The following is a 112,134-nucleotide window of genomic DNA, read 5'->3' on the forward strand; positions in this document are numbered from 1 at the left end:
ACGTCTGTATTCTTCGTCATGGCGTGATCTCCTTGGCGGTGTCAGCCGCCGGTTGGGTGGGTTTCGTTCACCCGGAGATTACGCCACCTTCAAATTTCCACCACCTTCGCGACACGACCAGTTGGTGGGTAGCCGGCGGCGAGCGCACCGGCCATGCAGGCGAGGATCAGCACGGGGCGCACGAGATAGGTGGGCGACAGAGCCGAAAAGGCCCACGCATGGGCCCGGGATATCCCCTGCAGGAGATCCGACAGCGCGATCATCGGCAGGCAGATGATCCCGAGATAGAAGGGCACGACGTAGTAGCTCTCCACCGCATCCTCGAACAACCACAATCCGGCGAAGCCGATGCAGGCAATGAGCGTGGAGGATGCGATCGCGAACAGGCGGCTCGTCAGGAGGAGGCCGCGGAGTTCCTCCGTCCGGCCATTCTCACGGTATTCCGAAACGAAACGGATGACAGAGGTGTGGAAGCCGAGGCAGGACAGGTTCCCGGCAATGACCATGGTCACCCAGACGAGAACGAAGATGCCGTACTCGAATGGACCCATCCAGCGGGCGAGCAGAACCTGGCTGACGAAGGCGATGACGGCGTTTACGATGCGGATGGCGAAGGCGATCAGCGAGACGCGGCCTGCTTCGCCCGCTTCGTCGCGACCGCCCAACAGCGCGTCGGCGCGTCTCAGCAGCGGGCGTGCCGCCGCTGCGAGACGCTCCGGTAGCAGCCTGTCCGCAGTCGTGGCGGCTGAAAAACGCACTGTACCCATACCTCGAAAGCGTCATTGCGACGCTCCGAGCCATATCATGCACAGCTTAAGAAACGGTTCGGCGGGACATGCCGGACAGACCGCGATGGCGGCTCGCCACCGCGTCCGGGCCAGCGTCCGGCCCTGGGGTCGTCCGTGCGCCGGTCAGACGAACGCGCCGTGGCAGTGCTTGTACTTCTTGCCCGACCCGCAGGGACAGGCTTCGTTGCGCCCGACCTTGCCCCAGGTCGACGGATCTTCGGGATTGCGCTCCTCAGGCGGAACAATGGTGGCCTCGTAGGTTGCAACCATGACCTCGTCGTCGGCGAACTCGTCCTCTCCCGTCGTGGCATCGACATGGTGGCCGACCGCGCGCGGTGCGGCGGGCGGCGGCGCCTCGGCGGCTTCCCGCACGAGTTCGACGCGCATCAGTTGTGATGTGACCGCCTGGCGGAGGTTGCCCAGCATCGCCTGGAAGAGTTCGAATGCCTCGGACTTGTACTCGTTGAGCGGATCGCGCTGCGCATAGCCACGGAAGCCGACGACGGAACGCAGATGGTCGAGGTTGACCAGATGTTCGCGCCAGAGGTGGTCTAGCGTCTGCAGGAGGATGGACTTCTCCACATATGTCATGATGTCGGGACCGAAACGCTCTGCGCGGTCCTTCGCCATCGCATCCGCCGCCTGCGTCAGACGCTCGGTGATCTGCTCCTCGTCGATGCCTTCCTCACGGGCCCACGCCTCGATCGGCAGGTCGAGGTTGAGGTACGAGCGGACGCCTTCCTGAAGGCCTTTGATGTCCCATTGTTCGGCATAGGCGTTCTCGGGGATGTGCTTGGAAACGAGCTCCTCGATCACGTCCTGGCGCATCTCGGCGACCGTCTCGGACAGGTTCTCACCGTCCATCAGTTCCTTGCGCTGCTCGAAGACGACCTTGCGCTGGTCGTTCATCACGTCGTCATACTTGAGCAGGTTCTTGCGAATATCGAAGTTGCGGGCCTCGACCTTCTTCTGCGCCTTCTCGAGCGCCTTGTTGATCCAGGGATGGATGATGGCCTCGTCTTCCTTGAGGCCGAGCTTCTGCAGCATGCCGTCCATGCGCTCCGATCCGAAGATGCGCATCAGGTCGTCCTGCAGCGACAGGAAGAACTTTGAACGGCCGGGGTCGCCCTGGCGGCCCGAGCGGCCGCGCAGCTGGTTGTCGATGCGGCGCGACTCATGTCGCTCGGTGGCCAGCACGTAGAGGCCTCCGGCGGCGAGCGCCTCGTCCTTCAGGCGCTGCACATCCTCGCGAATGGCCTTCTCCCGCGCGTCCCGTTCCGGTCCCTCCGGCACGCCTTCCAGTTCCTGCGCGATGCGCATGTCGGCATTGCCGCCGAGCTGGATGTCGGTGCCGCGGCCGGCCATGTTGGTGGCGATGGTGATCGCCCCCGGCTTTCCTGCCTGCGCAACGATCTGTGCCTCGCGCTCGTGGTGGCGGGCATTCAGGATCTCAAAGGTCGTGATGCCGTCCTTGCGCAGGCGTTCGGCCAGGAATTCCGACTTCTCGATCGAGGTCGTGCCGACCAGGATCGGCTGGCGCTTGGCGCTCGCCTCCTTGATTTCGCGGACGATCGCTTTGAACTTCTCCTCGACCGTCCGATAGACTTCGTCGTCCTCGTCGAGGCGCGACACGGGCAGATTGGTCGGAATTTCCGAGACGCCGAGGCCGTAGATGTTGCCGAACTCCTCGGCCTCGGTCGACGCGGTGCCGGTCATGCCGGCGAGCTTGCCGTACATGCGGAAGTAGTTCTGGAAGGTGATCGACGCGAGCGTCTGGTTTTCTGGCTGGACCTTGACGTGCTCCTTGGCCTCGAGTGCCTGGTGCAGGCCTTCCGAATAGCGGCGGCCGGGCATCATGCGTCCGGTGAATTCGTCGATGATGACGATCTCATCGTCGCGGACGATGTAGTCCTTGTCGCGCTGGAAGAGCCGGTGCGCCTTCAGCGCGTTGTTGACATGATGGACGATCGAGACGTTCTCGACGTCGTACAGCGATGCGCCCTTGAGCAGGCCCGCCTGGCGCAGCAGGTTCTCCAACTTCTCGGTGCCTTCCTCGGTGAACGTGGCCGTTCGCTGCTTCTCGTCGATGTCGAAATCGGAGTCATCGAGCTGGGGAATGAAGGTGTCGATCTGGTTGTAGAGCTCGGAACGATCGTCTAGCGGCCCCGAGATGATCAGCGGTGTGCGCGCTTCGTCAATCAGGATCGAATCCACCTCGTCGACGATGGCGTAGTTGTGGCCGCGCTGCACCATCTGCGACCGCTCGTACTTCATGTTGTCGCGCAGGTAGTCGAAGCCGAGTTCGTTGTTGGTTCCGTATGTCACGTCGCAGGCGTAGGCCGCCTTGCGCTGCTCGTCGCTGATGCCGTGTACGATCACGCCCGTGGTCAGGCCCAGGAAGCCGTAGACGCGGCCCATCCATTCGGAGTCGCGCTTGGCGAGGTAGTCGTTCACCGTGACGACATGGACGCCCTTGCCGCTGAGCGCGTTGAGATAGACAGGAAGCGTCGCGACCAGCGTCTTGCCCTCGCCAGTCCGCATCTCGGCGATGCCGCCATCATGAAGCACCATGCCGCCGATGAGCTGCACGTCGAAGGGCCGCAGGCCGATGGCGCGGCGCGCGGCCTCGCGGGCCACGGCAAAGGCGGGGACGAGGAGATCGTCGAGTTCGCGCCCGTTGGCGATCTCGGTACGGAACTCATCGGTCTTGCCGCGAAGCGCCTCGTCGGAGAGCGCCTTCATTTCGGCTTCAAGCGCATTGATCGCGGCGACCCTCGGTCGCAACGATTTGATGCGTCTGTCATTGGCCGAACCGAAGATCTTGCGGGCGAGGCCACCGAGACTGACCATACAATGGTCCTTTCAAAAGAAACCGCTCCGGCACAGGCCGGCGGGATCGCGCCTTTGCGGGGTTTTTCGGCGCGGTCCTCAATCAAAAAAGCGTCCGGAAAACGGTTCTGGACGCCAAGACGAAGGACAGATAAGAGGGGGCGCTGGCGATGTCAACGTTCGCTGCCGGAGCCTCCGATCGCCAAATTTCGCCTCATTCCGGCGCGAAAGGCTGCGCCCCACGCTTCCGTCTGGAGATATCCGATGCGTCCTACCGTCCCCCTCCGCTCGCTTGCCGCATGCGGCCTGGTTTTCGGGCTCGTGTTCTCGGCACCCGTCGCGGCATTCGCCCAGGATGCGGCTCCGGACAAGACGGTAGTCGCCACCGTGAACGGCTCTCCGATCACCGAGCACGATCTGGAGATGGCTCAGAGCGACCTCGGCCCGCAGTTCGCCCAGCTTCCCGAAGAGCAGAAGCGCGCCGCCGCGCTGAGCGCTGCGATCGAGATCCGTCTGCTCGCGACAAAGGCCGACGAAGAGGGGCTCGACGATACCGAGGCCTTCCAGGACCGGATGGAGTTCCTTCGCCAGCGCGCGCTTCACAGCGCCTTCGTGGAGAGCAAGGTCGCGGCGGAGGTGACCGAGGAAGCCGTTCGCGCCCGCTACGACAAGGAAGTTGCGGCAACGCCGCCGGTCAACGAGATCCGCGCGCGTCACATCCTCGTGGCGACGAAGGAAGAGGCCGACGCGATCGTCGCCCAACTCGAGGCAGGCGGTGATTTCGAGGCCATTGCCAAGGAGAAGTCCACCGATGGCGCCGCCGCGCAGGGCGGAGATCTCGGCTATTTCGGCCCCGGCCAGATGGTGCCGCCTTTCGAGGAAGCGGCCTTCGCTCTCGAGGTCGGTCAATATTCGAAGGAGCCGGTGCAGACGCAGTTCGGCTTCCACGTGATCAAGGTCGAGGACAAGCGGACCCAGCAGCCTCCGGCTTTTGACCAGGTCAAGGAACAGGTCCGTACCCTGCTTTTCCGGGAAACCTACTTCGCCGCAGTCCAGGCGCTGCGCGAGGCGGCGACGGTCGAGGTACAGGATCCGGCGCTGAAGGCGGCGCTCGGCGAGGAAGAAGCAGCGCAGTAAGCTCGAACGCCACGCGGTCCCTTCGCCATGTCCAGCACCATCTCTCCGCTCGCCCCGCGCAAGCATCCCGTTCTGCCCCCGATCGAGGGCGTGCGTATCGCGACCGCTGAGGCGGGCATCAAGTACAAGGGCCGCACCGATCTCCTGATGATGAGTTTCGATGACGGAACCACCGTGGCTGGCGTCCTGACTCGTTCGAAGTGCCCGTCGGCGCCGGTCGACTTCTGCCGGCAGAACCTGCCGGCAGGCAAGGCGCGCGTGCTGGTGGTCAACTCCGGCAACGCCAACGCCTTCACCGGGAAGAAGGGCAGGCAGACAACCGCCATGACGGCCAAAGCCGCGGCTGCGGCGGCGGGATGCGGCGAGGACGAGGTCTATCTCGCCTCCACCGGTGTCATCGGCGAACCGCTTGACGCTGCCCGTTTCTCGCACCTGCTCGCCGGGCTCGCCTTGGACGGCTCCGCCGATCGCTGGGCCGACGCCGGCAGGGCGATCATGACCACCGACACCTACCCGAAATACGCCACGGCCACGGTGAAGCTGGGAGGAGTCGACGTCACGATCAACGGCATCGCCAAGGGCGCCGGCATGATCGCTCCGGACATGGCGACGATGCTGTCCTTCGTGGCCACCGACGCGCCGATAGAGGCGCCCGTGCTGCAAAAGCTTCTGAAGCGGGGCGCCGATTCGACCTTCAACGCCGTCACCGTCGACAGCGATACGTCGACCAGCGATACGCTGCTCCTCTTCGCCACGGGCAAGGCGGCCGGTCGCGGCGCGCCGCGCATTTCCTCTGACGCCGATCCGCAGCTTGCACAGTTCAAGAGGGCCCTGAACCGCCTGCTCAAGAACCTTGCACTGCAGGTCGTGCGGGATGGAGAAGGCGCCCGCAAGGAGATCGAGATCGCGGTCTCCGGCGCCCGCTCGGCCCGCTCGGCCAAGCGCATTGCGCTGTCGATTGCCAACTCTCCGCTCGTCAAGACGGCGGTCGCGGGTGAAGATGCAAATTGGGGTCGCGTCGTCATGGCTGTCGGCAAGGCCGGCGAACCGGCCGACCGCGACAGCCTGGCGATCTGGTTCGGCGACATCCGCGTCGCTCATGAAGGCGAGCGAGACCCCGCTTATTCGGAAGCCGCGGTGTCAGGCTACATGAAGAACGATCGCATACGCATCGGCGTCGACATCGGCCTTGGGCGCGGCAAGGCCACGGTCTGGACGTGCGATCTCACCAAGGAATACGTCGCCATCAATGGGGACTACCGCAGCTAGAGCGGGGTTTGAGTGCGGACGGGACTGGGCAATATGCCGGAACTGGCGATGGTGAGGCGCTACGAGGCCGCTGGATTCCGTGCGTGGCCTGCGTCCTTCGTACAATATGATGGAACCTGGGTGATCCGGTTGACGGCCGGCCTGCCGGCAAAGCGGCTCAACTCGATCAACCCACTGGATCCGGGCGACCATTCCAACATTCCCGATCGTATCGCCAGGGCGGCGCGCCGCTTCGACGCCTATGGCCGGCCGCTGACCTTCCGCATTTCGCCACTTGCCGGCCGTGCGCTTGCAAACCTTTTCGACCGGGAGGACTGGCTGCGCTTTTCGGAATCCATTGTCATGCGCGTCGACCTCGACGGAGCGCGCCTTGACGGCGTCATGGACCAGATCCCGCTCAAGGATATCGGGCGCTTCGTCGGTGCGGCACTGCGGGTGCATGGCATGGAACAAGCCATGCGTCCGGGCCTGTCTGAGGTGATCGGGTCCATCGAGCCAGAGGCCGGCCTGTTCGTTGCCGAGGAGGCGGACGAGCCTGTCGCAACCGCGATCTGCGTCCAGGATCGTGATCTGGCCGGCCTTTTCGAAGTGGCGACCCTGTCGGGCAGGCGCGGCAATGGCTACGGTCGGCAGGTGGTGATGTCGGCGCTCAAATGGGCGCGGCATCGCGGCGCCCGCGAGGCATGGCTGCAGGTCGAGGCAGACAACGACCCTGCACTCGCGCTCTACCGTTCGCTCGGATTTGCGGAAGTATACCGCTACCACTACCGCCGTCCGCCAGGCACCTGACAATGACCGGAACCCAACGGCGCATTCTCCTCGTCGCAGCCTGCGCGCTCGTCGATGCCGACGGCCGCGTGCTGCTCGCCGAGCGCCCGCATGGCAAGGCCATGGCCGGGCTCTGGGAGTTTCCGGGCGGGAAGGTCGAACCCGGTGAAACGCCGGAGGAGACGCTGATCCGCGAACTGCGCGAGGAAATCGGCATCGAGACCAGGGTGGCGTGTCTCGCGCCTCTCACCTTCGCCAGCCACACATACGACGGCTTCCACCTGCTGATGCCGCTCTATGTTTGCCGCCGGTACGAAGGGGTGGCACGTGGACTGGAGGGCCAGAGGCTGAAATGGGTCCGCCCGCGCGACATGCGCGAGTACCCGATGCCGCCCGCCGACGAGCCGCTGATTCCCTTTCTCATCGATCTTCTCTGACGGTCAAGGCGATTGCCGCTCCGCTAAAAGCGGCCGCCAACAGCGTTAATGGATCGTTCAGGCCGTCATGCGAAGCTTGTTCCAGGACGAGCCAAGGCGTTTGTGCGCGGCATGGCGACGATGGGGATCGGCGATGCGGATGGATGACGACTGGAACGGCCCACAGCCCAGCTTCATACCGGGCAGCGCAATCCGCCTCGCGCTGATCTTCGGCTCTGTAGCAGTGGCCCTCGGACTCGTCATCGCGCCGCTCGCAGAGGAACGGCTGACGCGCAGAGCGGACGCCGACGGCCTCGACTTCATGTCGACGGGCTCCGTCGGTTCGGATCGCAGCTACACGATCCGCCGCAGCGTTCTGCAGGCTTCGCCGGAGTCGGTCTGCATTATCCGCTCGGACGGCGCCCAGACCGGCGACTGCCGGTGAATGCGTCGCGCGGCAGCACAAGAAGCCGCGTTAGCGGCAATTAACCGTGCCGGTTAAGGGAATCTTCCAATCCTGATGGTTAGAGTTCCACCTGGTAGAGGAAGAGTGCGCCCACCTATGCTCGCGAAATTCTGGATCGATGAAAGTGGTGCGACGGTCGTGGAGTACGGCCTGATCGCCACCGTTCTGTCTCTCGCGATCGTCGGAGGCATCGGCAAGGTCTACAGCGCGATCGAGTATCTGTTCGGCGAACCGACCTCCGCCTTGAACGGCTCCCTGAACTGAGGGGGTCTACGAGCCCTCTCGCGACTTCAGCGCCTCGGCCAGCGAAATCGTCCCCGAGCCGGGCTTCAGCGGCTTCTGCTGCGATTCATGTGGCGCCCAACCGGACATCCAGACCAGGTTGAACGTCGCCCTTACCCTCCCGTCCGCATCCGAGAAACGCTCGGCATAGATTTCGGCCGCTCGTAAGAAGACGGCGCGTCGCGTCGGGTGCTTCAGCCGGCCGCGGAGCGGGTTGGTCGCGCCCATGGACCTCAGGTCCCGCATCAGGCCGAACATGTCGCCGTACCGGACGCCAACCGTCTCGACATCCGCCACAGGCAGCGCGAAGCCGGCGCGCTGCAGCAGGCCTCCGATGTCGCGCACGTCGGCGAAAGGGATGATGCGCGGGCTGGCGCCGCCCATGATGTCCGTCTCGGCGGCAAGCAGGCAATCGCGCAGTTCCGCCAGTGTTCCCGCGCCCGCAAGGCAGGCCATGAAGAGCCCGTCCGGCCGGAGGGCACGGCGTATCTGGATCAACTGCCCCGGCATGTCGTCCGCCTCCTGGAGGTTGAGCAGCGACACGACGAGATCGAGGCTTCCGGGCTCGAACGGCAGCCGGTCTCCGTCGGCGACGAGACCCTCATCTTCGTCGAGGAAGGACGGGTCGGCCTCGATCCGCAGCACGTCGCCGACCTTTCCCGATGCGGCGAGGGCCTCGGCCACCAGCGGCGTCCAACCTTTCACGACGGCGGCCTTGGCAAAGCGCCTCTCCACGGTCGAAAGGCGGTCGACCAGATCCTCTGCGACGCGTCGCAGGAGGAAATCGGCGCCATCCGCCGCCTGTGCCCGCGCCCGCTTCCGGCGCTGGACCACGAGGCCGGTTTCGAACAACACTTCCATGATGGATCCCTTTCCTCGATTCCGTCGGGGACCGATGGGCCGACCCCGCACAGTCTGATAGGATCGGCCCATTGGAGAGCGTGGTGGCCGATCTGTCTCCCGATATCAAGCGCCGAGTGACCGCGTTGGCGGCCGGTGCCGCGCGCATCCTGTTTCCGCCCCTGTGCGGCGGCTGCCGTACGATCGTCAGCATCCCGGGCTCGCTCTGCGGCGCGTGCTGGACAGAGTTGAGGCTTATCGAGCCTCCCTGGTGCGAAATCCTCGGCACGCCGTTCCAGTTCGATATGGGCGACGGTGCAGTGTCTCCCGCCGCGATCGCAGATCCCCCGGCCTTCGACCGCGCGCGTTCGGCGGTTTCCTACACAGGCGTTGCGCGGCGCATGGCTCAGGCGCTCAAGTTCAACGACCGAACCGATCTCGCGCCCTGGATGGCGGTCTGGATGCTGCGGGCGGGCCGCGAACTGCTCGCCGAGGCCGACATCGTGGTGCCCGTGCCGCTGCACCGCCGACGCTTTCTGTGGCGTCGCTTCAACCAGTCGGCCGAACTCGGTCGAGCGGTCGCCGCTGCGGCTCGCCTTCGCTTCGAGCCAGAACTCGTCATGCGCCGTCGCAATACCCGGCAGCAGGTCGGCCTCGGCAGAACGGAACGAGATGAGAATGTGCGCGGCGCCTTCGTCGTTCGGAAGGTCGCGAGCGACGCCGTGCGCGACCGGCGGATACTGGTGATAGACGACGTCTTCACGACCGGAGCAACGGTATCCGCTGTCGCGCGTTCGCTCAAGCGAGCGGGGGCCCGTGGCGTGGATGTGCTGACCTTCGCCCGCGTTCTGCCGGAGGACTTCCTCGATGCCGAAAGTGACCCTATATAGAAAAGCCATCCGGAACCATGCCATGCCCGACGTGACCATCTACACCCGCATGATGTGCGGCTATTGCAGCGCTGCAAAGCGGCTTCTCGACAAGAAGGGCGTGTCCTACACGGAGCACGATGCGAGTTTTTCCCCGGAACTGCGCAAGCAGATGACCGAGCGTTCCGGGCGCAGCACGTTCCCGCAGATTTTCGTCGGTGACGTCCATGTCGGCGGCTGCGACGACCTGCATGATGCGGAAGAGAGCGGTCGGCTCGACAAGCTGTTGTCCGGCAACGCCTGAAGGAATGGACCATGAGCGTGTTCAAGGTGGCGGCACTGCAGATGCGATCCGGCATGGATCCCGCCGCCAACGCGCAGACCTTCGAAACGATGGTGCGTGAAGCGGCGGCCCTTGGAGCCCGCTACGTCCAGTCGCCAGAAATGACGGGCGGCCTCGTTCGCAACCGGGAGGCGCTCCGTGCGATCCTGAAGTCCGAGGCCGAAGACATCATCGCGGGGACGGCCTCCAGGCTCGCTGCCGAGCTGGAAATCACGATCCATGTCGGCTCCACTGCCATCGCGCTCGCCGACGGCAAGGTCGCCAACCGGAGCTTCCTGTTCGCCCCCGATGGCGCACTGATTACCACCTACGACAAGATCCACATGTTCGACGTGGATCTCGATAATGGCGAAAGCTGGCGTGAGTCCGCCACTTACCAGCCCGGCGGTCGTGCCGTGGTTGCTGCGGTCGAGGAGGTTCGTCTCGGCCTCGCGGTCTGCTACGATCTGCGCTTTCCGCAACTCTTCCGCACCCAGGCGCTGGCCGGGGCCGAGATTCTTACGGTGCCTGCAGCTTTCACCCGGCAGACCGGCGAGGCGCACTGGCACGTGCTGCTGCGCGCCCGCGCGATAGAGAATGGCGCCTTCGTTATTGCCGCCGCCCAGGGGGGCCGCCATGAGGATGGGCGCGAGACCTATGGCCATTCGATGGTGGTGGACCCGTGGGGACGCGTCCTGGCCGAGGCTGGGCACGACGAGCCGGCGGTCGTGATCGCCGAGATCGACACTGCAGCATCGTCTGCGGCGCGCAGGAAAGTGCCCAATTTGAAGAACGCCCGTGAGTTCGAACTCGACGAGGTGGCCGCGCCGGTCCCGCTTCGGAGAGTTGCCTCGTGATCCGTTTCTCCCTGAGATGTGACGGCGACCATGCCTTCGATGCCTGGTTTCGCAACAGCGAGGACTTCCACAGGCAGACCGACCGGCGCCTCGTCGAGTGCCCGCATTGCGGGTCGAGCAGCGTGGAGAAGGCGCTGATGGCGCCTTCCGTCTCCACCGGTCGCAAGCGCGAGCAGATTGCGCTCGCCATGGGCGAGGAGCAGAAGCGCGTCCTGACGCAGCTGAAGGAACTGGCCGAGAAGGTGAAGCGGGAGGCAGACGATGTTGGTGACAGGTTCGCCGAGGAGGCCCGAAAGATTCACTTCGGCGAAACGGAGGCGCGAGGCATCTATGGCCAGGCGACTCCGGACGAGGCCCGGGCACTGATCGAGGATGGGGTGGAGTTCATGCCCATCCCGGTCTTCCCGGACGACAGGAACTGAGACGGCGCCGGGCGCCGTCATCGTTCGAATGACGTTGGACAGTCATACATGAAACCGGTCTGGGATTCGGCGGCAGCGCTGCTGATGATCACCGGCGGCCTGCTCGGCATGATTTTCCCGCTTGGCAAGATCGCCAGCGAGGCGGGCGTCTCGCCGGTGATCTGGTCCTTCGTCATCTCCTTCGGCGTCGCGACGACGCTGGTCGTGGTGGATGCGGTGCGGTGCGGGCTGCGTCGGCCCGACGCGCACCGGCTACGCTACTTCGTTCTCGCTGGGACCATCTCCTACTGCATCCCCAACATCATCGTCTTCGCGGCCATTCCGCATCTCGGCGCCGGCTTCACAGCCATCATGTTCACGCTGTCGCCGGTCATCACCCTCTGCCTGTCGATGCTGCTCAAGCTGCGGCGACCGAACGGGCTTGGCATCGCCGGCATCGCCGTCGGCTTCGCTGGCGCGCTCGTTGTGGCGACGACCCGCGGCGAACTCGGCCAGCCTGCCTCGCCCCTCTGGGTTGCGCTGGGACTGCTGATCCCCGTCGCCCTCGCGCTCGGCAACATCTACAGGACGATGGACTGGCCGGGCCATGCAGGCGCGCTGGAACTGGCCTATGGCAGCCATTTTGCTGCGGCCGGCGTCCTGCTGCTGGTCGGTATCTGGTCGCCCTGGGGCTTCGATCCTTCGGCGCTTGAGGCGGTTCCGCTGGAGACCCTTGTCCAGGTTCTGTCATCGGCGGGCATGTTCGTCTTCTTCTTCCGCCTCCAGGTGGTTGGCGGGCCAGTCTATCTCAGCCAGATGGGGTATGTCGCCGCAGCCCTGGGCCTGGTGTCCGGAACGCTCTTCCTCGACGAGCACTACGCGCTGCTGACATGGGTCGGAGCCGCCATCATCGCCGTCGGCGTGGCCATGACCACGCGTGCTCAGTCACAGTCGGCCTGACGGACGCTTCCGTGCCTCTGCCTGCTCAGGAAAGGGCGGGCTTCTGTGCCAGCACCATGTAGTTGACGTCGAGGTCGCGCGATTTCTGCCAGCGGTCGGCGAAGACATTGTAAGTGACTCCGGTCCGATCGGTGATAGTCATGCCGGACTCCGAAAGCGCCCGCTCCAGTTCGTCTGGCCGCACCAGCTTCTCGTACTGGTGCGTGCCACGCGGTAGCCAGCGAAGCACGTACTCCGCGCCGACGATGGCCAGCCCGAGCGCCTTCAGCGTCCGGTTGATGGTGGCGACGAACATGATGCCACCGGGCTTCACCATCTCCGCGCATTTCGACATGTAAAGCGGCACGTCCGAGACATGCTCCACCACTTCCATGTTGAGGATGACGTCGAACTGCTCGCCCGCATCTGCCAGATCCTCGGCGGTCGTCGCCCGGTAGTCGATCGAGACGCCGCTCTGCGCCGCGTGCAAACGTGCCACTTCGATGTTGGTCTCGGAGGCATCTGCCCCGACAACCGTCGCGCCGAGACGAGCCATCGGCTCGCAGAGGAGCCCGCCGCCACAGCCTATGTCGAGGAACCGCAGCCCGTCGAAAGGCCGGCTCGAGCGCGGATCCCGGCCGAACTGTTCGGCCACCCGGTCGCGGATGTAGGCCAGCCGGACAGGATTGAACTTGTGCAGCGGCTTGAACTTCCCCGTCGGGTCCCACCATTCCGCAGCCATCCGCGAGAAGCGGTCGACTTCGGCGGGATCGATGGTAGTCTTGCGCGTATCGGCCATGAAGGGTCTCCGTTGGCGACCAGTCCTAGTTGGATGGTGGAAGGGGAATGTCAAGGCCGCGGCGAGGCCCCAGTCGCCACCTGCAGGAACGACGCGGCCCGCCATGGCGTTGCGCGTCCATGGAAGCAGACATCGGGTTCATTGACGATACACGGCGGATGCCGATCCGGCGACTGAGCCAGATGGCGGTGGTTGCCTCGCTCGCTGCAGTGCTGTCATCTCCCACGGCCTCCCAGGAGGCGGTGGCCCAGGGGGACGACGGTTCGCCAACGCCAGCCGTTGCGCCCGAGTCTTCCGGTCTCGACCTGGAGAATGCCAGGCGACTGCAGGGAATCCTCAAGTCCACGCGCTGGTTCGAGCAGGCCAGCGTGTCGATACGAGATGGTGTGGTGTTTCTCGACGGTCTGGCGGACGTCCAGGAGCACCGACAATGGGCAGGCGAACTGGCGGCGAACCTCCCCGGCGTCATCGCCGTTGTCAACCGTATCGAGCTTGCTGGCGACGTCGGCGCCACTTTCTCGCGCGCCGGGGAAGAATCGGCGAGGCTCTACAAGCGCGCCGTTCAGGCATGGCCGCTGCTCCTGCTGGCCGCTGTAATCGCCCTCGCCACCTGGGTCGTCGCCGGCCTTGTCAGCCGCGCGTCCGCTGCCTTTCTCGCGCCGCGCATCTCCTCACCGCTGCTTCGGTCGGTCATCGTGCGGGCATTGAGCGTGCCGGTCTTCCTGCTGGGGATCTACTTCGTCCTTCAGGTGGCGGGTCTGACCAACCTGGCCGTCACGGTCCTGGGCGGGACGGGACTGATCGGTATCGTCATCGGATTCGCTTTCCGCGACATCGCCGAGAACTTTCTGGCGAGCCTGCTCCTCAGCGTCCGCAATCCGTTCCGCTCCGGCGATCTGATCGATGTGGGCGGACATGTCGGCATCGTGCAGAACCTGAACACGCGCAGTACGGTGTTGCTGACACTGGACGGGAACCATGTGCAGATTCCGAACGCCACCGTCTACAAGAGCATCATAAAGAACTACTCGAGCATCCCGAGCCGGCGGGCCGAGTTCATGGTCGGGGTCGGCTACGATACCTCCACCGCGGCGGCACAGGCCATCATCGCCGGCGTGCTCGGAAACCATCCGGCTGTTCTCGACCAGCCGGAGCCGCTGGTGCTGGTGGACCAGCTGGGTACGGCAACGGTGGATCTGCGGGTGCAGTACTGGTTCGACAGCGCGAGCTATTCGCCCGCGAAGATCAACTCCGCGCTGCTGCGCCTGTCGAAGAATGCGCTGGTGGCGGGCGGAATCGATATGCCAGATCCCGCCCGCGAGGTCGTCTTTCCGAAGGGGGTTCCCGTTTGGCGGGCCGATCGGCCCGCTGATGCGGGATCGACCCCGGAACGGCCTCCGAGGGAAGGTACGCCGCCAGTGGATGACGAGGCGGCGACGGTCGGTGAAGGCGACCTTGCGAGCGAGACTCGCGATACCCGGGGAGGTCGGCGTGGAGATATCCCCGAGGGACAGGAAAATCTGCTCAAGGAATAAGGGTACCCGACATTCGTCAGCGACCGGCGAAAACCCGCTTCGGCTTGAACATGCCCGCCTCGATAGCCCCGATCGCGACGAGCCGACCCCGCGCGGTGACACAGGCTTCGTCTGCCTCGACGGGGGCATCGCGACCCCGCACGATCACCGGATTGCCGAGCCGGATCTTGGTTGCGGCGTCGTCGGAAACAGCTACTTGCGGCAGGCAGTCGAGAGCGGCACCCGTGTCGACCACGAGTGCGTCGATCGCGGAGAACCGTTCCTTTTCGCTGCGCGGGTCGATGATGCGGCCGTCCTCGCCTGGTTCGCCCACGGGAGCGGCCAGCGCGGCTGCGGCCTCGAGGTCCGCAAGGGTCACGAGTTCGTCGGGCGTGAAGGGTTCCACTTCGACGCGGCGCAGTTCCGAGATGTGACCGAAGCAGCCGAGGTCTCGGCCCATGTCTCGCGCCAGCGAGCGGACGTAGGTGCCCTTGCCGCACTCGACCTCGAAAACGGTCCGGCGCTCGTCCAGCCACTCGATGAGATCGAGCCGGCCTATCTCGACTTCCCGCTCGGGGATGTCGATCGTCTCTCCTTCACGGGCGAGGTCGTAGGCACGTTCGCCGGCGATCTTGATCGCCGAAAACTGCGGTGGCGCTTGCATGATCACGCCGGTGTACTTCGGCATAAGCGTCCGTACCTGTTCGTCTGAGGGACGCAGGTCGGACGTCTTCGTCGCTTGGCCCTCAAGGTCGTCCGTCGAACGCTCCTCGCCCCAGGTGACGGTGAAGCGGTAGACCTTGGCGCCGTCCATGACGTAGGGCACGGTCTTAGTAGCCTCGCCGAGTGCGATCGGCAGCATGCCGGACGCCAGCGGATCCAGCGTGCCGGCATGGCCGGCCTTGTCGGCCTTGAACAGCCACTTGATCTTTGCCACCGCGTCCGTTGAGCCCATGCCGTGCGGCTTGTCGAACACCACCCAGCCGGAGATCGGGCGACCCTTCTTCTTTCCGCGCCGCGCCATCAGTCCTTGTCCTCTTCGCCGTCGCGATCGAGGTCGCGGGCCACTTCGGGCGAACGCAGCAACTGATCGATCTTGCTCATGTTGTCGTAGCTGGTGTCGAGCCGGAAACGGAACTCCGGCATGTATTTCATCTGCCGCAGCGCACCGGAAACGCGGCCGCGGATGAATTTTGCATTCTGCGCCAGCGCCTTGATCACCGCGTCGCCGTCGCTGGCGCCGAGCGGCGTGACGAAGGCCGTCGCGATCTTCAGGTCGGGCGACATGCGCACCTCCGAAACCGAGATGACGGTCTTCTCGATAACGTCGTCGAGAACTTCGCCGCGCTGGAGCACGTCGGAAAGGGCGTGGCGAACCTGCTCGCCGACGCGAAGCATGCGCTGGGAAGGACCGGAGGCGGAAGAAGACATGATTTCAAATCCTGGATCGCGGGCGCGGGATCGAACCGCGCCGCACGTCTCGATAGGCCGGAGGGGCGGCGACGTGCCGCCCCCTGTCAAAGGAATCCTGGTCGGAGACTACAGCGTCCGCGTGACCATCTCGACGCGGAAGCACTCGATGATGTCGCCCGCGCGGATATCCTCGTAATTCTGGAACGCCATGCCGCACTCTTGCCCGGCAGGCACTTCCGGAACCTCGTCCTTGAAGCGCTTGAGCGTCTTCAGCGTTCCCTCGTGGATCACCACGTCGTCGCGGATCAGGCGCACGCCCGCGCCGCGCTCGACACGACCGTCGGTGACGCGGCAACCCGCGACCTTGCCGGTCTTGGTGATGTTGAAGACCTCGAGAATCTCCGCATTGCCGAGGAACGTCTCGCGGCGCTCCGGCGAAAGGAGGCCCGACATCGCCTGCTTCACGTCATCCACGAGATTGTAGATGATGTTGTAGTAGCGGATCTCGACGCCCGCCTTCTCGGCGGCCAGCAATGCCTGCTTGTTGGCGCGCACGTTGAAGCCGATGATGGCGGCGCTCGACGTCTCGGCCAATGACACGTCGCCCTCGGTGATGCCGCCTGCGCCCGCATGGACGATGCGCGCACGGACTTCGTCGGTGCCGAGCTTGTCGAGCGCGACCGTGATCGCCTCGATCGAACCCTGCACGTCGCCCTTGATGACCAGTGGGAATTCCTTCAGGCCGGAAGTCTGGAGCTGCGACATCATCTGCTCGAGCGAGCCGCGCTGCCCGGCATGCTTTGCCACCGCCTTGTCGCGGGACAGCCGCTGGCGGTACTCGGTGATCTCGCGGGCGCGGGCCTCGTTCTCGACGGTGGCGAAGCGGTCGCCTGCCTTCGGCGTGTTCTGGAGACCGAGCACCTCGACCGGGGTAGAAGGGCCGGCATCCTTGATCTGCTCGCCGCGATCGTTGATCAGCGCGCGGACGCGGCCCCACTGGTCGCCGGCGACGATGATGTCGCCGGGCAGGAGCATGCCGGTCTGCACGAGAACCGTCGCGACCGGGCCGCGGCCCTTGTCCAGCTTCGCCTCGATGACGACTCCTTCCGAAGTACGCTCCGGATCGGCACGAAGATCGAGCAGTTCGGCCTGCAGCAGGATCGCCTCGAGCAGCTTGTCGAGGTTGATCTTCTTGGTCGCCGATACTTCGACGTCGAGAACCTCGCCGCCCATGGTCTCGACGAACACCTCGTGCTGCAGCAGCTGGGTGCGGACTTTCTGCGGATCGGCATCCGGCTTGTCGATCTTGTTGATGGCCACGATGATCGGAACACCGGCCGCCTTGGCGTGGCTGATGGACTCGATCGTCTGCGGCATCACGCTGTCGTCGGCTGCAACCACAAGCACTGCGATGTCGGTTGCCTGCGCGCCACGGGCACGCATCGCCGTGAAGGCGGCGTGACCGGGTGTATCGATGAAGGTGATCTTCTGGCCGTTCTTCTCGACCTGGTAGGCGCCGATGTGCTGGGTGATGCCGCCGGCTTCGCCGGACACCACGCTGGTTTCGCGGATGGCGTCGAGCAGCGACGTCTTGCCGTGGTCGACGTGGCCCATGATCGTGACTACAGGCGGACGCGGCGCCTGGTTCTCGGGCTTGTCAGCGATGTTGAACAGGCCTTCCTCGATGTCGGACTCGGCAACGCGCTTGACGGTATGCCCGAATTCGCTTGCCACCAGTTCTGCCGTGTCGGCGTCGATGACGTCGCCGGGCTTCAGGATCTGGCCCTGCTTCATGAAGAACTTGACCACGTCCACGGCGCGCTCGGCCATGCGGCCGGCGAGTTCCTGGATCGTGATGGTCTCGGGAACGGTCACCTCGCGCGAGATCTTCTCGCGCGGCTCCTGGTGCATCGCGCGCTTGAACTTCTCCTGGCGGCGACGCATCGACGACAGCGACCGGCCGCGGGCCTCGTCGCCCGACAGGGCGCTGGTCAGCGTCAGCTTGCCGCGCCGACGGTCTTCGTCGCGCGTGGTCTTGGCAGGACGCGCAACCTCGACGGCGGGCGCACGCTTTGGCGCGACCGCCGGGCGGGCCTTGCTCTTCGTCTCCGCCTCTTCGGTAGCCGGCTCGATGTCGATCTGCGGCGCGCGGCGCTTGGCCTCCTCCTCGGAGCGGCGGCGCGCTTCGGCCTCGGCTGCGAGGCGGGCTTCCTCCTCGGCCTGCCGGCGTGCGGAATCCTCGCGCTCCTTGCGGCGGCGCTCGTCTTCCTCGGCGCGACGCTGCGCCTCCTCCTGTGCGCGCTTGCGCTCTTCGGCCTCGCGGCCACGGGCGCCTTCAAGCGCGCGGCGCCGCGCTTCCATTTCCTCGCCCGACAGGTCGTTGAGCACGACACCGGAGCGCTCCGTCTGAAGCGGCGGACGGACGCGGTCGGATTGCAGTTGCTGTGTGGGCGCGGCAGGGCGCGGCGCCTGCGGCTGAGGCCGCGGTGCGAGCGTGACCGGCTGGCTGCTGCCTTCGGTCCGTTCTCCAGGAACGGAGAACTTGCGCTTCTTCGTTTCGACGACGACAGACTTCGTGCGCCCGTGCGAGAAGTTCTGACGCACGGTGCCCTGCTCGACGCCGGGGCGCTTCAGTGTCAGCGTCTTCTTCGTATTCACGGTCAGCGTCTTGTCGTCGCCTGATTTCGTATCCGTCATTCCGTATCCTTATGAGGCGTCGTCGTTCCCGGGACACCTTCAACCGCCGCGCGGCCATCCGGGGGTCCGCCCCGGTAACGGTCAAGCGCAACCGCGCGCCTGAATGCCGCCTTGCCTGCGTCCTGCGCGAGCACGGCAGCATGTATCACATTTGTACCCCCCATTGCCAAACCCATTTCGGCTTCCGAAAGGAGTTTGTATGCGGGTATGTCCGGTCCGCCCAGATGGACGGTGGCCGTGCGTGCCTGCGTCATTTTCCGCACGCCGTCCTCGGCCGCCTCGAAGGCGTGGAGGACGACGAGCGCCTTGCCCGACCGTATCGCGGCATCGACTTTTGCCGAGCCCAATGCCACAGCGCCGGCCTTTCGCGCAAGTCCAAGGCCGCCGCACAATGCCTTCACCATCAGTCCGTCGACCAGCGCGCCGAGTTCCGGGTTCGCCGTCACCTCCGCCTTGAGGGCACGGCGAAACAGCTTCTTGCGTACGGCCTCGTCGACCCGTCCCCGTTCAGCCGTGACCCAGCAGCCTCTGCCCGGCAGGTTCCGCTTCAGGTCCGGCACGACGGACATGTCCGGGCCGGTCACGAAACGGATCATCTCGTCCGGCTCGCCCACGAGGCGCGTCACGATGCATGTCCGCTCGACCATCTCGTCCAACAGCGTCTCCCGGCCGGTCCATCACCCGCCTCAGGCTTCGGCCGCTTCCGTTTCCGTCTCGTCCTCGGCCGCGAGATCGTCGTTCGAGATCCAGCCGGCCTGCAGACGCGCCGCGAGCACCATCTGCTCGGCGTCGGCCCGGCTCACGCCGTGTGATGCCAGCACGCCGGGGAACATCTTGGTCTCGCCGTCCTTGCGCTCTTTCCAGCCGACGAGGTCGTCGACTGCATAGCCGGCGAAATCCTCGACCGACTTCACGCCGTCTTCGCCCAGTGTGACCATCATCGCGGTCGTCACGCCCGGAATCTCGCGCAATTCGTCTGCCACGCCCAGTTCGCGGCGCTTGGCATCCTGCTCCGCCTCGATGCGATCGAGATATTCGCGCGCCCGCGCCTGGATCTCGGAAGCGGTGTCGCCGTCGAAGCCGTCGATCGATGCGATCTCGTCCGCGTCGACGTAGGCGACTTCCTCCACCGAGGTGAAGCCTTCCGACGCCAGCACCTGCCCGACCATCTCGTCGACGTTGAGCGCATCCATGAACAGGGTCGAGCGCTCGACGAATTCCTTCTGGCGGCGCTGCGATTCCTCTTCCTCGGTCAGAATGTCGATGTCCCAGCCGGTCAGCTGCGAGGCCAGTCGCACGTTCTGTCCACGACGCCCGATCGCAAGCGATAGTTGGTCATCCGGGACCACGACTTCAATACGCTCGGCATCCTCGTCGAGCACGACCTTCGCCACTTCGGCGGGCTGCAGCGCGTTGACGATGAAGGAGGCGGCGTCATGCGACCACGGGATGATGTCGATCTTCTCGCCCTGCAACTCGCCCACGACCGCCTGAACGCGGCTGCCGCGCATGCCGACGCAGGCGCCGACCGGATCGATCGAGGAATCGCGCGAAATCACCGCGATCTTGGCGCGTGAGCCCGGGTCGCGCGCCACCGACTTGATCTCGATGATGCCGTCGTAGATCTCCGGCACTTCCATCTGGAAGAGCTTCGCCATGAACTGCGGATGCGTGCGCGACAGGAAAATCTGCGGCCCGCGCTGCTCGCGGCGGACGTCATAGACATAGGCGCGGACGCGGTCGCCATACTTGAAGTTCTCGCGCGGGATCAGTTCGTCGCGGCGGATGATCGCCTCACCGCGCCCCAGATCGACGATCACGTTGCCATACTCGACGCGCTTGACCGTGCCGTTGATGATCTCGCCGATGCGGTCCTTGTACTCGTCGTACTGCCGGTCGCGCTCGGCCTCGCGTACCTTCTGGACGATGACCTGCTTGGCCGACTGCGCGGCGATGCGGCCGAAATCCATTGGCGGAAGCTGTTCGGCGATGAAGTCGCCGACCTGGGCGTCGGGATTGCGGTCCCGCGCGTCGCGCAGCGAGATCTGGCGAGCGAACTCGTCGACGTTCTCGACGACCTCCATCAGCCGCTGCAGCTTCATCTCGCCGGTGCTCGGGTTGATGTCGGCGCGGATGTTGGTCTCCTGACCATAGCGCGAGCGCGCCGCCTTCTGGATCGCGTCCGCCATAGCGGCGATCACGATCGACTTGTCGATCGACTTCTCGCGCGCGACCGCGTCGGCGATCTGGAGAAGCTCGAGCCTGTTTGCACTGACTGCCATGTCGTGGTCTCCTTGCATCGCTCCGGCCGCTCGCGGCCAGCCGGCGATCTCAGTCTTCAGTCTGGGTGTCGTCTTCGCCGTCGGGATCTTCGCCGCGACGTTTTTTCTGTTCCTGTCGCGCTTTCTTGTCCTTGCGCAGGGCGTCGCGCACGAGTTCGTCGGTCAGGATAAGGCGCGCATCCGATATGGCGTCGAACGGCACGCGCACGATAGGCTCGTCACCATAGCTGGCCACATCGCGCTCGATCACGACCACCTCGTCGGACGTCTCCGCAATCCTGCCGCGGAAGCGCTTGCGCTCGGCCACAGGCATCGAGGTCTCGAGCTTGATCAGATGGCCGATCCATTGCGCGAAATCCGACTTGCGCACCAGGGGGCGGTCGATTCCCGGCGACGAGACTTCCAGGTGATAGGCCTTGTCGATCACGTCCTCGACGTCGAGCAAAGGGGAGACGGCCTTGCTCACCTCCTCGCAATCCTGGACGGTCATCGTGCCGTCGAGCCGCTCGGCCATGATCTGCAGCGTCAGCCCGTTCTGTCCCGACAGACGCACCCGCACGAGGCGATAGCCCATCGTGTCGAGCAGCGGCCTGATCAGCAACGCGATGCGCGCATCCGTTCCGGTTTCACGGATGATGCGATCGTCTGCCTGCGCCTGGGTCTCTACCATGCCCTGGAATGCTCTCGTTGCGGTCGTTCAGGTAACAAAAAAGAGCGGGTCCGGGTGGGCCCACTCTTGTTCCATCGACCAAGAATTCACGCTTGATATACAGCAGGCGTCGGTTCATTTCAAGCGCGGCCTTGAAGCCGGGTTTCGCAGAGACGGAGGCAGCTTATGATCCTGCTGATTCCGGGGCCGGGCCCAGCAAGCCCGTTGACGCCGCCGGAAAGCTCGACTATAAGCCGCCACCACTGAGGCGGCCCACCCGGCCGCCCGTTTGTTTTCGCGCCTGCCGGCTGTCGTGCAGCGTGTCCGTCTGAAGAATGAGAGAGGCGATATGGCCAATACGAGCTCGGCCAAGAAGGCAACGCGCAAAATCGCGAGCCGCACGGCAATCAACAAGAACCGCCGTTCGCGGGTCAGGACCTACGTGCGCAAAGTCGAGGAAGCGCTTGCTGCTGGCGACAAGTCGGCAGCGGAAGATGCATTCCGCGCCGCGCAGCCGGAACTGATGCGTGCAGCGACGAAGGGCGTCCTCCATCGCAACACGGCGTCCCGCAAGGTGTCGCGTCTGGCGCAGCGACTGAAGGCTCTTGAGGCCTGATCGACTGCCAAGCCGAGCCTTCTGGGCTCGCTCTACCGAACCCGGCCGAGAGGCCGGGTTTTTTGTTTGCCGTCAAACTGCCTGGTGGATCCGGTTGTCTTTCCGCAACGGAACCGGCTATCCTTTGCCGGCGCCCCTATGCGGCACCCCGCAGCTTCACTGGCGCACCACGCCGACATAGTTGTCGCAGCATGAAAAACCGTTTATAAACAAAAACTTATGCGAGGTTGTCCACAGGTTGTTAGACCTCCCGTGACCGGCTTCGGGAATAACCCCTGTCAAGCTGAAAGTTGGAAAAATTTTTAGCATCGGGCGTCGATTTTCCGGTCGCGGGAAAAGGGGTTGATTCCAAAAGAGATAAACAAGAATCGTGGTCCCCGATGCCTCGAATCGGCCCTCCCCACGGCCTCGTTGCTTAAAAAACCGTGAAACTCGGACTTGCTCTCCCAAGGCCATTTTTCTAAGGTCCAGACATCGAAAGGGGCGGGCCCCAAGGCCCACAATCCCAGGAAATTTCAACCGATGCGACACCGGAGCGATCCGGTGTGCGGGTGAGTTTGTCCTTTCGATGCGGCGTTTGCCGTCGCCACGAGGTCAGGCGGGGATGGGGACGTCCGGGTGCAATCCCGGCGGTCTTCGCGAGGCTTCGTCATGGGAGCGGTACGGGGAACCGGCTTTGCCGGGTACGAGTGGGTACGCCGATCGCCTCGCGATCGGCAGGGGTCGTGTAGCACGCAAGGCGGCGGTCAGCCGCGGAAATACGAGGAAGACGCGCATGGCCATGCGGTGCGCGAGGGATACGCTGTTGCGATGAAGTCTACGACAAGAAGGAACGAGGACATGTTTGGCGGCATTGAAACGGGAGCCGAGGCGGCGCTTCCTTTCATCCCAGTGAGCGGTGGAGAACCGGTGATGGACGACGCGGGATCGGATGCGGGCTCGATCTTCGAGAAGCTCCGTGCCCAGTTGCAGGCCCGGCTTGGCGCGGATGTCTACTCGAGCTGGTTTGGTCGCATGAAGCTTGCGGAGGCTTCGCGCGGCGTGGTGCGTCTGTCGGTTCCGACGGCGTTCCTGAGATCCTGGATCAACAACCACTATCTGGCGCTCATCACCGACATCTGGAAGGCGGAAGACGAAGGCCTGTTGCGCCTGGAGATCGTCGTGCGGAGCGCCATGCGGGCAGCCCGCGGTGCGATGGACGTCGAGGACGCCAGGCCGAAGACCCCGCCGCGCGCATCACAGACCGCGCTCTCCTCCGGTACGGTCAATCCGTCGCGTCCTGCGCAGCCGCGGACCACGCCGGAAGGGTCCAACCGCCAGAGCATCCTCGGGTCGCCCCTGGACGGGCGCTACACCTTCGAGTCCTTCGTCGACGGCCCCTCGAACCGGGTTGCCTTCGCGGCTGCGCGGACCGTGGCTGAGAACGCGACCGCTTCCGTGCGCTTCAACCCGCTGTTCGTCCACGCGTCGGTCGGCCTCGGCAAGACTCACCTTCTGCAGGCGATCGCTGCAGAATCCCTGGCGCGGCGTCCCGCCTCGCGCGTTGTCTACCTCACGGCAGAGTACTTCATGTGGCGCTTCGCCACGGCAATCCGCGACAACAACGCGCTGACGCTCAAGGAGCAGTTGCGCGACATCGATCTGCTGATCATCGACGACATGCAGTTTCTCCAGGGCAAGTCGATCCAGCACGAGTTCTGCCACCTCATCAACATGCTGCTCGACAGCGCCAAGCAGGTCGTCGTGGCAGCCGATCGTCCGGCGTCGGAACTCGAGTCCTTGGAGCCCCGCGTCCGTTCGCGGCTGCAGGGCGGTGTTTCGCTCGAAATGTCGGCGCCAGACATGCCGATGCGGCTGTCCATGCTCAAGCAGCGCCTCGACGCCGCCCGACAGGACGACCCCTCGCTTTCGATCTCGGACGAGATCCTAGAGCACGTCGCGCGCACCGTCACCGGAAGCGGGCGCGAGCTCGAAGGGGCGTTCAACCAGCTCCTGTTCCGGCAGTCCTTCGAGCCAGACCTGTCGATCGACCGCATCGACGAACTGCTTGGCCACATGTTCCGGACGGGCGATCCCAAGCGCATACGCATCGAGGACATCCAGCGCATCGTGGCGCGCCACTACAACGTTTCCAAGACGGAGCTGCTGTCCAACCGCCGCACACGCACCATCGTCAAGCCTCGGCAGGTTGCCATGTACCTCGCCAAGGTCATGACGCCGCGGTCGCTGCCCGAGATCGGGCGCAGGTTTGGCGGGAGGGATCACACGACCGTCCTCCACGCTGTACGCAAGATCGAGAACCTGTCGGGTACGGACGAGAAGCTTGAGCAGGAACTGGAACTCCTGCGCAGGCTGATCAACGACCAGGCCTGAAGCCGCCCGACGCCGCCGTTCCGGCACCGCCCCGGGGATTATCCCCGGGAAAGCCTGCGCAGCGGGAGCCAACCCGTCGCGCGGGCTTGCCTTCATGGCATTTTTCCTGTCATTTTGCCAGCCTTGCCGGCCCGGGATGCGGGCCGTTCGTATCTGTGCTTCCCGCCGAAGCAGTCCTGACCACGAGACCAGTCCGTCATGCGCGTCACCCTCGAACGTTCCAACCTGCTGAAGTCGCTGAACCACGTGCATCGCGTGGTGGAACGGCGCAACACGATCCCGATCCTTTCCAACGTGCTCCTGAAAGCCGAAGGCGGTGCGGTGCTCGAGATGAAGGCGACGGATCTCGACCTCGAAGTGACGGAAGCAACCCCGGCGCAGGTCGAACAGCCTGGCGCAACGACGGTTCCCGCACACCTCCTCTACGACATCGTCCGCAAGCTGCCGGACGGTTCCGAGGTGATGCTGCGCACAGATGCCGACGGCCACACCATGACGGTGACGTCCGGACGCTCGAGCTTCAAGCTGCAGTGCCTGCCGCAGTCCGATTTCCCGGAGCTGACGGCCGGATCCTTCTCGCACATCTTCCGTCTGGACGCGCCGGCCCTGAAGGGCCTGATCGAGAAGACCCAGTTCGCGATCTCCACGGAGGAGACCCGCTATTATCTGAACGGAATTTTCCTGCACGCCCACGAAACCGGCGGCAAGCTCATGCTGCGCTCGGTCGCCACCGACGGCCACCGGCTCGCGCGCGCCGAAATCGAGGCGCCTGCCGGCACCGAAGGCATGCCGGGCGTGATCATCCCGCGCAAGACCGTGAGCGAGTTGCAGAAACTCGTCGACAATCCCGATATCAAGGTTGTGGTCGAACTGTCCGACACCAAGATCCGCTTCACGATCGGCAGTATCGTGCTCACGTCGAAGCTGATCGACGGCACCTTCCCGGACTACCAGCGCGTCATTCCGTCCGGCAACGACAAGCGGCTGATCATTGATCGGCAGAGCTTCGCCGCAGCGGTGGACCGCGTTTCCACCATCTCGTCGGAACGCGGACGCGCGGTGAAGCTGGCGATCGCCGACGGTCAGGTCACGCTGACTGTCAACAACCCGGATTCCGGAAGCGCCGTCGAGGAAATCGCGGCCGACTATGATTCCGATCCGATCGAGATCGGCTTCAATGCGCGCTACCTGCTGGACGTCGCGGCCCAGCTCGGCGGCACCAATGCGCAATTCATGCTGGCGGATGCTGGCTCGCCGACGCTGATCAACGATACCGCCGACGAGCAGACCCTCTATGTCCTGATGCCGATGCGCGTCTGACGCTCGTGCCGGGCGACCCGACCAACCGGGGCGCGCCGCCGCCGGTGAACATCGGCAGGCTGAAGCTGACCGATTTCCGCAACTACCTGTCCCTCGCTGTCGATCTGTCGCCGGGAGCGGTCGTGCTGACGGGCGACAATGGCGCCGGAAAGACGAACCTTCTCGAAGCCGTCTCGCTGCTTTCTCCCGGCCGGGGCCTGCGCCGCGCCGCCTATGCGGAAATCGCACGCGATGGCGCTAAGGGCGGCTTCGTCGTTCACGCGCATGTCGAAGGTGCGCAGGGCGAAGCCGACATCGGCACGGGCGCGGGCACAGCCGACCCGGATGCCGAGGGCAGCCTGCGCAAGGTGCGCATCAACGGCGCGCCGGCGCGTTCTGCCGACGAGATGCTGGAATGGCTGCGGGTGATGTGGCTGACGCCCGCCATGGACGGGCTCTTCACCGGCCCGGCCGCAGACCGTCGCCGCTTCCTTGACCGGCTGGTGCTGACGATCGACCCCGCTCATGGCCGCCGCGCGCTCGACTACGAGAAAGCGATGCGCGGCCGCAACCGGTTGCTGGCGGACGGATCGCGAAACGATGGCTGGTTCGACGCGATCGAGACGCAGATGGCAGAGACGGGTGCTGCGATCGCGGCTGCGCGCTTCGAGATGGTGCGATTGCTGAAGGCCATGATCGAGCGCACGCCCGAAGAGGGCCCGTTCCCGAGAGCCGACCTGGCGCTTTCGGGCGTGCTGGAGGCCGGCCTGGCGTCGGGTGCCGCGATCGATGCGGAGGAGGATTTCCGCAGAAGGCTTGCCGAGGGCCGGGAGCGCGACCGGGCAGCGGGCCGCACGCTGGAGGGCCCGCATCGCTCGGATCTCCTCGTGCGCCACCGGCCCAAGGACATGCCGGCCGAACTCTGCTCCACCGGCGAGCAGAAGGCCCTGCTGGTCGGGCTGGTGCTGTCGCATGCGCGCCTGACCGGCGAACTGTCCGGCATGGCGCCGATCCTGCTGCTGGACGAAATCGCCGCGCATTTCGACCATCGCCGCCGCGCCGCCCTGTTCGGTATCCTCGATGATCTCGGCTGCCAGGTCTTCATGACGGGCACCGAGCGTGAACTCTTCTCGGCGATCGAAGGCCGTGCCCAGTTCCTGACGGTGTCGGCAGGTGCCGTTTCGGCAGGCTGACAAGTCTGTCCGTCGGCCCTATGATCCGGCCATGACCGCATCGTCCGCCCAGCCGCTCTCGACCGACGAACTGCAGCGCTATGCCCGCCACATCGTGCTGCCCGAGATCGGCGGGCCGGGGCAGCAGAAGCTGAAGCGCGCCCGGGTGCTTGTCGTCGGCGCAGGAGGGCTCGGCGCTCCCGTGCTCGAATATCTGGCGGCCGCCGGTGTCGGAACGCTGGGGATCGTCGACGATGATACCGTCTCGCTGTCCAACCTGCAGCGCCAGGTAATCCACGACACGGCGTCGGTCGGGCGGCCGAAGGTCGATAGTGCGGCCGACACGATCGGCCGGATCAACCCGCATGTCGTCGTCGAGACGCACCGGCTGCGCCTCGACCCTGGCAATGCGGCCGCTCTTGTGTCGGCCTACGACCTCGTTATCGACGGGTCCGACAATTTCGACACGCGCTACACGGTCGCCGACGCCTGCGCCGCTGCTGCAAAGCCGCTGGTTGCCGCCGCCGTCGGGCGCTTCGACGGCTCGCTGACGGTCCTGAAGCCCTACGAGAGCGGCGAAGACGGCGGGCCGCTGCCGTCCTACCGCGACCTCTTCCCCGAACCGCCGCCGGCCGGCCTCGTGCCGTCCTGCGCCGAAGCAGGCGTGCTCGGCGCCCTGACCGGCGTGATGGGCACGCTGCAGGCGATGGAGGCGATCAAGCTGATCGCCGGCATCGGCGAGCCGCTGGTCGGCCGGATCCTGCTCTACGATGCGCTCGGCGCCCGCTTTGACATCATGCGCTACAAGGCGCGACGGCAGGCGGCGGAGTAGCGGCCCGGATGCTCGACCTGACCGCCGAGGAACGCGCCATTGCCGAGGGACGGGACGGCGCCGGCGCGGCGATGGCGATGCGCATCGTCGCCGACAGCGCGCGCCTGCTGGGCGCGCCGCGGCTGATCCCGGTCGCCTCCGCCCACATCGACGGGGCGCTGTACCACGGCGATTCCGGCACGCTGTTCGCCGAGAGGCTGGTGGCGGGCGGCGCCAGGGTTGCGGTCCGCGCCACGCTCAACGTTGGCGCACTGGACCTGACCGGCGGCTGCCGGGTGCGGCTGGAAGGCGCCCGCCGCGACATGGCCGGGCGGATGATGCAGGCCTACCGCGCGCTTGGCTGCGAGCCATCCTGGACCTGCGCGCCCTATCAGGCCGGACACCGGCCGGCGCAAGGCACCGACGTGGCCTGGGGCGAGTCAAACGCGGTCGTGTTCTGCAACTCGGTGCTGGGCGCCCGCACCAACCGCTATGGCGACTTCCTCGACATTGCCTGCGCCATCGCCGGTCGCGCACCGTGCACCGGTCTGCACCTTCCCGAAAACCGCCGCGCGACGGTTGAGTTCGACGTGTCGGCCCTGTCGTCGGAATTCCTCTCCTCCGAGATCGCCTGGCCGGTGCTGGGCAGCCTGTATGGACGCGAGCTGGGGAATGCGATCGGCGTGGTGACCGGCATCGCGGCCCATCCGGGCGAAGACGCGCTGAAGGCGTTTGGCGCCGCCGCCGCCTCATCGGGCGCTGTCGGGCTGTTCCACATCGCAGGCGTGACGCCGGAGGCGGAAGACTGCGACGCCGCGACCGGCGGACTGCCGCCGGCAGCGACGATCCGCGTCACGCCGGCGATGGCGGCCGATGCGCAGCGAAGGCTGTCGACCGCCGGGCCTGCCAAGCGAATCGACGCCGTGGCGATCGGCAGCCCGCATTTGTCGGCCGCCGAACTCGACGCGCTGGAGCGGCTGGTCGCGGGGCGGAAGCTCGCCGTCCCGCTCTATGCCTGTACCGGCCGCCACGCGCTGGCCGCCTTCGACCGGGACGGCCGCCGGGCTGCACTGGAGCAGGCGGGCGTGATCCTCGTGGCCGATACCTGCGTGGTGGTGACGCCGATTCTGGCCGACCGGCCGGACGGGGTGCTGATGACCAATTCCGGCAAGTTTGCCCATTACGCGCCGGGCAACACCGGCTATGCGGTGCTCTATGCCGCGCTGCCCGATTGCGTGGAAAGCGCCGTTGCCGGCCGCCCAGTGCTGGCGGAGGCCGCACGATGAGCGCGGAGACCGGCGTCACCGCCCCGCCGGCCGAAGCCTCCGCCGCAGCGATGGCCGAGGTGCTGGTGCCCGGTGCAGGCGGTCGCGCCCCGGCGCTGGTGCTCGACGGCCCGATCAGCTTCTGGGGCGGCGTCGATGCGGCCACCGGCCGCATCGCCGATGTGCGCCACCCGCAGTTGGGGGCGCACATCGCCGGCACAGTGCTTTTCCTGCCGGGCACCATCGGCTCTTCCTCGGCGTCGGCCGTGCTGCTCGAACTCGTCCACAACGGCCACGCGCCGGCCGCCCTGGTGCTGCACGAGCCCGACGCCATCCTGTTGCTCGGCCTGATCGTCGCCCGCGAGATGGGCTGGCCGACGCCGGTGGCCGTGCGCCTCGCCAGGGAGCGTCACGACGCCTTCCGCGGCTGCATGATGGCCGTAGGCGCGGCGACCGAGGCGGGCGCGCGCGTTGCGCTCCGGATCGCGACGGACACCACGAGCGGCTGAGCCCCGGCCGCTGGTCGGGCGATCGCTCGATCGCGCATCTTTTTCCCGAACATGCCGGCCCCTCGCGCGTTGGGCGTCAGGCGCCTCGCGGCGCAACCCATTCACGTGCCTTCGCGAGAGGCTCACCGGATCAGGGAGATCGATCATGCATCACGACGACCCAAGAAACACCGCAGCCGCCCCGCGCGCCTCGCAGGGCACGCTGACCAACCGCCAGGGTCACCCGGTCTCCAACAACCAGTCGAGCCGCACCGTGGGCAGCCGCGGCCCGGCGACGCTGGAGAACTACCAGTTCCTGGAAAAGATCAGCCATTTCGACCGCGAGCGCATCCCCGAGCGGGTCGTGCATGCGCGCGGCTTCGTCTGCTACGGCGAGTTCGAGGCCACCGGCATGATCGGCGACGAGCCGGCCTCGACCTACACCCGCGCGAAGCTGTTCCAGGACAAGGGCAAGAAGACGCCGCTGGCGATCCGCTTCTCCACCGTCATCGGCGGGCGGGACTCCTCCGAGACGGCGCGTGACCCGCGCGGCTTCGCCGTCAAGTTCTACACCGAGGACGGCAACTGGGATCTCGTCGGCAACAACCTCGCCGTCTTCTTCATCCGCGACGCGATCAAGTTTCCCGACGTCATCCACTCGCTGAAGCCGGATCCGGTAACCTTCCGCCAGGAGCCGAACCGCATCTTCGACTTCATGAGCCAGACGCCGGAGAGCATGCACATGCTCACCCACCTGTTCTCGCCGCGCGGCATCCCGGCGAGCTACCGCCACATGGAGGGCTTTGGGGTCAACACCTACAAGATGGTCAACGCCGCCGGCGACACCGTGCTGGTCAAGTATCACTTCCACCCGCGCCAGGGCGTCGCCTCGCTGACCGCCGACGAGGCGGCGAAGGTGCAGGGCCAGGACCTCGGCTCCGCGTCGAAGGACCTCTTCACCGCGATCGAGGCGGGCGACTACCCGCAGTGGGACATGTACGTCCAGATCATGGAGGACCACGACCATCCCGAACTCGACTGGGACCCGCTGGACGACACCAAGATCTGGCCCGAAAAGGACTTTCCGCTGCGCCACGTCGGCACCATGACGCTGAACCGCAACGTCGAGGACTTCTTCAACGAGAACGAGCAGATCGCCATGGGCACGGGCGTGCTGGTCGACGGGCTCGACTTCTCCGACGACAAGATGCTGGTCGGCCGCACCTTCTCCTACTCGGACACCCAGCGCTATCGCGTCGGGCCGAACTACCTGCAGCTGCCGGTCAACCAGCCGAAGAACGCGGCAGTGGCCACCCACCAGTCCGGCGGCCAGATGTCCTTCTACCGCGATACCGGCAAGGGCCAGAACCCGCACGTCAACTACGAGCCGTCGCTCCACGACGGCCTGACCGAGGCAGAGCACCAGCCGAACAACCCGCCCGAGATCACCGGCCGGCTGACGCGGGCCGTGCTTGACCGGCGCAACGACTATGTCCAGGCGCGGGGCCGCTTCTGCACCATGATGGACTGGGAGCGCGACGACCTCGTCGCCAACATGGGCACGCTCTTGTCCGACTGCGAGCGCGACGTGCAGGAGCGCATGGTCTGGCACTTCTTCATGGTGCATGACGACTATGGCCGCCGCGTCGGCGAGCGCCTCGGCATCTCCGCCGAGGATGTCCGGGGTCTGGGCAAGTTGCCCGGCCAGATGCTGACGGGCGAGGACGAGAAGCGCCTCGCCGACCTCGGCCGCAACGGCGACACGATCGACGACACGGTGTGGGGCCAGTGGACGAGCTCGGTGACGAACCGCAAGGTTGCCGCCGAGGAGGTTCTCGGCCGAATGGGTAACGGCCGCCCGGAAATGGGACGCGCCGCGGAGTAGATCACGGCGGCCCGCCCGCCTGCGCCCTCTGCCGCGCAAGGCAGAGGGCGCAGGCGGGCGGGAGACGGCGCTGGCCTCCTCAGTCGGCGTCGTCGTCCGTCAGACCTTGGCGCTGACGCCAGCGGCGCGCAGGCCAGCATATTGCAGGGTGACGGCAGGCAGGTTCTCCTCCAGCCAGCAGGCCATCGCGGTCTCCTCGTCGAGGCTCTGCTGCAGCAGCGCTTTCGCCTCTGCGAGGCCGCCGGCTTCGGCCAGCGTCACCAGCGACGTATAGGCCGCGATCTCGAAATTCTCGAAGGCGAAGTTGGCGAGGCTGTTCTTGATGATCTCGTCGCTGGCCATCGAGTGGCCCATCGCCGCCATGGCACCCATGAAGGACTGCGTGGTGTCCTTGAGCGCGGACGGGCTTTCGCCCATGCCCTGCAGGATCGAGTCGAGCCGCCGGATCTGGCCCTCGGTCTCGGCGATGTGCCGCTGTAGCCGCTCCAGCACCTGCGGGTAGCTCTCGATGCGCGAGGCCTGCGGCTTCATGATCGAAAGCGCCTGGTTTTCCATCGCATGCGCGTTGCGTAGTCCCACGATGAAAATGTCGCGGGCCTGACTGGTGAAGTTCGTGTTCATGGGCATTCTCCTTTGCTCGCGCCCGAACCGGGACCGCAGCGGCTTGTTCCATGGCCGCGGGGCCACGAGGTTCGCAGCCCGGTGAGTCCGCCAATAGTTAGCACTTCGGCGAAGTTTCTTGTTGTGCTCCGCTGGAGATCATGAAAGCTTAGCAAAATGGCTAAGCATGATCCCGATCTGTCGCTCCTGTTCCACGCTTTGGCGGATGCGACGCGCCGCTCGATCCTTGTCCAGCTGGCGCGCGGACCCGCCCGGGTGACGGAGCTTGCAGACCCGACCGGGCTGCGCCTGCCCACCGTGATGAGGCACCTCTCGGTTCTGGAGGCGGCGGGCCTGATCGCCACTTCGAAGGACGGCCGGGTGCGCACCTGCGCGATCAGGCCGGACGCCATGGAGCCGGCGCGGACGTGGATCGAGGAGCAGCGGGCCGTGTGGGACGCACGGCTCGACCGGCTGGATTCATTCGTGATGGGCATGATGAAGGAACGAGAGAAATGACGTCGAACCCTGCAGCAAGCGGCGCCGTGACGGCGCGTGACGACGGCACCGGTCGCTTCGCGACGCTGACCTTCGAGCGAGAGGTCGCCGCGCCGGTTTCGGTGCTCTGGCAGGCTTGGACTGCGCCCGCCGCGCGTACGGTCTGGGCTGCGCCATCGCCCTCGGTGACCGTGGAGTTTCTGGAGGCCGATACACGGGTCGGCGGTCGCGAGGTGTCGCTCTGCAAGGTGGCCGGCGAGCCGGACGTGCGCTGCGAAGGCGGCTGGCTGGTGTTGCAGCCGGATGTGTGTAGCGTCAACGACGAGGTGATCTCGTCTGAAGGCGTCACGCAGTCGGCGGCCCTGGTTACTGCGGATTTTTCGGATTTCGGCGCGCGCAGCGGGCTGGTCGTGACGGTGCAACTGTCCTCGCTCGCCGCGAACATGGAACAGGGCTACCGGCAGGGCTTCGCAGCCGGACTGGACAATCTCGCCGGCGTTGCCGAACGGACCATGGTGCTGCAGCGGGTAATTCGGGCGCCGCGGGCCGTAGTCTGGAGCGCATGGATGAACCCCGAGACACTGCCGCAATGGTGGGGCCCGGATGGCTTCTCCTGTCGCACCAGCAGGATTGACCTGCGGGCGGGCGGCGAATGGGTCTTCGACATGATCGGGCCAGACGGCACGGTCTATCCGAACCATCACCTGTATGGCGAGGTCCGGACGCAGGAACGGCTCGGCTATACGCTTCTCTGGGGCGAGAACGGACCCAGGCACGCCGATGCATGGGCCTCGTTCGAGGACCAGGACGGATTCACCAAGGTGACGCTCGGCATGGTCTTCACCAGCGCGGCCGAGTTCCAGACGGCAAGGGGCTTCGGAGCGATCGAGCTGGGTCTGCAGACGCTGGGAAAGCTGGACGGATTCGTCGCCGCGCGCGGGTAGGCCTTTCGATCTGGATTCCGCGCGGGCGCTTCGACGTCGACGGGAGGGTGGAACGGCAGAGCGTGGGGCGGGAAAGGCGAGAACCCGGCCCTGCAGGTTGCTTTGCCGGCCCTATGGCAATAGGCAGGGGGCTGACAAGGAGACAGAGAGATGCCGAGACCGCCCAACTACAATCACGAGCGCATGGAGCGCGATCGCGCCAAGGCGGCCAAGAAGGCCGAAAAGCTGGCCGCGAAGGCCGCTGCCCGCGAACGCGGCGCAGACAAGGCCGAGGCCGAGGCGAAGGCCCAGACCGACGAATAGGAAATGCGTCGCGAAACCGGGCACCGGTTTCGGGACACAGCGATGCCGCGACCTCGCAGATGCGAGCGTCGTGGAGCGCGCGCAGCGCGGTTGGCGGGTTCCAGGCGCGATTTGCCCAACTCCCCGAGCCAAAGCCCGGAGACGGAGCTGCCTTTTCGCGGACGAACGGGGACTGTCCCCGACTTTCGTCAGCCCGTCGCCTTCTGGTCGGTGAAGACGCCTGCCTCGCGGGCTGCCGCGACGAAGGCACGGCGCCCGACGATCGGCGGCTTGTCCCCGCTCTGGACGTCCGAGCAGGCCTGCAGCGCGGCGCGGTGCTTTTCCGTGCGCTTTCCGGGCCAGCGGTTTAGGAGGAAGTCGGAGGTGTCGCGGGCGGTGCGCAGGGTCAGCAATGTGCCGGCCGCATCGGCTTTGACGGTGATTGGCGTGTCGAACTGATCTTTTTCCATTGCCGCTCATACGGCAACCGCAGAGCGGAAGCGAGACAATCCTGACGTTCAGGGCGATGCCGATGTCGTGACCTGCGATGCCGGGAGATGGTCCGCGACGCGGGAGGCGGTAAAACCGCTGGACGGTTCACCAGGAGAGCGCTCTCCAGAGTACCGCCCGGGGCAAGGCAGCGAAGTCGTAGAAGCCTTCGGCGGTAAGCGGGAAAAGGCAGCGGGCGAAGGGGAACTGTTCCCGGTTCCTAGGCCGCCAGCAGCCGGCGAATCTCTTCCTCGAAATCGAAGCAGAGCTGTCGTGCCTCGTCGTCCGGCAGCCAGCGCACCATCTGCGGCACGATCTTGCGGAAGAGCCGCAGATCGTCGTCGTCCCAGGGTACGGTCTCGGCCGCGCGCGCCTCCGCGATCAGCCGAAGCACGCGCGCCCGCACCCGGTCGGGATCGCCGTGGTAATAGACCGTCGGCGCATCCTCGTCGAAGCGTTCGGGCTCGTCGGTGCCGAAAAGGTCGAGCTGGTTGCGGCTGGGCATCTGCAGTCCAATGCGAATCGTATCCGAACTATGCCGCAAGCAATGCGGCCGCACGACCGCCCAACCCCACTTATCCCCGCTATCCTGACGCGACCTGTCAGTTGTCGCCGTCCCCGAGCGCCGCCTTCAGGCGCTCCGCCCTGATCAGTTCGGCGCTCAGAATGCGCTGCATGAGATCGGCCTGCGCCGGCTCGAGCGCGACGACGCGGCCGAGCACGTTGAGCAGGTCGATCAGGTCGGAGGTGTATTCGGCGAGCCAGTGGTCTGGCTGGATCGAATCGAGCGGCGACGGCGGACGCTTGTCGCCGATCTGCGGGCGGGTGCGGTCACGCCGGCGATAGCTGAACCAGTGCCAGACCACCTGCTTGCCGGAGACCTCGTAGGCCCAGACTTTAGGGGAAACATTGTCGACGAACCCCGTGCCGACATGCAGCCGCCGTTTCACCGGGTCGTATTCCATCGTGTCCGGCAGCGGCTCCGGTGCGCCGGGAATGCCGCCGCCCTCCGGAATGGCCGGGCGCTCTCCCGCTGGCATGCGCGGCGGCGCCTTCGGCCGGCCGGCGGCGGGGTCGGCGAAACGCTCGCCATAGGTGTGCAGCCAGATCACTTCGGCGCCGAGGGCGGCGGCATCGGCGAACAGCGCTGGGTCGGCGGTGAGCGGCACAAACAGGCCCGGCTGGACGAGGTCGGGCTGAAACCGCGCGGTGAAGGCCGGATGCGCCATCACCGCCGCCAGATAGGCCATCACGTCCTCGGCGGAGACGGGATGGCCGTAGACCTCGGCCAGCAGGCCGAGCAGTTTCGGCGGGATGTTCGGGGTTCTGGCGGCGGCGTCACGCCAGAGGGGATAAACGCGGCCGCCGAAGGAGCCTTTGTAGTGATGAAGGTCCGCCAGCAAGCCCGAGAAGGTAATGGCAGGACCGGAGTTCGGAGAATGGGCGTCCAACCCTGTCAGAAAAATCTGTTTCGGCGAATAAGCGTTCCATAGGCTTGGGTTCGGCCGGTTGATCAGTCGCGCATCGGGAATGATCCACTGTCGATCGAATGACCGAAAACCGTAACGGGTGGGCGTCACCACAGACGCCGTGTCATCCTTCACCGCGACCGATCTCTGCTCATGTCCTACGATTCCGGTGTGCGCCTTTTTCGATACGGTCTTGTCACCACCCTCGTGCGGATGAAACAGCGTCTCCTGCCTTGAAGCATCTTTCTCGGCAATCAGTGTCGCCCAACGGTCCTCCAGCGATTGCTGGTCCGGCGCGATGATCCAGGTTCGCCCCGGCATCACGCCCGATCCGTCATAGTCGAAGAAGGATTTCAGCGGCGGGAAGGTCGCCCAGTCGCCGCTCGCAGCGGGAAAGAAGGGTGCGCGCCAGCCGGTCGGGCAGTCCCGCCAGCCCCGCTCGTCGAGCGACAGCGTTTCCAGAGCGGCGAATTTTTCTTCGCGCCGCCCCTTCGGGAGAGCCTTATAGCGGATGTGCGCCGGCACGCCGCGGTCCTTGACGAGCGGCTTCGCCGCCAGCACGATGCACACCGGCTGCTGCACGCCCTGGAAGATTCGCGTCCTGACCTCCGGTTGGTGTCCTTCCGGCGAGCAGTCGACGACCCAGATGTCGGAACAGGTTCGGCGCAAATCGTCGCGCATCTTCTGGAAGCCGGGGCCGTTGAGGAAGCCAGCGACGGTGATGAAGCAGACGATGCCCTCCTCGTCGCGGTCCGGCCGGCCAGTCGAGGCATGGTTGCCCGTGCCGAACACCTTCCACGCCGCCCAGCGCCAGAAGTAGACGTAGAGGTTCTTGAGGTGCTTGGTATGCGCGCCGACCTTCCATTCGGGTGGCGGCGCCCACCAATCCATCGGTGCGGTGCGCCCCTTGCTGCCCTGCTCGATCCAGGCACCCATGCCGCGCGCCTTTTCCTTGTAGGGCGGGTTGCCGAGCACTACGGTGATGTCGCGCTGCTGCTTGATCCGGTTGGCGTCGCGGCGCGACTGGGCGATCGGGCCGCTCTGCACCAGCGTGTCCTCCTCGACGAAGGGATTGCCGAGCGTGTCGGTGATGAAGAACTGCAGGTCCGGCAGCGCCGGCCAGGTCGCGGCGCTCGGCGCGGCCAGCGCCTGCAACTCCGCGATGAGGCGAAGCTGGGCAACGGCGAACGGGCCGAACTGCAGCTCGAAGCCGATCAGCCGCTTCATTGCCGCCTCGATCGCGCCGCGCACCGCGCCCGGCCCCTGGTCCGCCTCGACCGTGGCGGCGATGCGGCGCATCACGCCGAGCAGGAAGGTGCCTGTGCCCATCGCCGGGTCGGCCAGGGTCACGTCACCCGAGGCCAGCCCCGCAGGGCGCGAGAACAGCGGTCCCCGCAGCGTCTCGTCCACCATCCGCGTCATCGCGGAAACCACTTCGGGCGGCGTGTAGTAGGAGCCGGTCAGCTTGCGCAGATCGTTGTCGTAGACCTCGAGGAAATCCTCGTAGAAATAAAGCCAGGCCTCGGGCTTGTCCTTGCTGATGGTGTGCCAGTTCACCACGTCGAGCACGCGCGTCAGCGTCGAAAGCGAGGTTTCCAGCGCCTTGTGGTTGGCCGGATCGTCGGTGAGCAGCCCGAGCGCGGTGCCGATCAGCGAACTCGGCCCGCGCAGCTGGTAGGCCGCCTGATGGATGCCGCCGGCGAGCGGGATGTCGAGGGCGCGCGCGACGAGCAGGCCGAAGGTGACGGCCTGCGCGTAGCCGTCGGCGAAGCGGTCGTCGTTCGCCTCGGGGAAGAGCTGCCGGCGCCAGTCGCTCGCCAATGCCGTCAAGCCGGGACTCTTGCGCTCCAGCTGTTCCAGCACCTCGTCGCGCAGCAGCCGGCACAGACGCGCCGCGACGCGGGCGAGCTGTTTCGCGTTGGCCGGCGAGATCGGCTTCCACGTCAGGAAATCCGAGATGAGCGGCTGCAGGGCGTCCGGCGCCGTCAGCCGGGCACCCGACGTGGCGACGTCGCCTTCCAGCGCCACCACCTTGCCCACCAGTTCGCCGTCGCGCCACAGGCTGAAAGCGCCGCCGTCGGTGTAGAGCAGGTTGGGCAGCGATCTGAGTTTCTGCCACTGCTCTCGGTCGTGCGGATCTGCGAAGCGACGCGGATCGGCGCCCTTGCCGGGCGCCTTGACTTCGATGAAGCCGACGAGGGCATCGTCCACCGTCACCGCAAAGTCGGGTCGCGTGCGGATGTCTGAGATGTTCGTCTCGCCGACGAGGGAAACCTTGCCATAGACCGATCCGCCGACCGCGGAAACGTCGCGAACGAGGGTATCGAGGGGACCGCGAAGCTGGTCCTCGGGCTGGCCCGCAATGGCGGGATTGGAGAGCTTGGGCTTCAGCGCTGCGCCATAGGCCGACACCGCATCCTTCACCGTCTTCGCAGCCACGTGTCCCCCTCTGCCGACCGGTCACCTCGAAGCGGATGAAGCAACCCGGACTTGCAACCTCGGAACCACTCTATTCGGCGGCTGCAAATTTTGCAGGTGCTTTCTTGCTTTTCCACTCACCCGGGTGACCCCATCCATCTCGGGCTTTGTCCCGCCCCCATTGCCGACGAGTAAGGGACGTGAGCCCCCGCCTACACCCGCCCCGGCAGCACGCGGTCGGGCGGGCGGTGACCGTCGGCCCAGACCTTGATGTTGATGATGACCTTGTCGCCCATGTCGATGCGACCCTCGATGGTGGCCGAACCCATGTGCGGCAGGAGCACGATCTTGTCCTGCTGCGCGAGCCGGACGAGCTTGGGATTGATCGCCGGCTCGTGCTCGAAGACGTCGAGCCCGGCGCCAGCGAGCCGCCCCTCCTGGACCATCTGGATCAGCGCCGCCTCGTCGATGATGTCGCCGCGCGCGGTGTTGACGATGTAAGCGGTGGGCTGCATCAGCGCCAGCCGGCGCGCCGACAGCAGGTGGAAGGTCGCTGGCGTCGACGGGCAGTTGACCGAGATGATGTCCATGCGCGCCAGCATCTGGTCTAGGCTCTCCCAGTAGGTCGCCTCGAGCTGGTCCTCGATGGTCGGCGCCACCCGCTTGCGGTTGTGATAGTGGATCGAAAGGCCGAAGGCCTTGGCGCGACGCGCCACGGCGGTGCCGATGCGGCCCATGCCGACGATGCCGAGCCGTTTGCCCCAGATGCGGCGGCCCAGCATCCAGGTCGGCGACCAGCCCGACCATTTGCCGTCGTCACGCAGCGAATTTGCGCCCTCGATCAGCCGGCGCGGCACGGTCAGCATGAGCGCCATGGTCATGTCGGCGGTGTCTTCGGTGAGCACGTTTGGCGTGTTGGTGACGGTGATGCCCTTCTTCGCCGCCGCCTGCACGTCGATATGCTCGACGCCATTGCCGAAATTGGCGATCAGCTTGAGGTTCGGCCCCGCCTGCTCGATCAGCGCCGCGTCGATGCGGTCGGTGATGGTGGGCACGAGCACGTCGGCCTCGCGCAGCGCGGCCACCAGCTCGGGCTGGGTCATGGCGCGGTCGTCGATGTTGAGCCGCGCGTCGAACAGCTCGCGCATGCGCGTCTCGACCGGGTCGGGCAGCTTGCGCGTGATGACGACGAGAGGCTTCTTTCTGCCCGCCATTGTTTCCTCGAATCCGGGTCCTGTTGAGACCTCTTTAACCAAGTCGGGCGATAGTCGGAAGCATGCCCGGCCCGGCTCCTGTGTACCAACAGCCCGGGGGGATGACAAAGAAAAACAGGATCGTCGCGGGTCCGCCTGCCGGACCGGCGAGCCGTGGAAGACGAGGTCGTATCGTGTCCGTTTCCAAATGGCCTGGCCTGGCAGCCGCCGTCGCGGCGCTCGCCATCATGATCGCATTCGTGCCTGCGACCGAAGCCCGGGCGCAGGGCGCCGCCGTCGCGCAGCCCGTGGGGCCGAGCGGCCTGCCGCTGCCGCGCTTCGTCAGCCTCAAGTCGGGGAGGGTGAACCTGCGCATCGGACCGGGGCTGAACTATTCCGTAGACTGGATGTACATGAAGCCCGGCCTGCCGATGGAGATCGTACAGGAGTATGACAACTGGCGCCGCGTGCGCGATTCCGAAGGCTCGGAAGGCTGGATCAACCAGTCGCTGCTGTCGGGCAAGCGCACGGCCCTCGCAGCCCCCTGGCAGCGCGGTCGTTTGGAGGAGATCGCGCTCCGCGCCGACCCGGCGGCCGAGGCGCGTACGGTGGCGCGGCTGGAGCCCGGCGTGATGGGCGTGGTCAAGAGCTGCAACGGCGAATGGTGCCGCATGGACTTCGACGGCCACACCGGCTGGCTTGAGCAATCGCTGGTCTGGGGCGTCTATCCGGGCGAGCAGGTCGTCGACTGATCGGCCCGCGGAAGTGCCGCGCCCGCCGCCGCCAACGCCGCAAGGCAGGCGATCGGGCGGCACGAAAAAGCCGCCCGGAGGCGGCTTGGCAGATCGACAAGGTCGTCCGGCCTCAGCGCTTCGGGCGCAGGCGCACGACGATGTCGACATTGACGATCTCCATGCCTTCCGGCGGTGCCGGCAGGTTGTGCACCGTCACCGACCCGGTGTCGATGTCGAGCACGGTATTCTCGCCTTCGACGAAGAAATGATGGTGATCCGAGGTGTTGGTGTCGAAATAGGTCTTGGCACCCTCTACCGCCAGAATGCGCAGCATTCCGGCATCGGTGAACTGGTGCAACGTGTTGTAGACGGTGGCCAGCGAAACCGGAACATCGGCGTTGAGCGCTTCTTCATGCAGTTCCTCGGCGGAGACATGGCGGTCGCCCTTGGCGAAAAGCAGGCTGGCGAGCGCGACGCGCTGGCGCGTCGGCCGCAGCCCTGCGTCCCGCACCTTCTCGACCACACCGAATGACGCCTCGCGCATCATGTCCATCCACCACGCCCTTTTCGGGCTCTCCCGATATTCACCAGCCCGCCGGAGAACCGACGCAACCACAAGCTACGGATATATTATTTCCGGCTCGCGAGATCAATACGCATGCCGACCGCACGCCCGATCCGGTTCAAGCATACAGGAGCGGCGTCGGCGTCGCCAGCCGCGCCGGGCGCGACATGCTGTCAGCGGCGGCAGTGTCAGTCGCTCTCGCCCTCAATCGCGGGGACCGAGACGCCCGCCATTTCCGCCGCCGTCAACCGCGCCGCGCCGGCGCGCGCGAAACGCAGGACCAGCGCCTTGCGGGTGGCGGCAGACAGTCGATGCTCGGGCGCATCGCGCAGGATTTCCGCACCATAGCCGTCCGACAGGATGAAGCCGCACTCGGCCGGAAAGATCGCCGCCGGCACCTCGGGATGGGTAGCGAAGAAGAAGCGATCGGAATGCAGCCGGTAGTCGGGCCATTTCCGGTCGACGCGGAAGTCTTCGACCGACGACTTGATCTCGATGATCCAGATCTCGCCGCTGCGGGTGAGCGCGACGAGATCGGCGCGCCGCCCGCCGGCCAGCGCGAGCTCGGGCAGCACATGTGCGTTCATCTGCAGGAGCATCCGCTGCACACCGCGGCGGATGACGAGCGCCCGTTCCGACTGGCGCCCGTCGGCGAGCGGATTGATAGGAATCGGCGAGATGATCGGCATGGACGGACAATGCCACCGTTGGCTGGCGGGGAAAACCCGTCCGCCTGCAACTTCGGCGGCCTCCTGACATGGTACCTCAGCGCAGGCGGGAAGAGTTGTTGCCGATTTGCAATAAACATGGCGCAAAGATGTCCCACTCCGGCGCTGGAGCCACGTTCTGCTTGGCTTGACATGGTAAAGCTGCGTTAAGAATTTGGACCTAAGCATGTCTCGGATAAGGCGGACGGCGACGTCCCGGAACATTCGGAAGGCACAATGAACGCAAGAACTCTCCTTATTGCCGCGAGCCTGGCCTTGGCCACCGCCCTGACGGGCTGTTCCACGGACGGCTCGATCACGATGTTCTCGTCGGGCTACGGTTCGAAGAAGGACGCAGGCTACCAGCTGCCGGCCATTCCGATCACCAAGGTTCCGAGCAAGTACCACCGCCAGGTGGTGCGTTACGAAACCAAGGAGAAGCCGGGGACCATCGTCGTCAACACGAACGAGAAGTTCCTCTATTTCGTGATGCCCGAAGGCAAGGCCATGCGGTATGGCATCGGCGTCGGCCGCGAAGGCTTCGAGTGGAAGGGCACCGCCCGCATCGCCATGAAGCGTGAGTGGCCCGTCTGGACCCCGCCTTCCGCGATGATCGGTCGCCAGCCCGAACTCGCCAAGTGGCGCGGCGGCATGCCCGGCGGGCTGATGAACCCGCTCGGTGCGCGCGCGCTCTATCTCTACAACAAGAACGGCGACACTGGGTATCGTTTGCACGGCACGCCGGAGTGGAACTCCATCGGCCATGCGATGTCGTCCGGGTGCATCCGCCTCATAAACCAGGACATCATTGACCTCTACAGCCGCGCCGAGAACGGCGCCAAGGTCATCGTGATGTAGGTCTGCCGCGAACCGTCCAGGCAACACGGACGTCGACGCAAAGAAAACCGGGCCGCCAGGCCCGGTTTTTTGTTGCGCGAATCCGAAGCGCGCGTCCTCGCAGCGACGCCACGCTTGGGACGCCGATTGCGGCAAGGACAGACATGCGAGAAGAGAACGGCCTGAACAGGATGGCGCGCCTCTGAAGGATCGCGGCGCGCATCAGGGTCGGTGCTGCGTCTTGACGCCATCGACGAGCCACGTCCACGTTCTGTCGAAATGCGCATCGATCGCCCGGGCGTCGTCGAACTCCTTGCTCCCCAGCATGGCGGAGGAGGTCGGCAACGCCACCAGGCAGTGTATCAGATGACCGGCGATCGAGGTGGCATCTCCCTCGACGATCACACCGTCCTTCTGTGCCTCGACGACGGTGGCGATCAGCCGGTCCATGATCGGGTCCGGCTGAGGCGGTATCGGCGTCTTCTTCTCGAACACCACCGCTTCACTGAATGTAATGCGTTTGAAGGCGATCAGGTCGCCTTCCATGTTTATGTGCAGAAGGTCCCGCATCAGGGCTCGCAGCCGCTCCAGTGCGCTGCCTTCGATGTTGGGGCGGTCCGTGAGCCGAGCCACGGCCCGGGCATGAGCATGCTCGACCACAGCCTCGAACAGGGCAACCTTGGAGGGGTACCGTCTGTAGACCGTGTCCTTGCCAGCCCCGCATTGCAAGGCGACCTGCTCCATCGACGTCCCGGCAAAGCCCCGGGCGGCAAACAGCGTCGTCGCGGCTTCGATGATCCTGCCAGCCACTGCGTGCCGCATATCCCCGGTAGGCCTGCCTAGCCTGACGGGTGCGTCGAAACTTCTCGATGCCATTTTCTCTCCCCTTGCCGATCCGAACGCCATTCTTACGGCGTCAAATCTGGCGGCATTTATGTTGAAAAACTTGCTCATATTATCTGGTCAGGACGGTCCCGTTTGATTTATGGCCTAGCAGACATCGCAAGCTTCGACCATGGGGGCACCACGTGAAGCACGGCCATTTCGCATGTATCCTGGCGGCGTCGACCGTCCTCGCAGCCGTCCCGCAGGTCTGGGCCCAGGAGCAGGGCACGCTACTCGCGCCGATCATCTTTCCGACGGACGCCGCCATCGACGACACCTCCGGCGAGGTTCTCGTCAAATCGGCGAGATCGGCCACCAAGACCGTGACGCCGGTCGCCGTGACGCCGCAATCCATCACGACCATCACGCGCAAGCAGATCGACGACCAGAACCCACAGACGGTCGGTGAATCGCTGCGCTACACCGCCGGCGTTCTGTCCGACCGTGATTCGAGTTCCCGCTACGACTCGGTTTTTCTGCGCGGTTTCGGAGCCTTTGGCACTGCGACCAGCTATGTGAACTATCTCGACGGCCTGAAGCTGCCGCGCGGCCAGGCCTTCGCCACGCCATCCATCGATCCGTCATTCCTCGATCACGTGGATGTGCTGAAGGGGCCGTCGGCCCTTCTCTATGGTCAGATCAGCCCCGGCGGGCTCGTCAACCAGGTGAGCCGGGAGCCATCCCCGGTCCAGTCGAACGAGGTGCGGCTCGAGGCCGGAAGCGACGGACGGATCCAGGGCAACCTCCATTCCACCGGCCCGATCACATCCGATGGCACCCTTCAGTATGGCGTCACGCTGGTCGGCCGTTCCTCAGGCACCCGCTACGAGGACGTCGACGAGCGCCGGTTCGGTGTGGCAACCTCGGTCAAATGGCAGGCGGATGCCGATACCTCACTGGTCGTTTCCGGCTCCTATCAGCACGACCCGGAGGGTGGCTACTTCAATTCTCTCTACCCGACGTTCCTTGCACCGGCCGGCCTGGCCGGGCTGCTTGATCGAGACTTCAATATTGGCGATCCGTCCTATGACGCCTTCGAGCGCACCCAGTACGGGGTGGGATACCGGTTCGAGCACCGCTTCGACGGACCCGTGACGGTCCGGTCGAACTTTCGCTATTCCGGCGTGGATGCAGACATGCAGTCACTTCAGATGGCCGGCGCCATGTCCGATGTGGGCATCATTCCCCGCTATGCCGTTCATTCGATCGAAGACGTATCGGGCTTCTCCTTCGACAGTCAGGCCGAATACAAGCTTGATACCGGGGCGGCCCGCCACACGCTGCTCGCGGGCCTCGACCTGCAGAATTCCAGTTCCGGCTGGGAGTATCTGATGGGCTCGGCGACCTCCATCGACGTCACCAACCCGGTCTATGGCGCCGCCGTAGGGCCGTTCGCCAGCGTGATCGACAGCGATCAGACCCTTCGCCAGACGGGCATCTACCTGCAGGATCAGATTGAATTCGGCCGGTGGCGTGCCGTCCTCGGCGCGCGTCACGACTGGGTCGACCAGGAGACGGACAACCTGCTGGCGGACACCTCGTCCGACCAGTCGAGCGATGCAACCAGCTACCGGGCAGGCCTGCTCTATCTGTTCGACAACGGCCTTGCGCCCTATGCCAGCTATTCGACCTCTTTCGAGCCAGTGATCGGCACGGACGCGACCGGCACTGCCTTCACCCCGACGCATGCGCAGCAGTATGAGGTGGGGCTCAAATATCAGCCTGTGGGAACCAATGCGCTCTTCACCGTTTCCGCCTTCGACATTCGCCAGCAGGATGTCCTGACCCCCGGCACGGTGACCGGGTTCTACGTCCAGCAGGGCGAGATCCATTCTCGCGGTCTGGAGTTCGAAGCGCGGGGCAACGTCGCTGACAATCTTGAACTGATCGCCGCGCTATCGCTGCTGGATACGGAAGTTTCCGAATCCACCGACGCCTCGCTGATCGGCAAGCGGCCGCAGGCCGTACCGCGCTACTATGGCTCCCTTTGGGCCAACTATGCCTTCCGTTCCGGCACGCTCGATGGGCTGACGATCGGTGGCGGCTTGCGCATCGTCGGCTCGAGCTACGGTGATGATGCCAACACGGTGAAGGCGGATGGCTATACCCTGCTCGACGCCGCGCTGAAATACGATCTCGGAGCCCGGAATCCGCAACTCAAGGGGCTGGAGGCGACGCTGAACGCCACCAATCTTCTCGACACGGAGTACTACTCCAGTTGCAGCTACAACATCTATTGCCAGTACGGAAACGGCAGGACACTTCTGGCGGGACTCCGATACAAGTGGTGAGGCGCTCTTGATCATCACGAGACGCAGCTTCTGCGGCTTCATCGCAGCCGCCGGTGTGATGTCCAGGCTTCGACCGGCCGCCGCGGAGCAGCCGGTCACCGTCATAGACATGGTCGGGCGGCGGGTGCATCTCCCGGCGCTGCCCGAAAGGATCGTCTTGCTCGAAGGGCACGACATCCTGACGATGTCGCTCCTGCATCCCGACCCGTCGTCGCTGGTCGTCGGCTGGGCTGCCGCGGACCGCATCGACAGCGAGCACCTTCGGGGCCGTCTTTTGAACGGACGGTCGGTCGAAATCGTCGGCAAGCTCGGCCCGGACACGCTCTCCCTGGAGGGGCTTGTCGCGCTCGCGCCGGATCTCGTCGTTACGACTTCCTTCATGACCCCCAACGGCGATGCCGATCCACTGGTGGAGAGGCTGACGCGGTTCGGCATTCCGGTGGTCTTCAGCGACGCCTCGAGCAACGCGGGCGCAGGCGGCCGCGCCGACTATCCGGTCGCCGAGATCGAGGCCTATATGAAGATGTGGGGCGAGCTTCTCGGCGCTACAGTGAAGGCGGATGCCTTCGTATCGTTCTTCAAGCGGGAACTGGCAAGGGTCGATGCATGCGTGGCGGGCGCGCCTGGCGTGACGACCTATCTGGAAGTCCAGTCGACGCCCGACGACTGCTGCTGGGCGGCCGGCGGCAGGATATGGGGCGAACTCCTGTCGCGGGCCGGCGGCGTGTCGCTGCCCGGCGTGACGGCGCCCTGGTACGAGAAGATCTCCCTCGAACACCTGCTGTCCACCCCGCACGAGGTCTACATTGCGTCCGGCGGTGGGTGGTCGTCGGGCAGCCGGCCCGCGATCGGGCCCGGAATCGATGCGCGCCTTGGGCGCGAAGGATTGCAGCGCCTCATCGACTGCAGGCCGGGCTTCGGTCATCTTGCAAGCGTTCGCGAAAAACGCGTCCACGGCATCTGGACCGGGCTGATCACCAGTCTGCCCCTGAACCTGCTTTTCGTGACCCAGGCCGCCAAATGGCTCCATCCGGAGCGGTGCGCCGGACTCGATCCGCAGCACGTTCTCGATGCCATCAACCGGGACTTCGCGGCCTTCCCTATCGAGGGACCGTTGTGGGTCTCTCTTTGAACCCAGGGAACCAGACCGAATGCCATCGCCAGCCAGCAATCGATTTCGTGCCAGCTCAGCCGTGAAATTCGCAAAGATAGGAGAGCACATCGGCTCCATCATCGATGCCATCGCGACCCATGACATGACCATCGAGGAAGCGGGTGGCGTTCACCACATCCGCGCGCCATTCGGCCACGCTACGCTCGAAACGACCGCGGGCGGCTTCCGTCTGACTGCGGAAGCACCGGACGCAGGTGGTCTCAACCGGCTCAAGCACGCTCTCGTCGGACCGATCGGTTTCATCGCTGCGCGCGAGGGACTGGAGATTCACTGGGACGGTGACCATGCGGAGCCGGCGCTGCCGGACGATCTTCGCATCCTTCATGTGACGTCCGTCGAGGACATCGCCCTCCGATTTCGCCGTATCGTCTTTCGCGGGCAGAACCTGGACCGATATGATCGCGACGACCAGCTCCACTGCCGCCTCATCTTCCAGCCGCGCGGGGCGACAAAGCCGCGCTGGCCGATGCTTGACCACAGAGGGCATGTCGTCTGGCCCGACGATGCGGCTGTGCCGACGCGCGTCTATACCATCCGCAGGATCGACGCCGCAAGGCAGGAGATGACCATCGATTTCGCCCTTCACGCCAATGCCGGCCCGGCCACCAGATGGGCCATGGATGCGCGAGCGGGAGATGTCGTGGGGGTTCTCGGTCCGGCCGCCCACGGTCCCCGTCCGGCGCGATTCCACGTGCTGGCGGGCGACGAGACGGCCTTGCCAGGCATTGCGAGAATTCTCGAATACCTGCCTTCGGACGCAGTCGGGTACGCGTTCATCGAAGTCGGCTCTGCAGCCGACGCCCTGCCGCTCCCTGGCCCGTCGGGCGTTTCGGTTCAGTGGCTGTATAGAAACGGGGCCGCGGCGGGCATGACCGAATTGCTGGCGAACGCCGTTCGCCTTGTGCGCTGGCCGGAGAACCTGAACGAGGCGTTCTTCTGGGGCGGATGCGAGCACAAGGCATTCAGTGCCCTCCACCGGCATCTGAAGACCGATGTCGGGCTCCCGCGAAGCCGGTTCGTCCTTTATTCGCACTGGCACAGAACGCTCAGCGAGGAAGAGATCATCGCCAGAGGGGCAGAGGCCTATCTACCGCATTGCATCGACGAACCCGGGACCCCCGCATGACCCGGCGTTCGTCGTTGCTGCGCCGTCTCCGGCGAAAGGCAGCGTCGGCAGGTCCTCACATCACCTGTTCGACCTGCTGGACCTCGGGAACGAAGTGCCGCAGCAGGTTCTGGATACCGTGCTTTAGCGTCGCGGTGGAGGAGGGGCAGCCGGCGCAGGCGCCCTTCATGTGCAAGAAGACGGTGCCGTTCTCGAAGCCGCGGAAGGTGATGTCGCCGCCATCCTGAGCCACAGCCGGACGAACGCGCGTGTCGAGCAGTTCCTTGATCGTCAGCACGATCTCCTCATCGGCCTTGTCGAAGAACTCCTCGCCGCTCTCGGCATCGCCCTCCGACGTCGCCGTGGCCATGACCGGTGCGCCAGACATGAAGTGTTCCATGATCGTGCCCAGGATGGCCGGCTTCAGGTGCTGCCATTCCGGGCCGTCCTTGGTGACGGTGATAAAGTCGTAGCCGAAGAACACGCCGGTCACGCCCGGCACCTCGAACAGCCGCCCGGCGAGCGCCGAGGAGGCGCCCGCGGTATCGGGGTCGCGGAAATCGGCGGTGCCTTCGTTCATGACCACTTTGCCAGGCAGGAACTTGAGGGTCGCGGGATTGGGCGTGGCTTCTGTCTGGATGAACATGGCGGGATCTCCTGCCGTTTAGTTTTGAATAATTCTAAATAAGCTCGTCGAGCCGTTCGTTCAAGCGGCTGCCTGGCGAAAGCTGGGCGGAATCTCTCTCGTCAGGCGAGAGCTTCGATGTCTTCGTCGGTGAGGTTGGCGGGAACGACAGTGACCGGAATCTGGAAGCCGGTCGTGCCCTTGCCGGAAATCGACGAGACCAGCGGGCCGGGTCCTTCCTTCGAGGTCCCGGCGGCGAGGATCAGGATGGCGATGTCCTGGTCCTCCTCGATCAGCTTGCGGATTTCCTCCGAAGCCTCGCCTTCGCGGACCACCAGTTCCGGTTCGATGCCGGAGCGCTCGCGCACCTTGGCGGCCGACTGGTCGAGCGCGGCGCTCGCCGTGGCGTTCGCCTCCTCGCGCATGATCTTCTCCACCCCCATCCACTGCTGGAAGTCGGACGGTTCGATCACGAACAGGAGAACCAGCGCGCCACCGGTGGTGAGCGCGCGCCGGGAGGCATAGGCCACCGCGCGCTCGCATTCCGGCGTGTCGTCGACGACCGCGAGAAACTTTCGCCGATGGCCGGCTTCCCGGCTCAGTCGCTTGGAGACCATTCAGTCCGTACGCTCCGTTGATCGCGCGCAATCTGCCACCCCCGCCGCTCCGCTGCAAGCCGGGGTGGTCGGCGCATACCAGCTGCGGTGCTAGTCCGTCAGCAGGCCGATGATCTCGCGCACACCCTTCATGGTTGCCTCCGCCTGTGCGCCGGCCCGCTGGCCGCCGTCGCGCAGCACGGAATCGACATAGGCGCGATCGGCCGAGATGCGTCGCATCTCGGAGGCGATCGGGGCAAGCTTCTCGACCGCGAGATCGGCCAGCGCCGGCTTGAAGGCCGAGAATTGCTGGCCGCCGAAGTCGCGGATCACCTGTTCGCGCGGGCACTCGGCGAGTGCTGCGTAGATGCCGACGAGGTTCTCTGCCTCCGGGCGCCCTTTCAGCCCCTCGACGTCGGACGGCAGCGCCTCCGGGTCGGTCTTGGCCTTGCGGATCTTCTTCGAGATCGTGTCGGCGTCGTCGGTCAGGTTGATGCGCGACAGGTCGGACGGGTCCGACTTCGACATCTTCTTGGAGCCGTCCCGCAGGCTCATCACGCGCGTTGCCGGTCCCTCGATCAGCGGTTCGGTGAGCGGGAAAAAGCCGTTGACCGTCTCCTCGCCCATCTTCATTTCGACGCCGAGGCCGAGTTCGCCGATCTTGCGGGAGAAATCATTGTTGAACTTGATCGCGATGTCGCGCGTCAGTTCGAGGTGCTGCTTCTGGTCGTCGCCGACCGGCACGTGGGTGGCGCGGTAAACCAGAATGTCGGCGGCCATCAGGCTCGGGTAGGCGAGCAGGCCGAGCGAGGCGTTCTCGCGGTCCTTGCCGGCCTTGTCCTTGAACTGCGTCATGCGGTTCATCCAGCCGATGCGGGCCACGCAGTTGAAGATCCAGGCCAGTTCGGCGTGCTGCGGCACGCGCGACTGGTTGAAGACGATGTGCTTCTTCGGATCGATGCCGGAGGCGAGGAAGGCGGCGGTAATGGAACGCGTCTGCTCGACCAGATCCTCGTGTACCAGCTGTGCGGTGATAGAGTGCAGGTCGACGACGCAGTAGATGCAGTCATGCGTCTCCTGCAGCGCGACGAACTTGCGGATGGCGCCGAGATAGTTGCCGAGATGCAGGTTTCCGGTGGGCTGGACGCCGGAGAAGACGAGCGGCTTGAAGCTGGACATCGAGATCCTCGTGGGTGGCTTGTGGAGGGCCGTTTCGCGCGCGGCGAAAGTCGAGCGGGCTTATGGCGCAAGGGCGGGAAGGGCGCAAGGGGCGCGGGGAGGCGTTGACTGGCGGGCCGAGCCTCTACTCATTCCCCTCTACACGAGGGCAAAGACAATGACGATCAACATCACCAACAAGGAAGCAGATCGTCTCACCCGCAGGCTGGCGGAGATCGAGGGCGTGGGGTTGACGGACGCTGTCATCATCGCGGTGAGCGAAGCGTTGCAGCGTCGCAGAGGGGATCCGATGGAGAGTGCCGAGCGGATTCGTGCCGAGTTCGGGATCCGATCGACCGGTGAGATGCGGAAGCCCCTGCCTCGCTCGGTATGGGACGAAATGTCCGGTGAGGAGCCCGGGTTTTCTCCCGAGGAAAGCAAGGCCGGATGATTTTTGTCGACGCCGCCGCTATCGTCGCGATCCTCGGCAACGAGCCTGAGGCCAAGCGTTGTGCCGCCGGCATTCTGGCCTATTCCCGATCGGTCACATCCCCTGTTGCCGTTTGGGAGGCGACGGTTGCGCTCGCGAGAACGGACCATCTCGGACTTTCCCCAAAGGATAGTGCGAGGATGGTCGAACGGTTCCTGCAGGAAAACGGCATCGAATTGCGCCAGCTTCCTCTGCCTGCCGAAACCGTCGAGCTCTCAACCGACGCCGCACATCGATATCGATCCGGTCGTCAGCGTCTCAACCGCATGCGCCAAGCACGGCGGTGTCCCGATCCTGTCGACTGCCGACGAGTTCCGCTTCACGGACCCGGAGGTGCATCCTTGACCCGTTTGCGTCTTCGCAGCATGGCCATCAGCTGCGCACGGTCGAGCGCGCCGGTCGCGATGACGATGCCGAAATAGACTGCCGCCGCGAGCGCGATGATGCCGAGGACGGTCGCCAGGCGCAAGAGCAGCGGCCCGGCGAGCCAGTCGCCGGCAACCACCTGCATGGCCCAGAGCGCCGCGCCCATTGCCGCGCCGGCAAGCAGGATGAGCGCGACGCGCCGCAGCGTGGCGGGCGATGGGCGGAAGGCTTTGCGCGCCCACAGCGTGCCGGCGAGCAGGACGAAGTTGACCCAGGCGGCGATCGACGTGGCGAGCGCCAACCCGACATGGCCCATAGCCGGAAAGAGCGCGAGCGCGCCGACGATGTTGACCACGACCGCGACCATGGAGAACCACATCGGCGTCTTCATGTCCTCGCGGGCAAAGAAACCCGGCGAAAACACCTTGATCAGCACATAGGCGGGCAGCCCGACTGCGAAGGCCGCCAGCGCGCCGGCCGTCAGCGCGGTTGTCTCCGACGTGAAGGCGCCGCGTTCGTAGAGCAGGGCCACGATAGGCGCCGGCATGACGGCGAGCCCCACGGCCGCCGGGAATGTCAGGCCGAGCGCGAATTCCAGCGAGCGGTTCTGAAGATGCTGCGCATCGGCCTCGTCGCCCGCCTTCAGCGAGCGGGCGAGTTCGGGCAGCAGCACGACGCCGACGGCGATGCCGATGACACCGAGCGGCAGCTGGTTGATGCGATCGGCATAATTGAGCAGCGCGATGGCGCCGTCCTGCGCCGAGGCGATGATCTGCCCGACGAGCAGGTTGATCTGCGTCACGCCGCCCGTCAGCAGGGCCGGACCCATCAGGACGAGCAACCGCCGCACGGCAGGCGTCATGCGCGGGCGGCGAAGCCGCATGGAGTAGCCCTGGCGGTGGGTTCCCCATATCAGGAAGGCGAGCTGCACGATGCCCGCCGCGAAGACGCCCCAGGCAAGCCACAGGCCGGTGACGCGGGAATCGACCCCGATCGTCATCGCCGCCACAAGGACGCCGATGAGGATGATGTTGAGCAACACGGGCACGATCGCGGCGAGGAAATAGCGCCGCATCGAATTGAGGATGCCGGAAAACATCGCCACCAGAGACATGCAGAACAGGTAGGGGAACATGATCTGAGTCATCAGGACGGTGAGGTCGAACTTCTCCGGCGTGTCGGCGAAGGCCGGCGCGATGACCGTGCCGACGAGGAAGGGCATGAAGACGATCGCCAGCACCGAGATCGCCAGCAGTGCCACGACCAGAACCGACAACACCTCCTCGGCGAAGCGGCGCGCCCCGGCCATGCCGTCGCCCTCCAACTCCTTGGCGAAAAGCGGGATGAAGGCCGTGTTGAAGGCGCCCTCCGCGAAGAGCCGGCGAAACAGGTTGGGGAAGCGGAACGCCGCGTAGAAGGCGTCTGCCACTGGTCCGGCGCCGAGCGCCGCGCCGATCAGCGCCTCGCGAACGAATCCGAAGACGCGGCTGGCCATGGTGGCGCCGCCGACGCTGGCGAATTTTCCAACGAGGCTCATGCTGCACCGGTGTGGCGGGAGGAATACGGCGTATGGGCCGGCACTAGGCGGGCGGGTGCATAGGCGATGCTGTCCAACCCGTCTACTCCGCCGCTGCCTTGTGCTTCTGGCCCCGAATCGGTCCGCCCGAGAGCGTCTCGATCAGCCGCGCGCGTATGGCAGACTGCCGGGTCGGATTCTCGACCTTCTGCCCGGTCAGGTCGGTGACGTAGAAGGTGTCGATCACCTTCTCGCCGAAGGTGGTGATGTGTGCAGAGGCGATGTCGAGCGACAGGTCGGAGATCGCGCCGGTGATTTCCGACAGCAGGCCGGGACGGTCGAGCCCTTCGACCTCGATGACGGAGAAACGGTTCGACAGCGCGTTGCGCACTTCCGCTCGCGGCTCCAGACGGAAGACCTTCTGCCCGCGCTTGGGCTTCGTCCGCTTCTCGATCATATCGGGCAGGCGCGTGCGGCCCGACAGCACGTCCTCGATCAGCTTGCCGACCCTCTGTGCACGCCGCAGTTCGTCCTCGTCGCGTTCGAATTCGCGGCTGATCAGGATCGTGTCCAGCGCTCTTCCGTCGGTGGTGGTGAAGATCTGGGCATCGACGATGTTGGCACCGGCCGCCGCGCAGGCGCCAGCGACCACCGACAGGAGCCGGGGATGGTCGGGCGTCAGAACGGTGATCTCCGTCACCGCCTCGAAGGCATGCATGTTGACCGCGGTATTGAAGACCTTCTTCGCCGCATCCGCCTCGCGGATCAACTGGGCATGGCGCACCTGATCCTTCGCGTCCACGATCAGAAGGTAGTTGTCGTAGTGCAGCTTGAGGATGCGCTTGCGGTCGCGCTCCGGCCAGGCGGTCAGCGCAGCCGCCAACTGCTCGCGCGCATGCTCGGCGCGCTTGGCCCGCGACACCTCGGAGAAGCCGCCCGTCAGCAGCAGTTCGGTCTCGTAGTAGAGCGTACGCAGCAACTGCCCCTTCCAGCCGTTCCAGACGCCCGGCCCGACGCCGCGGATGTCACAGATGGTCAGCACGAGCAGCATCTTCAACCGCTCGACCGACTGCACGACCGAGGCGAAGTCGTCGATCGTCTTTCGGTCGTTCAGGTCGCGTGTCTGCGCCGTCATCGACATGACGAGGTGATTCTCCACCAGCCAGGAGATCGTCTCCGTTTCGGATGGCGAGAAGCCCATATGCGGGCAGATCCGCCGCGCAATGCGTGCGCCGGCTTCCGAATGGTCCTCGGGACGGCCCTTGGCGATGTCGTGCAGCAGGATGGCCGTGTAGAGAACCTCGCGTTGCGGCTTGAGCCCGGGCATCAGCTTGTGGGCGAGCGGATGCGCCTTGTCGTTCTCGCCGCGCTCGATCTCGGCCATCACGCCGATGCAGCGCAGCAGGTGCTCGTCGACCGTGTAGTGGTGGTACATCGAGAACTGCATCATGGCGACTATCTTCCCGAAGTCGGGAATGAGCCTGCCCAGCACCCCGGCCTCGTTCATGCGCCGCAGGTTGAGCTCCGGGTTCCGGTTCGAGGTCAGCACGTCCATGAACAGCTGGTTGGCCTCGGGATTGCGGCGCAGGGTGCGGTCGATGAGCTTCAGCGAGCGTGTGACGAGCTTCAGCGCGTCGGGGTGAAATTCCAGCCCGTGCTTGTCGGCGAACCAGAACAGCCGCAGCAGGTTGACCGGGTCGCGCTCGAACACCGTGTCGTCGGCCACCGTGATGCGATCGTTGTCGATGATGAAGTCGGACGTTCCGGCGAGCTTGCGGCGCCGGCGCTGGAAGTTCTGCAGGAACCGGTTGAAGCCCGGCACGTGCTTGGCCTGCTCCTCCTCCAGCGCGGCACAGAAGATGCGTGTGAGGTCGCCGACCTCCTTGGCCACGAGGAAGTAGTGCTTCATGAAGCGCTCGACCGCCGACAGGCCGGGATGGCTGGTGTAGCCAAGCCGCTCGGCTATGTCGCGCTGGATGTCGAAATGCAGCCGCTCCTCCGCCTTGCTGGTCTGGAAATGCAGGTGACAGCGGACGGCCCAGAGGAAATCCTCGGCCTTGACGAACTGCAGGTACTCCTCGCGCGTGAAGACGCCCTTTTCGACCAGCTCCTCGCCGGTGCGTACCCGGTAGAAGTACTTGGCGATCCAGAACAGCGTATGCAGATCGCGCAGGCCGCCCTTGCCGTCCTTGACGTGGGGCTCGACGAGATAGCGGCTGGCGCCGGCCTTGCGGTGCCGCTCGTCGCGCTCGGCGAGCTTGGCCTGGACGTATTCAGGACCCGTCGAACGCACCACTTCGTGGTCGAACCGCACCATGAGCTCGTCGTAGAGCTTCTGCTCGCCCCACAGGAAGCGCGCTTCCAGGACCGCGGTCCGGATGGTGATGTCGGTCCGCGACAGCCGGATGCACTCGTCGATGTTGCGCGTCGCGTGGCCGACCTTCAGCCCCAGGTCCCAGAGCATGTAGAGCAGGTATTCGACGACCTGCTCGCCCCAGGGTGTCTGCTTGTAGGGCAGCAGGAAGAGGAGGTCGAGGTCGGAGCCCGGTGCCAGCGTACCGCGGCCGTAGCCGCCGACGGCGACGATCGCCATCCGCTCGCCCGACGAGGGGTTCTTCGAGCGGTAGACGTGGGTGACGGCGAAATCGTAGAGCGCGCGGATGATCTCGTCCATGAGATGCGAGATACGGACGGCGCAGACGGTGCCGCCGCCATCCTCCATCAGCATGTCCTCGGCGCGCTGGCGCCCGGCGGTCAGCCTGTCGCGCAGGACCTGGAGCACGGCTGCGCGCGCCTCGGCTCCGGAGCCATCGCCGTCCGTCCCGGTGGTCAGGGCCGTCAGGTCGCGGCGAAGCGCGCTTCCATCGATCATCTCATCGAGCTTCAGGGGGATTTTCGCCATGGGCGCCGGGTCTGTCCGCGTCGTTGCAGCGCACTCTTAGCGCGATTGCCGCCGTCTGCCTACGGCTGGCGGCAGTCTCAGGCGGCCTGCCGCGCCGCAGTTTTGGCGGCCGGCATCTGCTCCCGCAGGAATGCGGCGAAGCCGTCGATGTCGAGCGGACGGGAGATGTGGTAGCCTTGAACGAAGTCCACGTGGTCTGTCTTTTCGCGAAGCTGCGCCAGGCGGGCGGCCGTCTCCACTCCCTCGACGACGACCTTGCGGCCCGCCGACCGGACCATGCCGACGGCATGGTGCAGCATCTCCGCCATCACGGTCCCGTCCGGAGCCATCGCGAAGGCCTTGTCCAGCTTGATTCCATCGATCTCGAGCGCGGCGACGTGGCGGATGGTCGAGTAGCCGGTGCCGAAGTCATCAAGGTAGATTCGGTAGCCGGCCCGCCGCAACGTCTCGATTTCGGATTGGACGAGCTCGAGCGGCAGCGCGTCGCTTTCAATGATCTCAAGCGCGACGACGAAGCGGTCCGACAAGGCACGCAGGGGCTGGAATGCCGCCTCGATCGCCGCTGCGTCCAGCTCGCTGGGAAAGATGTTGACGTTGACCTGGAGCAGAACGCCTGACGGCAACCGGTCCCCCAGTTCCGTCGCCGCTCGACTGACGATCAGCGTGGTCAGCCGGCGCATCATGTCGTGCCGGGCCACGATCGGCAAGAACGCGTCCGGATAGACGATGGAATCGTCGACGTCGCGCCAGCGCACCAGGACTTCGCAGCCGGCGATCCTGTTCGTGGACATGTCCAGGATCGGCTGGTAGGCGCAGATCAGCGATTGAGCGTTCAGGTTGCGCAGAAAGCGCGCCTCGAATGACCAGTAGCGCTGGATCAGGCCCCGCACGACGCGTGTGACCCAGCTGGCGCCGAGCGCCGCGAATACGACGATCAGCAAGATCAACGAGGGACTGTAGGCGGCGACATTGGCGAGATAGATTCTGGTCGAGATGCAGTAGTGGCGGTCGTCGTTGCAGGTCATCGCGCGGATCGCCGGGCCGTTCGCATCCGTCCAGACGATGCCAGTGCCGGCGATCAGGACGTCCTGATGGATGCGTTCCTTGCCAGCGCGATGCCACCAGCGGCCAGCAGGGGAAACGACCACGGCCTCCGCGTCGATCCAGGGCGGCAGGGCGAGCGTAATGTGCTCCGGGGGAATGACGGTCGCGAAGTTCCCGCGCTGGACGATGGTGCCGACCATCCCGCTCAGGCCAGTGAAGCCGAGGTCGCGGTCGAGCCAGAACGACGTCGGCGCCGTACCTTCGCGGACGAAGTCCGGCGGCCCGATGCCATGGGCGGTCTCCAGATGCTCGGCGGAGAGCGTGCAGATTACTTTGCCGTCCTCGACATGAAAGAACTCGCTCAGCCCGTCCGGAAGATAAGCGACCCGCCGCAGCTGCCGCATGTAGAAGGTGCCGCATGGGGGCGAGGTGACGGAACGGGCTAGTTCGTCGAAGGCCTTATCGACGTTGCTGACCAGGCGCTGGACGTCGGCGATACCGTGCGCGACGTTCGTCCTCACCGCTTCGCGGCCCTGGAAGGCCACAGCCAGCGAGAAGACGCCGGCGAAGAGCAGCGCCGAAACAAGCCAGACCGCGATCCCGATGGCCCTCAGGCTTCGGGCAGATACGAATAGTGCTGAAATACCCGCCATTCCGGACCCCCGGTGGATCGTTTTAGGACGGAATGTTTTCTTACAGGTTAAAGGCCCGGTCCGGCAGCGGCAGGCCCGTTCGGGTCAGGAGGCGGCGCGCCAGCGGCGCTCGCGCGTGAAGATGGTGAGGTCGTGTGCCGACATCGGCCTTGCGAAGGCGTAGCCCTGCAACGCGTCGCAGCCGAGGGTCTTCAGGATGCGGGCGTGGTCCATCGTCTCCACCCCTTCGGCGAGCACTTCGATCCCGAGCGACTTGCCGATGTCGATGATCGACTGCACGAGGTGGCGCTGCGGTATCGACTGGACGATCGGGAGCACGAGTTGCCGGTCGATCTTGAGCCGGCTCGGCTTTAGCTTCATCAGGCTGACGATCGAGGCGTAGCCGGTACCGAAATCGTCGATCTCGATATCGATGCCGAGTTCCTTGATGAGATCGACGTTCCAGGCGATCGTCTCATCCTGTTCGTCGAGGAAAATGGATTCTACGAGTTCGAACGAGATGCGTCCCCTGGCGAGCGGAAGCCGGCGTAGCGATTCGATCAGTTCGTCGTCGTTGAGCCGCCGTGCCGAGACGTTCACCGATGCCTTTGGGATGGCGATGCCCTGCCGGTCCCAGGACGCGAGGTCCGCCAGCGTTTGCTCGAGAATCATTCGGTCGATCACGTCGACGACGTTGATCTCCTCCGCGATCTTCATGAAGGCGGTGGGAGGCAGCAGGCCCTTGGATGGATGGTTCCACCGCGCCAGCGCCTCCACCCCGACGATCTCCAGCGTGTCGGCGTCGAACTGCGGCTGGTAGTGGGCGAGGAAATGGCCTTGCTCGATGGCGGCCAAGATGTCGTCCGCAGTGTTCTTGTTGCTGACGATCTCGAGCCGCAGCACGTCATTGAAGATCTGGTAGCGGTTGCGGCCGCGATTCTTCGCCCGGTAGAGCGCGATGTCGGCATGGACGAGCAATTGTTTCGGATCCGCAACAGCATCGGTGTCGCCGGCGATGCCAATGCTGACGCCGATGCGGCATTCCTGTCCGCCATGATTCACCGGTTGCTGGACCTGCTCGATCACCCGCTCGGCGAACTCCGTGAGATAGGAGGGCCCTTCCTCCTCGTTCCCGCGCGGGCGCCGGCACAGGACGACGAACTCGTCGCCACCCACGCGAGCCACGAAATCGCCGGCCCGCGCGGTGGCGCGCAGGATTCTTGCCGTATGCGCCAGCATCGCATCGCCGGCCGCGTGGCCCAGCGTGTCGTTGATCTGCTTGAAGCGGTCGAGATCGATGTGGAGAAGGCCCGCCGTCTCCTCGCCCTTCGCGAACCGCTCGACGTGCTCGGCCAGCACCTGGTCGAGGTAACGCCGGTTGGGCAGCCCGGTCAGAGAATCGTGCAGGGCGATGAACTCGATGCGCTCCTTGGCCGTTTCCAGTTCGCGGTTGCGGGCTTCGGTGAGCGTCTTGGCGCGTTTCAGATCCTCGTTGAGAGCGATGTCGGCCGAAACGTCCCAGTTGACCCCGACGATGCGCGCCGGCTCGCCGAAATCGCGGTAGACAGTGCCGATGGAGCGAATGTGCCGGATCGTGCCGCCCGGCAGGAGCAGTCGGTACTCGGAGTGGTAGCGCCCGGTTTCTTCCATGGCGACGCGGAACTCCCGCTCCGCGCGCGCCATGTCCTCGGGATGGATCCGCCGGCTCCAGAAGGTGTAGTCGCGCAGGCGTCCGTCTGCCGGGAAGCCGTAGAGCTCGTTCATCCGGTCGTCCCAGAACAGGTCCTTGCTGTCGATCTCCATCTCCCACACGCCGACCTGGGATGTGTCGAGCGCGAGCCGCAGGCGCCGCGACAGCCGCGACAGCTGCTTTTCGCGCCGCGAGAGCTCGCCGATGTGGCGCTGGCGCTCTTCGATCAGGCGGCCCGTCGAGACGATGGGGAGGAGGAGGAAGATCGACGCGGCGAGCAGGAAGCCCCGCACCTGCCAAGCGTAGGGCGAGGGCTGTTCCCAGCCGGAGGCGGGCGCCGCGTGGATCCGCCAGGAGGTCGATGGAAAGCTGGCCTCGACGACGACCGGGTCTCGCCGCAGCAGGTCCGGCGAGCCGAGGATTACCGAATCGGTGGCCGGCGCATCGCGTGCACTGATCGCCACCTCGATGGGCAGGTCCGCCGCAGAGAGACCACTGTCGGCAAAGACAGCCTCCACGTCGATGACAGCAGACACGATGCCCCAGAAGCGGCGTTTTCCATCCAGGTTGGTGAAGACGGGGAAACGACCGATCAGCCCCTTGCCGCCCTGAACGAGGTCGATGGGACCCGCCAGGACCAGCTTGCCCGTGTCGCGTGCCTTCAGCACGGCGTCGCGCTGTACGGGCGTTGCCAGATAGTCGAGGCCGAGCGCCTTTTCGTTGCCGGCGAGCGGGTGGACCATCGAGACCACCAGGCCGGGTGCCGCCGCGATGTGCCTGAGCCGGTCGCTCGTCTGCATCAGATTCGCGGCGAAGGTGGAGAACCGCTCCTGCGACATGGCGGGATCCGCGGCGATCGCGGCCGCAAGGCCGCGGATCAGTTGCAGGTCGCCATTGACGTTGCCCTCGAGCCTGGAACGGATGTAGGTCACGCGGTTGTAGACGTCAGCGCGCAATTCCTTGACGTGAAGCGTGGTGGCACGATGCTCGACAAGCAGCACCACACCGCAGATCACCGCGAAGGCGATGACCATGGACGCCCGGCCGGGCCGCAGCAGCGACCGGAAACACATCCCCAGCTTCAACCTCAAACCCCGATCCAAAGCCCGGTGTGCCTCTGTATCGTTCCCGCCATGCGCGAACCTAGCCCGCACTGCTTAAGTTTGCCTTAGGAGCAGGATGCAATCTGAGGATGTTGGTGCCGCGACGAAGGCGGCCGATCCGCTTTCACCGAGTCTGCTGCAACAGCCCCTTCAGCCGATAGAGCGCCTCGAGCGCATCCTTCGGCGTCATGTCGTCCGGCCGCAGCGCGGCCACGGCGTCGACCAGCGGATCGGGGCGGGCGGGCTTCGCGGCTTCGCGGCGCAGGGCGACCGAAAACAAGGGCAGGTCGTCGACGAGCTTGCCGGCCTTGCTGCCGGAAGCCTCACCGGCCTCGAGTTGCTCCAGCACCTCGCGGGCGCGCGCCACCACAGGCTCGGGCAGGCCTGCCAGCCGCGCGACCTGGACGCCGTAGGACCGGTCAGCCGCCCCTTTGCCGACTTCGTGCAGGAAGACCACGTCGCCGTCCCATTCCTTTACCCGCATCGTGACGTTGTGCAGGCGCCCGAGCTTTTCGGCGAGCGCCGTCATCTCGTGGAAATGGGTAGCGAAGATCGCGCGGCAGCGATTCTGCTCGTGGAGATATTCCACCGCCGCCCAGGCAATCGACAGTCCGTCGAAGGTGGCGGTGCCGCGGCCGATCTCGTCGAGGATGACGAGCGAGCGCTCGCCGGCCTGGTTGAGGATCGCGGCCGTCTCCACCATCTCGACCATGAATGTGGAGCGACCCCGAGCCAGATCGTCGGATGCGCCGACGCGGGAAAACAGCCGGTCGACGACGCCGATGTGGACGCTTTCAGCGGGGACGTGGCTGCCCATCTGCGCCATGATGGCGATCAGCGCGTTCTGGCGCAGAAATGTCGACTTGCCGCCCATGTTGGGGCCGGTGAGCAGCCAGATCGCGCCCGCCTTCGCGCGGGGCGCCGGCGAGAGGTCGCAGTCGTTTGCGACGAAAGGCTCGGCACCCTGGCGGCGCAGCGCCTGTTCGACGACGGGGTGGCGGCCGCATTCGATCCTGAACTCGAGCGACAGGTCGATCGTCGGGCGGCAGTAGTTCTCTTCCTCGGCCAGCAAGGCCAACGAGGAGGAGACGTCGAGCGCGGAGAGCGCCTGCGCGCCCGCACGCAGCAATTCGGCTGCCGCGACAGCCTCCGCGACCAGCCGGTCAAAAGCGGCAAGCTCGATCGCCAGCACCCGCTCGGCCGCGTTGGCGATCCTCGTCTCGAGGCCGGCGAGTTCCGTGGTGGTGAAGCGCATGGCATTGGCCATGGTCTGGCGGTGGATGAAGCGCGCCTTTGCCGCATCGCTGCCCATCATGATCGCCTGATGGTTGGCGGTCACCTCGATGTAGTAGCCGAGGATGTTGTTGTGGCGGATCTTGAGCGAGCGGATGCCGGTCTCCTCGATCAGCCCGGCCTCCAGCTCCGCGATGATGCGGCGCGCCTGGTCGCGCAGCCCGCGTACCTCATCGAGTTCGTCGTCGTAGCCCGCCCGCACGAAGCCGCCGTCGCGCTTGAGCAGTGGCATCTCCTCGTCGAGCGCCCGTTCGAGATGGTCGCGGAAGGCGGGAGGGAGACCCGCGATGCCGGCTAGTGCATCGGAAACCTCCTCGGGAACGCCCGTGCCGGAAAACAGCGCGGCGACGTCGGCCGCGGCCGCCATTCCGGCGCGCAGCGCGCCGAGATCGCGCGGACCGCCGCGGTTGAGCGCCAGTCGCGACAGGGCGCGCGGCATGTCGGGCGCGCCCTTCAGCGCAGCGCGTAGACTGTCCCGGAGCGCCGGCTCGCTGCGGAAGAAGGAGACGGAATCGAGCCGCCGGCCGATCTCGGCTGGATCGGTCGAGGGCGATGTCAGCCGCTCGGCGAGCAGGCGCGCGCCACCGCCGGTGCGGGTGCGGTCGATGGCCTCGAAAAGCGTGCCCGATCGGCTGCCCGACAGCGTGCGCACCAGTTCCAGATGCGTGCGGGTTGCCGGGTCGATGAACAGCGTGGTGGCGCCGTCCTGCCGCTGCGGCGGGGTCAGCGGCGGCCGCTCCGCCTTCTGCGTGCGCTCGACATAGCCAATGGCGGCACCGATGGCCGATAATTCGGCGCGAGAGAAGCGCCCGAAACCATCGAGTGTTGCCACGCCGAAGAAGCGGCTCGCCCGCTCCGAACAGGCGGACGAGTCGAACAGGCTGGGCGGCAGCGGCGTGACCGCCCGGCCGAGCATGTCGAAGACCGGGCGGAACTCGGGATCGTGGAACACAGGTTCGGCGACGATCAGCTCGCGCGGGTCGACGCGCATGATCTCGGCCAGCAGCCTGTCGCGCGTCGTGACGGAAACCAGAAAACTGCCGGTTGAGATGTCTATCCATGCCAGCGCCAACTCGTCTTCGCCGCGCACGCGGCCGAGCGCCATCAGGTAGTTGGCCTCGGATGGCGCAAGCAGCTTCTCCTCGGTGATAGTGCCCGGCGTGACGAGACGGACGACGTCGCGCTTCACGACCGATTTCGAGCCGCGCTTCTTCGCCTCCGCCGGGTCTTCGATCTGCTCGCAGACGGCGACGCGATGGCCGAGCCCGATCAGCTTCTGGAGGTAGTCGTCGGCGGCATGGATCGGCACGCCGCACATCGGGATGTCTTGGCCGAGGTGCTTGCCGCGCTTGGTGAGCGTGATGCCGAGGGCCCGGCTCGCCACCTCGGCATCCTCGAAAAACAGCTCGTAGAAGTCGCCCATCCGGTAGAACAGCAGCGAATCCGGGTTCGCCGCCTTGATCTCGATGAACTGTTCGATCATCGGCGTCGGCGCCGAGGCGGCATCGGATCGGATCGGTCGTTCCTGGTTCAAGCTGTTGCCGTGGCTGCTGTGTGGAGGGTGGCGCACGGAAAACCGGCGTTCACCCCTTGCTTGGCGCTTTACGCGGCTCCTGTGTAGCCTTAATCCGGTTGCTCCACAAAAGAAGCATGCCCGCGCCAGGTTAGGTGCGGCCTGGGAGGGAAACAGCACATGCCCGTGAAGGACCGGAACGAACAGGGGCCGTCAGTCAGCGCCCAGGAGGCGCTCGACTTCCACTCGATGGGCCGGCCGGGCAAGCTGGAGATCAACCCGACCAAGCCGATGGCGACCCAGCGCGACCTGTCGCTGGCCTATTCGCCGGGCGTGGCGGTTCCGGTGAAGGCGATCGCCGAGGATCCGAGCCGCGCTTTCGACTACACGACGCGCGGCAACATGGTGGCCGTCATCTCCAACGGCACCGCCATCCTCGGCCTCGGCAATCTCGGCGCTCTGGCTTCCAAGCCGGTGATGGAAGGCAAGGCGGTGCTCTTCAAGCGCTTCGCCGACGTCGATTCAATCGACCTCGAGGTCGACACGGAGGACGCGGACGAATTCATCAACTGCGTGCGTTTCCTCGGGCCCTCCTTCGGCGGCATCAACCTGGAGGACATCAAGGCGCCGGAGTGCTTCATCATCGAGCAGCGGCTGCGCGAACTGATGGACATCCCGGTGTTCCACGACGACCAGCACGGCACCGCGATCATCGCCGCGGCCGGCCTGATCAACGCGCTGGCGATCACCGGGCGCGACATGAAGACGTCGAAGCTCGTCTGCAACGGCGCGGGCGCGGCCGGCATCGCCTGTATCGAACTCGTCAAGGCGATGGGCTTCGCGCCCGAGAACGTCATCCTGTGCGACACCAAGGGCGTCGTTTACCAGGGCCGCGAAGAAGGCATGAACCAGTGGAAGTCGGCGCATGCGGCGAAGACAGATGCCCGGACGCTGGCCGACGCGATGGACGGCGCCGACATCGTCCTTGGCCTCTCGGCCCGCGGTGCCTTCACAAATGCGATGATCCAGTCCATGGCCAAGAATCCGATCATCTTCGCCATGGCCAATCCCGACCCGGAAATCACGCCGGAGGAAGTGGCCGAAATCCGCACCGATGCCATCATGGCGACCGGCCGCTCGGACTATCCGAACCAGGTCAACAACGTGCTTGGCTTCCCCTACATCTTCCGTGGTGCGCTGGACGTGCGAGCGACCACCATCAACGATGCCATGAAGGTCGCCGCGGCCGAGGCGCTGGCAGCACTCGCCCGTCAGGACGTTCCGGACGACGTCGCCGCCGCCTACCAGGGCAACCGGCCGAAATTCGGCGTCAACTACATCATCCCGGTGCCGTTCGATCCGCGCCTGATCTCGGCGATCCCGGTTGCCGTGGCCAAGGCGGCGATGGATTCGGGCGTCGCGCGGCGGCCCATCCTCGATATGGAGAAGTATGCGCAGGAACTGTCGGCCCGGCGCGATCCGATCGCCTCAACCCTGCAGCGCATCTACGACCGCGTCCGCCGCCAGCCCAAGCGCGTCGTCTTCGCCGAGGGTGAGGAAGAGCAGGTGATGCGCGCGGCGGTGTCCTACGTGAACCAGAAGCTCGGCACGGCAATCCTCGTCGGCCGCGACGACCAGATCAAGGAGACCGCGCGGAACGCTGGCGTCGACCTCAATCGGCCCGGCATCGAGATCATCAATGCGCGGCTGTCGCGCCGCAACACGGTCTATGCCGACTATCTCTACGAGCGGCTGCAGCGGAAGGGCTACCTCTTCCGCGACGCCCAGCGGCTGATCAACAACGACCGCAACCACTTCGCCGCCACCATGGTGGCGCTCGGCGACGCCGACGCGCTGGTGACGGGCGTGACGCGCAACTATTCGACCGCGCTCGACGACGTGCGCCGCGTCATCGACGCCAAGCCGGGCCACCGCGTCATCGGTGCCTCGATCGTGCTGGCGCGAGGCCGCACCGTGATCGTCGCCGACACGGCGGTGCACGACATGCCGAATTCGGTGGAGATCGCCGACATCGCCGAGGAAGCGGCGGGCATGGCGCGACGCATGGGCTACGAACCGCGCGTGGCGCTGCTGGCCTATTCGACCTTCGGCCATCCGGCGGGCGAGCGTTCGGAGCGGGTGCAGGAGGCGGTCAAGATCCTCGACAAGCGCCGGGTCGATTTCGAGTATGACGGCGAAATGGCCGCAGACGTGGCGCTGAACCCCAACCTGATGCAGCAATATCCGTTCTGTCGCCTGTCAGGGCCGGCCAACGTGCTGGTCATGCCGGCATTCCACTCGGCCTCGATCTCGACCAAGATGCTGCAGGAACTCGGCGGTTCGACGGTCATCGGCCCGCTGCTGGTCGGCCTGAACAAGCCGGTCCAGATCGTGTCGCTGAACGCCAAGGACTCGGACATCGTCAACATGGCCGCGATCGCGGCCTACAATGCCGGGGCGTGAACTCGCGCAGCCGCCGTCGTCAGCGCTTCCAGGTCATGTCGCCGAAGATGACGACGACGCTGAAGAATGCGAAAGCGCCGATGACGCTGGCGACGACGATCAGGGTATCCGTGGGCATGAGGTCCTCCAACAATGACGGGTTCATTGATGGAAGGGCCTCGCCCTCCCTGCCTTGACCTGGATCAACCGCGATCGCTCTGGCCGGCGCGGCATCCGCATCGGCGTGGACGATTGGCGGGGCGCTGGCGTCAGGCGGCGAAACGCTCTGCTTCGGCACCGTAGTAGTTGATGTAGCGGTTCGCGATCCAGTCGGTTGACAGGATCACGAAGACGTCGGTCGTGCCGAAGTCGGCGTCGACGACACAGCCGTCGCCGAAGCGCGCGCCGATCCGCAGGTAGCCCTTGATCAGCGGCGGCATGGCTGCGAGCGCGCGGCGCACGTCCACCGCCTCTGCGGGCATCAGGTCCATTGGGCGGTAGCGCGAGGCGACTGCCCGGACATCCCACTCGGGCTCGGCCCGGAAATTGTGGGCGAGCAGCGACAGCGCCTCGGCATGGGCGGCGGGCACCGTGCCGTGGAACGAGGCGCAGCCGGTCATGACGTCGATACCGTGGATGCGGCAATAGGCCCAGATGCCCTGCCAGAGCAACTCGACGGTCCGCTTCGACCGATACTCCGGCAGGACGCAAGACCGGCCGAGTTCCAGGAAGCGGCGGTCGGGGTGACGGGCCATCAGCGATTCCAGCTCGTACTCCTCGTCTGAGTAGAAGCCTCCGGCAGCCAGCGCGCTTTCCTGGCGCAGCAGCCGGTATGTGCCGACGATCTGCCGATGCTCGGGGCCGGGTATCGTCGTGTCGAGGACGAGCAGATGGTCGCAGATCGCATCGAAGCGGTCGGCGTCGCGCTGCTCCAGCGCGTGGACGAACTGACGCTTGGCGCCGAGTTCGTCATAGAAGACCCGGAAGCGGACCTCCTGAGCCGCCGCCACCTCGGCGGAATTGCGGGCAAGCCTGGCCTGGAGGTTGCCGATCCGGCCGAGCGTTCCGCCAGCGTGGCGCGCCAGCCCGCCGACCGCAACCATTGCCGGGGCAGAAGGCGCACTCGTCATAAGGGTCGATGCCGGCATAGTGATTCTCCCTCGTCGCCAGGCTTTCAAGGCCGTCTACGAAGACCATGATACAGTACGATGACAGGGAGATGGCGGCAAGTCTGGGGCGCGTGGACGCCCTCCGGTTCGTTCAGGCGGCGACCTGATGCTGGACGGCTTCCAGCAGCGCCTGCGGATCCAGCGGCTTGGTGACGAAGCCCGTGGCGCCATGCGCCAGCACCTTGTGCCGCGTCGATTCCTGGCTGTCGGCGGAGAGGACCATGATCGGCAGCGCCGGCAGGCCCTTCTCCTCCTCGTGCTTGCGGATGAGGGCGATGGCGTCGAGACCGTCCATGACCGGCATGTGCAGGTCCATCAGCACGAGGTCAGGCCGGTCGCCCGGCCTCGCCGACTTCACGGCATCGACTGCCGAACGTCCATCGGGGACATGCTGCACCGTATGGCCCATCTTTTCGAGTACGGAGCGGGCGAGCAGCGCGTTGATCTCGTTGTCCTCGGCGATCAGGATCCTCAGTCCGCGCAGGATCGGCCGGCGTCCGTGCTGCCGCTTCAGCCCGAGACGGTGCACGATCGGCGACTGCGACAGTTCGAGCGTCCCGTCGGTCAGCACCCGCATCATCGTCGCACCCCGCACCGGCCGTGCGAGAAACGAGGGGTAGCCGGCATTGCGGAACTGGAACAGGCGACCGCGGTCGGTCGGCGCTATCAGGATGACCGACTGGAACGGCCCGCGTGACGCTCCGCGCAGTTTCGTCAGGGTCGCCCCGTCCGGCGTCTCGATCGCGGCGTCGATCAGGACGGCTTCGAACGCCGCTCGCGGTTCGGCCATCGACCGCTCGGCGTCCGCTGCGCTGCGCGCGACGCTGGCGCTGCCGCCATGCGAGCGGATCGTGAGGGCCATGGCCTCGGCCTCCACGGCGTTCTCCGACACGATCAGCACCGACCGGCCGCGCAGGGCGAAGTAGCGGTCCGTGTCCGGCGACTGGAGCTGCGCCAGCGGCATTTCGAAGATGAAGTCGGAGCCCCGGCCAACCTCGCTATCGACGATGATGCGACCGCCCATGGCGTCGACGATCCGCTTGGAGATGGCGAGGCCGAGCCCGGCGCCGCCGTGCCTGCGAGTGGAGGTGCCGTCGGCCTGCTCGAACTCGCGAAAAATCCGCCCGATGTCGGCACGCGACAGTCCCGGGCCGCTATCGGCGATGGAAAAGCGCAGGGCCGGCGCCTCGTCGTCGCGACTGGCGCTGACCCGCACCAGCACGCCGCCGTCCTCGGTGAACTTCACGGCGTTGCCGACGAGGTTCAGCATGACCTGGCGCAGCCGTCCGGGATCAGCCTCGATCAGCGCCGGCACCTCCGGTGCGATGTGGCAGCCGAGACCGATGCCCTTCGCGAAGGCGCGGGCGGCCATCAGTTCCACCACGTTCTCGACCAGTTCGCGCGGCGACATCGCCTGAGGCTCCAGCTCGAAGCGGCCCGCTTCGATCTTGGAGAAGTCGAGCAGGTCCTCGATCAGCGCGAGCAGTGCGTTGGCGGACGTCGAGACAGCCCCGACATAGGTCCGCTGCTCCGGCGTCAGGTCGGTGTCGGCGAGAAGCTTGGCCATGCCCATGATGCCGTTCATGGGCGTGCGGATCTCGTGACTGACGGTGGCGAGGAAGCGCGACTTGGCCTGGCTGGCGAATTCGGCACGTTCGCGCGCCGAAATCATCGCCGTCTCTGCGCGCTTGCGGGCCGTTATGTCGCGCGCGATCGTGCGGTGCGACACCGTGCCGGTGCTCTCGTCCCGAACCGACAGCTCTATCCACGAGAACCAGCGAACGCCTTCGCTCGTATGCACGGCGACGTCGGTCGAACTCAGATACTCCCCATCGGCAAATGCGGCGTCCGGCACCACGCCGACATCGACGCCCAGTTCCGACAGGGTCCGACCCAGCAACTCGCGCGGCTGGCGGCCGAACAGATCGGCGAAAACGGAGTTTGCGTAGACGATGCGGCCGTCGCGATCGCGGTGAACGACGAGGTCGCCCAGCGCGTCGATCAGACCGCGGAAGCGCTCCTCGCTTTCGTGGAGTTCCCACATGCGGTCGGCGAGGGTCTCGATTTCCTCGCGCGTCCGGGTGACGCTTTCCTCGGCGATGCGCTCGAACCGGGCGTCGTCGATCGACATGCGGCCGAGCAGCGCAAACCCGCACAGGCCAGTCGCGAGCAGGCCATAGCTGAGCAGGTGTGGCGCCCCCGACAGGAAGGAATAGCCGCAGAAGACCAGGATTGCGCTGAGCAGCACCAGTTCGGCAACCGCAAAGCGGCTGCGCGACGCATTGAGCGCCGTCGCGACGCGGCTGAAGCGGCCCGGGACACCCGCCCCGGACAGCGGCCGCGCGCCATGCCCCTTCTGTGCCGCATTGTCCGACATCATGGTCGGACCGTAGCCGGCACCGCTTAGGGAAGGTTTTGTGCGGGCGCTAAAACTTTATCGAAGTCAGCGGGTTCGTCGCGTCAGCGGCCCATGTCGACCACGACCCGGCCGCGCACCTTGCCCTCGACGATCGCCTTCGCCGCATCGATGATCCCGTCGAAGCCGATCGTGGTGGAGAGCGCCGCGAGCTTGGTCCGGTCGAGTTCGGTAGCGAGCCTCGACCAGGCCTTTTCGCGCAGCGCACGCGGTGCCATGACCGAGTCGATGCCGAGCAGCGAGACGCTGCGCAGGATGAACGGTGCGACGCTGGACGGGAGGTCCATCCCGCCGGCGAGACCGCAGGCCGCCACCGCGCCGCCGTAGGACGTCATGGAGAGCACGTTGGCGAGGGTGTGGCTGCCGACCGCGTCGACCCCGCCCGCCCAGCGCTCCTTGCCGAGCGGCCGGGCAGGACCGGTGAGTTCGTCGCGCGCGATGACCTCGGCGGCACCGAGGTCCTTCAGGTAGTCCTCTTCCGACGTGCGTCCCGTAGAGGCGATGACGTGGTAACCCAGCCTGGAGAGCAGCGAGATGGCCACTGAGCCGACGCCGCCGGCCGCGCCCGTCACCACCACCGGTCCCCGCCCGGGTACGATACCGTGCCGCTGCAGCGCCATGACGCAGAGCATTGCCGTGTAGCCGGCCGTACCGATCGCCATCGCCTCGAACGGCGTCATGCTGTCGGGCAGCCGCACCAGCCAGTCGCCCTTGACCCGGGCGAGGTCCGCATAGGCGCCTGAATGCGTCTCGCCCACGCCCCAGCCGTTGAGGATGACCTTGTCACCCTTCTTCCAGTCCGGATGGGACGACTCCGTGACGGTTCCCGCGAAATCGATGCCGGGCACCAGCGGAAAACGCCGGATGACGGGTGCGAGGCCGGTGATCGCCAGACCGTCCTTGTAGTTGACCGTGGTGGCCTCGATCGCGACCGTGACGTCGCCTTCCATCAGGTCGGCCGGCCGGAGTTCCGTCACGGCGACCGACTGCTTCTTGTCCTCGCCGCGCGACACCACGATTGCCCTGAACGTTTCCACCGTCTTCTCCCTGAATCTCTGTCCGAAGCACGTTGGGATCCTGTGGATTCGCCCGGCCCCGCTTCGGGTCCTCGCCTGTGAGCATGTTCTCGCCCGAAGGCCGGGAGGCCGCCGTCGAAGGACACGCTTTCGCGCCGGACTGTGCGGCGACTGCAGCGGCTGGTCAACCGCCGCCCGGCCCCGATCCCTCGTCGCCTTGTCGGGAATGCCGGCGCCAGAGGATGACCTCGTCGAGAATCACCAGGCCCGCGCCGACCGAGATGAAGGCGTCCGCGAGGTTGAACACGGCGAAGGACCAGACCGGCGTGTGGAACAGGACGTAATCGACGACATAGCCGAGCAGGAGCCGGTCGATCAGGTTGTTGGAGAAGGCGCCGGAGAGGATCAGCGCGAAACCCAGCCGCGCCAGAACGTGTGCGGGATTGGTCCGTGCCGCCAGCCAGCCGACGAAGATCATGACGGCGACCGCCAGACCGATCAGGAACAGCCGGTCGAGCCCCGAGAACATCGAGAAGGCGATGCCGGTGTTGTGGATGCGGAAAAGGCCGAGGAACGGCAGGACGTCGATCAGTTCGTGCATCGCCATCCGGGTCTCGACCAGGTGCTTGATCCACTGGTCGATACCGATGCCGGCGACGATGATGGCGACGAAGGCAGGCCATCTCATGAAGCAGGCTTCTCCAGCGCCAGTGCCGAGCGCCGCACTTCGTAGAGCATCACACCGGTCGCGACTGCCAGATTAAGCGAATCCGCGCGGCCGGCCTGCGGAATCCGTACCAGCCGGTCGCAGGTCTCGGCGAGCAGCGCGGGCAGGCCCTGCTGCTCGTTGCCCATCAGGAGAACGACAGGCTTTCCGCCGTAATCGACCGTGCGATAGTCGACGGAGCCCTTGAGATGTGTGCCGGCGACGAGTCCTGCAAAGCCTCTGCGCCAGGACAGGAAGGCCTGTTCGCTTGCCCGCGCCACCGGCACCGCGAAGATCGATCCCATCGTGGCGCGCACGGTCTCGACCGCAAACGGGTCGGTGGTGTCGCCAACGAGGATGATGCCCCTGGCGCCGACGGCGTCGACGGTGCGGATTACCGTGCCAAGGTTGCCTGGATCGCGCACCCGATCGAGCGCCACCCAGACGTCGTTGCCCGATGGCTTCACGTCGGCGAGCGCCGTCCAGCGCTGCTCGAACACGCCGACCACCATCTGCGGGTTTTCACGCCGCGTGATGGCGGCAAGCACCTTGTCGTTGACCTCGAGCACCAGCCCGCCGGCAGCCACGGTTCGGGCCGCCGCCTTTTCCACCGCCGGATTGCCGAGGCCTGACTTCGAGAAGACGAGGGTGCGGATCGTCCAGCCGAGGTCGAGCGCATCGATGACGAGTTTCAGCCCCTCTGCCATGAAGGCGTTCTGCTGGTCGCGGAATTTCTTCAGGGCGAGCGCCTTGATGTCCTTCACGACCGGATTGGCGAGGCTGGTGACCTCCTTGACCTGGCCGACGCGGCCATCGCGCGGCGCGTTCATGCTGCCACCCAGCGCGAGAACAGCGAGGTGGACAGCGCGCGGCCGGCGGCTTTCTCGCGGATCACCAGTTCGCCCGATTCCACCGCACCGCCCATCCCGGCGAAGGCGTCGCGCATCAGCGCGTGGATCGCAAAGAAGGAGGCGCGGATGGAATAGGCCGTCAGCACCACCGACAGCGGCTTGTCTGAGAGAATGGCGCGGGTGAGGTCTACCATGGCCGGAAGGTCGTCAAACAATTGCCAGACCTCGCCTTTCGGCCCGCGCCCATAGGCCGGCGGGTCGAGCAGGATGATGTCGTAGCGGTTGCCGCGGCGCTCCTCGCGTTCGACGAACTTCTTGGCGTCCTCGCAGATCCAGCGGATCGGCCTGTCGGCGAGCCTTGCCATCTCCTGGTTCTCGCGGGCCCAGCCGATCGCCTTCTTCGACGCGTCGACATGTGTCACCTCGGCACCTGCGCGGGCCGCCACCAGCGAGGCGAGCCCGGTGTAGCCGAAAAGGTTCAGCACCTTCACCGGACGCTTCGCGTCGCGGATCAGCGTCTCCATATGGCTCCAGTGCGGCGCCTGCTCGGGGAACACTCCGACATGGCGAAACGAGGTGAAGCGGCCGAGATAGTCGATCCCGGCATGCTTCATCGGCCAGGTCTCGCCGAGAACCGACTTCGGGAACCGCCAGCGGCCGATGCCTTCTTCGTCGGTGTCGCCGGTAAAGACGGCGTCGACGTCGGCCCACTGGGCTGCGCCCAGCGCACGCGCCCAGACGGCCTGGCCCTCGGGCCGGACGATACGGTAGGGGCCATACTGCTCGAGCTTTGCCCCGTCGCCGGAATCGATCAGCGCATAGTCGGCGCCTGGAGCGACCTCAAGGATCAGCGGTACGCGCTCGGCCGGCAAGGCGCCCGGCCGCCGTTGCCGGTGGGCGGTGGCAGTTGACGGCGTCTCCGCCGGTTGCCGTGCATCCTGCTGGGATTGTTTGGCGGGGCGGGTGGGCGCCGGAACGCGCGGCGGGCTCTGGGGCGCGCTGGGCGCGCGCGGCCGCGGGTCGCGGCGCTTGTCGCGCTGTGTCTTCACGATGCAGGGCCTTCGGGAACCATGGGCGCGCTTCTGCCATAGTGGTGGGGGAGGCGCAACATGCCGCGACGGAGCCTGGATCGGCTGGCGCGGGGCAGGGTCAGGCCGATGTCGCCTTAAAAACAGCGATCCCCGCCGCCAGGTCCTCCAGGGCAGCACCGACCGACTTGAACAGCGTGATCTCGCTTGCGGACCTGCGTCCGGCGACCTCGCCGCGGGCGAGTCCGAACAGGTCGCCGCAGATCGCCTCTCGAACCAGCACGCCCGACGCCAGCGGCTGGACGATGTCGCCGGCTTCCTTCGTCGCGCCGGCCAGCGTGTCGACGTGGACCCGGGCACGACGGATAGCCTCGTCGTCCGCCTCGCGCATCGTTGGCGTGAAGCCGCCCACGAGATCGACATGCGCACCGGCCTTGAGCAGTGCTCCCTTGACCAGTGGCTCGGTCGAGATCGTGCAGCACGAAACGATGTTGGCCCGCGCCACCGCCGCATCGAGATCGGGTGCGACGGCGACGTCGAGACCGAGGTCGGCGAGACCGGCGACCACCTTCTGCGCGTTGGCCGGCGTACGGTTCCAGATGCGAATCCTGCGGATGGGCCTTACTGACGCATGCGCCCGAGCAAGAAAGGGCGATAGCGCGCCTGCACCCACGATTAGCAGCGAGGACGCGTCCTCCGGCGCGAGCCATGACGCCGCGAGCGCCGACGCGCAGGCGGTGCGCCATTGGGTGAGGCGCTGCCCGTCGATCAGTGCGAGCGGCTCCCCGGTCCGGCCGTCGAGCAAAAGGTAGAGGCCCATCACCGCCGGTTTGCCGATGGCGTTGTTGTTGGGCGAGACGGTGACGATCTTGACCCCGACAAAACCGCCATCCGACGTGCCCGCTCGCTCGAAATCGGTCCAGGCCGGCATCAGAAGCAGCGTGGAGGCTGCGCCGTCCGGGCGGTCGATCGTGTGGTGGTGCCGAACCGGCTGCACCGCGCCGTCGCGGAAGGCGACGCGCAAGGTCTCGACGAGACCGACGAATGTGAGCGACCGGTCGACGGTCGCAGCATCGATCATGCGCATGATTGATTCCCCGGGTTGCGGGCGCCGCCAGCCAGGGGACACCTCCGCGATAGTCTGGCGTGGCTCAACTGCGAAGCGCAGGGACGCCTGCGGATGGGCCATGCGCGGCGGACACCGGCTGCTTCTGCTGCAGCAGGCTCTGCACCTCGCGGCGCTTGATGCGGGCTTCCTTGCGATAGCGGCCCTGCTTCAGCCAGGCAGCCGCGCCGCCGATCACCATACCCAGGATCACGGCGAGGAACAGCATGACGAACAGCGGCAGCTGCAGTGTCAGCGCCGCGTTGCCAGGGTTGAACGGATCGAGCGTAAAGGTCGTCAGCTGCCGATTGGCGACCGCAAGAGCGATCAACACGACAGCGATCGGAACGAGGATGACGACGACGATGATACGGTTCAGCATGCCTTGCCTGTTTCTACCCGTCGTATGGACACCGTCACTTCTCAGCGTTGAGCCGTTCGCGCAGTTCCTTGCCCGTCTTGAAGAAGGGAATCCACTTCTCTTCGACGTCAACGGCTTCGCCCGTCCTCGGGTTGCGTCCGATGCGCGCGGGCCGGTTTTTTACCGAGAAGGCGCCGAAGCCGCGAAGCTCGACTCGGTTGCCTTCTGCGAGGGCCTCGGTGATTTCCTCGAAGATGGCGTTGACGATGTTTTCGACATCCCGAAGGAAGAGGTGCGGATTACGGTTGGCAATCGTCTGCACAAGCTCGGACTTGATCATTGCGGCATTTCCTCTCGTGCCCGGAAGTCTTTGTTTACCGTCCCCTATTTTTCCCCGGTCGCACCCGAGGAAGGTTGCCAGACCGACAGGAGACCGTCAAGGAACAAGCGTTCGCCGCCCAGTTCGCGCAGGATGTCCGGACCGCTTGCGGGCAGGCCGACCGCTTCGGCAACGGACCGCGCCAGCGACTGGCCGATCAGGAAGCCGCCGGTGCTGGCGGGCTTCCATTCCCGGACCTCGAGTTTGGCATCGACGCCCTTGCTCTTCAGCCACTCGATCGCCTGTTCCTCGCCGCCGAGCGCATCGACGAGCTTGCGGTCCAGCGCCTGGCGCCCCGTGAACACTGAACCGTCGGCCAGCGCCAGCACTTCGGTCCGCGACAGCGGGCGCCGCTCGGTCACGAGGCCGACGAACCAGTCGTAGGAGTCCATGATCATCGCACGGATCATGGCGCGCTCTTCGTCCGTGGTCGGGTTGAACGGCGATGGCTCCGCCTTGAGCGGCGAAGACTTCACCTCCTCCAGCTTGACGCCGACCTTGTCCATCAGGCCCGTCAGGTCCGGAAACTGGACCAGCACGCCGATGGAACCGACGATGGAGGACTTGCGCGCCACGATGTGGTCGCTGGCGCTGGCGATCATGTAGCCGGCCGACGCCGCCAGCGTTCCGACCTGCGCCACCACCGGCTTCTTCTCGCCGATGCGGCGGACCGCTTCGTAGATCGCCTCGCCGCCGGCGGTGGTGCCGCCCGGGGAATCTATGCTCAGGATGACGCCCTTGACGGTATCGGCTTCGGCGATCCGCTCCAGGCGTTCGAGCAGTTCCTCGTCCTCGGTGATCGTGCCCTCGATCCGGACCTGCGCGATGTGATCGCGGCCCTGCCCGGGCCACGTGTCGCGCATGCCGAAGGCGCCGAAGGCCACTATGGCGATCGCCGCGACGAGCAGGGTGGCGACCCGCCAGAAGGTGAGTTTGCGCCTGATTCTTCGGCGATCGATGATGTCGTCGGCTCTCGGCGCCATGGTTGACCCTCGCATGCTGCTCCGCCCGACGTTTCTAGCCAAATCGCGTCGCAAGCGAAACGGACCAACATCGAATTGAGGATGACCTTCGGGCAACCGCCAGGTGGAAACGCCGATCGGCGGCCGCCAACGCCTTGCTGCGCTGGAAGTTCACCCAAAAATAACCATATTGGAGTGCAATCTTGCAGGATGCGGCGCCGCGACATCTTTTCGCGCCGGTTCGTCGTGCTACTTCCGAAACGGACAGGAACGGAACCGACCGGTCACAGGATGGCGATCAGTGCTGCACATCACGATGCCGGGCGTCTCTCTTTGAACGCGCAGGGCCGCCGCGACGAACAGTTCGCCGGTGCCGTGCGTCATTCGCGCAGGGTCCGCTTCTTCAAGATTGCGCTTCCGCTTGTGTCGGTTGCGATTGCCGCGGGCTTCGCCGGCTATTCCTGGTTGCTGTCGCCGGCAAGCGTGGCAATCGTGGTCGACAGCTCCGCTGTCCGCGACGGCAAGATCGTCATGGCCAATCCCAAGATGAGCGGCTTCACCAGCGACAACCTGCCCTACGCCATGAACGCGGCGCGAGCCGTGCAGGAACTGTCGCGAACCGGCGGCATCGAGCTGGAAGAGATCGACGCGAAAATCCCGATCGCATCCGACAAATGGGCAAAGATCGTCGCAAAGACCGGCGTCTACGACGACGAGTCAAATTCGCTGCGCATCACCAGTCCGATGACGATCGAGACGTCGGACGGGCTGACGGCTACGCTCGGTCCGTCGGAGGTGGACATCTCCGCAGGCAAGATGCGGTCGCCGAACCCTATCAGGATAGAGCAGAACGGCGCGACGATCACGGCGAATGGTCTGGAAGTACTCGACAAGGGCACGGTCTTCGTGTTCGAGGACAAGGTGAGGGTGCAGGTTGATCCGCGGACCGTCCGGGGAACGACCGAGAGCGCCGGCAACGGGAACGCGGGGCAGTGAAATGACGATGATGCGCAAGGCACTCTTTGTCGGAGCGATGGCGCTGCTCGCCGCGGCCCCTGCCGCTGCCCAGCAGCAGACCAAGAGCAACTTCGGCGGATTGAAGATCGACGGCGACCAGCCGATCGAGATCGAGAGCGACAAGCTGGAGGTGCGCGACACCGACGGCGTGGCCATCTTCACCGGCAACGTCAACGTCGTGCAGGGTCCGACGCTGATGAAAGCGGGCCGCATGACGGTCTACTACGCGCGCTCGGAGGGGGCCGCCCCGGCTGCCTCCGCGACGCCGGGTTCGGGCAACATCGACCGGCTCGAAGTGGACGGCAAGGTCTACGTCAAGTCGGACACGCAGATCGCTACCGCCGACCAGGCGACGTTCGACATGGGCACCGAGATCCTCGTGATGACCGGCAAGGAGGTCGTGCTGACCGACGGACCGAACGTGATCGTCGGCTGCAAGCTCACCATCCGCATGACGACCGGCGAGGCCACGCTCGATGGCTGCGGTGCCGGTAGCGGCCAGCAGGACAAGGGCGGCCGCGTGAAGATGCTGCTGCAGCCCAAGGCAACGCAGTAGGCCGCCACTTGTCGTTCCTTTCCAGACTGACTGGATCGCCCCGGGTGACCGAGGTCGCCTCCGCCAATCGCGAGAGGCTGAAGGGCACGCTGATCGCGCGCGGCCTGTCGAAGAGCTATCGCGGCCGCTCCGTGGTCGACGGCGTCTCGATCGGGCTCAGGGCCGGCGAGGCCGTGGGCCTGCTGGGCCCCAACGGCGCCGGCAAGACCACCTGCTTCTACATGGTGACCGGCCTGGTGCCGGTCGACGAAGGCACGATCGAGATCGACGGTTTCGACGTCACCGACATGCCGATGTACCGGCGTGCGCGACTCGGCATAGGCTATCTTCCGCAGGAAGCCTCGATCTTCCGCGGCCTGACCGTGGAACAGAACATCCGCGCCGTCCTTGAAGTCGTCGAGAAGAACCGGCGCAAGCGCGAGGAACGCCTCGACGAACTTCTCGAGGAGTTCCACATCCCGCACCTGCGCAAGTCTCCTGCCATCGCGCTGTCCGGGGGAGAGCGCCGCCGGCTCGAGATCGCGCGGGCGCTGGCCTCCAACCCGAGCTTCATGCTGCTCGACGAACCCTTCGCCGGTATCGATCCGATCGCGGTTTCCGATATCCAGCAACTCGTGCGCCACCTCACCGCGCGCGGTATCGGCGTCCTGATCACCGACCACAATGTGCGCGAGACGCTCGGGCTGATCGACCGGGCCTACATTCTCCATGCCGGTCAGGTTCTCACCCACGGACCGGCCGCCGAGATCGTCGAGAACCCGGATGTCCGTCGCCTCTATCTCGGCGAGGGTTTCACGCTCTGATCGGTTCCGATTCCGGGAATTTATCGATCCCCTGAACGCTTTCGAAAGCCTCCCGCGCTAGGTTTTGCTTGACAAGCAAAAGCCGGGCCAGTTTTTTGGCGTCGTGGGGGACGCGGTCCGGTGGGCCGTCTGCGGAGGTATGGGGTAGCAGGCATGGCGCTCTCGGCGAAGTTACAGCTGCGGCAGTCGCAGGCGCTCGTCATGACGCCGCAGCTGATGCAGTCGATCCGCCTGCTGCAGTTCACCCATACCGAACTGGAGCGGTTCGTCGACGACGAGATCGAGCGCAATCCGCTGCTCGAGCGTCAGGAGGTTGTGGAGGAGGCCGGGCGCGACGAGCCCGAGGCCTCCCATGAAGCGGAGGGCGAGACGGACTGGTTCGCCTCGGGTCTTGACGCTTCCGCCGAGACGCTGGCCGAGCGTCTCGATACTTCTCTCGAGAACGTCTTTCCGGACGATCCGGGCACGCAGGACCGGCTCGGTCCCGACCTGTCGCTGACCTGGAAATCGGCGGCGGGCGGCCAGGGTGACGGCACTTTCGACTTCGAAGACATGGCCGCGGCGGCCGTGACCCTGCGCGACATGGTCGACGAGCAGATCGCTTTCGCCTTCCCCGACCGTACCGAAGCACTGATCGCTCGCGAACTCGCCGATGCGCTGGACGACACGGGCTACATGCGCGGCGACCTCTGCGAGATCGCGGCGAGGCTAGGCGCCGACCGCGCCACCGTCGAGGCGGTGCTGGACACCTGTCAGGGCTTCGACCCCGCCGGGCTGTTCGCGCGCGACCTGCGCGAATGTCTGGCCCTTCAGCTTCGCCGCCGCGACCGTTTCGATCCCGCAATGGCGGCGCTGATTGCTCACCTCGATCTCCTTGCCAAACGGGACTTCGCCGCGCTGCGCCGTATCTGCAAGGTCGATGAAGGCGATCTCATCGACATGCTGGGGGAAATCCGTGCCCTCGACCCGAAACCCGGAGCCGGCTTCGTCGCAAGCGCCGCCGAGACTGTCGTGCCCGACGTCGTGGTGAAACCGGCGCCGGACGGCAGCTGGACCGTCGAGCTCAATCCGGAGACGCTGCCGCGCGTGCTCGTTGATCAGGCCTACTTCGCCCATGTCTGCTCGCATGCCAAGAGCCCTGCCGAACGCGATTTCCTGTCCGACTGCATGCAGAGCGCCAACTGGCTGACCCGTAGCCTCGACCAGAGGGCCCGCACCATTCTCAAGGTGACCTCCGAGATCGTGCGCCAGCAGGACGGTTTCCTCGTCAATGGCATCCGGCATCTGCGGCCGCTGAACCTCAAGACGGTGGCCGACGCCATCCAGATGCACGAATCGACCGTGAGCCGCGTCACCGCCAACAAGTACATGCAGACGCCGCGCGGGGTGTTCGAACTGCGCTTCTTCTTCACCGCCTCGATCGCCTCGGCCGAGGGAGGCGATGCACACTCCGCACAGGCGGTGCGCCACCGCATCCGACAGATGATCGACGAGGAGGATTCGTCGAACGTTCTTTCCGACGACGCCATCGTCGACATCCTGCGCAAGGATGGCGTGGACATTGCGCGGCGGACGGTCGCCAAGTATCGGGAAGGCATGAACATTCCTTCCTCGGTCCAGCGCCGCCGCGAGAAGCGGGCGATGGCCGGTGTGGAGGCCTGAGCGCCCGCCTTCCTCGGCGGCATGGGGACGACGCCTTCCGGCGCGTTGACAAAGCCGGGGCAAATCCCTAGAAGCCGCGCACCCAAGGGGGTGGCGCATCCGCTCGCGTCACTATCCCGTGTCCTGGACCCGCGCCGAAACCTCGGTATGACCAGACGCGCAACCTTGTGCGCGACGATGGCGGGTATAAACTCGGAAGCGGAGTCATCCGAGCAAGAAAGGGTCAGATTTCAGATGGGCCTGCGAATTTCCGGTAAGCAGATGGAGATGGGTGAGGCGTTCCGCACCCGTATCGACCAACGCATCGAGGAGGCGATCTCGAAATATTTCGACGGAGGTTTCTCCGGGCACGTCACGGTCGAGAAGGCCGGAGCGCGCTATTCGGCCGATTGCCGCATCCACCTCGATACGGGAATGGAACTGCAGGCCGAAGGACGCGCTATGGACCCGCAGCTGGCGTTTGATGCCGCGGCCGAGCGCATCGAGAAGCGGCTGCGCCGCTACAAACGCCGCCTCAAGTCGCATCAGGCCGTCTCTCCCGAGGATGCGGTCTGGACCGACGTGCCCTACCGCGTCATGGCTCCCGCCGCTGAGGAGGACGAGGAGGTGCCGGAGGACTACGCACCCGCCATCGTGGCCGAGACCTCGCTGACGCTCAAGACCATGAGCGTGGCTGGCGCCGTCATCGAACTCGACACGAAGGAGAGTCCCGTCCAGGTGTTCCGCAACGCGGGCACGGGAAAGGTGAATATCGTGTATCGTCGCTCCGACGGCAACATCGGGTGGATCGATCCGTCCGCCGTGGCGGGCGAGGGAGCCTGAGGCTCCTCCCGCAGACTTTGCCACACCGGATCGACCCTCCGGCGGGGACCAACCAGGGGACGCGAAGAAGCATGGATCTGAGCGATCTGATCGAGGTACCGGCCATCATGCCGGCCTTGAAGGCGAATTCGAAGAAGCAGCTCCTTCAGCTTCTCGCCGAGAAGGCGAGCAGCGTCACGGGCCTCCCGGAACGCGAGATCTTCGATACGATCCTCCAGCGCGAACGCCTGGGATCGACCGGTGTGGGCAACGGCATCGCCATCCCGCATGGCAAACTGCCTGGGATCAAGGCGATCACCGGCGTCTTCGCCCGGCTCGACCATCCGGTCGAGTTCGAGTCTCTGGACGACCAGCCGGTCGATCTGGTGTTTCTGCTGCTGGCGCCGGAAGGCGCGGGCGCCGATCACTTGAAGGCGCTCTCGCGTATCGCCCGCGTCCTGCGCGATTCGGAGACTGTGGCCAAAATCCGCGGCACACGTGATGCCGCGGCCATCTACACGTTTCTTGCCACGGCACCTGCGTCCCACGCCGCCTGAGGCGGCGCGGCGCACAGGCCGGGCGGTCAATGAATGCTGACCGGCGTCAGTTGGTTCTGCATCGCCGCGCCGATGGCGCTGTCGCGCTCGTCGGTCAAGAGGATCGGCTGGCCGTTGGCGGCGAAAAGCGCCCACAGTTCGAGCCCCGGGGCGATTGCGGGCATGCCGGGGAAACGCCCGGTCAGGTCCTCGCTCTTCACCTTGCGCAGGTAGGCGAGCGCACCTTCGCCGAGATGGGCGAACTGGTCCGCCGTCATACCCAGGATTTCAGGATTGTCAGTCATTGTAGCCTCCTTGCCGAGGGCCGCCTCGCTCAGGCCAACCCACGTTCGAGCCATGGGTTCCAGTCAGTCTTTCACCGATATGTTTATTTTCCGTACCAGCTTTTCCGGCTGGGGACGGTCGAGATCGACGGACAGGAGCCCGTTCTTCAGTTCCGCGCCGACCACCCGCATGCCGTCTGCCAGCACGAAAGTCCGCTGGAATTGCCGCGCCGCGATCCCGCGGTGCAGGTAGTCCCGCTCGGTGTCTTCGGTCTGCTTGCCGCGGATGACGAGTTGGTTTTCCTCGGTGGTGACATCGAGATCATCGTCCGTGAACCCCGCGACCGCCAGAGTTATACGAAGCCTCTCGCTACCGCACTGGGCGGGACGAAGCCGCTCGATATTGTAGGGCGGATATCCGTCTCCGGACTTCGCCACCCGTTCGAGCGTCTTTTCCATGGTGTCGAACCCGAGAAGCAGCGGATTCGAGAAGGGCGTCAGGCGCGTCATCGGTCTCATGTCCTCCAAAGAGCGACGTGGAAAGCGCAAGAACCCGGGTGGCATTCCAGCGCGTGCTGCTGATATGGTCCGCAGCCTTCTGAAGTTCAAGTGAGTGCAGGGAGTTGCGGATGAGTGCCGTTCGCAGGATCATCATCGACACGGATCCGGGTCAGGACGACGCGGTAGCCATTCTGCTCGCGCTCGCGAGTCCGGAGCTCGAGGTGATCGGGATCACCGCGGTTGCCGGCAATGTGCCGCTGGCGCTGACCCAGAAGAACGCCCGCATGATATGCGAACTCGCCGGCCGGCCCGACGTCAGGGTCCATGCCGGCGCTGTCCGCCCGCTGGTGCGCCGCCTGGTGACGGCCGAGCACGTCCATGGCCGCACCGGGCTCGACGGCCCGCAACTGCCCGAGCCGACCATGCCGCTGCAGGAGATGCACGCGGTCGACTTCATCGTCCAGACGCTGCTGGCCGAGGAGCCGGGCACCGTGACGCTCTGCCCGCTCGGCCCGCTGACCAACATCGCCGCCGCGCTCAACCGCGCGCCGGAGATCGCCGGCCGGATCAAGGAGATCGTCCTCATGGGCGGCGGCTTCTTTGAGGGCGGCAACGTGACGCCGGCCGCCGAATTCAACATCTATGTCGATCCGCATGCCGCCGAAATCGTGTTCTCCTCCGGTGTGCCGATCGTGATGATGCCGCTCGACGTGACCCACAAGGCGCTGACGACGGCCAAGCGCGTCGCCGCCTTTCGCGCACTCGGCACCAAGGTCGGCATCGCCACCGCCGAGATGCTGGAATTCTTCGAGCGTTTCGACGAAGAGAAATACGGCAGCGACGGCGGCCCGTTGCACGACCCTTGCGTCATCGCCTATCTCGTCCGGCCGGAGCTCTTCCGTGGTCGCCACTGCAACGTCGCGGTCGAGACCGGTTCCGAGATCACGATGGGCATGACGGTCATCGACTGGTGGGGCGTGACCGACAGGCCGAAGAACGCCACGGTGATGCGCGACATCGATTCCGACGGCTTCTTCGCGCTCCTGACGGAGCGGCTCGGCCGCCTCTGAGGCGTCCGGGACGGCGGGTTCAGCTGGTCGCGTTGGCCAGCGCGCTCTCCACGTCCGCGCGCAGCGGGATCGCCGGCTGTGCGCCGGGCTTCAGGCAGGCGAGCGCTCCGGCCGCCGCGGCCCGCCCCAGCGCCGCTTCCAGGGGCCGGCCCTCGGCCAGCGCCGCGCCGAGATAGCCGCAGAACGTGTCGCCGGCGCCCACAGTGTCGATGGGTTTCACGGGAATCGTCGGCACCGCGACGTCAGTATCCGCCGTGGCCGCGATGACACCTTCGGCGCCGAGCGTGACGACGATCACGCAGCCTGTCCTTTCGGTGAAGCTGCGCATACGTTGCGCGCGATCTGTCCCGTCGAGGGACATCGCTGCAGCGCAGAGGTCGAACTCGGTCTCGTTGGCCACGACCACGTCGGCCTTGCCGAGAAATCCGACGGCTTCCGCCGCGAAGGGAGCGATGTTGAGCACGCCGAGAGCGCCTGCCGCGCGCGCCGCTTCGAGCGCTGCCGTAACCGTCTCCAGTGGGATTTCGTGCTGAAGCAGCAGGACGTCGCCCTTTGCCAGTCCGGCGCCTGCGACGTCGCCAGGCGTTACCGCATCATTGGCACCGGGCGCCACCGCGATCATGTTCTCGCCGTCGGCGCCGACCAGGATAAGCGCCACGCCGGTCGGCTCGGCGGTGCTCTTCACCGCCGAGAGGTCGACTCCGCCTTCCTTCAGCAGGGCCAGTGCTTCCGCGGCGAAAGGGTCGGTGCCCACTGCCCCGATCATCCGCACGGACGCGCCCGCCCGCGCGGCGGCCAGCGCCTGGTTGGCGCCCTTGCCGCCTGGTGCGGTGGAGAACCGCTCGCCGCGCACCGTCTCGCCGGGGCCGGGCAGGCGCCCGACCGTGGTGATCATGTCGAGATTGATCGAGCCGATGACGATGACCAAGCGTGCCTCCCGCGAAAGCGCAATGGCGCGACCCTAGTGGCATCGACGGAAAAAGGGAATCGCCGTCAGCCGGCCCGACCGGCCTCCCAGCCGAGCATGGCGCGCTTGCGCGTGAGGCCCCAGTGATAGCCGGTGAGCGCGCCGCTCTTGCCGACGGCGCGGTGGCAGGGCACCACGAAGGAGACCGGATTGGCTCCGATCGCCGCGCCGACCGCGCGGCTGGCCTTGGGTGCGCCGATCTCGGCGGCGATCGTCGAGTAGGGTTTGGCTCGTCCGAGGGGGATCCGGAGCAGCGCCTGCCAGACCCGCACCTGAAAGTCGGTGCCGATCAGCACCACCCGCAGCGGCTCCCCGCCGCGCCAGCGGCCCGGGTCGAAAATCCGCGCCGCGTAGGGCGCTGTCGCGGCCACGTCCTCGACGTGGCTGGCGTTCGGCCAGCGGCCGGCCATGTCCTCCAGTGCCCCCCGCTCGCCGCCGGGATCGCAGAAGGCGAGGCCGGCGAGGCCCCGGTCTGTCGTCATCACCAGGGCAATGCCGAAGGGCGATACGTGGAAGCCGTGGCGCATGACGAGCCCCGCGCCGCGGCTCTTGTAGTCGCCGGGCGACATCGCTTCATGCGTGACGAAGAGGTCGTGCAGCCGCCCCGGGCCGGACATCCCGACCTCCAGCGCGGTTTCCAGCAAGGGCATGCCCTGGTCGAGCAGGCGGCGCGCATGGTCGATCGTCACGGCCTGAAGGAAGGCCTTCGGCGACAGACCGGCCCAGCGGGTGAACAGCTTCTGCAGTCCTGTCGGCGTCTCGCCGACCGCATCGGCCAGCTGTTCCAGCGATGGCTGGTCCCGATAGTCGAGGCTGATCGTCTCGATCACCTTGCGGACGGTCTCGTAGTCGGCTGAGTGCGGGGTGCCGGGCGCGGGGGTCACGTCGCGCTCGAGAATGGCCTGGGGTGCGTGCATGGCGAAGTCTCCTTGGCGGCGACTATCGCGTGCCGGCGCAGGCTTTCCCACCCGAAACTTGCGCGACTGAAAACACGTCACGGTCTTTCGGTCTCGCATCGTGCTCAACAGACCGGGTTTCCCGCATCTGTCTTCCCGAAAGCGATGCCTGCTTCCGGGGACATGCGTTAGCCCGCTTTTGCCGTCGCCAGCGCGCGGCCGAAGGCGGTGGCGAAGCTCTCGCGATCATCGGGATTGAGGAAGGCACCGATCGGCACGCGGCGGCCCTGGCCTTCGACCGTCATCGAGGTGATGCCGATCTCCTCGTGGCGGGAAACGGCGAACCTGGTCCAGAAAGGATTGAACAGGTGGTTTTCCGCCTTGCCTGACGGCGCATACTTGCGAATGTCGAGACGAGTCCGAGACACCGTCACTTCCTCGCGGGCGCGGGCCGAGCGATAGTTCAGCCGGAAGGCGCCGTAGAGCAGGAGCACGTCGAGGCCGAAGAAGCCGACGATCGGCCAGGCGCCGATCGACCAGAACAACAGGCCGACGAAGAGCGAGATCAAGCCGAGCACACCCATCAGTATCGCAAAGCCAGTCCGCCCCAGCGAGCGGTGTGGGGTCAGCATGGCGCTGAAGATCGGCTCGTCGGCATCCTTTGTCTCGGGCATCCGACGAATTATAGAGGCGGGATGGAAAAGCCCAAGGTCAAAAACGCCGCACGTGCCGCGTCACCCCGTGCAAGGCCGAAGCGCAAGCCGAAGTCACTCTATGCGCCCGACGAGGTGCGCGAAATCTTTCGCCGGTTCTCGGTTCAGCGGCCGGAGCCGAAGGGCGAACTGGAGCACGTCAACCCCTTCACGCTTCTGGTGGCGGTGGTCCTGTCGGCGCAGGCGACCGATGCCGGTGTCAACAAGGCCACCCGCGCGCTCTTTGCGGCAGCCGATACCCCACAGAAGATGCTCGCACTGGGAGAGGAGACGGTGGGCGGGCATATCCGCACCATCGGCTTGTGGCGCAACAAGGCGAAGAACGTGATCGCCCTGTCGCAGGCCCTCATCCGCGACCATGGCGGCGAGGTGCCGGGCGACCGCGATCTCCTGACGAAGCTGCCGGGTGTCGGACGAAAGACCGCTAACGTCGTGCTCAACATGGCTTTCGGTCAGCCGACGATGGCGGTGGACACGCACATCCTTCGCATCGGCAACCGCATCGGCCTCGCCCCGGGCAAGACGCCCGACGAGGTGGAGAAGCGGTTGATCGAGGTGATTCCGGGCGAATATATGCTGCACGCGCATCATTGGCTGATCCTGCACGGGCGCTATGTCTGCAAGGCGCGGAGGCCGGAATGCGAGCGCTGCGTGATCGCGGATCTGTGCCGAGCGGCGGTAAAGACCAGCACGGTGCCGGCACCGCTGACGCCTCTGGAGCCTGTCGGTTCCGTCGAGGCATAGGGACCGGCCGACCCGAGGTCCGGGGCGGCCTGTATCATTACTTTCGTTGTGGCCCGGAAGCCGCGCCAAGCGCGCCGGACTGGTTGCCGCCAACCCGGCGGCTGCCTTCGGCACGGCGCAGATCGTCCATCAGGGACGCCAGCCGCTTTGGAAGTGCCTCATCAAGCTTGAACGTTGGCATCGACCTCAAAAATCTTGCATTCTCCTTGGAGCGCATCTCGCGACGGATCACCCTTTCGGTGTCGTCTTCACAGTGGCTTTCTTGCGAAGCCATTTTTTCTCTCCATTACTTTGTTCGATCATCGGAAGGAGAACCCGTCCGCTACGGCAAGGTTCCGGCTTCGGCGAAGGCGTGCGGTGATGAAGGCTTGAACAGGGTAAATATTGAATTAAATTTGAATATTCACCGCGGAATTGCGCGGCAAGGCTGCCGCTGTGGCCGGTTTTTCCCGCCTGGGGGTGTCATTGGCGGTGCTCATCGGGTACACCGCAGTCCCACCGACGTCCGAGCGGACTGTCATATTTCCGGTCAGCCGGCGATGCCGGCGCACAGATGAAGGAAGAACATTGCAGGTTCACGTAAGAGACAACAATGTCGACCAGGCACTCAAGGTGCTGAAGAAGAAGATGCAGCGGGAAGGCCTCTTCCGCGAAATGAAGGCCCGGCGCTCCTACGAGAAGCCCTCCGAGCGCCGCGCGCGCGAGAAGTCGGAAGCGGTCCGCCGATCGCGCAAGGCAGCCCGGAAGCTCGCCCAGCGCGAGGGACTGATCGCCGCGCCGAAGAAGAAGCCCCGCGCACCGCGCCCGGGCATGCGCCCCGCGCCATCGGCTTCCCCATCCGTCAACTGACATTTTTTTGCGCGGAAGGCGTCGCCGGACCCGAGAGTTCGCGCCGCGCCTGCCGGGCGGCGAGGCCGGTCCCGCCGTCCCGGCCGATCGGGCGTGAAGCCGTCCGTTCGCCGCCGCGCAGACGAGATCAGGCCTTGGTCTTGCTGGCCTTGGCGATGCGGGTCTGCGTCTGCTTGCGGCCGGCCTTGCCGTAGCTGGTAATGAAGTCGACGATGCGCGGCACGATCTCCGCGCGGAAGCGGGAGCCGTTGAAAACGCCGTAATGGCCGACGGCCGGCTGCATGTAGTGAACGCGGTAGTCGTCGGGAATGTTGGTACACAGATCCTGCGCCGCCTTGGTCTGGCCGATGCCGGAGATGTCGTCGTTCTCGCCTTCCACCGTCAGGAGCGCCGTGTTGTGGATTGCCGTGAGGTCGACAGGCGTGCCACGATGCGTCATCGTTCCCTTCGGCAGGTCGTGGCGCACGAAGACAGTGTCGACGGTCTGGAGGTAGAACTCCGCCGTCAGATCCATCACCGCCAGGTACTCGTCGTAGAAGTCGCGGTGCTTCTCGGCCGAATCGCCGTCGTTCTTGACCAGATGGCGGAAGAAATCCTTGTGCGCGGTGATGTGCCGGTCCAGATTCATGCTCATGAAGCCCGACAGTTGCAGGAAGCCCGGGTAGACGTCGCGCATGAAGCCCGGTTCCGGCCAAGGCACACGCATGATGACGTTGTCGCGAAACCAGTCGATCCCCTTTTCCTGGGCGAGCTTGTTGACCGCGGTAGGGTTGCGGCGCGTGTCGATCGGGCCGCCCATCAGCGTCATCGTGGATGGCGCCATCGGGTCGCCCCTGGCTTCCATCAGCGCGACCGCCGCCAGCACGGGGACCGATGGCTGGCAGACGCCCATCACATGTGTGTCGGGCCCGAGATGGTGAAGCATCTCGATCACATAGTCGATGTAGTCGTCGAGATCGAAGCGGCCATCGGCCAGCGGCACCATGCGCGCGTCCGTCCAGTCGGTGATGTAGACCTCGGCATAGGGCATCAGCGCTTCCACCGTGCCGCGCAGCAGCGTGGCGTAGTGGCCCGACATCGGCGCGACGATCAGGAGCTTGGGGTCGGCCCGGCGGCCGGCGGGAAGGTTGCGCTGGAAGTGGATCAGCTGGCAGAACGGCTTCTTCCAGACGATCTTCTCGTCCACGCCGACCTTCTTCCAGTCGACAACCGTCGTCTCGAGCCCGAAGCTCGGCTTGGCGTAGCGGCGGGTCGTGCGTTCGAAGAGTTCGGCTGCGGCCGCGGCGGATCGCCCGAAGGGCGTCATGGAAAGCGGGTTGAGCGGGTTCGAGTAGAACAGCTTCGTCGCGTCGGCCAGCGCGCGATACGGTTGCATCGCCGCATGGCTCAATTCATAAATCTGGTAAAACATCCGGTCACCTTCCCCGCTCCCGCGAAGCGAGCATCCCGCCGCACGCGTTGATTAGCCGTTAACGCACGGTAGCCCGTTTCTGTTGCAATGCAATAGGGCAGCCGGCGCTCGATCCGGCCGCGCACGAAGGGGACGCGGGCACGGGTATCGCTACAGCATCTTGATCATCAGGACCCGCTCGGCCGGATCGACATCGGCTGGAACCTCGTCCCGAAAGCGGCGGACGAGAAGCGACTCGGCCCGGTCGAGCGGCATTTCGAAGAACCCATGCCGGGCATAGAACGGCGCATTGAAGGGAACGGCTCGGAAGGTGGAGAGACCGATCCGGTCACAGCCGCGGCCGCGCGCTGCCCGTGCAACGGCCTCGACGAGCGCGGCGCCGATGCCCCTTCGCCCGTGAATCGGATGAACGGAGAGTTCGCAGAGCCACTCGATGCGGCCCAGTTGCTCGGTCATCGCAAAGCCGACCGGCTCGTCGAGTACATGCGTCGCGACCAGCGCCCGGCGTCCCTGCAAAAGGGCGAGATACTGTTCCGGCGTCGCCGGCGCGGCGGTCGCGAGCGCCGGGTAGCCATGGGTCGCAAAAAGCAGCCCCGCTGCCGTCTCGATCTCGATCAGCCGCTCGACCTCGTCGGGCCGGACGGCGCGAATCGAACAGCCGATGGGCGATGCGGCGCTTGTCAGGCCTCGAAGCCTTCCACGATCACCATCTCGGCGTCGGCAACCGTCTGGCGGATCGCTTTGGCGGCCTGATACTCAACCGAATTGTAGCAGTCTGTCGCTGCCTGCATCGACGGGAATTCGATCACCACGTTGCGGCCGCGCCCGGTGCCTTCCATCGCCTGGTAGGCGCCGCCGCGCGCCAGGAACCTGGCGCCGAAGCGCTCGAAGGCCGTCTTGGCGGTGGCAACGTAATCCTTGTAGCGCTCGGGGTCGCGAACGTCGACATGAGCGATCCAGTAGGCCTTGGGCATGATGTCTTCTCCCTCTTGCTTGTCCGGCCTTCAGATGGCCGTTTGCATTTCCGCGATGATCGCCTCGGCCGCGGCGCGGCGATCAGGCGCGCCGACAATCGGCCGGGCGACGACGAGATGGCTCGAACCGGCGCGGATTGCGTCGCCGGGCGTCATCACGCGCTTCTGATCTCCCGTGGCAGCACCCGCGGGTCGGATGCCCGGCGTCACCACCGCGATATCGGGGCCGACGATCCGGCGTACCGCCGACGCTTCGCTGGCGGAACAGACGATGCCGCCCATGCCGCAGAGCTTTGCCTGCTCGGCGCGCTTCAGCACCAGCGTGTGCGGATCGTATTCGTAGCCGGCATCGACGAGGTCCTGCTCGTCCATCGAGGTCAGCACCGTGACGGCGAGCAGGCAGAGGTCGCTGCCCTTGGCCGCGGCCACCGCCGCGCGCATCGCCTTGGGATAGGCATGCAGCGTCAGCATGGTGACGCCCATCTTGACGATACTCTCGACCCCCTCGGCAACCGTGTTGTCGATGTCGAGCAGTTTCATGTCGAGGAAGACCTTCTTGCCGTCGGCGACGAGGTCTCGGGCGAAGTCCAGCCCGCCGGCGAAGGCCAGCCGGTAGCCGATCTTGTAGAAGCGCGCGACGCCGTCGAGTTCCCGCACCGCCGCTTCGGCGGCAGCCACGTCGGGGAGATCGAGTCCGACGATCAGCCGGTCGCGCATGTCGGTGTCAATGGTCATGGGCAGTTCCGTCGAAACGCTTCATCGGAATCCAGTCGCACAGGAGCGCACCATCGGAAAGACCGAAAGCGGAAGGCTGCTGGTGCAAAGGCGGAGAAAGGCGAAATCGCGCACATCATCCGTGCGGAGCGCCGGTCAGCGCTTCATCATGGTTCGACGCGCCTGGAGAACGCCCGGGCATGTTCGATCAGGCTTTCGCACAGCCGCGACATGCCCTTGGTCAGCCGCTCGTCCCGGAATGCACCATCGGCCTCGAAGGCGTCGGCCGCGTTGGGAACCGAAACCTGGGCCGAGACGACCTCCATGCCGATGTGGGCCAGAATCGCGCGCAGGTGGTTGGCCGAGCGGATACCGGCGAAGTGACCGTTCGAGGACGAACAGACGCCGACGACCCTGCCGGGATAGGGCCGCAGCGCCCGACTGCCGTCACTCTTCACCCGGCTGACCCAGTCGATCGCGTTCTTGAGCAGCGGCGGCACCGAACCGTTGTATTCGGGCGTGCAGATCAGCACGCCGTCATGGGCCGCGATCTGGCGGGCGAGTTGCACCGCGCTTTCGGGGACGCCTCGCTCCCTTTCGTGATCTTCGTCCATGATCGGCAGCGGGTAGTCGGCGAGCGACAGCCGCGTCACTTCCGCACCCTGCAGCGCCAGTTCCTTCATCGCCGCGTCCGCTGTCTTGCCGCTGTAGGCGCCCTTGCGGCTGGAGCCTGCGAAGACGAGGATTCTTGCTGCCATTGGTCATCCGATCTGCCAGATTGAAGAGGGTTATATGGCCTGGGCTCCGACAGGCAACCGTATTCGCAGGAGGACGAGGGAAATGAAGCATCTGGCCGTGACTGTGCTCGCGATGGCGCTGGCCGTTTCGACGGGGCGAGCGGCATCGGCAGAGGACGCGCTGCCCGAGGACGTGATCGAGATCCAGTCCTGCATCGAGGGCGTGCGCGACTACAATGCCAGTGCCGATCCCGGCCAGGAGGCGAGCCGCGACGAATGCATCGGCACGATCGCGAGGCCGTGCCTGGATACGGACGAAGGCCAGTCCACCTACGGCATGATGGAGTGCCACGGGCGCGAACTGGCAGTGTGGGACTCCATGCTCAACGACAACTACACCGCCCTGAAGGACGCGGTTTCGGACACGGAGTTCCGGGCACTCCGCGACACGCAGCTGAAGTGGATCGCCTATCGCGACGCCAAGTGCGAGTGGCCGGCCGTTTTCTTCGAGGGCGGCACGATCTCGGGACCCATCTCGGCCTCGTGCCTCAACGAGGCAACCGCGCGGCGCGCCAACGAACTGGCGGAGTATCTGGGGTGGACGCAGAACTGAAGCCGCGATCCGGCTCGCGCCTGATCAGCCGGCGGCGTTGCGGCGATAGATCCACAACTGTGCCGGCGGCATGTTGCGCAGCACGAAGCCGAGATGCTCGACCGTGTAGTCGCCGCCACCCGCCGGCACCGGCGAAAACGGGCCGTAGGTGAACTGGACCACCGGACGGCCGGGAGGCAGCCGGTCGAGCAGGTCTTCGACATAGGCGATGCGTTGCACCACGGGGAAGTTCAGCAGCGGAACGCCCGAGATCACGGCGTCGAAGATCAGGTCGCGGTCTTCGCCCAGCGTCGCGTCCAGGGCAAAGGCGTCGCCCTCGATGACGTTGACGCGCGGAAAGCTGCGGCGGAGATGAGTGGCGAAATCGGCGGAATACTCCACCAGATGGAGCTTCTGCGGTGCGATACCCCGCGCCAGGATCGCCTTGGTGATGACGCCGGTACCGGCACCGAGTTCCAGTACCGGTCGGCCCGATGCCGTATCGATGACGGAGGCCATCAGCCGCGAGACGGCCGCGCTCGTCGGGAGAATGGCGCCCACGGCGCGCGGTGTCTCGATCCAGCCGCGCAGGAACCGCAACTCGTCCTCGAAGTGACCGGCGAGGCTCCTGCGGACGGCTCGGACGCTGCGCTGCATGCTTTGGTCTCCTGGCGAGGGCGGAATCCGACGCAGCGGCACCCTGCCTGCAGACTGTGTCCAAATGGGGTCCGGTGCGCGTGGAATGCCGGAGGTCAGTTCCCGAACGACTCGAAGAAGTCCTTCATCCGGTTGAAGAAACCGGTCGATTGCGGGCTGTTTTCGGTGGAGGAGAGCTTGTCGAATTCCTCCAGAAGTTCGCGCTGCCGCCGCGACAGGTTCTGCGGCGTTTCCACCGACACCTGGATGATCAGGTCGCCGACCATGTTCTGGCGCATGACGGGCATGCCCTTGCCCTTGACACGGAACTTGCGGCCGTTCTGCGTGCCTTCCGGGATCTTCACGCGAGTCTGCGTGCCGTCGAGCGTCGCCACCTCGAAGGAGCCGCCGAGCGCCGCCGTCGTCATCGAGATCGGCGCCGTGCAGTAGAGGTTTTCGGCCTCACGCTGGAAGAACTCGTGCGGCGAGACCGAGAGGAAGATGTAGAGGTCGCCCGAAGGTCCCCCCCGCGCGCCCGCCTCGCCCTCGCCGGACAAGCGGATGCGCGTCCCGTCCTCGATGCCCGCCGGGATGTTGACCGAGAGCGTGCGCTCCTCGGTCACGCGGCCCTGGCCGTCGCATTTCGGGCAGGGATCCTTGATGGTCTGGCCGCGGCCGTGGCAGGACGGACAGGTGCGCTCGATGGAGAAGAACCCGCCCGTCTGCGCCCGCACGCGGCCGGCACCGCCGCACATCGAGCAGGTGACGGGCTGCGTGCCCGGCTTGGCGCCCGATCCGGAGCACTCGTTGCATGTGATCGAGCTGGGAACGTGGATCTGCGCGGTCTTGCCGTTGAAGGCTTCCTCGAGCGTGATCTCCATGTTGTAGCGCAGGTCGGCGCCGCGTTCGCGCCCGCCTGACGACCGTCGCCGTCCGCCGCCCATCATCTCGCCGAAGATATCCTCGAAGATGTCGGCAAAGCCGCCGGCACCGGCAAAGCCGGCACCTGCGCCGGCCATTCCGCCATTCTCGAAGGCTGCGTGGCCGAAGCGGTCATAGGCGGCGCGCTTCTGCGGGTCCTTCAGCGTCTCGTAGGCTTCGTTGATTTCCTTGAATCGGCGTTCCGCGTCGGCGTCGCCGGGATTGCGGTCCGGGTGGCACTGCATCGCAAGCTTGCGGAACGCCGCCTTCAGGTCCTTTTCCGTCGCGCCCTTCTCGACGCCCAGCATCTCGTAGAAATCAGCCTTCATGGTGCTCGCGGATGTTCCTGCTGCCTTTAGGGGTTGGCTGGCGCGCCCGAGGCGCCTACCGCTGGACCCGATTTAGTAAAGCCGGCGCTCATGCGCCATAGCAGGCTCGCCACATGACCGCCTTTTTTTGCCGCCTGAACGTCAAGTTGACGAATCGGGCACCGATGGCGGCCTATTCTGCCGGCAGGGGCGATGCCTGTGCCGGCAGCCGCCCGGGCGCGAATCGGCCGACGATCAGCCTGCCTGCCGGTCGCTCGAAGTAGCGCTCCGACAGGACTGCCAGCCCGATTGTCACGGCGCAGGGCAGCAACCCGTACACGTAGAAGCTTAGTATCTCCGTCGGCTCGACCACCTTGCGCCAGAGCACCGATAAGAAAATCGCCTCGACAACCGGGTGGATGAGATAGATGCCGAGCGAGACCTTGCCGACGGGATGCAGGAAGGCGAGGTAGCGCGAACCTTCGGGATCGTTCCTCTCCGCAATGGCGGCGAGGTACATGGCGGCGGCCAGCAGGCCGACGATCAGGGCGGCATGCTGGCGCGTTGCCATCGCGGCCAGCGACAGCGCAAACAGTGCCCAGGCCGGCCAGTGCGCGGCGAGCCGCAGCCGGCTTCGGTGGACCGCGACCGACACCAGCGCGCCGATGGTGAAGTCGGCGAAGGCGCGATAGGCGCCCCAGGTGTCGGCCCGGAGCCAGCTTTCGAACGGAATCACACCGCGTGCGACCGCGACTTCCAGAGACAGGACCAGCATGCCGGCCAGAAGCGCGAGCCCCACCCAGCCGCCGGCGCGATAGGCGAAGACCACGAGCGGCAGCAGGAGATAGCAGAACCACTCCGCCGACAGGCACCAGGCGACATAGTTGAATGTCAGCTGGTCGGTCAGTCCCCAGGCCTGGACGAGCAGAAGATTGGCTGGAAGGACGCTCCAGGCGTAGCGACCGGGATCCTCCGTCTGGACGACGCCGAACTGGATCGCCAGCGCGACGCCGCAGAAGAACAGGAGCGTGGCGAGGTAGAGCGGGTACAGGCGTGCCAGCCGCCGCACCAGATAGGCGCGGAAACTGCCCGGTGCGCGGAACAGGTCGTCGCCATAACGTTCCATGATCAGATAGCCGGAGATCATGAAGAACATCTCCATCACTGCGAGCAGCCGATAGAGATAGGCACCGATTTCCTCGTTTCCCGGAGGCGCGAACCGCAGGAAGTGCCACATCATGATGGAGAGCGCGGCGATCAGTCTCCATGTCTCGAAGATGCGATAGTGCATGGACGCCCGTCACCCCGCGCGACCAATCGCGCAACATGCGATCGATCAGTAAGGGTCCGCGGCGACCGGGTCGAGGTTAACCTGTTGTTAAGCTTAACGGCTGGGCATTGGCTGCGCCTGCCGACGGGCGCCGGAAAGGCACAAAGGCCGGCGTCCTTTCGGACGCCGGCCTTTGCAATCGTGGCAAGCCTGCCTGCGATCAGGCGGACTTCTTCTTGTCGTCGTCGATCTCCTCGAAGTCGGCGTCGACCACGTCCTCGCCGGCCTTCTGCGCGTCGGCCTTGGCGTCGGCCGTCGCGCCTTCCGCCTGGCTGGCTTCGTACATGGCCTGGCCAAGCTTCATCGAGGCTTCGGTCAGCGCCGTGCTCCTCGACTGGATCTGTTCCAGGTCCTCGCCTTCCAGCGCGGTCTTCAGAGACGCGATGGCATCGGAGATCGCGGTGCGATCCGCCTCGGTGACCTTGTCGCCATAGTCCTTGAGCGACTTCTCGGCGGAGTGGACCAGGGCTTCGCCCTGGTTCTTCGCCTCGACCAGCGCGCGGCGCTTCTTGTCGCCTTCGGCGTTGGCCTCGGCGTCCTTCACCATCTTCTCGATCTCGGAGTCGGACAGGCCGCCCGATGCCTGGATGCGGATCTGGTGCTCCTTGCCGGTGCCCTTGTCCTTGGCCGAGACGTTGACGATGCCGTTGGCGTCGATGTCGAAGGTGACCTCGATCTGCGGCACGCCGCGCGGTGCGGGCGGAATGCCGACCAGGTCGAACTGGCCGAGCATCTTGTTGTCCGCCGCCATCTCGCGCTCGCCCTGGAACACGCGGATCGTCACCGCCGACTGCGAGTCCTCGGCCGTGGAGAACACCTGGCTCTTCTTGGTCGGGATCGTGGTGTTGCGGTCGATCAGGCGCGTGAACACGCCGCCCAGCGTCTCGATGCCGAGCGACAGCGGGGTCACGTCGAGCAGCAGCACGTCCTTGACGTCGCCCTGCAGCACGCCGGCCTGGATGGCGGCACCCATGGCGACCACCTCATCGGGGTTGACGCCCTTGTGCGGCTCCTTGCCGAAGAACTGCTTCACCACTTCCTGGATCTTGGGCATGCGGGTCATGCCGCCAACCAGGACCACTTCGTCGATCTCAGCTGCCTTGACGCCGGCATCCTTGAGCGCAGCCTTGAGAGGCTCCACCGTGCGCTGCACCAGGTCGTCGACCAGCTGCTCGAACTTGGCGCGGGTGAGCTTCATCGTCAGGTGCTTCGGACCCGAGGCATCGGCCGTGATGAAGGGCAGGTTGATTTCGGTCTGGGCCGAGGACGACAGCTCGATCTTGGCCTTCTCGGCCGCCTCCTTCAGGCGCTGCAGCGCGAGCTTGTCGGAACGCAGGTCTATGCCCTGGTCCTTCTTGAACTCGCCCGCCAGATACTCGACCAGGCGCATGTCGAAATCCTCGCCGCCGAGGAAGGTGTCGCCGTTGGTCGACTTCACCTCGAACACGCCGTCGCCGATCTCCAGGATCGAAATGTCGAAGGTGCCGCCGCCGAGGTCGTAAACCGCGATCGTGCCGGCCTTCTTCTTGTCGAGACCGTAGGCGAGCGCGGCAGCCGTCGGCTCGTTGATGATGCGCAGCACCTCGAGGCCGGCGATCTTGCCAGCGTCCTTGGTGGCCTGGCGCTGGGCATCGTTGAAGTAGGCCGGGACGGTGATGACCGCCTTCTCGACCTTCTCGCCGAGGTAGGATTCGGCTGTCTCTTTCATCTTCTGCAGCGTCATGGCTGAGATCTGAGAGGGCGAGTACTTCGAGCCCTGCGCCTCGACCCAGGCGTCGCCATTGTCGGCCCGCACGATCTTGTAGGGGACGAGTTTCTTGTCCTTTTCGGTCACCGGATCGTCGTAGCGGCGGCCGATGAGACGCTTCACCGCGAAGATGGTGCCTTCTGGGTTGGTGACGGCCTGGCGCTTGGCCGGCTGGCCGACGAGGCGCTCGTCGCTGTTGCCGTCGCTGAAGGCGACGATCGACGGCGTGGTGCGCGCGCCTTCCGCGTTCTCGATCACCTTGGCGTCCTTGCCGTCCATCACGGCGACGCAGGAATTGGTCGTTCCGAGGTCGATACCGATTACTTTAGCCATTGCAGTTCTCTCCGTTTAGCAGGCTGCCAGGACCCATACCGGCGTTCCAGTCGGCAGCCCCTGTTTTCCGAAAATGACCCGGCTCCACGCGACTCTGGCGCGGCTTCCGAGCGTCGCGGCGTATATAAGAACCGTGCGTTTACCGCGCAAGCGGGAGGATGCGCCAGCGATTCGTCCGTGCGCCGCTTCGGCTTCATGTGTAGTCTGCACACTTCATTTCCAAATGGAGACGGTCGCATGCACGAGGATGAGGACGAAGCGCGGTTGCTGAACGTCTTCGGTGCCATGAGCCTCGCCTGCGTCGACAAGATGGAAAAGGCCCTCGCCTCGCATGGCGGGCGCAGCCCGAGCGCCACCGCGGCCCTGATCAGGATCGGCACCGGCCCAGGACTGTCCATCGAGCAGCTTCGGCGCATGCTGGCATTGTCGCATTCTGCGACGGTTCGCCTTGTCGACCAACTCGTCGCCCAGGGTCTGGTGCTGCGCGCGGGAGCGGCCGGCCGCGACAAGCGCGCGCGGGCGCTGGCGCTGACGGATGAAGGCGAGGCCGCCGTCCGCCAGAGCCTGGCGGCCCGCCGCGCCGTCCTGGCGCGTGCGACGGAAGGCCTCACGAACGAGGAAAGGCGCCTCTTGTCCGCGCTGGTCGACAAGATCCTGCCGGCTCTGGTCGACGCCGGAGACGATTCCGACGTGGTCTGCCGCATCTGTGACGAAGGCGTCTGCGTGCCGGCGCGTTGCCCGATACCGCACCACGGTTCTCCTGCCCCCTGATCGGCGGGCGATGCTGTCCAAACCACGCGTTTCGCCGGCGTGCCAGTCCGTGGAAAACAGCACTTGCGCTGGAAATGCATATATGTAGACTGCATGCATATATATGGCTATCATGAAGGAGCTATCGGATGCACAGGCTCGGCCTCCTCTGGTACTTCGGAGATCCGCTGGAAGTCCTCTGGCGCAAGCCCGGTTGCGACCGGCACGACCCGGATCCGTCCCGGGAGACATTGTCCGATGATGGTTCGGCATCGTCCGCCCGGTTCGACCCAGTGCGCTCACGTTGGCTTGCGGCTAGGCCACGCGACTCGGAAAATCGCATGCCGGATCCTATATGAGGTGCATGCAATCCTCGTCCCATCTCGACCTCCTCGAACAGCGCCGCCACCGCGCCATGAACACGGTGCACACTTGGCTTCTGGCTGGGGGCAGTCTCGTCCTGCTCGGCGTCAGCGCCTACGCCTTTGCGGGCTCGACCGGCGTCTTCTTCGCGCTCGTCTTCGGCGCAGTCACGATGTGGATGGCCCGCAACGTCAGCCCCGGAATGGTGCTGTCGATGTACGATGCCCGTCCCGTGACACGCGCCGAGTTCCCGCAGGGTGTCGCTCTCGTCGAGGAACTCGCGCGGCGGGCGGAACTGCCCGCGACGCCGAAACTCTACGTCGTCCCCTCCGAGATCATGAACGCCTTCGCGGTGGGGCGGCGCGACGATGCCGCGATCGCCGTCACCGACGGGCTGGTCCGGCACATGACCGCGCGCGAGCTCGCCGGGGTTCTGGCCCACGAGATGAGCCACGTCGCCAACGAGGACGTGAAGGTGATGGCGTTCGCCGACATGGTGTCGCGCTTCACCTCGACCATGGCTACCGTCGGCCTGTTCTCTCTGGTCCTGAACGTCTTTGGCTTTGCCGGAGGATACGAGACGCAGGTGCCGTGGCTTGCGGTGACGGTGCTGCTGGCCTCTCCCACTATCGGCGGCCTCCTGCAGCTGGCGTTGTCGCGCACCCGAGAGTTCGACGCCGACCTCGGCGCGGCGATCCTGACTGGCGATCCGGCCGGGCTCGCCTCCGCGCTCGCCAAGCTCGAACGCGCGCAGCGCAGCCTGTGGGACAGGCTGATGCTGCCGGGTGGTCGCATGCCGGACGCCTCTGTGCTGCGCAGCCACCCGGTGACGGAAGAGCGCATCGCGCGCCTGATGGCGCTGAAGTCGGCGCACGACCTCCCCGAACCCCCGCCGGTCGTGGAGGTTGTCGAGCGGCGGCTTCGGCCTGGCCGCAGCTTCATTCCGAACGTCGGCAGGAGAGGCCCGGCCGACTACCGCCGCATCGCCTCGCTGCTGGCCGCCGAACACCCGCTCTCGGCCGATGACCAAGACCGGCCGGCGCATGCCGGTTCGCTTGCCGCTCCCGATGGGCGGCCGCGCATCCGCATCCGCCGCGGCGGGGTCTGGTACTGAGGGACCGTCAGGCTTCGGTAAGCTCAAGCGCTCGCGCCAGCAGTGAAGCCGCGTCGCCGTCATGGCTGAAGCCGAGCCCGTCGGCGATTGCCGTCACGATGGGAGGGTAGGACCCGTACTGCGCCTCCAGGGCGGGCTGCGGGGCGAAGGTCACGCGCTCCCGGACCTCCGGCCCGAACCGCTCGGCCATCGCCTCCACCACCTCGCCCATCGACAGCCTCAGTGCTGGCAGGCAGAAGGCCCGCCGCGTTCCGATCCGCTCGGCGGGCAGGACGGCGGCTTGCAGCAGATTGTCCACGCAGCGCTGCCGCGACATCATCCAGGAGGTCGAAGCCGCCGAGACCGGGCAGGTATAGGCCTCCCCGGCAGCAAGGGCGTGGAAGATGTCGCTCATATAGGCCGAATGATGCCCGCCGGGGCGGCGCGGACGCGCGACGATACCCGGCAGGCGCAGGCAGAGCGCATCGATCGTGCCGCGCCTCGCATGGTCGGCCAGTAGCGTCTCCATCATCAGCTTCTGCGCGCCGTAGCTCAGCGTCGGCAGGGGCAGGGTCTCGTCGTCCACACGGTCGCGTGGCAGCGGCACGCCGAACACCGCGATGGTTGACGAAAACACCATGCGGGCCGGCCTTGCCTGCCGCGACAGACGCTCGATCAGCCCTAGCGTGGCCAGCGCGTTGACCCGCCAGCCGAGCCCGAAGTCGCCTTCCGATGCCCCGCCGGGTACGGCGGCGAGATGGAAGAGCACGTCGATCGGCTCGGCCATGATCGCGTCGAGGAGAGCCGGATCGCTGATGTCGCCGATCACCGGCCGGATGCCCAGCGGCAGGCTCTCGGGCGGGAGCGCTTCGTCGATAGCGACGATTCTGGCCTCCGACGTGGCGCCGGCCAGTCCTCCGGCAGCCAGCCGCCGCACCAGTTCCCGGCCGATGAAGCCTCCCGCTCCGGTGACGACGATGCGCATGTGATCCTCCCGCGAAGGCCTGGCGACCATTTCTGCCGACCCGTTGCACATCGGGATAGGGACCGCCCGACAGGCCGTCAACGCCGATCCGCAGCCTTCGGCGCGTGCCGGCGGTTGGACGGGGGCGTCTACTGTTTCGCCTTGAGCCTGCCCCTCGCGACTTTCTGGCTCCCGAAGGTTGCATGGCGCAGCGATCCGGGACACTCTGTTCTTCCGGCGGGGGGAGGACCGTTCACGAAGTAGCTGTTGCCATCGGGAGGAAAACGATGAAGCATATAGGGTTGGCCAGTGCGGCGTTGCTGGCTCTGGCGCTTGCCACACCGGCATCGGCGCAGCTGAAATTCGCGCCCGGCGAGGATGATCGCTTCAACTGGGAAGACTACGAGTACCTCAAGCAGATGGACCTGAACGGTCAGTCCCTGTCCGTCTTCGGGCCGTGGCGCGGTGAGGACGAGGCGCTTGCGCGTTCGGTGCTCGCCTATTTCAGCGAGGCGACCGGCGTCGACCTGACCTACTCCTCGTCCGAGAACTACGAGCAGCAGATCGTCATCGACACCCAGGCCGGAAGCCCACCCAACATCGCCGTGCTGCCGCAGCCGGGCCTGATCCAGGATCTTGCCTCGAAGGGGCTACTCACACCGCTCGGCGAGGACGCCGCCACCTATGTGCGCGAGAACTACGGCGCCGGTCAGTCATGGGTCGACCTCGGAACCTATGCCGGGCAGGACGGACAAGAGCAGTTCTATGGGTTCCCCTACAAGGCGGATCTGAAGTCGCTGGTCTGGTATGTTCCCGAGAACTTCGAGGAGGCCGGCTACGAGGTGCCGACCACCTGGGAAGAACTGATGGCGCTGCAGGAGCAGATCGTCGCCGATGGTGGCACCCCCTGGTGTATCGGGCTCGGCTCGGGCGGTGCGACCGGCTGGCCGGCGACCGACTGGGTGGAGGACATCATGCTGCGCACCCAGCCACCGGAAGTCTATGACCAGTGGACCTCGAACGAGATCCCCTTCACCGACGAGCGTGTGGTCGGGGCGATGAAGATCTTCGCCGACATCGCCACGAAGGACCAGAACGTCTCGGGCGGCAAGGCGGCGGTGGCGGCGACCGATTTCCGCGACAGCCCGAAAGGCCTCTTCGACATCCCGCCGAAGTGCTACATGCACCGCCAGGCGTCCTTCATCTCCTCCTTCTTCCCGGAGGGGACAGAACTCGGCACCGACGCCGATTTCTTCTACTTGCCGGAAAAGGCCGACGCGGACCTTGGCAAGCCGGTGCTGGGCGGTGGAACGCTGTTCACCATCACCAAGGACTCGGAAGCCGCGCGGGCTTTCATCACCTTCCTGCAGACCCCGCTCGCCCACGAGCTCTGGATGGCGCAGTCGGGCTTCCTGACGCCGTTGAAGACGGCAAATCCCGAAGCCTATGCCAACGAGGCCTTGAAGAAGCAGGGCGAAATCCTCGTCAATGCCGACACTTTCCGCTTCGACGGCTCGGACCTGATGCCGGGCAAGATCGGAGCCGGTGCCTTCTGGACCGGCATGATCGACCTCGTCGGCGGCAAGCCGGCCGAACAGGTCGCCTCCGAGATCCAGAACGCCTGGGACGCGATCAAGTAGTGCGGCGGACCTGATCCTCCCGGGCCGGGCGCGTCCCGGCCCGGGAGGAAAGGCCCTTCGGGACGATCGCAACCGGCTTCGGGAGGACGGCATGGCGACCCAGATCATTTCCGCGATCATCGTCATCATCGTCGGCGTCGGCGGATGCGTGGCCTATTTCTGGGGCGCCAACCGGCTGCTAGAACTGGTGTTTCCAGCCCGGGGCACCAGCGGCAAGACCGCGATAGACAATCTGCGCCGCCAGGGCTTCATCCGGCCCTGGCTCTTCGTCGGGCCTGCCCTGCTGATCCTCGGCGTCTACCTGATCTACCCGGTGGTCGAGACGCTCCGCCTGTCGTTCCTCGACCGGGGTGGCCAGAACTTCGTCGGCTTCGACAACTACCTCTGGGCGATCGGAGACCGCGAGTTCCGCATATCGATCCTCAACAATCTGCTTTGGCTGGCCGTGGTGCCGGCCGTCTGCACCTTTCTAGGCCTTGTGATCGCCGTTCTCACCGACCGCATCTGGTGGGGTACGATCGCCAAGAGCCTGGTTTTCATGCCGCTCGCCATCTCCTTCGTCGGCGCCAGCGTGATCTGGAAGTTCATCTACGAGTACCGCGCCGCCGACCAGACGCAGATCGGCCTGCTCAACGCCTTCGTCACCTGGCTCGGCTTCGAGCCGCAGGTGTGGATCTCGATCCCCTTCTGGAACAATCTCTTCCTGATGGTCATCCTGGTCTGGATCCAGACCGGCTTCGCCATGGTGATCCTCTCGGCTGCGCTGCGCGGCATCCCCGACGAGACGATCGAGGCGGCGGTGATCGACGGGGCGAACGGCTTCCAGATCTTCTGGAAGATCATGATCCCGCAGATCTGGGGCACCATCGCCGTGGTCTGGACCACGATCACCATCCTGGTGCTCAAGGTCTTCGACATCGTGCTGACCATGACCAACGGCCAGTGGAACACGCAGGTACTCGCCAATCTGATGTTCGACTGGATGTTCCGCGGCGGCGGTGACTTCGGCCGCGGCGCCACTATCGCCATCGTCATCATGATGGCGGTCATCCCGATCATGATCTGGAACATCCGCCAGGCCAACCGCGAAGCGGATGGAGGCTGAGATGGCAGCCAAGGCCGGACGATCCTTCTTCGGCCGCTGGGGCGTCCACCTCGCGGTGCTGGCCATCGTCATCGTCTGGACCCTGCCGACGATGGGCATCCTCGTCAGTTCGCTGCGCGACCGCGACCAGATCATCGTCTCTGGCTGGTGGACGGCACTCGCTGGTTCGGAGCAGACCGAGGCGGGCCGGCTGGCCGGACCCGACGCACAGATCGAGCGCGACGGCCGGTTCGTCATCGAGGGGCTGCTCTTCGAGGAGGGCGACCCGCGCCGGATCAGCGCCTTCGGCACTCGCGCCACCGCGCCGACGGCCACCGAAGCCGGCGTGGAAGCCGACCTCGGCGACGGCGTGACACTGACGGTCGAGGCCGATTCGCGCTACGTCATGACATCGCCTGTCGCCTTCGAGGGGCGCGGGCAGCGCGTCTACTTCTCGGCCCTGTCGCCGCCGCGCTTCACGACGGAGAACTACGAGACGGTGCTCCTGTCGGAAGGCATCGGCCGTTCCTTCGTGAATTCGCTGACGGTAACGATCCCCGCCACCATCATCCCGATCCTGATCGCCGCCTTTGCCGCCTACGCGCTGGCCTGGATGCGCTTTCCCGGCCGTGCCATCCTGATCGCGGTGATCATCGGCCTGCTCGTCGTGCCGCTGCAGATGTCGCTGATCCCCCTGCTCAAGCTCTACAACGGTGTCGGCGCCTTCTTCGGCGTGCCGGCCAAGACCTATCTCGGTATCTGGCTCGCCCACACCGGCTTCGGCCTGCCCTTCGCGATCTTCCTGCTCAGGAGCTACATTGCCGGCCTGCCGCGAGAGATCATGGAATCGGCCCGCATCGACGGCGCGTCGGATTTCGACATCTTCGTACGGATCGTCCTGCCCCTGTCCTTCCCGGTCCTCGCCTCCTTCGCCATCTTCCAGTTTCTCTGGGTCTGGAACGACCTGCTGGTGGCGATGGTGTTCCTCGGCACCGGCCGCGACCAATTGGTGCTGACCGGCAAGCTCAACGCGCTGCTCGGCTCGCGCGGCGGCGACTGGGAAATCCTGACGACTTCGGCCTTCGTCACCATCATCGTGCCGCTGATCGTGTTCTTCTCGCTGCAGCGCTACTTCGTCCGCGGCCTGCTCGCGGGTTCGGTGAAGGGCGGATGACCGGGATGGGCACCACGGGGCGACGAGACGCCGGTATCGCGGCGCGAGCGGGAGGCGACGATGGCTGATCTTCATCTGAAGGGCGTGCGCAAGGCCTATGGCGCCGTCGAGATCCTGCACGGCATCGATCTCGACATTCGCTCCGGCGAATTCATCGTGTTCGTCGGACCGTCCGGCTGCGGCAAGTCCACACTGCTGCGAACCATCGCGGGCCTGGAGGATATCTCGTCGGGGACACTCGAGATCGACGGGCAGGAGGTCAACGACGTGCCACCGTCCAGACGCGGCATCGCCATGGTGTTCCAGTCCTACGCGCTCTACCCGCACATGAGTGTCTACGACAACATGGCCTTCAGCATGAAGATCGCCAGGGCCAGCAAGGATGAGATCGACCGCAGGGTGAGGAACGCCGCCGAGATCCTTCAGCTGACCGAATATCTCGACCGCCTGCCCAGGGCGCTGTCGGGCGGCCAGCGCCAGCGTGTCGCCATCGGCCGCGCCATCGTGCGCGATCCGAAGGTTTTCCTGTTCGACGAGCCGCTCTCGAATCTCGATGCGGCGCTTCGGGTGGCGACCCGCATCGAGATCGCCAAGCTGAAGGAAAGCATGCCGCAGACGACGATGATCTACGTCACCCACGACCAGGTCGAGGCGATGACGCTCGCCGACCGGATCGTGGTGCTGAAGGACGGGTACATCGAGCAGGTCGGCTCGCCGATGGAGCTCTACAGGCATCCCGGGAACCTCTTCGTCGCGCAGTTCATCGGCTCGCCGGCCATGAACATCGTGCCGGCCACGATCGAGCAGGCGGGGCCGGCCACCATGGTGTCGATCGCTGGTCATGGCGGCGTGACGGTGCCCGTCGCCACGCCTGCCGCTTCACGCGGTGCGGAGATCTCCTTCGGCGTGCGCCCGGAGGATCTGGTGGTGACGTCGGGCGAGGACTTCCTTTTCGAGGGCACCATCGGCTACGTGGAGCAACTCGGCGAGGTGCAGCTTGTCTACGTCGAACTAGGCCGCGACGGCGTGCCGCTGGTCGCGAAGATGCCAGGCAGCGCCGAGGTAAAGCGCCGCTCGACGATCCGCCTGACGGCAGCGCCCGAGGATTTGCACATCTTTGGCCCGGACGGAAGGGCGTTCGCCCGGGCGCGAGTGGAGGGGACGTAGGGGCGGCAGGCAGTAGAGCGGTCATTCGGTGTCAGACGCCGCGTTCTTTCGCGCCCCCCTCTGCCTGCCGGCATCTCCCCCACGAGGGGGGAGATCGGCTCTCGCGGCCGCCGTCGCCGATATCCATCTACGTAGAAGGAGCGCCGGCGTTCAAGCTGCCGATCTCCCCCTCGTGGGGGAGATGTCCGGCAGGCAGAGGGGGGGCGCGACAGAGCGCGACGTTCGACGAGTGCGGCAGGCCGAGCAGCCCTAAACCTCTTCCCACTCCCCGCTCTCGCCCGCCCTGAAAATGGCGTCGATCACCTTCTGGTTCTTCACCGAGCTCTCCAGCGGGAACACGTCCACCTTCTCCCCGCGCGCGGCCTTCACGAAGGCCTCGGCCTGCAGCCGGTACTGCCGCGTGTCGGGGAAGCGGTAGACGGTTGCTTCGGTGTGGTTGTGGTTGTGCAGCGTCACCATGTCGTCGCCGTAGATTCGCGCGTTGAACGGTGTCGCCACCTCGATGAACCCGGCCTCGCCGTGGAACACCATGCCCTGCCGCGCCGCCATCTGCGTCGAGACGTAGAAGGTCATGTCGAAATCGCCGCAGTCCGCGGTCACGTGCGAATAGATGTCGGTGCCGAACGTCGGGTCGCGCTCGACGCGGGCGCGGATCTTCAGAGGCTCCTTGCCGGTCGACAGCCGCATCGCCACGGTCGGATAGACGCCGATGTCCGGCAGTCCGCCGCCGCCGAGCTCCGGCCGGTTGCGCATGTTCACGGGGTCAACGTTGAAGTAGGTAAAGGCGCCCTGCACGTGGCGCAGCCGGCCGATCGCGCCCTCCGCGATCAGGTCGCGCACCTTGTGCCACTGCGGGTGGTAGGCCACCATGAAGGCCTCGCAGACGAGCACGCGATTGCGATCCCGCGCGGCGATCACCGGTGCTATGTCGTCGGCGTTCAGCGCCAGCGGCTTCTCCACCAGCACATGCTTGCCGGCATCCGCCGCCTTCACCGCCCACTCCACGTGGTCCGACGTCGGCAGCGGGATGTAGACCCCGTCCACCGTATCGGAAGCGAGCAGGTCCTCGTAGGAGCCGAAGGCATGCGGCGCGCCGATGCGCCCGGCCAGCGCCTGCGCACGCGACAGATCGCGGCTGGCGACGGCCGTCACCAACCCGTTTTCGCTGTCGTTGAGCGCCGGGATGACGTGCTCGCGCGCGATCTTGGCCGTGGACAGGATACCCCAGCGGAACATTTTCTTTCCTCCTCGAAAAATATCGCCGCGACACTACTGCCTCCCGCGCCGCGAGGAAACCGGGAAAGCGTCTACCAGGGCACTACCGTGAGTTCCGGCCACAGCGGCAGCGCCCGCGCTGCCTTCCGCTCGTGGGTGGCGCGGTTGTCGAGCACCCGGTTGGGCACCAGCCGGAAGGAAAAAATCTCGTCGAGCCCGAAGGGCGCATAGAGGCCGAGCGCGCCGTCGCCGTCGATCCGCACCCCCACCGCATGCGTCGTACAGGCGAACCGATCGATGCCTTCGCAGGACGAGCCGAGCGGCGGGTAGGGCCGGCCGAAATGACCCTCGTACCAGAGATGCACCCGCGCCTGGTTGCGGATCTCCACCGGTACCGGCAGCTCCGAAAACAGCGGCGCGGCGCGGCGGATCACCGCGTCCTCCGCCTCCCACGACAGGTCGGCGGCGTCGAAGTAGAACAGGTCCACGTCCTTGACGCCGTGACCGGATACCCGCCCGGTCAGCGCGTTCCAGACGGTGTTGTAAAGCGCGCCCGACACGATCCACCAGTCCGGCAGTTCGAGACCGCGCGCCACCTCCAGCGCCGCCCGGACGAGCGGATCGGCCCGCAGGATCGCAAGCAACGCCTCGCGCTGGCGCTCGAAGGGCAGGCCGGAGAAGCGGAGATGATCCATGACGCAGCGCTGCCCGATTCGGCCGCGAGGAACAATGGCGCCAGGGCCTGTGCGATCAATGGCAACGGCCTGACGCATGCGCTATGGCCCGCCACGTTCAGTAACTCGGGATCGAGACCCATGAAGACCGCCAGCATCCGCATCGACGACGACGTCAAGACGAGCTGGGACGAACTCGCCGAGGCGCGCGGACTCGACAGGCAGCGCCTCATGCGCGAGCGATCGTCGAAAAGCTGGAGGAACTGGAAGACTTCTACGTCGTGAAGACCCGCACGGCCACGCCGTTCAAGCCGGTGCCGAACGAAGAGGTCTGGCGTCGGCTCGGCCTTGAAGATTGAGTGGCATCCGGATGCCGTCGCCGACCTGACGCGCTTGCGCACGGCCGAGCAGCGCGGATCAAGGCGGCGCTGGCTGATCTCCTGGCGGCGCCGGACGCGCGACAGCGTCTCGTCCCCTATTCCGGCCATCTGAAAGGCCACTGGAAGCTTCGCGTCGGCGATCGCCGGCTGGTCTGCCGTGTCGAGAACCGGAATCGCCAACGCGTGCTCGTCATCTATGTCGCGCACCGAAGCCGCGCCTTCGACAGCGGGAGCCTCAGGACCATCCTGAGGCGCTCCGAAGACTGAGCCCCGGCGCGCATCGCGCCGGACGCCGGTCCGCCGCTTCACGCGTCCTGGATGGCCGAGAGCTTCCAGTCGCCGCCGTTCTCGCGCACGAAGGTCCACAGCTCGACCGTCTCGGTCGGCTGGTCGGAGCCGCCCGCCAGATCGCCGGTGGCGCGGTCGCGCAGCACGTCGACGGATTCGTAGCGAAGCGCGGTCGTGGCGTAGTCGCTTCCGTTCTCACGCCACGCCTCGGCGATGTCGGCCTGCACGAGGTGCACGCCGGAAACCTCGTTGACCACGCCGCGCTTCGCGTTGTCGGCAAGTTCCTCGGAGAAGAACGACACCATCTCGGGCGTCGTCAGCCGGCGCAGCGCCGCGTGATCCTCGCGCGAAAAGGCATCTTGCACCTCGGTCAGCCGCTGCTGGAACGTGTCGAGGTCGGCCTGGTCGAGCCGGATGTGCTCGATCTCCGGTCCAACTTCGATCGGAGCCGCCGTCCCGCCACCGATCGAAGGCACGGTGAAGCCGCCGGCCTTGCGTTGCGCGGGAGCCTCGTCGCGCCGCGTCGGCTCGCGGCCGAAGCCCGGTCCGCCCGACGGCGCCGCTGCGCCGCCGGCCATGGCAGGCGTTCTGCGCGAGCGGAAGAAGGCCATCGCCAGCCAGACCAGCGCGCCGACCAGCAGGAGCTGGATCAGGAACCCGAGCGCGCCGGCCATGCCGCCGAAGCCATAGCCGAGGAGCATCCCGAAAAGGCCTCCGATCAGGATGCCGCGCATCAGCGAGCCGCCAAGTCCGCCGCCGAACATCCCCGGCCGCTGCGGGCCGGCTGCCTGCTGGGCGCCGGTCTGCTGCTGGCGCGCACCGGGTGCTGGCGCCGGTGTCATCGAGCGCTCGACGGGAGCGGTCTGGGCTGGGGCCGTGCGGGTGGGAGGCGGTGCCTGGAAGGTGCGTGAGCCGCGGCTGCCGAAGCTGCCGCCACGCCGCGCCTCGGCGAAATCGGTCGAGACCATCGTGAAGGACACGAAGAGCGCCGCGAAGAGGGCGAAGAAGCTGAGACCGCGCATGCGCAGCATGGAATGCGTTCCTCCATCTGCCCGCACGTTGTTGGAATGCTCGGCGGGCCCGTTGACTGTGCGATCCGACATCGCGACCGTGGAAACGATCGCCAGAGGGGCCCGGCCCGCAGCCACGGATATGGGGCAGGGTGGATGAGGATGCAAGATGGCACTGCACCGTCGGTGCGACTGCTCCGCCTCGACGCAAATGTCCGCGGCTGCCCGTCAGATCATCTGCAGCGCCATCTTCCGACGCGGAGGCGGGAACAGGCGATCCAGTTCGGCAAGAACGGCCGCCGACAGCGCGAGGTCGGCGGCTGCCCGGTTGGCGCGCACATGCTGCGGCTGCGTGGCCTTGGGAATGGCGATAACGCCGGGATGCGACAGCACGAAGGCCAGCGCTACCTGCGCCGGCGTCGCGCCATGCCGCTCCGCGACGGCAGAGAGCCGTGGGTCTGCAACGAGTTCACCCTGCGCGACCGGTGAATAGGCCATGACGGGAAGTCCGGCTGCCTGCGCCTGCGGCAGGAGGTCGAACTCGATGCCGCGCGTGGCCAGGTTGTAGAGCACCTGGTTCACCTGCACCGCGCCGCCCGATGGCACGCGGCCAAGTTCGTCCATGTCGTCTGCGTCGAAGTTGCTGACGCCCCAGTGGCGGATCTTGCCTGTCTCCTTCAGCGCCTCGAAGGCGTCCACAGTCTCGGCCAGAGGCACGCCTCCGCGCCAGTGCAGCAGGTAGAGGTCGATGCGATCTGTGCCGAGCCGCCGCAGACTGGCTTCGCAGGCCCGCATCGTCGCTGCACGGGACGCGTTGGACGGGAGCACCTTCGAGACGAGGAACAGGTCGTCACGCCTGCCGGCGATGGCTTCGGCCACGACCGCTTCGGCTCCGCCCGCGGCATACATCTCCGCCGTGTCGATCAGCGTCATGCCAAGGTCGATCCCGAGTCGAAGCGCCGACACCTCCGCGGACCGGCTGCCGTGGCCCTCGCCCATCATCCAGGTCCCCTGGCCGAGCACGGGCACGATTTCTCCGCAGGGAAGGGTGGTTCTGGCTATCGAGGTCATGATGCAGCTCCATCTGGCCGGTCGAGGCGGGAGGGAGGTGGACCGGCGGCACAACACCACGGCTGGGCGTCGCCTCATCGCCGTGGTGTTGAACGCCGGTGCCGGGGGCGCGCGTCGCGCGTCCCCGGAAGCGCTCACTCGTCTTCGTCGTCGAACTCGTCGTCGAACTGGTCGACCATCACCAGGAAGACGACGCTCGCGCCATCCTCTTCCTCTTCGTCTTCCTCATCCTCGTCGTCCCCGTCGAGGCTGTCGTCGAAGAGGTCTTCCTCGTCCTCGGTCGCGGGACGCACCTCGAACGGGGTCTTGCCGTTCCACACCGGCTTTCCGTCCGTGGTGAAGTCGGCGAGGTCGGCCTTGAAGTCCTCGCTGTCGAAAATCTCGCGAGCCTCGGCCTCGTCGGCATCTGTCATGGCGACGGCGACGCCATCGATTACAAGCGTGTACATGTCCTGAAGCTCCTGTTGGCTGCCTGTCAGCCCAAAACGCGCGGGAGCCCGTCTGGCTCCCTGGGGCGCAGGCTTCATCCGAAGCCGGCATGCTTGTCAATGGCTTCTTCGAGCGTCGGAACTACGACGTTCAGCCGGCAAAGGTCGCCGCGCCGGGCGCGACGATGCCCCCGTCATCCCCGCAGCACGCCGCCGGTCTGCTTCTTCACGTTCTCGACGATCCGGCCGGCCAGCGCCTCGAAGTCCTCGTCGGTCAGCGTCTTGTCGACCGGCTGGATCGACACCTCGATGGCGATCGACTTGCGGCCTTCGCCTAGCGAGGCGCCTTCGAACACGTCGAACACCGTCACGCCGGTGATCAGCTTCCTGTCGGCCGCAAGCGCCGCCTTGGTCAGCGTGCCGGCCTCCACGGCCTTGTCGACCACGAAGGCGAAGTCGCGCCGTACAGCCTGGAACGGTGACAGGTCCAGGCGCGGCTTGGTGCGCGTCGGTTTCGCTTTCGGTTCGGGCACGGCATCGACGTAGACCTCGAAGCCACAGAGCGGGCCCGACACGTCGAGTGCCTCAAGCGTGCGGGGATGGAACTCGCCGAAGGTGGCGAGGACCACCTTCGGGCCGAGTTTGATCGTGCCGGAACGCCCGGGGTGATACCAGGCCGGGCCGCCGGACTCGACCTGCAGTTTGTCCACCGGCGCGCCGCAGGCCTCGAGCGCGGCCAGCGCGTCGGCTTTGGCATCGAACACGCCGACGCTCGCGGCGTTGCCGGACCAGGCGCGGCCCGCGCCGTCCATCCGCGCGGTGCCGCGGCGCACGCCAGCCGCGACGCGGCGCTGCTGGTTGGCGCCGTCGCCCTCGTAGGTGCCCGATACCTCGAACAGTGCGACATCGGCGAAACCGCGGTCGGCATTGCGCTGCGCGGCGGCGATCAGGCCGGGCAGCAGCGAGGGCCGCATGTCCGACATGTCCGCGGCGATCGGGTTGGCGAGCTTCAGCGCCTCCTGTCCGCCGCCGAACAGTTCGGCGTGTTTCGCGGGGATGAAGGACCATGTGACGGCCTCCATCATGCCGCGTACGGCGAGCGCCCGCCGCGCCGAGCGGGTGCGGATCTGCAGCGTGGTCAGGATGCGGCCGTTGACGGCATCGTGCGACACCATCGGCTGCGGCGCGATCTTCTCCACGCCGTGGATGCGCATGACCTCCTCGACGAGGTCGGCCTTGCCCTCGACGTCCGGCCGCCAGGAGGGAACCGTCACCTCGAACACGCCCTTGCGGCGCACGTTGCGCATGTTGTCGGCCGACAGGTAGCTCAGCGTCGACCCCGCATTGCGCGGCCCGTCGGCGAGATCCATGCCGAACACGTTGGCCACGCCGAAGCCGAGCCGCTCCAGGATGCCGCGCGCTTCCTCGGCCGGCACCTCGATGCCGGTCAGCCGCGTCACTTCCGACACCGGGAAGGCAATCGTCTTGGCCGTATGACCCTCATAGCCGACGACGCGCCCGCCCGAGGCGTTGCCGCCGCACAGTTCCTGCACCATGCGGGTGGCGAGTTCCAGGCCCGCGCCCATGAACTCCGGATCGACGCCCCGCTCGAAGCGATAACGCGCATCGGTGATGATGCCGAGTTCGCGGCCGGTGCGGGCGACGTTGAGAGGGTTCCACAGCGCCGATTCGATCAGCACGTCGGTGGTGGTCTCGTCGCAGCCCGAATGCTCGCCGCCCATGATGCCGGCGATGGACTCGACGCCGTTCTCGTCGGCGATGACGCACATCTCCGATGTCAGCGTGTATTCGCGCCCGTCGAGCGCCAGCACCGTCTCGCCGTCGCGGGCGCGGCGCACCACCAGGTCGCCCTTCACCTTGGCCGCGTCGAAGACGTGCAGCGGCCGGCCGCGGTCGAAGGTGACGTAGTTGGTGATGTCGACCAGTGCGTTGATCGGGCGCAGGCCGATGGCCATCAGCCGCTGCTGCATCCACTTCGGCGAAGGTCCGTTCGTCACGCCGCGCACCAGCCGCAACGCGAAGCCGGGGCAGAGATCGGCCGCCTCGATCGTCACCTTCACCGGGCAGTCGCCCGTGCCGCCGACCGGCTCGACTGCATCCGCCTTCAGCGTGCCGAGGCCGGCTGCGGCGAGGTCGCGCGCGATGCCTTGCACGCCTGTGGCATCCGGCCGGTTCGGCGTCAGGTTGATCTCGATCACCGGGTCGTCGAGCTTCGCCCAGGAGGCGAAGGACTGGCCCACCGGCGCGTCGGCTGGCAGATCGATGATGCCGTCATGCTCGTCCGACAGCATCAGCTCGCGCTCGGAGCACATCATGCCGTGGCTCTCTATTCCGCGGATCTTGCCGACCGACAGCGTCACGTCGATGCCAGGCACGTAGGTGCCGGGCGCGGCGAAGGCGCCGGTCAGGCCGGCCCGCGCGTTGGGGGCGCCGCACACGACCTGGACCGGCTGGCCGGAACCGGTATCGACCGTCAGAACGCGCAGCCTGTCGGCCTCGGGATGCTTTTCGGCGGTCAGCACCTTCGCGATGACGAAGGGCTTCAGCGCCGCCTTGTCGTCGACATGCTCGACCTCAACGCCGATCATGGTCAGCCGTTCGCAGATTTCGGCAAGGGAAGCCTCGGTATCGAGGTGGTCCTTCAGCCAGGACAGGGTGAACTTCATTCGCTTGTTCCTGATCTCGGCACGCTCGACCGCTCAAGCTGCGG

Annotated in this window: 107 protein-coding genes and 1 pseudogene (1 of these 108 only partly in view); 49 read left to right on the forward strand and 59 right to left on the reverse strand. The window is 65.9% G+C overall.

The genetic code is table 11. The annotated features are described in order from the left end of the window. Window positions 1-128: 128 nt before the first annotated feature. Window positions 129-758 (reverse strand): annotated as a pseudogene (locus N1F91_RS00005) (lipopolysaccharide biosynthesis protein); the annotation flags it as partial. 153 nt (window positions 759-911) lie between these two features. Then, entirely contained in the window at window positions 912-3,638 is a 2,727-nt protein-coding gene (secA, locus tag N1F91_RS00010; RefSeq protein WP_289988103.1) for a preprotein translocase subunit SecA, read from the reverse strand. Between the two features lie 243 nt (window positions 3,639-3,881). On the opposite strand from secA, the gene N1F91_RS00015 reads away from it, so the two are divergent. The 6 genes from N1F91_RS00015 to N1F91_RS00040 all read left to right on the forward strand — a co-directional run bounded on the left by N1F91_RS00015 (window position 3,882) and on the right by N1F91_RS00040 (window position 7,937). Further along, on the forward strand, window positions 3,882-4,754 hold the full coding sequence (locus N1F91_RS00015) for a peptidylprolyl isomerase (protein WP_289988105.1): 873 nt from the start codon (window positions 3,882-3,884) through the stop codon (window positions 4,752-4,754). A 27-nt stretch (window positions 4,755-4,781) separates the two neighbouring features. Then, entirely contained in the window at window positions 4,782-6,023 is a 1,242-nt protein-coding gene (gene argJ, locus N1F91_RS00020) for a bifunctional glutamate N-acetyltransferase/amino-acid acetyltransferase ArgJ (protein WP_289988107.1), read from the forward strand. Window positions 6,024-6,056: 33 nt separating this feature from the next. Continuing rightward, complete coding sequence (locus N1F91_RS00025; RefSeq protein ID WP_289988108.1) at window positions 6,057-6,812, forward strand: GNAT family N-acetyltransferase; 756 nt, start codon at window positions 6,057-6,059, stop codon at window positions 6,810-6,812. 2 nt (window positions 6,813-6,814) lie between these two features. After that, a complete protein-coding gene (locus N1F91_RS00030) occupies window positions 6,815-7,228 on the forward strand; it encodes a (deoxy)nucleoside triphosphate pyrophosphohydrolase (RefSeq protein WP_289988109.1) in 414 nt (137 codons plus the stop codon). 133 nt (window positions 7,229-7,361) lie between these two features. Continuing rightward, window positions 7,362-7,652: a hypothetical protein gene (locus N1F91_RS00035; RefSeq protein ID WP_289988111.1), complete on the forward strand. Its 291-nt coding sequence runs from the start codon at window positions 7,362-7,364 to the stop codon at window positions 7,650-7,652. Window positions 7,653-7,769: 117 nt separating this feature from the next. Beyond that, on the forward strand, window positions 7,770-7,937 hold the full coding sequence (locus tag N1F91_RS00040) for a Flp family type IVb pilin (protein WP_289988113.1): 168 nt from the start codon (window positions 7,770-7,772) through the stop codon (window positions 7,935-7,937). A 6-nt stretch (window positions 7,938-7,943) separates the two neighbouring features. Here the strand turns inward: N1F91_RS00040 and N1F91_RS00045 are convergent, their stop codons facing one another. Continuing rightward, entirely contained in the window at window positions 7,944-8,816 is an 873-nt protein-coding gene (locus N1F91_RS00045) for a methyltransferase domain-containing protein (RefSeq protein WP_289988115.1), read from the reverse strand. 83 nt (window positions 8,817-8,899) lie between these two features. Between N1F91_RS00045 and N1F91_RS00050 the strand changes: the two genes are divergently transcribed. From N1F91_RS00050 to N1F91_RS00070, 5 genes are read left to right on the forward strand one after another with little or no spacing between them, the layout of a single operon-like run. Continuing rightward, entirely contained in the window at window positions 8,900-9,685 is a 786-nt protein-coding gene (locus N1F91_RS00050) for a ComF family protein (protein WP_289989739.1), read from the forward strand. A 22-nt stretch (window positions 9,686-9,707) separates the two neighbouring features. Continuing rightward, complete coding sequence (grxC, locus tag N1F91_RS00055; protein WP_289988117.1) at window positions 9,708-9,968, forward strand: glutaredoxin 3; 261 nt, start codon at window positions 9,708-9,710, stop codon at window positions 9,966-9,968. 11 nt (window positions 9,969-9,979) lie between these two features. Beyond that, a complete protein-coding gene (locus N1F91_RS00060) occupies window positions 9,980-10,843 on the forward strand; it encodes a carbon-nitrogen hydrolase family protein (protein WP_289988120.1) in 864 nt (287 codons plus the stop codon). Continuing rightward, on the forward strand, window positions 10,840-11,265 hold the full coding sequence (locus tag N1F91_RS00065; protein ID WP_289988122.1) for a DUF1178 family protein: 426 nt from the start codon (window positions 10,840-10,842) through the stop codon (window positions 11,263-11,265). The genes N1F91_RS00060 and N1F91_RS00065 overlap by 4 nt, the downstream gene beginning before the upstream one ends. 48 nt (window positions 11,266-11,313) lie before the next feature. Further along, window positions 11,314-12,204, forward strand: coding sequence for a DMT family transporter (locus N1F91_RS00070; protein WP_289988125.1), 891 nt, complete (start codon window positions 11,314-11,316; stop codon window positions 12,202-12,204). A gap of 25 nt (window positions 12,205-12,229) precedes the next feature. Here N1F91_RS00070 and ubiG read toward each other — a convergent pair whose 3' ends face one another. After that, the gene (ubiG, locus tag N1F91_RS00075) at window positions 12,230-12,982 is read right to left on the reverse strand and encodes a bifunctional 2-polyprenyl-6-hydroxyphenol methylase/3-demethylubiquinol 3-O-methyltransferase UbiG (RefSeq protein ID WP_289988128.1); all 753 of its coding nucleotides are present in this window, start codon (window positions 12,980-12,982) and stop codon (window positions 12,230-12,232) included. Window positions 12,983-13,101: 119 nt separating this feature from the next. Here ubiG and N1F91_RS00080 point away from each other — a divergent pair, with 119 nt between their 5' ends. Beyond that, window positions 13,102-14,517 (forward strand): mechanosensitive ion channel family protein, encoded by a 1,416-nt coding sequence (locus tag N1F91_RS00080; RefSeq protein WP_289988129.1) that lies wholly within the window; start codon window positions 13,102-13,104, stop codon window positions 14,515-14,517. 16 nt (window positions 14,518-14,533) lie between these two features. Here the strand turns inward: N1F91_RS00080 and truB are convergent, their stop codons facing one another. The 6 genes from truB to rimP all read right to left on the reverse strand — a co-directional run bounded on the left by truB (window position 14,534) and on the right by rimP (window position 21,558). After that, on the reverse strand, window positions 14,534-15,520 hold the full coding sequence (gene truB, locus N1F91_RS00085) for a tRNA pseudouridine(55) synthase TruB (RefSeq protein WP_289988130.1): 987 nt from the start codon (window positions 15,518-15,520) through the stop codon (window positions 14,534-14,536). Then, window positions 15,520-15,927, reverse strand: a complete 408-nt coding sequence (gene rbfA, locus N1F91_RS00090; protein ID WP_289988132.1) for a 30S ribosome-binding factor RbfA — start codon at window positions 15,925-15,927, stop codon at window positions 15,520-15,522. Before rbfA ends, truB begins: the two co-directional genes overlap by 1 nt. A 108-nt stretch (window positions 15,928-16,035) precedes the next feature. Beyond that, window positions 16,036-18,606 carry a translation initiation factor IF-2 gene (gene infB / locus N1F91_RS00095; protein WP_289988135.1) on the reverse strand — a complete coding sequence of 857 codons (2,571 nt, stop codon included), beginning with the start codon at window positions 18,604-18,606 and terminating at the stop codon, window positions 16,036-16,038. Further along, complete coding sequence (locus N1F91_RS00100; protein ID WP_289989741.1) at window positions 18,603-19,253, reverse strand: RNA-binding protein; 651 nt, start codon at window positions 19,251-19,253, stop codon at window positions 18,603-18,605. The genes infB and N1F91_RS00100 overlap by 4 nt, the downstream gene beginning before the upstream one ends. 39 nt (window positions 19,254-19,292) lie before the next feature. After that, window positions 19,293-20,888 carry a transcription termination factor NusA gene (nusA, locus tag N1F91_RS00105; protein WP_289988137.1) on the reverse strand — a complete coding sequence of 532 codons (1,596 nt, stop codon included), beginning with the start codon at window positions 20,886-20,888 and terminating at the stop codon, window positions 19,293-19,295. A 49-nt stretch (window positions 20,889-20,937) separates the two neighbouring features. After that, on the reverse strand, window positions 20,938-21,558 hold the full coding sequence (gene rimP / locus N1F91_RS00110) for a ribosome maturation factor RimP (protein ID WP_289988139.1): 621 nt from the start codon (window positions 21,556-21,558) through the stop codon (window positions 20,938-20,940). A gap of 328 nt (window positions 21,559-21,886) precedes the next feature. On the opposite strand from rimP, the gene rpsT reads away from it, so the two are divergent. From rpsT to N1F91_RS00150, 8 genes are all read left to right on the forward strand, one after another. After that, on the forward strand, window positions 21,887-22,153 hold the full coding sequence (rpsT, locus tag N1F91_RS00115; protein WP_289989743.1) for a 30S ribosomal protein S20: 267 nt from the start codon (window positions 21,887-21,889) through the stop codon (window positions 22,151-22,153). A 912-nt stretch (window positions 22,154-23,065) separates the two neighbouring features. Then, the gene (gene dnaA / locus N1F91_RS00120; RefSeq protein WP_289988141.1) at window positions 23,066-24,526 is read left to right on the forward strand and encodes a chromosomal replication initiator protein DnaA; all 1,461 of its coding nucleotides are present in this window, start codon (window positions 23,066-23,068) and stop codon (window positions 24,524-24,526) included. Between the two features lie 198 nt (window positions 24,527-24,724). After that, window positions 24,725-25,846, forward strand: coding sequence for a DNA polymerase III subunit beta (gene dnaN / locus N1F91_RS00125; protein ID WP_289988142.1), 1,122 nt, complete (start codon window positions 24,725-24,727; stop codon window positions 25,844-25,846). A 44-nt stretch (window positions 25,847-25,890) separates the two neighbouring features. After that, window positions 25,891-27,018, forward strand: coding sequence for a DNA replication/repair protein RecF (gene recF / locus N1F91_RS00130; RefSeq protein ID WP_289988144.1), 1,128 nt, complete (start codon window positions 25,891-25,893; stop codon window positions 27,016-27,018). Window positions 27,019-27,049: 31 nt separating this feature from the next. Then, the gene (locus N1F91_RS00135; protein ID WP_289988145.1) at window positions 27,050-27,829 is read left to right on the forward strand and encodes a molybdopterin-synthase adenylyltransferase MoeB; all 780 of its coding nucleotides are present in this window, start codon (window positions 27,050-27,052) and stop codon (window positions 27,827-27,829) included. A gap of 8 nt (window positions 27,830-27,837) precedes the next feature. Further along, window positions 27,838-29,094: an aconitase X catalytic domain-containing protein gene (locus tag N1F91_RS00140; RefSeq protein ID WP_289988147.1), complete on the forward strand. Its 1,257-nt coding sequence runs from the start codon at window positions 27,838-27,840 to the stop codon at window positions 29,092-29,094. Next, on the forward strand, window positions 29,091-29,582 hold the full coding sequence (locus N1F91_RS00145; protein WP_289988148.1) for a DUF126 domain-containing protein: 492 nt from the start codon (window positions 29,091-29,093) through the stop codon (window positions 29,580-29,582). The genes N1F91_RS00140 and N1F91_RS00145 overlap by 4 nt, the downstream gene beginning before the upstream one ends. Window positions 29,583-29,727: 145 nt before the next feature. Beyond that, on the forward strand, window positions 29,728-31,446 hold the full coding sequence (locus N1F91_RS00150) for a catalase (RefSeq protein ID WP_289988150.1): 1,719 nt from the start codon (window positions 29,728-29,730) through the stop codon (window positions 31,444-31,446). 99 nt (window positions 31,447-31,545) lie between these two features. Here N1F91_RS00150 and N1F91_RS00155 read toward each other — a convergent pair whose 3' ends face one another. Then, complete coding sequence (locus N1F91_RS00155) at window positions 31,546-32,067, reverse strand: ferritin-like domain-containing protein (RefSeq protein WP_289988152.1); 522 nt, start codon at window positions 32,065-32,067, stop codon at window positions 31,546-31,548. A 156-nt stretch (window positions 32,068-32,223) separates the two neighbouring features. Here N1F91_RS00155 and N1F91_RS00160 point away from each other — a divergent pair, with 156 nt between their 5' ends. The 3 genes from N1F91_RS00160 to N1F91_RS00170 all read left to right on the forward strand — a co-directional run bounded on the left by N1F91_RS00160 (window position 32,224) and on the right by N1F91_RS00170 (window position 33,791). After that, window positions 32,224-32,565, forward strand: coding sequence for a metalloregulator ArsR/SmtB family transcription factor (locus N1F91_RS00160; protein ID WP_289988154.1), 342 nt, complete (start codon window positions 32,224-32,226; stop codon window positions 32,563-32,565). Then, the gene (locus N1F91_RS00165) at window positions 32,562-33,488 is read left to right on the forward strand and encodes an SRPBCC family protein (protein ID WP_289988157.1); all 927 of its coding nucleotides are present in this window, start codon (window positions 32,562-32,564) and stop codon (window positions 33,486-33,488) included. The genes N1F91_RS00160 and N1F91_RS00165 overlap by 4 nt, the downstream gene beginning before the upstream one ends. Before the next feature lie 150 nt (window positions 33,489-33,638). Then, window positions 33,639-33,791 carry a hypothetical protein gene (locus tag N1F91_RS00170; RefSeq protein WP_289988160.1) on the forward strand — a complete coding sequence of 51 codons (153 nt, stop codon included), beginning with the start codon at window positions 33,639-33,641 and terminating at the stop codon, window positions 33,789-33,791. A 188-nt stretch (window positions 33,792-33,979) separates the two neighbouring features. Here N1F91_RS00170 and N1F91_RS00175 read toward each other — a convergent pair whose 3' ends face one another. From N1F91_RS00175 to N1F91_RS00190, 4 genes are all read right to left on the reverse strand, one after another. Continuing rightward, window positions 33,980-34,240: a DUF982 domain-containing protein gene (locus tag N1F91_RS00175; RefSeq protein ID WP_289988162.1), complete on the reverse strand. Its 261-nt coding sequence runs from the start codon at window positions 34,238-34,240 to the stop codon at window positions 33,980-33,982. Window positions 34,241-34,479: 239 nt separating this feature from the next. Then, a complete protein-coding gene (locus N1F91_RS00180) occupies window positions 34,480-34,764 on the reverse strand; it encodes a hypothetical protein (RefSeq protein ID WP_289988165.1) in 285 nt (94 codons plus the stop codon). A gap of 97 nt (window positions 34,765-34,861) precedes the next feature. Further along, the gene (locus N1F91_RS00185) at window positions 34,862-38,167 is read right to left on the reverse strand and encodes a type ISP restriction/modification enzyme (RefSeq protein WP_289988167.1); all 3,306 of its coding nucleotides are present in this window, start codon (window positions 38,165-38,167) and stop codon (window positions 34,862-34,864) included. Between the two features lie 191 nt (window positions 38,168-38,358). Then, window positions 38,359-39,360: a D-glycerate dehydrogenase gene (locus tag N1F91_RS00190; protein ID WP_289988169.1), complete on the reverse strand. Its 1,002-nt coding sequence runs from the start codon at window positions 39,358-39,360 to the stop codon at window positions 38,359-38,361. A 227-nt stretch (window positions 39,361-39,587) separates the two neighbouring features. Between N1F91_RS00190 and N1F91_RS00195 the strand changes: the two genes are divergently transcribed. Next, a complete protein-coding gene (locus N1F91_RS00195; protein ID WP_289989744.1) occupies window positions 39,588-40,091 on the forward strand; it encodes an SH3 domain-containing protein in 504 nt (167 codons plus the stop codon). Window positions 40,092-40,203: 112 nt separating this feature from the next. Here the strand turns inward: N1F91_RS00195 and irrA are convergent, their stop codons facing one another. Both irrA and N1F91_RS00205 read right to left on the reverse strand, forming a co-directional pair. Beyond that, complete coding sequence (irrA, locus tag N1F91_RS00200; protein ID WP_289988170.1) at window positions 40,204-40,626, reverse strand: iron response transcriptional regulator IrrA; 423 nt, start codon at window positions 40,624-40,626, stop codon at window positions 40,204-40,206. A 200-nt stretch (window positions 40,627-40,826) separates the two neighbouring features. Next, on the reverse strand, window positions 40,827-41,327 hold the full coding sequence (locus N1F91_RS00205) for an MmcB family DNA repair protein (protein WP_289988171.1): 501 nt from the start codon (window positions 41,325-41,327) through the stop codon (window positions 40,827-40,829). Window positions 41,328-41,582: 255 nt separating this feature from the next. Between N1F91_RS00205 and N1F91_RS00210 the strand changes: the two genes are divergently transcribed. Continuing rightward, window positions 41,583-42,203 (forward strand): L,D-transpeptidase, encoded by a 621-nt coding sequence (locus tag N1F91_RS00210; protein ID WP_289988172.1) that lies wholly within the window; start codon window positions 41,583-41,585, stop codon window positions 42,201-42,203. Between the two features lie 201 nt (window positions 42,204-42,404). On the opposite strand, the gene N1F91_RS00215 is transcribed toward N1F91_RS00210, so the two are convergent. Further along, window positions 42,405-43,136: a TetR/AcrR family transcriptional regulator gene (locus N1F91_RS00215; protein ID WP_289988174.1), complete on the reverse strand. Its 732-nt coding sequence runs from the start codon at window positions 43,134-43,136 to the stop codon at window positions 42,405-42,407. 74 nt (window positions 43,137-43,210) lie between these two features. Here N1F91_RS00215 and N1F91_RS00220 point away from each other — a divergent pair, with 74 nt between their 5' ends. From N1F91_RS00220 to N1F91_RS00230, 3 genes are read left to right on the forward strand one after another with little or no spacing between them, the layout of a single operon-like run. Then, the gene (locus tag N1F91_RS00220) at window positions 43,211-45,358 is read left to right on the forward strand and encodes a TonB-dependent siderophore receptor (RefSeq protein WP_289988175.1); all 2,148 of its coding nucleotides are present in this window, start codon (window positions 43,211-43,213) and stop codon (window positions 45,356-45,358) included. 7 nt (window positions 45,359-45,365) lie between these two features. Further along, entirely contained in the window at window positions 45,366-46,490 is a 1,125-nt protein-coding gene (locus N1F91_RS00225; RefSeq protein WP_289988177.1) for an ABC transporter substrate-binding protein, read from the forward strand. Between the two features lie 19 nt (window positions 46,491-46,509). Continuing rightward, window positions 46,510-47,658 (forward strand): siderophore-interacting protein, encoded by a 1,149-nt coding sequence (locus tag N1F91_RS00230; RefSeq protein ID WP_289988179.1) that lies wholly within the window; start codon window positions 46,510-46,512, stop codon window positions 47,656-47,658. Window positions 47,659-47,713: 55 nt separating this feature from the next. Here N1F91_RS00230 and N1F91_RS00235 read toward each other — a convergent pair whose 3' ends face one another. From N1F91_RS00235 to trpS, 3 genes are all read right to left on the reverse strand, one after another. Then, window positions 47,714-48,283: a NifU family protein gene (locus N1F91_RS00235; protein WP_289988181.1), complete on the reverse strand. Its 570-nt coding sequence runs from the start codon at window positions 48,281-48,283 to the stop codon at window positions 47,714-47,716. A 101-nt stretch (window positions 48,284-48,384) separates the two neighbouring features. After that, window positions 48,385-48,879, reverse strand: a complete 495-nt coding sequence (locus N1F91_RS00240; protein ID WP_289988183.1) for a universal stress protein — start codon at window positions 48,877-48,879, stop codon at window positions 48,385-48,387. Window positions 48,880-48,969: 90 nt separating this feature from the next. Further along, window positions 48,970-50,037: a tryptophan--tRNA ligase gene (trpS, locus tag N1F91_RS00245; RefSeq protein WP_289988185.1), complete on the reverse strand. Its 1,068-nt coding sequence runs from the start codon at window positions 50,035-50,037 to the stop codon at window positions 48,970-48,972. Here trpS and N1F91_RS00250 point away from each other — a divergent pair. Beyond that, the gene (locus N1F91_RS00250) at window positions 50,024-50,467 is read left to right on the forward strand and encodes a type II toxin-antitoxin system VapB family antitoxin (RefSeq protein ID WP_289988188.1); all 444 of its coding nucleotides are present in this window, start codon (window positions 50,024-50,026) and stop codon (window positions 50,465-50,467) included. The genes trpS and N1F91_RS00250 overlap by 14 nt on opposite strands. Continuing rightward, a complete protein-coding gene (locus N1F91_RS31070; protein WP_354670509.1) occupies window positions 50,464-50,928 on the forward strand; it encodes a type II toxin-antitoxin system VapC family toxin in 465 nt (154 codons plus the stop codon). Before N1F91_RS00250 ends, N1F91_RS31070 begins: the two co-directional genes overlap by 4 nt. Here N1F91_RS31070 and murJ read toward each other — a convergent pair. From murJ to mutS, 5 genes are all read right to left on the reverse strand, one after another. Further along, window positions 50,826-52,409: a murein biosynthesis integral membrane protein MurJ gene (gene murJ, locus N1F91_RS00255; RefSeq protein ID WP_289988191.1), complete on the reverse strand. Its 1,584-nt coding sequence runs from the start codon at window positions 52,407-52,409 to the stop codon at window positions 50,826-50,828. The two genes, N1F91_RS31070 and murJ, sit on opposite strands and share 103 nt — an antisense overlap. Window positions 52,410-52,491: 82 nt before the next feature. Continuing rightward, a complete protein-coding gene (locus N1F91_RS00260) occupies window positions 52,492-55,290 on the reverse strand; it encodes a [protein-PII] uridylyltransferase (protein WP_289988193.1) in 2,799 nt (932 codons plus the stop codon). Between the two features lie 77 nt (window positions 55,291-55,367). Then, complete coding sequence (locus N1F91_RS00265; RefSeq protein ID WP_289988194.1) at window positions 55,368-56,987, reverse strand: EAL domain-containing protein; 1,620 nt, start codon at window positions 56,985-56,987, stop codon at window positions 55,368-55,370. An 84-nt stretch (window positions 56,988-57,071) separates the two neighbouring features. Further along, a complete protein-coding gene (locus tag N1F91_RS00270; protein ID WP_289988196.1) occupies window positions 57,072-59,729 on the reverse strand; it encodes an EAL domain-containing protein in 2,658 nt (885 codons plus the stop codon). A gap of 154 nt (window positions 59,730-59,883) precedes the next feature. Continuing rightward, complete coding sequence (gene mutS / locus N1F91_RS00275) at window positions 59,884-62,586, reverse strand: DNA mismatch repair protein MutS (RefSeq protein ID WP_289988198.1); 2,703 nt, start codon at window positions 62,584-62,586, stop codon at window positions 59,884-59,886. A gap of 159 nt (window positions 62,587-62,745) precedes the next feature. Between mutS and N1F91_RS00280 the strand changes: the two genes are divergently transcribed. Beyond that, window positions 62,746-65,028, forward strand: coding sequence for an NADP-dependent malic enzyme (locus tag N1F91_RS00280; protein ID WP_289988200.1), 2,283 nt, complete (start codon window positions 62,746-62,748; stop codon window positions 65,026-65,028). A 248-nt stretch (window positions 65,029-65,276) separates the two neighbouring features. Here N1F91_RS00280 and N1F91_RS00285 read toward each other — a convergent pair whose 3' ends face one another. The 10 genes from N1F91_RS00285 to sppA form a co-directional block, all read right to left on the reverse strand. Then, window positions 65,277-66,110 carry a GNAT family N-acetyltransferase gene (locus N1F91_RS00285; protein ID WP_289989745.1) on the reverse strand — a complete coding sequence of 278 codons (834 nt, stop codon included), beginning with the start codon at window positions 66,108-66,110 and terminating at the stop codon, window positions 65,277-65,279. Between the two features lie 157 nt (window positions 66,111-66,267). After that, window positions 66,268-68,556, reverse strand: a complete 2,289-nt coding sequence (locus tag N1F91_RS00290; protein ID WP_289988202.1) for a response regulator — start codon at window positions 68,554-68,556, stop codon at window positions 66,268-66,270. A gap of 80 nt (window positions 68,557-68,636) precedes the next feature. Further along, complete coding sequence (locus tag N1F91_RS00295; protein WP_289988204.1) at window positions 68,637-69,629, reverse strand: MDR family oxidoreductase; 993 nt, start codon at window positions 69,627-69,629, stop codon at window positions 68,637-68,639. A 163-nt stretch (window positions 69,630-69,792) separates the two neighbouring features. Next, a complete protein-coding gene (gene lspA / locus N1F91_RS00300; RefSeq protein ID WP_289988205.1) occupies window positions 69,793-70,296 on the reverse strand; it encodes a signal peptidase II in 504 nt (167 codons plus the stop codon). Further along, the gene (locus tag N1F91_RS00305; protein WP_289988207.1) at window positions 70,293-71,144 is read right to left on the reverse strand and encodes an RNA methyltransferase; all 852 of its coding nucleotides are present in this window, start codon (window positions 71,142-71,144) and stop codon (window positions 70,293-70,295) included. The genes lspA and N1F91_RS00305 overlap by 4 nt, the downstream gene beginning before the upstream one ends. After that, on the reverse strand, window positions 71,141-72,214 hold the full coding sequence (locus N1F91_RS00310; RefSeq protein WP_289988208.1) for a class I SAM-dependent rRNA methyltransferase: 1,074 nt from the start codon (window positions 72,212-72,214) through the stop codon (window positions 71,141-71,143). The genes N1F91_RS00305 and N1F91_RS00310 overlap by 4 nt, the downstream gene beginning before the upstream one ends. Before the next feature lie 100 nt (window positions 72,215-72,314). Beyond that, window positions 72,315-73,280, reverse strand: coding sequence for an ornithine cyclodeaminase family protein (locus N1F91_RS00315; RefSeq protein WP_289988210.1), 966 nt, complete (start codon window positions 73,278-73,280; stop codon window positions 72,315-72,317). 64 nt (window positions 73,281-73,344) lie between these two features. Continuing rightward, window positions 73,345-73,680, reverse strand: a complete 336-nt coding sequence (locus N1F91_RS00320; RefSeq protein WP_289988212.1) for a LapA family protein — start codon at window positions 73,678-73,680, stop codon at window positions 73,345-73,347. A gap of 34 nt (window positions 73,681-73,714) precedes the next feature. Continuing rightward, window positions 73,715-73,999 (reverse strand): integration host factor subunit beta, encoded by a 285-nt coding sequence (locus N1F91_RS00325; RefSeq protein ID WP_289988213.1) that lies wholly within the window; start codon window positions 73,997-73,999, stop codon window positions 73,715-73,717. 44 nt (window positions 74,000-74,043) lie between these two features. Continuing rightward, on the reverse strand, window positions 74,044-75,021 hold the full coding sequence (gene sppA, locus N1F91_RS00330) for a signal peptide peptidase SppA (RefSeq protein ID WP_289988216.1): 978 nt from the start codon (window positions 75,019-75,021) through the stop codon (window positions 74,044-74,046). An 81-nt stretch (window positions 75,022-75,102) separates the two neighbouring features. Between sppA and lptC the strand changes: the two genes are divergently transcribed. From lptC to ptsN, 6 genes are all read left to right on the forward strand, one after another. Continuing rightward, window positions 75,103-75,996 (forward strand): LPS export ABC transporter periplasmic protein LptC, encoded by an 894-nt coding sequence (gene lptC, locus N1F91_RS00335; protein ID WP_289988217.1) that lies wholly within the window; start codon window positions 75,103-75,105, stop codon window positions 75,994-75,996. A 37-nt stretch (window positions 75,997-76,033) separates the two neighbouring features. Further along, on the forward strand, window positions 76,034-76,573 hold the full coding sequence (locus tag N1F91_RS00340) for an LptA/OstA family protein (RefSeq protein ID WP_289989746.1): 540 nt from the start codon (window positions 76,034-76,036) through the stop codon (window positions 76,571-76,573). A gap of 44 nt (window positions 76,574-76,617) precedes the next feature. After that, on the forward strand, window positions 76,618-77,376 hold the full coding sequence (gene lptB, locus N1F91_RS00345; RefSeq protein WP_289988219.1) for an LPS export ABC transporter ATP-binding protein: 759 nt from the start codon (window positions 76,618-76,620) through the stop codon (window positions 77,374-77,376). Window positions 77,377-77,529: 153 nt separating this feature from the next. Then, window positions 77,530-79,038 carry an RNA polymerase factor sigma-54 gene (rpoN, locus tag N1F91_RS00350; protein WP_289988221.1) on the forward strand — a complete coding sequence of 503 codons (1,509 nt, stop codon included), beginning with the start codon at window positions 77,530-77,532 and terminating at the stop codon, window positions 79,036-79,038. A 234-nt stretch (window positions 79,039-79,272) separates the two neighbouring features. Then, window positions 79,273-79,860 carry a ribosome-associated translation inhibitor RaiA gene (raiA, locus tag N1F91_RS00355; RefSeq protein WP_289989747.1) on the forward strand — a complete coding sequence of 196 codons (588 nt, stop codon included), beginning with the start codon at window positions 79,273-79,275 and terminating at the stop codon, window positions 79,858-79,860. A gap of 71 nt (window positions 79,861-79,931) precedes the next feature. After that, window positions 79,932-80,396 (forward strand): PTS IIA-like nitrogen regulatory protein PtsN, encoded by a 465-nt coding sequence (ptsN, locus tag N1F91_RS00360; protein ID WP_289988222.1) that lies wholly within the window; start codon window positions 79,932-79,934, stop codon window positions 80,394-80,396. A 26-nt stretch (window positions 80,397-80,422) separates the two neighbouring features. On the opposite strand, the gene N1F91_RS00365 is transcribed toward ptsN, so the two are convergent. Continuing rightward, a complete protein-coding gene (locus tag N1F91_RS00365) occupies window positions 80,423-80,680 on the reverse strand; it encodes a DUF1150 family protein (RefSeq protein WP_289988223.1) in 258 nt (85 codons plus the stop codon). Between the two features lie 63 nt (window positions 80,681-80,743). Further along, complete coding sequence (locus N1F91_RS00370) at window positions 80,744-81,169, reverse strand: Hsp20 family protein (RefSeq protein ID WP_289989748.1); 426 nt, start codon at window positions 81,167-81,169, stop codon at window positions 80,744-80,746. A gap of 119 nt (window positions 81,170-81,288) precedes the next feature. On the opposite strand from N1F91_RS00370, the gene N1F91_RS00375 reads away from it, so the two are divergent. Continuing rightward, the gene (locus tag N1F91_RS00375; RefSeq protein ID WP_289988225.1) at window positions 81,289-82,230 is read left to right on the forward strand and encodes a nucleoside hydrolase; all 942 of its coding nucleotides are present in this window, start codon (window positions 81,289-81,291) and stop codon (window positions 82,228-82,230) included. 19 nt (window positions 82,231-82,249) lie between these two features. On the opposite strand, the gene N1F91_RS00380 is transcribed toward N1F91_RS00375, so the two are convergent. The 3 genes from N1F91_RS00380 to N1F91_RS00390 form a co-directional block, all read right to left on the reverse strand. After that, window positions 82,250-83,158 carry a ribokinase gene (locus tag N1F91_RS00380; RefSeq protein WP_289988227.1) on the reverse strand — a complete coding sequence of 303 codons (909 nt, stop codon included), beginning with the start codon at window positions 83,156-83,158 and terminating at the stop codon, window positions 82,250-82,252. 65 nt (window positions 83,159-83,223) lie between these two features. Further along, a complete protein-coding gene (locus N1F91_RS00385; RefSeq protein ID WP_289988229.1) occupies window positions 83,224-84,114 on the reverse strand; it encodes a bifunctional helix-turn-helix domain-containing protein/methylated-DNA--[protein]-cysteine S-methyltransferase in 891 nt (296 codons plus the stop codon). Between the two features lie 167 nt (window positions 84,115-84,281). Then, a complete protein-coding gene (locus N1F91_RS00390) occupies window positions 84,282-84,767 on the reverse strand; it encodes a DUF2244 domain-containing protein (RefSeq protein WP_289988230.1) in 486 nt (161 codons plus the stop codon). A gap of 21 nt (window positions 84,768-84,788) precedes the next feature. On the opposite strand from N1F91_RS00390, the gene nth reads away from it, so the two are divergent. Beyond that, window positions 84,789-85,550 (forward strand): endonuclease III, encoded by a 762-nt coding sequence (gene nth / locus N1F91_RS00395; RefSeq protein WP_289988231.1) that lies wholly within the window; start codon window positions 84,789-84,791, stop codon window positions 85,548-85,550. A gap of 37 nt (window positions 85,551-85,587) precedes the next feature. Here nth and N1F91_RS00400 read toward each other — a convergent pair whose 3' ends face one another. Further along, a complete protein-coding gene (locus tag N1F91_RS00400) occupies window positions 85,588-85,824 on the reverse strand; it encodes a hypothetical protein (protein ID WP_289988232.1) in 237 nt (78 codons plus the stop codon). A gap of 293 nt (window positions 85,825-86,117) precedes the next feature. Here N1F91_RS00400 and rpsU point away from each other — a divergent pair, with 293 nt between their 5' ends. Next, the gene (gene rpsU / locus N1F91_RS00405; protein ID WP_289988234.1) at window positions 86,118-86,399 is read left to right on the forward strand and encodes a 30S ribosomal protein S21; all 282 of its coding nucleotides are present in this window, start codon (window positions 86,118-86,120) and stop codon (window positions 86,397-86,399) included. Window positions 86,400-86,526: 127 nt separating this feature from the next. On the opposite strand, the gene N1F91_RS00410 is transcribed toward rpsU, so the two are convergent. From N1F91_RS00410 to N1F91_RS00430, 5 genes are all read right to left on the reverse strand, one after another. Continuing rightward, window positions 86,527-87,810 carry a polyhydroxyalkanoate depolymerase gene (locus tag N1F91_RS00410; protein WP_289988237.1) on the reverse strand — a complete coding sequence of 428 codons (1,284 nt, stop codon included), beginning with the start codon at window positions 87,808-87,810 and terminating at the stop codon, window positions 86,527-86,529. Window positions 87,811-87,960: 150 nt separating this feature from the next. Next, a complete protein-coding gene (locus tag N1F91_RS00415) occupies window positions 87,961-88,326 on the reverse strand; it encodes a GNAT family N-acetyltransferase (protein ID WP_289988239.1) in 366 nt (121 codons plus the stop codon). 164 nt (window positions 88,327-88,490) lie between these two features. Beyond that, a complete protein-coding gene (locus N1F91_RS00420) occupies window positions 88,491-88,784 on the reverse strand; it encodes a DUF1330 domain-containing protein (protein WP_289988241.1) in 294 nt (97 codons plus the stop codon). A 30-nt stretch (window positions 88,785-88,814) separates the two neighbouring features. Further along, complete coding sequence (pyrF, locus tag N1F91_RS00425; RefSeq protein ID WP_289988243.1) at window positions 88,815-89,519, reverse strand: orotidine-5'-phosphate decarboxylase; 705 nt, start codon at window positions 89,517-89,519, stop codon at window positions 88,815-88,817. Between the two features lie 146 nt (window positions 89,520-89,665). Further along, the gene (locus N1F91_RS00430; protein ID WP_289988245.1) at window positions 89,666-90,256 is read right to left on the reverse strand and encodes an NAD(P)H-dependent oxidoreductase; all 591 of its coding nucleotides are present in this window, start codon (window positions 90,254-90,256) and stop codon (window positions 89,666-89,668) included. Window positions 90,257-90,338: 82 nt separating this feature from the next. Between N1F91_RS00430 and N1F91_RS00435 the strand changes: the two genes are divergently transcribed. Next, window positions 90,339-90,848, forward strand: coding sequence for a lysozyme inhibitor LprI family protein (locus tag N1F91_RS00435; RefSeq protein ID WP_289988247.1), 510 nt, complete (start codon window positions 90,339-90,341; stop codon window positions 90,846-90,848). A gap of 24 nt (window positions 90,849-90,872) precedes the next feature. Here the strand turns inward: N1F91_RS00435 and pmtA are convergent, their stop codons facing one another. From pmtA to dnaK, 4 genes are all read right to left on the reverse strand, one after another. Further along, the gene (gene pmtA / locus N1F91_RS00440; RefSeq protein WP_289988249.1) at window positions 90,873-91,484 is read right to left on the reverse strand and encodes a phospholipid N-methyltransferase PmtA; all 612 of its coding nucleotides are present in this window, start codon (window positions 91,482-91,484) and stop codon (window positions 90,873-90,875) included. A gap of 95 nt (window positions 91,485-91,579) precedes the next feature. Then, entirely contained in the window at window positions 91,580-92,713 is a 1,134-nt protein-coding gene (dnaJ, locus tag N1F91_RS00445; protein ID WP_289988250.1) for a molecular chaperone DnaJ, read from the reverse strand. 172 nt (window positions 92,714-92,885) lie between these two features. Further along, a complete protein-coding gene (locus N1F91_RS00450) occupies window positions 92,886-93,983 on the reverse strand; it encodes an acyltransferase (RefSeq protein WP_289988253.1) in 1,098 nt (365 codons plus the stop codon). 199 nt (window positions 93,984-94,182) lie between these two features. Then, complete coding sequence (dnaK, locus tag N1F91_RS00455) at window positions 94,183-96,102, reverse strand: molecular chaperone DnaK (protein WP_289988254.1); 1,920 nt, start codon at window positions 96,100-96,102, stop codon at window positions 94,183-94,185. Between the two features lie 237 nt (window positions 96,103-96,339). Between dnaK and N1F91_RS00460 the strand changes: the two genes are divergently transcribed. After that, window positions 96,340-96,873 carry a MarR family winged helix-turn-helix transcriptional regulator gene (locus N1F91_RS00460; RefSeq protein ID WP_289988257.1) on the forward strand — a complete coding sequence of 178 codons (534 nt, stop codon included), beginning with the start codon at window positions 96,340-96,342 and terminating at the stop codon, window positions 96,871-96,873. Between the two features lie 343 nt (window positions 96,874-97,216). Next, window positions 97,217-98,329 carry a zinc metalloprotease HtpX gene (locus tag N1F91_RS00465; RefSeq protein ID WP_289988259.1) on the forward strand — a complete coding sequence of 371 codons (1,113 nt, stop codon included), beginning with the start codon at window positions 97,217-97,219 and terminating at the stop codon, window positions 98,327-98,329. A 7-nt stretch (window positions 98,330-98,336) separates the two neighbouring features. Here N1F91_RS00465 and N1F91_RS00470 read toward each other — a convergent pair whose 3' ends face one another. Continuing rightward, window positions 98,337-99,293, reverse strand: coding sequence for an NAD-dependent epimerase/dehydratase family protein (locus N1F91_RS00470; RefSeq protein WP_289988260.1), 957 nt, complete (start codon window positions 99,291-99,293; stop codon window positions 98,337-98,339). A 266-nt stretch (window positions 99,294-99,559) separates the two neighbouring features. On the opposite strand from N1F91_RS00470, the gene N1F91_RS00475 reads away from it, so the two are divergent. From N1F91_RS00475 to ugpC, 4 genes are all read left to right on the forward strand, one after another. Next, a complete protein-coding gene (locus N1F91_RS00475) occupies window positions 99,560-100,912 on the forward strand; it encodes an ABC transporter substrate-binding protein (RefSeq protein WP_289988263.1) in 1,353 nt (450 codons plus the stop codon). Window positions 100,913-101,003: 91 nt separating this feature from the next. Next, entirely contained in the window at window positions 101,004-102,017 is a 1,014-nt protein-coding gene (locus N1F91_RS00480) for a sugar ABC transporter permease (protein ID WP_289988265.1), read from the forward strand. A gap of 1 nt (window position 102,018) precedes the next feature. After that, window positions 102,019-103,170 (forward strand): carbohydrate ABC transporter permease, encoded by a 1,152-nt coding sequence (locus tag N1F91_RS00485; protein WP_289988267.1) that lies wholly within the window; start codon window positions 102,019-102,021, stop codon window positions 103,168-103,170. Window positions 103,171-103,230: 60 nt separating this feature from the next. After that, window positions 103,231-104,337 carry a sn-glycerol-3-phosphate ABC transporter ATP-binding protein UgpC gene (ugpC, locus tag N1F91_RS00490; protein ID WP_289988269.1) on the forward strand — a complete coding sequence of 369 codons (1,107 nt, stop codon included), beginning with the start codon at window positions 103,231-103,233 and terminating at the stop codon, window positions 104,335-104,337. A 249-nt stretch (window positions 104,338-104,586) separates the two neighbouring features. Here ugpC and N1F91_RS00495 read toward each other — a convergent pair whose 3' ends face one another. Beyond that, window positions 104,587-105,573 carry a Gfo/Idh/MocA family oxidoreductase gene (locus tag N1F91_RS00495; RefSeq protein ID WP_289988271.1) on the reverse strand — a complete coding sequence of 329 codons (987 nt, stop codon included), beginning with the start codon at window positions 105,571-105,573 and terminating at the stop codon, window positions 104,587-104,589. A 71-nt stretch (window positions 105,574-105,644) separates the two neighbouring features. Beyond that, on the reverse strand, window positions 105,645-106,247 hold the full coding sequence (locus N1F91_RS00500) for a nucleotidyltransferase family protein (protein ID WP_289988273.1): 603 nt from the start codon (window positions 106,245-106,247) through the stop codon (window positions 105,645-105,647). Window positions 106,248-106,367: 120 nt separating this feature from the next. Between N1F91_RS00500 and N1F91_RS00505 the strand changes: the two genes are divergently transcribed. Next, window positions 106,368-106,511, forward strand: a complete 144-nt coding sequence (locus N1F91_RS00505; protein ID WP_289988275.1) for a hypothetical protein — start codon at window positions 106,368-106,370, stop codon at window positions 106,509-106,511. 74 nt (window positions 106,512-106,585) lie between these two features. After that, window positions 106,586-106,873 carry a type II toxin-antitoxin system RelE/ParE family toxin gene (locus N1F91_RS31075; RefSeq protein ID WP_354670510.1) on the forward strand — a complete coding sequence of 96 codons (288 nt, stop codon included), beginning with the start codon at window positions 106,586-106,588 and terminating at the stop codon, window positions 106,871-106,873. Window positions 106,874-106,911: 38 nt separating this feature from the next. On the opposite strand, the gene N1F91_RS00510 is transcribed toward N1F91_RS31075, so the two are convergent. The 5 genes from N1F91_RS00510 to N1F91_RS00530 form a co-directional block, all read right to left on the reverse strand. Further along, the gene (locus N1F91_RS00510) at window positions 106,912-107,925 is read right to left on the reverse strand and encodes a Tim44 domain-containing protein (RefSeq protein ID WP_289988276.1); all 1,014 of its coding nucleotides are present in this window, start codon (window positions 107,923-107,925) and stop codon (window positions 106,912-106,914) included. A 207-nt stretch (window positions 107,926-108,132) separates the two neighbouring features. Then, window positions 108,133-108,975 (reverse strand): aldo/keto reductase, encoded by an 843-nt coding sequence (locus tag N1F91_RS00515; protein ID WP_289988277.1) that lies wholly within the window; start codon window positions 108,973-108,975, stop codon window positions 108,133-108,135. A gap of 134 nt (window positions 108,976-109,109) precedes the next feature. After that, window positions 109,110-109,424 (reverse strand): hypothetical protein, encoded by a 315-nt coding sequence (locus N1F91_RS00520; protein WP_289988279.1) that lies wholly within the window; start codon window positions 109,422-109,424, stop codon window positions 109,110-109,112. Window positions 109,425-109,597: 173 nt separating this feature from the next. Beyond that, complete coding sequence (pheT, locus tag N1F91_RS00525; RefSeq protein WP_289988281.1) at window positions 109,598-112,090, reverse strand: phenylalanine--tRNA ligase subunit beta; 2,493 nt, start codon at window positions 112,088-112,090, stop codon at window positions 109,598-109,600. Next, window positions 112,087-112,134, reverse strand: partial view of a GFA family protein gene (locus tag N1F91_RS00530; RefSeq protein ID WP_289988282.1) — the final stretch only. The gene runs 390 nt beyond the window's last position; only the last 48 of its 438 coding nucleotides appear in the window; its start codon lies off the right edge, out of view; it ends in the stop codon at window positions 112,087-112,089. Before N1F91_RS00530 ends, pheT begins: the two co-directional genes overlap by 4 nt.

The sequence above is a fragment of the Aquibium sp. ELW1220 genome, from assembly GCF_030398385.1.
Classification (GTDB): domain Bacteria; phylum Pseudomonadota; class Alphaproteobacteria; order Rhizobiales; family Rhizobiaceae; genus Aquibium.

What these genes read in the sequence shown, in the direction of transcription:
- N1F91_RS00390 (WP_289988230.1), bottom strand. Translation starts at nt 84,767, where the DNA reads ATGCCCGAGACAAAGGATGCCGACGAGCCGATCTTCAGCGCCATGCTG.
- N1F91_RS00375 (WP_289988225.1), top strand. Translation starts at nt 81,289, where the DNA reads ATGAGTGCCGTTCGCAGGATCATCATCGACACGGATCCGGGTCAGGAC.
- N1F91_RS00210 (WP_289988172.1), top strand. Translation starts at nt 41,583, where the DNA reads ATGAACGCAAGAACTCTCCTTATTGCCGCGAGCCTGGCCTTGGCCACC.
- N1F91_RS00015 (WP_289988105.1), top strand. Translation starts at nt 3,882, where the DNA reads ATGCGTCCTACCGTCCCCCTCCGCTCGCTTGCCGCATGCGGCCTGGTT.
- dnaJ (WP_289988250.1), bottom strand. Translation starts at nt 92,713, where the DNA reads ATGAAGGCTGATTTCTACGAGATGCTGGGCGTCGAGAAGGGCGCGACG.
- N1F91_RS00235 (WP_289988181.1), bottom strand. Translation starts at nt 48,283, where the DNA reads ATGTTCATCCAGACAGAAGCCACGCCCAATCCCGCGACCCTCAAGTTC.
- N1F91_RS00430 (WP_289988245.1), bottom strand. Translation starts at nt 90,256, where the DNA reads ATGGCAGCAAGAATCCTCGTCTTCGCAGGCTCCAGCCGCAAGGGCGCC.
- N1F91_RS00510 (WP_289988276.1), bottom strand. Translation starts at nt 107,925, where the DNA reads ATGCTGCGCATGCGCGGTCTCAGCTTCTTCGCCCTCTTCGCGGCGCTC.
- N1F91_RS00400 (WP_289988232.1), bottom strand. Translation starts at nt 85,824, where the DNA reads ATGGCTTCGCAAGAAAGCCACTGTGAAGACGACACCGAAAGGGTGATC.
- N1F91_RS00365 (WP_289988223.1), bottom strand. Translation starts at nt 80,680, where the DNA reads ATGACTGACAATCCTGAAATCCTGGGTATGACGGCGGACCAGTTCGCC.
- N1F91_RS00025 (WP_289988108.1), top strand. Translation starts at nt 6,057, where the DNA reads ATGCCGGAACTGGCGATGGTGAGGCGCTACGAGGCCGCTGGATTCCGT.
- N1F91_RS00520 (WP_289988279.1), bottom strand. Translation starts at nt 109,424, where the DNA reads ATGTACACGCTTGTAATCGATGGCGTCGCCGTCGCCATGACAGATGCC.
- N1F91_RS00230 (WP_289988179.1), top strand. Translation starts at nt 46,510, where the DNA reads ATGCCATCGCCAGCCAGCAATCGATTTCGTGCCAGCTCAGCCGTGAAA.
- pyrF (WP_289988243.1), bottom strand. Translation starts at nt 89,519, where the DNA reads ATGACCATTGACACCGACATGCGCGACCGGCTGATCGTCGGACTCGAT.
- N1F91_RS00240 (WP_289988183.1), bottom strand. Translation starts at nt 48,879, where the DNA reads ATGGTCTCCAAGCGACTGAGCCGGGAAGCCGGCCATCGGCGAAAGTTT.
- N1F91_RS00150 (WP_289988150.1), top strand. Translation starts at nt 29,728, where the DNA reads ATGCATCACGACGACCCAAGAAACACCGCAGCCGCCCCGCGCGCCTCG.
- N1F91_RS00205 (WP_289988171.1), bottom strand. Translation starts at nt 41,327, where the DNA reads ATGCCGATCATCTCGCCGATTCCTATCAATCCGCTCGCCGACGGGCGC.
- N1F91_RS00340 (WP_289989746.1), top strand. Translation starts at nt 76,034, where the DNA reads ATGGCGCTGCTCGCCGCGGCCCCTGCCGCTGCCCAGCAGCAGACCAAG.
- secA (WP_289988103.1), bottom strand. Translation starts at nt 3,638, where the DNA reads ATGGTCAGTCTCGGTGGCCTCGCCCGCAAGATCTTCGGTTCGGCCAAT.
- N1F91_RS00160 (WP_289988154.1), top strand. Translation starts at nt 32,224, where the DNA reads ATGGCTAAGCATGATCCCGATCTGTCGCTCCTGTTCCACGCTTTGGCG.
- trpS (WP_289988185.1), bottom strand. Translation starts at nt 50,037, where the DNA reads ATGTCCAGCTTCAAGCCGCTCGTCTTCTCCGGCGTCCAGCCCACCGGA.
- N1F91_RS00500 (WP_289988273.1), bottom strand. Translation starts at nt 106,247, where the DNA reads ATGGATCATCTCCGCTTCTCCGGCCTGCCCTTCGAGCGCCAGCGCGAG.
- N1F91_RS31070 (WP_354670509.1), top strand. Translation starts at nt 50,464, where the DNA reads ATGATTTTTGTCGACGCCGCCGCTATCGTCGCGATCCTCGGCAACGAG.
- N1F91_RS00170 (WP_289988160.1), top strand. Translation starts at nt 33,639, where the DNA reads ATGCCGAGACCGCCCAACTACAATCACGAGCGCATGGAGCGCGATCGC.
- N1F91_RS00040 (WP_289988113.1), top strand. Translation starts at nt 7,770, where the DNA reads ATGCTCGCGAAATTCTGGATCGATGAAAGTGGTGCGACGGTCGTGGAG.
- nusA (WP_289988137.1), bottom strand. Translation starts at nt 20,888, where the DNA reads ATGGCAGTCAGTGCAAACAGGCTCGAGCTTCTCCAGATCGCCGACGCG.
- N1F91_RS00485 (WP_289988267.1), top strand. Translation starts at nt 102,019, where the DNA reads ATGGCAGCCAAGGCCGGACGATCCTTCTTCGGCCGCTGGGGCGTCCAC.
- N1F91_RS00385 (WP_289988229.1), bottom strand. Translation starts at nt 84,114, where the DNA reads ATGCACGCACCCCAGGCCATTCTCGAGCGCGACGTGACCCCCGCGCCC.
- dnaK (WP_289988254.1), bottom strand. Translation starts at nt 96,102, where the DNA reads ATGGCTAAAGTAATCGGTATCGACCTCGGAACGACCAATTCCTGCGTC.
- N1F91_RS00435 (WP_289988247.1), top strand. Translation starts at nt 90,339, where the DNA reads ATGAAGCATCTGGCCGTGACTGTGCTCGCGATGGCGCTGGCCGTTTCG.
- irrA (WP_289988170.1), bottom strand. Translation starts at nt 40,626, where the DNA reads ATGGACATGATGCGCGAGGCGTCATTCGGTGTGGTCGAGAAGGTGCGG.
- pheT (WP_289988281.1), bottom strand. Translation starts at nt 112,090, where the DNA reads ATGAAGTTCACCCTGTCCTGGCTGAAGGACCACCTCGATACCGAGGCT.
- N1F91_RS00495 (WP_289988271.1), bottom strand. Translation starts at nt 105,573, where the DNA reads ATGTTCCGCTGGGGTATCCTGTCCACGGCCAAGATCGCGCGCGAGCAC.
- nth (WP_289988231.1), top strand. Translation starts at nt 84,789, where the DNA reads ATGGAAAAGCCCAAGGTCAAAAACGCCGCACGTGCCGCGTCACCCCGT.
- N1F91_RS00370 (WP_289989748.1), bottom strand. Translation starts at nt 81,169, where the DNA reads ATGACGCGCCTGACGCCCTTCTCGAATCCGCTGCTTCTCGGGTTCGAC.
- N1F91_RS00060 (WP_289988120.1), top strand. Translation starts at nt 9,980, where the DNA reads ATGAGCGTGTTCAAGGTGGCGGCACTGCAGATGCGATCCGGCATGGAT.
- N1F91_RS00145 (WP_289988148.1), top strand. Translation starts at nt 29,091, where the DNA reads ATGAGCGCGGAGACCGGCGTCACCGCCCCGCCGGCCGAAGCCTCCGCC.
- N1F91_RS00285 (WP_289989745.1), bottom strand. Translation starts at nt 66,110, where the DNA reads ATGGTTGCGGTCGGCGGGCTGGCGCGCCACGCTGGCGGAACGCTCGGC.
- ptsN (WP_289988222.1), top strand. Translation starts at nt 79,932, where the DNA reads ATGGATCTGAGCGATCTGATCGAGGTACCGGCCATCATGCCGGCCTTG.
- infB (WP_289988135.1), bottom strand. Translation starts at nt 18,606, where the DNA reads ATGACGGATACGAAATCAGGCGACGACAAGACGCTGACCGTGAATACG.
- N1F91_RS00080 (WP_289988129.1), top strand. Translation starts at nt 13,102, where the DNA reads ATGGAAGCAGACATCGGGTTCATTGACGATACACGGCGGATGCCGATC.
- raiA (WP_289989747.1), top strand. Translation starts at nt 79,273, where the DNA reads ATGGGCCTGCGAATTTCCGGTAAGCAGATGGAGATGGGTGAGGCGTTC.
- rpsT (WP_289989743.1), top strand. Translation starts at nt 21,887, where the DNA reads ATGGCCAATACGAGCTCGGCCAAGAAGGCAACGCGCAAAATCGCGAGC.
- N1F91_RS00070 (WP_289988125.1), top strand. Translation starts at nt 11,314, where the DNA reads ATGAAACCGGTCTGGGATTCGGCGGCAGCGCTGCTGATGATCACCGGC.
- N1F91_RS00265 (WP_289988194.1), bottom strand. Translation starts at nt 56,987, where the DNA reads ATGGCGGGTATTTCAGCACTATTCGTATCTGCCCGAAGCCTGAGGGCC.
- sppA (WP_289988216.1), bottom strand. Translation starts at nt 75,021, where the DNA reads ATGGCGCCGAGAGCCGACGACATCATCGATCGCCGAAGAATCAGGCGC.
- truB (WP_289988130.1), bottom strand. Translation starts at nt 15,520, where the DNA reads ATGGCGCGGCGCGGAAAGAAGAAGGGTCGCCCGATCTCCGGCTGGGTG.
- N1F91_RS00450 (WP_289988253.1), bottom strand. Translation starts at nt 93,983, where the DNA reads ATGCACTATCGCATCTTCGAGACATGGAGACTGATCGCCGCGCTCTCC.
- N1F91_RS00155 (WP_289988152.1), bottom strand. Translation starts at nt 32,067, where the DNA reads ATGAACACGAACTTCACCAGTCAGGCCCGCGACATTTTCATCGTGGGA.
- N1F91_RS00195 (WP_289989744.1), top strand. Translation starts at nt 39,588, where the DNA reads ATGATCGCATTCGTGCCTGCGACCGAAGCCCGGGCGCAGGGCGCCGCC.
- N1F91_RS00320 (WP_289988212.1), bottom strand. Translation starts at nt 73,680, where the DNA reads ATGCTGAACCGTATCATCGTCGTCGTCATCCTCGTTCCGATCGCTGTC.
- pmtA (WP_289988249.1), bottom strand. Translation starts at nt 91,484, where the DNA reads ATGCAGCGCAGCGTCCGAGCCGTCCGCAGGAGCCTCGCCGGTCACTTC.
- N1F91_RS00165 (WP_289988157.1), top strand. Translation starts at nt 32,562, where the DNA reads ATGACGTCGAACCCTGCAGCAAGCGGCGCCGTGACGGCGCGTGACGAC.
- grxC (WP_289988117.1), top strand. Translation starts at nt 9,708, where the DNA reads ATGCCCGACGTGACCATCTACACCCGCATGATGTGCGGCTATTGCAGC.
- N1F91_RS00175 (WP_289988162.1), bottom strand. Translation starts at nt 34,240, where the DNA reads ATGGAAAAAGATCAGTTCGACACGCCAATCACCGTCAAAGCCGATGCG.
- N1F91_RS00410 (WP_289988237.1), bottom strand. Translation starts at nt 87,810, where the DNA reads ATGTTTTACCAGATTTATGAATTGAGCCATGCGGCGATGCAACCGTAT.
- N1F91_RS00475 (WP_289988263.1), top strand. Translation starts at nt 99,560, where the DNA reads ATGAAGCATATAGGGTTGGCCAGTGCGGCGTTGCTGGCTCTGGCGCTT.
- N1F91_RS00100 (WP_289989741.1), bottom strand. Translation starts at nt 19,253, where the DNA reads ATGGTCGAGCGGACATGCATCGTGACGCGCCTCGTGGGCGAGCCGGAC.
- N1F91_RS00260 (WP_289988193.1), bottom strand. Translation starts at nt 55,290, where the DNA reads ATGGCGAAAATCCCCCTGAAGCTCGATGAGATGATCGATGGAAGCGCG.
- rimP (WP_289988139.1), bottom strand. Translation starts at nt 21,558, where the DNA reads ATGGTAGAGACCCAGGCGCAGGCAGACGATCGCATCATCCGTGAAACC.
- dnaA (WP_289988141.1), top strand. Translation starts at nt 23,066, where the DNA reads ATGGACGACGCGGGATCGGATGCGGGCTCGATCTTCGAGAAGCTCCGT.
- lspA (WP_289988205.1), bottom strand. Translation starts at nt 70,296, where the DNA reads ATGAGATGGCCTGCCTTCGTCGCCATCATCGTCGCCGGCATCGGTATC.
- N1F91_RS00140 (WP_289988147.1), top strand. Translation starts at nt 27,838, where the DNA reads ATGCTCGACCTGACCGCCGAGGAACGCGCCATTGCCGAGGGACGGGAC.
- N1F91_RS00480 (WP_289988265.1), top strand. Translation starts at nt 101,004, where the DNA reads ATGGCGACCCAGATCATTTCCGCGATCATCGTCATCATCGTCGGCGTC.
- N1F91_RS00030 (WP_289988109.1), top strand. Translation starts at nt 6,815, where the DNA reads ATGACCGGAACCCAACGGCGCATTCTCCTCGTCGCAGCCTGCGCGCTC.
- ugpC (WP_289988269.1), top strand. Translation starts at nt 103,231, where the DNA reads ATGGCTGATCTTCATCTGAAGGGCGTGCGCAAGGCCTATGGCGCCGTC.
- ubiG (WP_289988128.1), bottom strand. Translation starts at nt 12,982, where the DNA reads ATGGCCGATACGCGCAAGACTACCATCGATCCCGCCGAAGTCGACCGC.
- N1F91_RS00420 (WP_289988241.1), bottom strand. Translation starts at nt 88,784, where the DNA reads ATGCCCAAGGCCTACTGGATCGCTCATGTCGACGTTCGCGACCCCGAG.
- argJ (WP_289988107.1), top strand. Translation starts at nt 4,782, where the DNA reads ATGTCCAGCACCATCTCTCCGCTCGCCCCGCGCAAGCATCCCGTTCTG.
- lptC (WP_289988217.1), top strand. Translation starts at nt 75,103, where the DNA reads ATGACCTTCGGGCAACCGCCAGGTGGAAACGCCGATCGGCGGCCGCCA.
- N1F91_RS00045 (WP_289988115.1), bottom strand. Translation starts at nt 8,816, where the DNA reads ATGGAAGTGTTGTTCGAAACCGGCCTCGTGGTCCAGCGCCGGAAGCGG.
- N1F91_RS00135 (WP_289988145.1), top strand. Translation starts at nt 27,050, where the DNA reads ATGACCGCATCGTCCGCCCAGCCGCTCTCGACCGACGAACTGCAGCGC.
- N1F91_RS00290 (WP_289988202.1), bottom strand. Translation starts at nt 68,556, where the DNA reads ATGATGTCGGACAATGCGGCACAGAAGGGGCATGGCGCGCGGCCGCTG.
- N1F91_RS00505 (WP_289988275.1), top strand. Translation starts at nt 106,368, where the DNA reads ATGAAGACCGCCAGCATCCGCATCGACGACGACGTCAAGACGAGCTGG.
- N1F91_RS00465 (WP_289988259.1), top strand. Translation starts at nt 97,217, where the DNA reads ATGCAATCCTCGTCCCATCTCGACCTCCTCGAACAGCGCCGCCACCGC.
- N1F91_RS00215 (WP_289988174.1), bottom strand. Translation starts at nt 43,136, where the DNA reads ATGAGCAAGTTTTTCAACATAAATGCCGCCAGATTTGACGCCGTAAGA.
- dnaN (WP_289988142.1), top strand. Translation starts at nt 24,725, where the DNA reads ATGCGCGTCACCCTCGAACGTTCCAACCTGCTGAAGTCGCTGAACCAC.
- N1F91_RS00190 (WP_289988169.1), bottom strand. Translation starts at nt 39,360, where the DNA reads ATGGCGGGCAGAAAGAAGCCTCTCGTCGTCATCACGCGCAAGCTGCCC.
- N1F91_RS00325 (WP_289988213.1), bottom strand. Translation starts at nt 73,999, where the DNA reads ATGATCAAGTCCGAGCTTGTGCAGACGATTGCCAACCGTAATCCGCAC.
- N1F91_RS00470 (WP_289988260.1), bottom strand. Translation starts at nt 99,293, where the DNA reads ATGCGCATCGTCGTCACCGGAGCGGGAGGCTTCATCGGCCGGGAACTG.
- murJ (WP_289988191.1), bottom strand. Translation starts at nt 52,409, where the DNA reads ATGAGCCTCGTTGGAAAATTCGCCAGCGTCGGCGGCGCCACCATGGCC.
- rpoN (WP_289988221.1), top strand. Translation starts at nt 77,530, where the DNA reads ATGGCGCTCTCGGCGAAGTTACAGCTGCGGCAGTCGCAGGCGCTCGTC.
- N1F91_RS00270 (WP_289988196.1), bottom strand. Translation starts at nt 59,729, where the DNA reads ATGTGTTTCCGGTCGCTGCTGCGGCCCGGCCGGGCGTCCATGGTCATC.
- N1F91_RS00515 (WP_289988277.1), bottom strand. Translation starts at nt 108,975, where the DNA reads ATGACCTCGATAGCCAGAACCACCCTTCCCTGCGGAGAAATCGTGCCC.
- N1F91_RS00180 (WP_289988165.1), bottom strand. Translation starts at nt 34,764, where the DNA reads ATGCCCAGCCGCAACCAGCTCGACCTTTTCGGCACCGACGAGCCCGAA.
- N1F91_RS00460 (WP_289988257.1), top strand. Translation starts at nt 96,340, where the DNA reads ATGCACGAGGATGAGGACGAAGCGCGGTTGCTGAACGTCTTCGGTGCC.
- rbfA (WP_289988132.1), bottom strand. Translation starts at nt 15,927, where the DNA reads ATGTCTTCTTCCGCCTCCGGTCCTTCCCAGCGCATGCTTCGCGTCGGC.
- N1F91_RS00305 (WP_289988207.1), bottom strand. Translation starts at nt 71,144, where the DNA reads ATGAACGCGCCGCGCGATGGCCGCGTCGGCCAGGTCAAGGAGGTCACC.
- N1F91_RS00315 (WP_289988210.1), bottom strand. Translation starts at nt 73,280, where the DNA reads ATGCGCATGATCGATGCTGCGACCGTCGACCGGTCGCTCACATTCGTC.
- N1F91_RS00280 (WP_289988200.1), top strand. Translation starts at nt 62,746, where the DNA reads ATGCCCGTGAAGGACCGGAACGAACAGGGGCCGTCAGTCAGCGCCCAG.
- N1F91_RS00035 (WP_289988111.1), top strand. Translation starts at nt 7,362, where the DNA reads ATGCGGATGGATGACGACTGGAACGGCCCACAGCCCAGCTTCATACCG.